Source organism: Streptomyces sp. NPDC088400, assembly GCF_044753355.1.
In the GTDB taxonomy this organism is placed as follows: Bacteria; Actinomycetota; Actinomycetes; order Streptomycetales; family Streptomycetaceae; genus Streptomyces.
This window is the reverse complement of the sequence record NZ_JBIVMZ010000002.1, coordinates 807,402-890,337: the sequence shown is the minus strand read 5'-3', so window position 1 is coordinate 890,337 and position 82,936 is coordinate 807,402. Positions and strand designations below refer to the sequence as shown.

At 69.3% G+C, this 82,936-nt stretch carries 75 protein-coding genes, 1 tRNA gene, 5 pseudogenes and 1 riboswitch (1 of these 82 running past the window's edge); of the genes and pseudogenes, 37 read left to right on the top strand and 44 right to left on the bottom strand.

Annotated features, from left to right (window positions below; all coding sequences use genetic code 11):
• Positions 1 to 866: 866 nt before the first annotated feature.
• The 9 genes from ACIQD6_RS08070 to ACIQD6_RS08030 form a co-directional block, all read right to left on the bottom strand.
• Complete coding sequence (locus tag ACIQD6_RS08070) at positions 867 to 1,001, bottom strand: hypothetical protein (RefSeq protein WP_401879480.1); 135 nt, start codon at positions 999 to 1,001, stop codon at positions 867 to 869.
• A 288-nt stretch (positions 1,002 to 1,289) separates the two neighbouring features.
• On the bottom strand, positions 1,290 to 3,182 hold the full coding sequence (locus ACIQD6_RS08065) for an APC family permease (protein ID WP_401879477.1): 1,893 nt from the start codon (positions 3,180 to 3,182) through the stop codon (positions 1,290 to 1,292).
• 390 nt (positions 3,183 to 3,572) lie between these two features.
• Positions 3,573 to 4,364 (bottom strand): SDR family oxidoreductase, encoded by a 792-nt coding sequence (locus ACIQD6_RS08060; protein WP_401879475.1) that lies wholly within the window; start codon positions 4,362 to 4,364, stop codon positions 3,573 to 3,575.
• Positions 4,361 to 4,594, bottom strand: a complete 234-nt coding sequence (locus tag ACIQD6_RS08055) for a ferredoxin (RefSeq protein ID WP_401879472.1) — start codon at positions 4,592 to 4,594, stop codon at positions 4,361 to 4,363. Before ACIQD6_RS08055 ends, ACIQD6_RS08060 begins: the two co-directional genes overlap by 4 nt.
• Positions 4,595 to 4,598: 4 nt before the next feature.
• The gene (locus ACIQD6_RS08050) at positions 4,599 to 5,864 is read right to left on the bottom strand and encodes a cytochrome P450 (protein ID WP_401879470.1); all 1,266 of its coding nucleotides are present in this window, start codon (positions 5,862 to 5,864) and stop codon (positions 4,599 to 4,601) included.
• A gap of 72 nt (positions 5,865 to 5,936) precedes the next feature.
• Positions 5,937 to 6,728: an ABC transporter permease gene (locus ACIQD6_RS08045; protein ID WP_401879467.1), complete on the bottom strand. Its 792-nt coding sequence runs from the start codon at positions 6,726 to 6,728 to the stop codon at positions 5,937 to 5,939.
• The gene (locus ACIQD6_RS08040; RefSeq protein ID WP_401879465.1) at positions 6,728 to 7,732 is read right to left on the bottom strand and encodes an ATP-binding cassette domain-containing protein; all 1,005 of its coding nucleotides are present in this window, start codon (positions 7,730 to 7,732) and stop codon (positions 6,728 to 6,730) included. The genes ACIQD6_RS08045 and ACIQD6_RS08040 overlap by 1 nt, the downstream gene beginning before the upstream one ends.
• 42 nt (positions 7,733 to 7,774) lie before the next feature.
• Positions 7,775 to 8,665 carry a DUF4097 family beta strand repeat-containing protein gene (locus tag ACIQD6_RS08035; protein ID WP_401879462.1) on the bottom strand — a complete coding sequence of 297 codons (891 nt, stop codon included), beginning with the start codon at positions 8,663 to 8,665 and terminating at the stop codon, positions 7,775 to 7,777.
• Between the two features lie 133 nt (positions 8,666 to 8,798).
• On the bottom strand, positions 8,799 to 9,326 hold the full coding sequence (locus ACIQD6_RS08030; protein ID WP_401879460.1) for a toxin-antitoxin system HicB family antitoxin: 528 nt from the start codon (positions 9,324 to 9,326) through the stop codon (positions 8,799 to 8,801).
• Positions 9,327 to 9,698: 372 nt separating this feature from the next.
• Here ACIQD6_RS08030 and ACIQD6_RS08025 point away from each other — a divergent pair, with 372 nt between their 5' ends.
• Complete coding sequence (locus ACIQD6_RS08025; RefSeq protein ID WP_401879458.1) at positions 9,699 to 9,824, top strand: hypothetical protein; 126 nt, start codon at positions 9,699 to 9,701, stop codon at positions 9,822 to 9,824.
• Positions 9,825 to 9,833: 9 nt separating this feature from the next.
• Here the strand turns inward: ACIQD6_RS08025 and ACIQD6_RS08020 are convergent, their stop codons facing one another.
• Positions 9,834 to 10,283, bottom strand: a complete 450-nt coding sequence (locus ACIQD6_RS08020) for a spore-associated protein (protein ID WP_401879456.1) — start codon at positions 10,281 to 10,283, stop codon at positions 9,834 to 9,836.
• A 112-nt stretch (positions 10,284 to 10,395) separates the two neighbouring features.
• Positions 10,396 to 11,178 (bottom strand): glutathione S-transferase C-terminal domain-containing protein, encoded by a 783-nt coding sequence (locus tag ACIQD6_RS08015; RefSeq protein WP_401879454.1) that lies wholly within the window; start codon positions 11,176 to 11,178, stop codon positions 10,396 to 10,398.
• A 257-nt stretch (positions 11,179 to 11,435) separates the two neighbouring features.
• A riboswitch (SAM riboswitch) is annotated at positions 11,436 to 11,542 on the bottom strand.
• A 16-nt stretch (positions 11,543 to 11,558) separates the two neighbouring features.
• Here ACIQD6_RS08015 and ACIQD6_RS08010 point away from each other — a divergent pair.
• Positions 11,559 to 12,431 (top strand): annotated as a pseudogene (locus tag ACIQD6_RS08010) (LLM class flavin-dependent oxidoreductase); the annotation flags it as partial.
• 205 nt (positions 12,432 to 12,636) lie between these two features.
• Here the strand turns inward: ACIQD6_RS08010 and ACIQD6_RS08005 are convergent.
• Positions 12,637 to 13,275 carry an HAD family acid phosphatase gene (locus ACIQD6_RS08005; RefSeq protein ID WP_401879451.1) on the bottom strand — a complete coding sequence of 213 codons (639 nt, stop codon included), beginning with the start codon at positions 13,273 to 13,275 and terminating at the stop codon, positions 12,637 to 12,639.
• A 609-nt stretch (positions 13,276 to 13,884) separates the two neighbouring features.
• On the opposite strand from ACIQD6_RS08005, the pseudogene ACIQD6_RS08000 reads away from it, so the two are divergent.
• From ACIQD6_RS08000 to ACIQD6_RS07990, 3 genes and pseudogenes are all read left to right on the top strand, one after another.
• A pseudogene (locus ACIQD6_RS08000) lies at positions 13,885 to 14,362 on the top strand (methionine adenosyltransferase domain-containing protein); the annotation flags it as partial.
• Between the two features lies 1 nt (position 14,363).
• Positions 14,364 to 14,595 (top strand): annotated as a pseudogene (locus tag ACIQD6_RS07995) (carbohydrate kinase family protein); the annotation flags it as partial.
• A gap of 303 nt (positions 14,596 to 14,898) precedes the next feature.
• Positions 14,899 to 16,980: a pectinesterase family protein gene (locus tag ACIQD6_RS07990; RefSeq protein ID WP_401879608.1), complete on the top strand. Its 2,082-nt coding sequence runs from the start codon at positions 14,899 to 14,901 to the stop codon at positions 16,978 to 16,980.
• 92 nt (positions 16,981 to 17,072) lie between these two features.
• On the opposite strand, the gene ACIQD6_RS07985 is transcribed toward ACIQD6_RS07990, so the two are convergent.
• The 3 genes from ACIQD6_RS07985 to ACIQD6_RS07975 all read right to left on the bottom strand — a co-directional run bounded on the left by ACIQD6_RS07985 (position 17,073) and on the right by ACIQD6_RS07975 (position 20,041).
• Positions 17,073 to 18,695: a multicopper oxidase family protein gene (locus tag ACIQD6_RS07985; protein WP_401879448.1), complete on the bottom strand. Its 1,623-nt coding sequence runs from the start codon at positions 18,693 to 18,695 to the stop codon at positions 17,073 to 17,075.
• 123 nt (positions 18,696 to 18,818) lie between these two features.
• A complete protein-coding gene (locus tag ACIQD6_RS07980) occupies positions 18,819 to 19,481 on the bottom strand; it encodes a DUF305 domain-containing protein (protein ID WP_401879445.1) in 663 nt (220 codons plus the stop codon).
• Positions 19,482 to 19,576: 95 nt separating this feature from the next.
• A complete protein-coding gene (locus ACIQD6_RS07975; protein ID WP_401879442.1) occupies positions 19,577 to 20,041 on the bottom strand; it encodes a DUF6153 family protein in 465 nt (154 codons plus the stop codon).
• A gap of 158 nt (positions 20,042 to 20,199) precedes the next feature.
• On the opposite strand from ACIQD6_RS07975, the gene ACIQD6_RS07970 reads away from it, so the two are divergent.
• Positions 20,200 to 20,682, top strand: coding sequence for a DUF4396 domain-containing protein (locus ACIQD6_RS07970; protein ID WP_401879439.1), 483 nt, complete (start codon positions 20,200 to 20,202; stop codon positions 20,680 to 20,682).
• A gap of 51 nt (positions 20,683 to 20,733) precedes the next feature.
• Here the strand turns inward: ACIQD6_RS07970 and ACIQD6_RS07965 are convergent.
• The 3 genes and pseudogenes from ACIQD6_RS07965 to ACIQD6_RS07955 all read right to left on the bottom strand — a co-directional run.
• Positions 20,734 to 21,633, bottom strand: a pseudogene (locus ACIQD6_RS07965) (MFS transporter); the annotation flags it as partial.
• Between the two features lie 700 nt (positions 21,634 to 22,333).
• On the bottom strand, positions 22,334 to 22,519 hold the full coding sequence (locus ACIQD6_RS07960; RefSeq protein WP_319684053.1) for a hypothetical protein: 186 nt from the start codon (positions 22,517 to 22,519) through the stop codon (positions 22,334 to 22,336).
• Positions 22,516 to 22,935, bottom strand: a complete 420-nt coding sequence (locus tag ACIQD6_RS07955) for an ATP-binding protein (protein ID WP_401879436.1) — start codon at positions 22,933 to 22,935, stop codon at positions 22,516 to 22,518. The genes ACIQD6_RS07960 and ACIQD6_RS07955 overlap by 4 nt, the downstream gene beginning before the upstream one ends.
• Before the next feature lie 229 nt (positions 22,936 to 23,164).
• Here ACIQD6_RS07955 and ACIQD6_RS07950 point away from each other — a divergent pair, with 229 nt between their 5' ends.
• The 5 genes and pseudogenes from ACIQD6_RS07950 (at position 23,165) to ACIQD6_RS07930 (ending at position 26,415) form a co-directional block, all read left to right on the top strand.
• Positions 23,165 to 24,430 (top strand): multiprotein-bridging factor 1 family protein, encoded by a 1,266-nt coding sequence (locus tag ACIQD6_RS07950; protein ID WP_401879433.1) that lies wholly within the window; start codon positions 23,165 to 23,167, stop codon positions 24,428 to 24,430.
• Complete coding sequence (locus ACIQD6_RS07945) at positions 24,427 to 24,954, top strand: GNAT family N-acetyltransferase (protein ID WP_401879432.1); 528 nt, start codon at positions 24,427 to 24,429, stop codon at positions 24,952 to 24,954. Before ACIQD6_RS07950 ends, ACIQD6_RS07945 begins: the two co-directional genes overlap by 4 nt.
• Positions 24,955 to 25,004: 50 nt before the next feature.
• Positions 25,005 to 25,523: a hypothetical protein gene (locus tag ACIQD6_RS07940; RefSeq protein WP_401879430.1), complete on the top strand. Its 519-nt coding sequence runs from the start codon at positions 25,005 to 25,007 to the stop codon at positions 25,521 to 25,523.
• A 91-nt stretch (positions 25,524 to 25,614) separates the two neighbouring features.
• Positions 25,615 to 25,875 (top strand): annotated as a pseudogene (locus ACIQD6_RS07935) (HNH endonuclease); the annotation flags it as partial.
• Positions 25,876 to 25,899: 24 nt separating this feature from the next.
• Complete coding sequence (locus tag ACIQD6_RS07930) at positions 25,900 to 26,415, top strand: hypothetical protein (RefSeq protein WP_401879610.1); 516 nt, start codon at positions 25,900 to 25,902, stop codon at positions 26,413 to 26,415.
• 115 nt (positions 26,416 to 26,530) lie between these two features.
• Here ACIQD6_RS07930 and ACIQD6_RS07925 read toward each other — a convergent pair whose 3' ends face one another.
• The 7 genes from ACIQD6_RS07925 to ACIQD6_RS07895 form a co-directional block, all read right to left on the bottom strand.
• Complete coding sequence (locus ACIQD6_RS07925; protein WP_401879428.1) at positions 26,531 to 27,241, bottom strand: HGGxSTG domain-containing protein; 711 nt, start codon at positions 27,239 to 27,241, stop codon at positions 26,531 to 26,533.
• A 231-nt stretch (positions 27,242 to 27,472) separates the two neighbouring features.
• Positions 27,473 to 29,464 (bottom strand): AAA family ATPase, encoded by a 1,992-nt coding sequence (locus ACIQD6_RS07920; RefSeq protein ID WP_401879426.1) that lies wholly within the window; start codon positions 29,462 to 29,464, stop codon positions 27,473 to 27,475.
• Positions 29,461 to 29,616: a hypothetical protein gene (locus tag ACIQD6_RS07915; protein WP_401879424.1), complete on the bottom strand. Its 156-nt coding sequence runs from the start codon at positions 29,614 to 29,616 to the stop codon at positions 29,461 to 29,463. Before ACIQD6_RS07915 ends, ACIQD6_RS07920 begins: the two co-directional genes overlap by 4 nt.
• Positions 29,607 to 29,798: a hypothetical protein gene (locus ACIQD6_RS07910; RefSeq protein WP_401879422.1), complete on the bottom strand. Its 192-nt coding sequence runs from the start codon at positions 29,796 to 29,798 to the stop codon at positions 29,607 to 29,609. Before ACIQD6_RS07910 ends, ACIQD6_RS07915 begins: the two co-directional genes overlap by 10 nt.
• Positions 29,799 to 29,987: 189 nt before the next feature.
• On the bottom strand, positions 29,988 to 30,347 hold the full coding sequence (locus ACIQD6_RS07905) for a hypothetical protein (protein ID WP_401879419.1): 360 nt from the start codon (positions 30,345 to 30,347) through the stop codon (positions 29,988 to 29,990).
• A gap of 11 nt (positions 30,348 to 30,358) precedes the next feature.
• The gene (locus ACIQD6_RS07900; RefSeq protein ID WP_401879417.1) at positions 30,359 to 30,559 is read right to left on the bottom strand and encodes a hypothetical protein; all 201 of its coding nucleotides are present in this window, start codon (positions 30,557 to 30,559) and stop codon (positions 30,359 to 30,361) included.
• On the bottom strand, positions 30,559 to 30,837 hold the full coding sequence (locus tag ACIQD6_RS07895) for a helix-turn-helix transcriptional regulator (RefSeq protein ID WP_401879414.1): 279 nt from the start codon (positions 30,835 to 30,837) through the stop codon (positions 30,559 to 30,561). The genes ACIQD6_RS07900 and ACIQD6_RS07895 overlap by 1 nt, the downstream gene beginning before the upstream one ends.
• A 215-nt stretch (positions 30,838 to 31,052) precedes the next feature.
• Here ACIQD6_RS07895 and ACIQD6_RS07890 point away from each other — a divergent pair, with 215 nt between their 5' ends.
• A complete protein-coding gene (locus ACIQD6_RS07890; protein WP_401879411.1) occupies positions 31,053 to 31,370 on the top strand; it encodes a helix-turn-helix domain-containing protein in 318 nt (105 codons plus the stop codon).
• A 1-nt stretch (position 31,371) separates the two neighbouring features.
• Positions 31,372 to 32,628: a tyrosine-type recombinase/integrase gene (locus tag ACIQD6_RS07885; protein WP_401879408.1), complete on the top strand. Its 1,257-nt coding sequence runs from the start codon at positions 31,372 to 31,374 to the stop codon at positions 32,626 to 32,628.
• Positions 32,629 to 32,724: 96 nt separating this feature from the next.
• On the opposite strand, the gene ACIQD6_RS07880 is transcribed toward ACIQD6_RS07885, so the two are convergent.
• Positions 32,725 to 32,798, bottom strand: a tRNA-Pro gene (locus ACIQD6_RS07880).
• A 102-nt stretch (positions 32,799 to 32,900) separates the two neighbouring features.
• On the opposite strand from ACIQD6_RS07880, the gene ACIQD6_RS07875 reads away from it, so the two are divergent.
• Positions 32,901 to 33,380: a DUF309 domain-containing protein gene (locus ACIQD6_RS07875; RefSeq protein ID WP_401879406.1), complete on the top strand. Its 480-nt coding sequence runs from the start codon at positions 32,901 to 32,903 to the stop codon at positions 33,378 to 33,380.
• 107 nt (positions 33,381 to 33,487) lie between these two features.
• Here ACIQD6_RS07875 and ACIQD6_RS07870 read toward each other — a convergent pair whose 3' ends face one another.
• Genes ACIQD6_RS07870 through ACIQD6_RS07860 form a run of 3 tightly spaced genes read right to left on the bottom strand, consistent with a single transcriptional unit; the run spans position 33,488 to position 36,437 of the window.
• The gene (locus ACIQD6_RS07870) at positions 33,488 to 34,201 is read right to left on the bottom strand and encodes a lactate utilization protein C (protein WP_401879403.1); all 714 of its coding nucleotides are present in this window, start codon (positions 34,199 to 34,201) and stop codon (positions 33,488 to 33,490) included.
• Positions 34,198 to 35,721, bottom strand: coding sequence for a LutB/LldF family L-lactate oxidation iron-sulfur protein (locus ACIQD6_RS07865; RefSeq protein WP_401879401.1), 1,524 nt, complete (start codon positions 35,719 to 35,721; stop codon positions 34,198 to 34,200). Before ACIQD6_RS07865 ends, ACIQD6_RS07870 begins: the two co-directional genes overlap by 4 nt.
• Entirely contained in the window at positions 35,718 to 36,437 is a 720-nt protein-coding gene (locus tag ACIQD6_RS07860; protein WP_401879398.1) for a (Fe-S)-binding protein, read from the bottom strand. Before ACIQD6_RS07860 ends, ACIQD6_RS07865 begins: the two co-directional genes overlap by 4 nt.
• A gap of 180 nt (positions 36,438 to 36,617) precedes the next feature.
• Between ACIQD6_RS07860 and cobF the strand changes: the two genes are divergently transcribed.
• A complete protein-coding gene (gene cobF / locus ACIQD6_RS07855; protein ID WP_401879395.1) occupies positions 36,618 to 37,487 on the top strand; it encodes a precorrin-6A synthase (deacetylating) in 870 nt (289 codons plus the stop codon).
• 164 nt (positions 37,488 to 37,651) lie between these two features.
• Here cobF and ACIQD6_RS07850 read toward each other — a convergent pair whose 3' ends face one another.
• The gene (locus ACIQD6_RS07850) at positions 37,652 to 41,026 is read right to left on the bottom strand and encodes a family 78 glycoside hydrolase catalytic domain (RefSeq protein WP_401879605.1); all 3,375 of its coding nucleotides are present in this window, start codon (positions 41,024 to 41,026) and stop codon (positions 37,652 to 37,654) included.
• A gap of 369 nt (positions 41,027 to 41,395) precedes the next feature.
• Here ACIQD6_RS07850 and ACIQD6_RS07845 point away from each other — a divergent pair, with 369 nt between their 5' ends.
• Positions 41,396 to 43,738, top strand: coding sequence for a discoidin domain-containing protein (locus ACIQD6_RS07845; RefSeq protein WP_401879603.1), 2,343 nt, complete (start codon positions 41,396 to 41,398; stop codon positions 43,736 to 43,738).
• A gap of 62 nt (positions 43,739 to 43,800) precedes the next feature.
• Here ACIQD6_RS07845 and ACIQD6_RS07840 read toward each other — a convergent pair whose 3' ends face one another.
• The 10 genes from ACIQD6_RS07840 to ACIQD6_RS07795 all read right to left on the bottom strand — a co-directional run bounded on the left by ACIQD6_RS07840 (position 43,801) and on the right by ACIQD6_RS07795 (position 52,889).
• Positions 43,801 to 44,583, bottom strand: coding sequence for a cupin domain-containing protein (locus ACIQD6_RS07840; protein WP_401879393.1), 783 nt, complete (start codon positions 44,581 to 44,583; stop codon positions 43,801 to 43,803).
• The gene (locus ACIQD6_RS07835; protein ID WP_401879390.1) at positions 44,580 to 45,521 is read right to left on the bottom strand and encodes a PmoA family protein; all 942 of its coding nucleotides are present in this window, start codon (positions 45,519 to 45,521) and stop codon (positions 44,580 to 44,582) included. The genes ACIQD6_RS07840 and ACIQD6_RS07835 overlap by 4 nt, the downstream gene beginning before the upstream one ends.
• Entirely contained in the window at positions 45,518 to 46,750 is a 1,233-nt protein-coding gene (locus ACIQD6_RS07830) for a Gfo/Idh/MocA family protein (RefSeq protein WP_401879388.1), read from the bottom strand. Before ACIQD6_RS07830 ends, ACIQD6_RS07835 begins: the two co-directional genes overlap by 4 nt.
• A gap of 194 nt (positions 46,751 to 46,944) precedes the next feature.
• Positions 46,945 to 47,340: an ATP-binding protein gene (locus ACIQD6_RS07825; protein ID WP_401879385.1), complete on the bottom strand. Its 396-nt coding sequence runs from the start codon at positions 47,338 to 47,340 to the stop codon at positions 46,945 to 46,947.
• A 195-nt stretch (positions 47,341 to 47,535) separates the two neighbouring features.
• Positions 47,536 to 47,877: an STAS domain-containing protein gene (locus tag ACIQD6_RS07820; RefSeq protein ID WP_401879382.1), complete on the bottom strand. Its 342-nt coding sequence runs from the start codon at positions 47,875 to 47,877 to the stop codon at positions 47,536 to 47,538.
• A 229-nt stretch (positions 47,878 to 48,106) separates the two neighbouring features.
• A complete protein-coding gene (locus ACIQD6_RS07815; RefSeq protein ID WP_401879379.1) occupies positions 48,107 to 48,574 on the bottom strand; it encodes a MarR family winged helix-turn-helix transcriptional regulator in 468 nt (155 codons plus the stop codon).
• A gap of 191 nt (positions 48,575 to 48,765) precedes the next feature.
• Positions 48,766 to 49,233 carry an ATP-binding protein gene (locus ACIQD6_RS07810; protein ID WP_401879376.1) on the bottom strand — a complete coding sequence of 156 codons (468 nt, stop codon included), beginning with the start codon at positions 49,231 to 49,233 and terminating at the stop codon, positions 48,766 to 48,768.
• 157 nt (positions 49,234 to 49,390) lie between these two features.
• Positions 49,391 to 49,834 carry a response regulator gene (locus ACIQD6_RS07805; protein WP_401879601.1) on the bottom strand — a complete coding sequence of 148 codons (444 nt, stop codon included), beginning with the start codon at positions 49,832 to 49,834 and terminating at the stop codon, positions 49,391 to 49,393.
• 5 nt (positions 49,835 to 49,839) lie between these two features.
• The gene (locus ACIQD6_RS07800) at positions 49,840 to 51,666 is read right to left on the bottom strand and encodes a CHASE3 domain-containing protein (protein ID WP_401879598.1); all 1,827 of its coding nucleotides are present in this window, start codon (positions 51,664 to 51,666) and stop codon (positions 49,840 to 49,842) included.
• Positions 51,666 to 52,889 carry a PP2C family protein-serine/threonine phosphatase gene (locus ACIQD6_RS07795; RefSeq protein ID WP_401879596.1) on the bottom strand — a complete coding sequence of 408 codons (1,224 nt, stop codon included), beginning with the start codon at positions 52,887 to 52,889 and terminating at the stop codon, positions 51,666 to 51,668. Before ACIQD6_RS07795 ends, ACIQD6_RS07800 begins: the two co-directional genes overlap by 1 nt.
• Positions 52,890 to 53,224: 335 nt before the next feature.
• Here ACIQD6_RS07795 and ACIQD6_RS07790 point away from each other — a divergent pair, with 335 nt between their 5' ends.
• The 5 genes from ACIQD6_RS07790 to ACIQD6_RS07770 all read left to right on the top strand — a co-directional run bounded on the left by ACIQD6_RS07790 (position 53,225) and on the right by ACIQD6_RS07770 (position 57,471).
• Positions 53,225 to 53,638 carry an ATP-binding protein gene (locus ACIQD6_RS07790; protein ID WP_401879374.1) on the top strand — a complete coding sequence of 138 codons (414 nt, stop codon included), beginning with the start codon at positions 53,225 to 53,227 and terminating at the stop codon, positions 53,636 to 53,638.
• A gap of 150 nt (positions 53,639 to 53,788) precedes the next feature.
• Positions 53,789 to 54,100, top strand: coding sequence for an STAS domain-containing protein (locus ACIQD6_RS07785; RefSeq protein ID WP_401879371.1), 312 nt, complete (start codon positions 53,789 to 53,791; stop codon positions 54,098 to 54,100).
• Positions 54,101 to 54,272: 172 nt separating this feature from the next.
• Positions 54,273 to 55,961, top strand: coding sequence for a PP2C family protein-serine/threonine phosphatase (locus ACIQD6_RS07780; RefSeq protein WP_401879369.1), 1,689 nt, complete (start codon positions 54,273 to 54,275; stop codon positions 55,959 to 55,961).
• On the top strand, positions 55,958 to 56,437 hold the full coding sequence (locus ACIQD6_RS07775) for an STAS domain-containing protein (protein ID WP_401879366.1): 480 nt from the start codon (positions 55,958 to 55,960) through the stop codon (positions 56,435 to 56,437). The genes ACIQD6_RS07780 and ACIQD6_RS07775 overlap by 4 nt, the downstream gene beginning before the upstream one ends.
• Positions 56,438 to 56,637: 200 nt before the next feature.
• Positions 56,638 to 57,471, top strand: a complete 834-nt coding sequence (locus tag ACIQD6_RS07770) for an alpha/beta fold hydrolase (protein ID WP_401879363.1) — start codon at positions 56,638 to 56,640, stop codon at positions 57,469 to 57,471.
• Positions 57,472 to 57,519: 48 nt separating this feature from the next.
• Here the strand turns inward: ACIQD6_RS07770 and nhaA are convergent, their stop codons facing one another.
• The 4 genes from nhaA to solA form a co-directional block, all read right to left on the bottom strand.
• Positions 57,520 to 59,355 carry a Na+/H+ antiporter NhaA gene (gene nhaA, locus ACIQD6_RS07765; RefSeq protein WP_401879593.1) on the bottom strand — a complete coding sequence of 612 codons (1,836 nt, stop codon included), beginning with the start codon at positions 59,353 to 59,355 and terminating at the stop codon, positions 57,520 to 57,522.
• A 552-nt stretch (positions 59,356 to 59,907) separates the two neighbouring features.
• Positions 59,908 to 60,573 carry a haloacid dehalogenase type II gene (locus ACIQD6_RS07760; protein WP_401879360.1) on the bottom strand — a complete coding sequence of 222 codons (666 nt, stop codon included), beginning with the start codon at positions 60,571 to 60,573 and terminating at the stop codon, positions 59,908 to 59,910.
• 109 nt (positions 60,574 to 60,682) lie between these two features.
• Positions 60,683 to 60,820: a hypothetical protein gene (locus tag ACIQD6_RS07755; protein ID WP_401879357.1), complete on the bottom strand. Its 138-nt coding sequence runs from the start codon at positions 60,818 to 60,820 to the stop codon at positions 60,683 to 60,685.
• A 288-nt stretch (positions 60,821 to 61,108) separates the two neighbouring features.
• Positions 61,109 to 62,245, bottom strand: coding sequence for an N-methyl-L-tryptophan oxidase (gene solA / locus ACIQD6_RS07750; RefSeq protein WP_401879354.1), 1,137 nt, complete (start codon positions 62,243 to 62,245; stop codon positions 61,109 to 61,111).
• A gap of 216 nt (positions 62,246 to 62,461) precedes the next feature.
• Here solA and ACIQD6_RS07745 point away from each other — a divergent pair, with 216 nt between their 5' ends.
• The 16 genes from ACIQD6_RS07745 to ACIQD6_RS07670 all read left to right on the top strand — a co-directional run.
• A complete protein-coding gene (locus ACIQD6_RS07745; RefSeq protein WP_401879352.1) occupies positions 62,462 to 64,123 on the top strand; it encodes a PucR family transcriptional regulator in 1,662 nt (553 codons plus the stop codon).
• 554 nt (positions 64,124 to 64,677) lie between these two features.
• On the top strand, positions 64,678 to 66,528 hold the full coding sequence (locus ACIQD6_RS07740; protein ID WP_401879349.1) for a phage tail sheath family protein: 1,851 nt from the start codon (positions 64,678 to 64,680) through the stop codon (positions 66,526 to 66,528).
• 147 nt (positions 66,529 to 66,675) lie between these two features.
• Entirely contained in the window at positions 66,676 to 67,200 is a 525-nt protein-coding gene (locus tag ACIQD6_RS07735) for a phage tail protein (RefSeq protein WP_401879346.1), read from the top strand.
• Between the two features lie 31 nt (positions 67,201 to 67,231).
• Complete coding sequence (locus ACIQD6_RS07730) at positions 67,232 to 67,978, top strand: hypothetical protein (protein WP_401879343.1); 747 nt, start codon at positions 67,232 to 67,234, stop codon at positions 67,976 to 67,978.
• Positions 67,971 to 68,690 (top strand): hypothetical protein, encoded by a 720-nt coding sequence (locus ACIQD6_RS07725; protein WP_401879341.1) that lies wholly within the window; start codon positions 67,971 to 67,973, stop codon positions 68,688 to 68,690. Before ACIQD6_RS07730 ends, ACIQD6_RS07725 begins: the two co-directional genes overlap by 8 nt.
• A gap of 4 nt (positions 68,691 to 68,694) precedes the next feature.
• Positions 68,695 to 69,609: a DUF4255 domain-containing protein gene (locus tag ACIQD6_RS07720; protein ID WP_401879338.1), complete on the top strand. Its 915-nt coding sequence runs from the start codon at positions 68,695 to 68,697 to the stop codon at positions 69,607 to 69,609.
• Positions 69,610 to 69,615: 6 nt separating this feature from the next.
• A complete protein-coding gene (locus ACIQD6_RS07715; RefSeq protein ID WP_401879336.1) occupies positions 69,616 to 71,799 on the top strand; it encodes an ATP-binding protein in 2,184 nt (727 codons plus the stop codon).
• Complete coding sequence (locus ACIQD6_RS07710) at positions 71,790 to 72,125, top strand: hypothetical protein (RefSeq protein WP_401879333.1); 336 nt, start codon at positions 71,790 to 71,792, stop codon at positions 72,123 to 72,125. The genes ACIQD6_RS07715 and ACIQD6_RS07710 overlap by 10 nt, the downstream gene beginning before the upstream one ends.
• Complete coding sequence (locus ACIQD6_RS07705) at positions 72,122 to 78,745, top strand: DUF4157 domain-containing protein (RefSeq protein ID WP_401879330.1); 6,624 nt, start codon at positions 72,122 to 72,124, stop codon at positions 78,743 to 78,745. The genes ACIQD6_RS07710 and ACIQD6_RS07705 overlap by 4 nt, the downstream gene beginning before the upstream one ends.
• Before the next feature lie 4 nt (positions 78,746 to 78,749).
• Positions 78,750 to 79,424, top strand: a complete 675-nt coding sequence (locus tag ACIQD6_RS07700) for a hypothetical protein (protein WP_401879328.1) — start codon at positions 78,750 to 78,752, stop codon at positions 79,422 to 79,424.
• The gene (locus ACIQD6_RS07695; RefSeq protein ID WP_401879326.1) at positions 79,421 to 80,107 is read left to right on the top strand and encodes a hypothetical protein; all 687 of its coding nucleotides are present in this window, start codon (positions 79,421 to 79,423) and stop codon (positions 80,105 to 80,107) included. Before ACIQD6_RS07700 ends, ACIQD6_RS07695 begins: the two co-directional genes overlap by 4 nt.
• Positions 80,108 to 80,112: 5 nt before the next feature.
• Positions 80,113 to 80,481 carry a hypothetical protein gene (locus ACIQD6_RS07690; RefSeq protein WP_401879325.1) on the top strand — a complete coding sequence of 123 codons (369 nt, stop codon included), beginning with the start codon at positions 80,113 to 80,115 and terminating at the stop codon, positions 80,479 to 80,481.
• The gene (locus tag ACIQD6_RS07685; protein ID WP_401879323.1) at positions 80,474 to 81,613 is read left to right on the top strand and encodes a hypothetical protein; all 1,140 of its coding nucleotides are present in this window, start codon (positions 80,474 to 80,476) and stop codon (positions 81,611 to 81,613) included. Before ACIQD6_RS07690 ends, ACIQD6_RS07685 begins: the two co-directional genes overlap by 8 nt.
• 72 nt (positions 81,614 to 81,685) lie before the next feature.
• Complete coding sequence (locus ACIQD6_RS07680) at positions 81,686 to 82,210, top strand: phage baseplate assembly protein V (protein ID WP_401879321.1); 525 nt, start codon at positions 81,686 to 81,688, stop codon at positions 82,208 to 82,210.
• Between the two features lie 97 nt (positions 82,211 to 82,307).
• Positions 82,308 to 82,649, top strand: coding sequence for a hypothetical protein (locus ACIQD6_RS07675; protein WP_401879319.1), 342 nt, complete (start codon positions 82,308 to 82,310; stop codon positions 82,647 to 82,649).
• A 20-nt stretch (positions 82,650 to 82,669) separates the two neighbouring features.
• Positions 82,670 to 82,936, top strand: the 5' portion of a protein-coding gene (locus tag ACIQD6_RS07670; protein ID WP_401879317.1) for a GPW/gp25 family protein. Its footprint extends 102 nt past the window's final position; the window shows 267 of its 369 coding nt (coding positions 1-267); its start codon is at positions 82,670 to 82,672; its stop codon lies off the right edge, out of view.

Genomic DNA, 82,936 nt, shown 5'->3' with positions numbered 1-82,936 from the left:
AGTACGCCAAATTCTCCCTGGCCTCAAGGGGCATTTCCCCAATGAGGCCAAAGAGCATTTTCCGGACATCCGGAGGGAAATTGATCTCCTCCACTCAACACTCCCCACCCCACTCGCCGCCGGACGGCGCGCCCACCTTCGTCGCCTGCCACCGAGTCCCGTCAGCCGCGTAGGACCACACGCCTGCGGTCTCGTCAGCTGCTGAGAGCGAGCACCATGTGCGACCGGACCGGGCCATCGAACAGATCAGGCTTCATTGAGCTCATATCAGGTACCAGGAAGGGACGAGTTCGAGAAGCGTGAATACCGCACCCGCCACCATGCCCCTTTCCCTGCCGAAGGGTTACACCACCGGGCATCGGATCCAGGCAGCATCGCGAGACCGGAAAGGCGAGGTCGACATCCGCTGGTCCGCACAACTGACCCTAATGAGTGATCACTTCACGGTCCAACGAATCTCATCGCCACCCGGCGCCGACCTGTGCACTTTCGCCGGATCACGGGTAAGGGTTCATCTCGATGACGGCTGAGGTCCTCCGGAGAGGCCCTCACTCGCCCCCTGGCGCGTCGGCCACTGTGCGGCCCTCATGCCGCACACTCATCTCCAAGCGCAGGTCAGGACCGATCAGCGGCGATACGAGCCCACGCGCCTGCCCTCCGAGCGGCCGCGCTTTCCCCCACCCCGCTCCTGGATGTCCTGGCGAAAACCGTCGGCGAAAAACACGGATGCCGAGCAACCAGCCATGTATCGCATGGTTGTGAAAGTCTGAAAGAAAAAGCGAAGGGAAAAGCACCCGGAGGCCTGCTCCTTGCGACTGATGATCGCAAGGAGCAGGCCCGGGAGACCACGGGGGGGCGGGCGGAATTCAGCGCCAAGGACTGGTGTACCAGGTGTATTTATCGCCACCCACCCAGCGCACTTTGTCCGGGTCGTCGAGGTCGGAGGCCTTGAGGCCGAGCCGATGGACGTGACTCAGTACGTCTTCGATCGAAAATGCCATGCCGACCGGTTCTCCTTCGACCTCTACGAGCCGGAACGGTGGGTTTCCGTCGTGGACTTTCAGAACCACGATGGGTGTGAGCGGCGCTCGCGGAATATCGCTTCCCGTCATCGACGGACCTCTCTCCCTTACGCGTACCGGGCCGCGTCCACATACCCCCACCTGTGGCCGTATATCGTATTTTACGACGATGGGATGCGCTCAGCTTCCTGCCCGGGGACATGCGCCCCGGCCGACCTGTTCCCGGGCCCCACCCGAGCCCCACCCGAGCCCCAGGCCGGACGAGCCTCAGGCGACTTCCGGCCGGAAACGGAGCCGGCAGATGGCGACGTCGGTGTCGCGGCGCATCGCGTGGGCGACGACGGCGCCCCGTTGGTTCTGCAGCAGCCGCAGCCAGAGGTGGGCGGGCTCGGTCTCGGGGATGAGCACGGTGATGCGTGTACGGGGGTGCTGGCCGGCCAGTTCCCGTACGTACGAGGTGAGCGGGCGCCCCAGCGAGCGGGTGGTGGACGGCACGTCGACCAGGGCGACGCCAGGGTTCCACAGCTCCCAGTCACGCCGGAGCGACTCGGCGGCCCGCTTGTCCTCCGGGTCGGAATGGACGACGGTCACCGCCAGCACATCGTCTCCGAGGGAGGCCGCGGCGCCGAGCGCCTCGCGGGTCAGACGGGAGATCCCGGAGACAGGGACGACGACCAGCGAGCGGTCCCGGCGCGGAGCCTCGGGAATCCGGCCCAGGTCGAGGGCCTCACCGATCCGGTCGTACGCGCGGTGGGTCCGCTCGAAGGCGAGGACGAGCAGCGGCAGCGCGATCACGACGAGCCAAGCGCCCTCGGTGAACTTCGTGGCGGTCACCACGATCGCCGCGATGCCGGTGAGCAGCGCGCCGAATCCGTTGAGCGCCGTCTTCCACCGCCAGCCGGGCGTCCGTTCGAGGCGCCAGTGACGGACCATGCCTGCCTGGCAGAGCGTGAACCCGACGAAGACACCGATCGCGAAGAGCGGCACCAGGGTGTTGGTGTCCCCGCCGGACACGGCCAGCATCGCGGCTGACACGGCGGCGAGGGCGAGCACGCCGTGTCGGTGGACCTGGCGGTCGGCCTTGAGGCCGAAGACGTGCGGCAGATAGTTGTCCCGGGCGAGCAGACTCATCAGGACGGGCAGCCCGCCGAACGAGGTGTTGGCCGCCAGCGCGAGCAGCACCATCGTCGCGAACTGCACGACGTAGAAGGCCCAGTTGTGGCCGAGGGAGGCGTCCGCGAGCTGGGCGAGGACGGTCACTCCCTCGACCGGTCGCAGATGAAAGCGGCCGATGAGCACCGACAGCCCGATCAGCATGACGCCGAGCAGCGCGCCCAGAGCGACCTCGGTGCGCTGGGCCCGCCGGGCGGCCGGGGCGCGGAAGGACGGCACGGCATTGGCGACGGCCTCGACCCCGGTCAACGCCGAGCAGCCGGAGGCGAAAGCTTTCAGCAGGAGGAGCGCGCCGACCGTTGTCGCGCCCTGGCCGAGCGCGGAAGCGTGTCCGGCGGCGGTCGCGGTGCTCGCCGGAGCATCACGGAACAGTCCGACGACGATGATGGCGAAGATGCTGCCCACGAAGATCGCGGTGGGGACGATGAAAGCCTTCGCGGAGTCCACGATGCCGCGCAGGTTCACGCACGTGACCAGCGCCAGCACAACCAGGCAGATCCACAGCCGGTCGCCGTACAGCGAGGGGAAGGCCGAGGTCAGGGCGGCGACCCCGGCGGTCACGGAGACGGCCACGTTGAGGACGTAGTCCAGGACCAGCGAGGCCGCGGCGGCCAGCGCGGGGCGCCTGCCCAGATGCGCCTTGGACACCGCGTACGCGCCGCCGCCGTCCGGGAACGCGGCGATCACCTGCCGGTACGAAGCGACGAGCACCGCGAGCAGCCCGGCGATCGCGAGGGTGACGGGCAGGGTGAAACCGAGGCCGTGCGCCCCCGCGGCGGCCAGCACGAGGACGATCGCCTCCGGCCCGTACGCGACAGACGCCATGGCGTCCAGCGACAGCGCCGCCAGTCCCTGCGTCGTGGTCAGCTTGTGCCGGCCGCCGGGATCCCCGGCCGCGGCTGCGGCCCGTACGTCGGTATCGGGGGGCTCCTCATCAGCCCCGGTGATGGTCTCGGACGAGTCCTCGCCCCGGAAAGCCATCGGCATAGTGCTTGGCGCCTTTCATCGTCGGAAGGGCCAGCTTCAGGGAGCGATCGCACGTCAGCACGCTCCCTTGTCGGATCTCTGGCACCCCGCGCCGGAGTCTTGACGGGCCCGTGACGTGCACCGCGTCACGAACGACGTCAGCCTGCGGCTCGCCCTGCTCCCGCCGCGGACCGGTGGGAGCTTCGCGCCGGAACACATCCTTCAGGTAGAGCACCAGGGCGGCGCCGAGCACCCAACCCGGAGGAGGCGCAGGTGTGCCTGCTTCTGCTGAAGCTGGTGGCGTCACTGAATCCCTCGGCCCTGGACGACAGCACGCCATGAGGAGTCCGCCTGCCGTGCGGATACGCACGGCAGGCGGGAGGGGACGTTCACCCGTGACGCGCCAAGGGCCTAGAAGAACCCGCCATCCGCCTCGATGACGCGGCCGGTGATGTACGAGGCGTCATCGGAGGCGAGGAACGCGGTGACGGCGGCGCTCTCCTCCGGGCGGGCCAGGCGGCCCAGGGCGCCGTGCATCTTCTCCCAGACGTCCAGCGGGACATCGAGCAGCGGGTGCTTGTAGCTGAGTGCGTGAGTGTTGGCCATATCAGTGACGGTTCCGCCGGGGGCGATGGCGTTGATCGTGATGCCGCGCGCGCCGAGCTCCGGTGACAGGTTGAGCACCATGCTGTTCACCGCGCCCTTGCTGGCGGCGTACAGGGTGTGGTGGAAGACGGCGCGCTTGGCGCTGACCGACGAGGTGAGTACGATCCGTCCGCCGTCGGGGAGGTGGCGTGCCGCGTGCTGGACGGCGAAGAGCTGGCCGCGGGTGTTGACGGAGAAGACCCTGTCGAAATCCTCCGGCGTGATCTCGTCGAGGCGGCCGAAGTGCTCGATCCCCGCGTTGCTCACCAGGATGTCGAGCTTGCCGTAGCGCTCGACGACCTGATCGACGAGACGTCCGGTCTGTTCCGGGTCGGAGACGTCCGCCTGGATCGCGATCGCGTCGGTGGTGCCGTCCTCGACCAGGTTCAGCGTGTCCGGGCCGGTGGGGTCGGGGGTGAACACCTGGCCCTTCGCGGCCACGGCCGAGGGGCCAACAGGGATCAGGCCGTCGGGCAGCAGACTGGGGTGTCCGATGCGGCCGGTGTGCATGAGCTGGGCGAAGATCACGCCGCCGCGCTCGTGTACGGCGTCGGTCACCCGGCCGTAAAATCCGGGCGGTTGAGGGCGATGGCTCCGGCGGGGCAGAGGCCGACGGCCATCCGGGCGGCGGCCCGGTGCTCGGGGGCGGGCGCCGGGTGCAGGAGCACCACCAAGCCCTCCTCGTCGTCCTGGTCGAAGACCTCGGGAGCCGTCAGGGCGCACATGCCGGCGCCGGCGCAGCGGTCTCGGTCGACGCTGAGACGCGACGGCTCTCGTGGGTCGCTCATGCTGCTACTCCTTGTCCCAGGTGACGGGCAGGCTGATCACGCCGTAGATGTTGGAGCGGTCACGCAGCGGCACCTCCTGCGGCGGCACCGCGAGGCGCAGGGTGGGGAATCGGGCGAAGAGCGCCCGGAACGCGACGGTCATCTCGACGCGGGCGAGCTGCTGGCCCAGGCACTGGTGGGGGCCGTGGCCGAAGGCCAGGTGCCCGGTGGCTTTGCGGTGGATGTCGAGCCGGTCGGGGTCGGGGAACCTGTGCGGGTCGCGGTTGGCGGCCTGCACGGAAATGGTCACCGTCTCGCCCGCCCTGACGAGTTGGCCCTCCACCTCGACGTCATCGAGTGCCGACCGCGGCAGTGGGTCCGCCACGCTGAGGTAGCGCAGCAGCTCTTCCACGGTCTTCTCGGCGAGTGCGGGGTCGGCGCGCAGGGCGTCCAGCTGGTCGGGGTTGCTCAGCAGGGCGAAGGTGCCGAGGCCGAGCATGTTCGCGGTGGTGTCGAGTCCCGCGGCGAGCAGAAACCCGCCGATTCCGGCCAGTTCCTCGTCGGTGAGGTCAGAGGTGGTCAGATCGCTGAGCAGGTCGTCGGTGGGCTCGGCGCGCTTGGCGAGAACCAGTTCGCCCACGTACTGAAGCAGCGCCATATAGGCCTCGCCCTTCGCCTCCCCATCCGCCGTCTGGTCGAAGACGGTCGCCACCTGGCTCTGGAAGCGCTCCCGGTCGGCGTACGGCACGCCGAGCAGCTCGCAGATCACGAGTGCGGGCACGGGCTGCGCGAACGCCTCCATCAGGTCGGCCGTGGGCCCGGTCTGCTCCATGGCGTCCAGGCACTCGGTGGTGAACTGCTCGACCCGTTCGGCGAGTTGGCGCATACGGCGGACGGTGAACTTACCGGTGAGCAGGCGCCGGTACCGGGTGTGTTCGGGGCCGTCGAGGCCGCTGATGTCGCCGACCGGAGCCGACGGTAACTCCCCCGACAGGCCCTCTATCGGCACCGGCGTATGCATGAGTTCGTAGCGTGAGCTGAAGCGCGGGTCGGCCAGGATCGCGCGGGCCGCGGCGTGTCCGGTAGCCAGCCACCCTGTGTGTCCGTCGGTGTAGCGCATGCGGCGCATCGGCTTGTCGCTCAGTGCGGTGAGTTCGGCGGGCGGGTCGAAGGGGCAGCCGGTGCGCCGGTCGGTGGGCAGGGTGGGCGGCTCTTCGACGGTGGTGTCGGTGACGGTGGTGTCGGCGGTGTCGGTGACGGTGCTGTCGACGGCCGTCGGGTCGTACGACATGGGATCCTCCTGCGATCGTCGGGCGGAGTGCGGATCGTGCGAATCGGTGAAGTGGCGTGAGGAGAGGGGCGGTCAGCGCTTGGCACCGGTCCTGAAGGTACGGCGCGCCCACAGGTAGCCGACCAGCGAGAGCGCCGCGCACCAGGCGAGGCCGATGGCCGCGCTGGAGCCGATCTCGGTGCCGAGCCACAGGCCGCGCAGGGTCTCGATGACCGGGGTGAAGGGCTGGTTCTCGGCGAACCAGCGCAGGCCGGCGGGCATGGACTCGGGCGGCACGATGGCGCTGCCGATGAACGGCATGAACGTCAGCGGCATCGGGATGTTGCTCGCGGTCTCCGGGTTCTTGGCGACCAGGCCGATACCCGCGGAGAGCCAGGTGAGCGCGAACGTGAGCAGGGTGAGCAGGCCGATGGCGGCGACCCATTCGACGGGCGTCGCGCTGGGGCGGAAGCCCATCAGAAGGGCGACGCCGATGACGAGCGTGATGCTGGTCATCGTCTGGATCACACCGCCGACGACATGGCCGGTCAGGAACGAGGCCCGGGAGATCGGCATCGTACGGAAACGGTTGACGATGCCCTCGGTCTTGTCGACACACACGCTGATCGCGGTGGTCAGAGCGCCGGAGGTGGCGGCCATCAGGATGATGCCGGGCGCCACGTAGTCGATGTAGTCGCCGCTGCCGGTGGGCAGGCCGCTGATGCCGGCGCCCAGGGCACTGCCGAAGACGTAGTTGAACAGCAGCAGCATCATGACGGGCATGATGACGACGGTGAGCGTCAGGGACGGATAGCGCAGGGCCTTCTTGAGGTTGCGCCGCAGCATCGTCCTGGAGTCTCTGGCGGCGTAGGACACGGTGGCCATCAGGCGTTCTCCTTGAACGATGCGACGCTGTCGGCGGGACGGGGCTGACCGGTGAGGGTCAGAAAGACGTCATCGAGGTCGGGGGTGTGCACGGTGAGGGACTCGGCCCGGACGGCGGTGGACTCCAGGGCGTCGAGGACGGCCCGCAGGTTGGGGATGGAACCGTCGCTGGGGACCTGCAGGGTGAGGGAGTCCTCGTCGCGCGTGGCGATGCCGAAGATGCCCGCGGCGGTGTCCAGGCCCTGGGCGTCGGCGAACCGCACCCGGATGTGACCACCGGGGATGCGCTGCTTCAGCTCGTCGGCGGTGCCCTCGGCGATCAGCCTGCCGTGGTCCAACACGGCGATTCGGTCCGCGAGTTGGTCGGCCTCTTCGAGGTACTGGGTGGTCAGGAAGATGGTCACGCCGTCGTCGGCGACAAGGTCGCGGATGATCTCCCACATGGTGCGCCGGCTGCGCGGGTCGAGTCCGGTGGTGGGCTCGTCGAGGAAGATGATCCGTGGATCGCCGACCAGGGTCATCGCGAGGTCCAGCTTGCGCCGCATACCGCCGGAGAAGGTGACGGCGGTCTTGCCCGCGACCTCGGACAGGTCGAAGCGACGCATCAGGTCCTTGGCCCGCCGCTTGCCCTCGCGCCGGTCGAGGTGGTGCAGATCCGCCATGAGGAGCAGGTTCTCCTCGGCGGTCAGCAGATTGTCGACGGCCGAGAACTGGCCGGTGACGCCGATCGCTGAGCGCACCGCGTCGGCGGCCCGGGTCAGATGGCGGCCCGCGACCCAGGCCTCGCCCGCGTCGGCGTCGATGAGCGTGGAGAGGATCTCCACCGTGGTGGTCTTGCCGGCGCCGTTGGGCCCGAGCAGAGCGAAGACGGTGCCTTCGGCGATGTTCAGGTCGATGCCGTCGAGCACGAGTTTGTCGCCGTAGGACTTGCGCAGTCCGGTGGCGGTGATCGCCGGCGCCGTCGCGTTCGCGGCGATCGGCGCGGATGTCCGGGTGGCAGTCATGCCGCTTTCCTTTCGGGGGTGCGGAGTTGGGGGTACGCGGGGTCAGGCGCGGCGGATGATGATGTCGCCGGTCGCGGTCCGGGCGCGCACCTCGGCGGTCTCGTCGGAGTCCGCGGGGCCGGCGGAGGAGCCGAGTGAGTTGCGCACCGTGCCGTACTTGGTGTCCAGGTCGAGCCAGGCGGCGGTGCCCTCGTGGATGCCCACTTCGAGGTCGCCGACGGAGGTGCGCAGGTCGATCCGGCCGCGGGTGGCATCGCTGACGCGGATACCGCCGCTGGAGGCCATCGCGTCGACCTCGGCGTGGGCCACGCCGATCTCGATCCGGCCGTTGGCGGACTTGGCTCCGACGCTGCTGTGCGCGATGCCTACGGAAATGTCGCCGTTGGCCGCGTTGGTCTTCAGCCCGCCGGTGACCTCGCCGACCTGGGTCGCGCCGTTGCTGTTCTTGACGGTCGCCGCGCCGGCGACCGTGCCGATCTCGATCCGGCCCGCGCCGATGACTTCGATGTCCCCGGTCGAGCGGGCCAGGCGGATGTCGCCGTAATCGGTCTTGAGGTTGGCCCCGGCCACCTCATCGACTTGAAGGTCACCGAGCGAGGTCTTGAGCGTGACGTCCCCGAAACGGCCTTCACAGAAGAAGCCGCCCATGGCCGAGGTGCCCCGGACATCCGATCCCGTGGGCAGTTCGACGCTCACCTCGATGGCGCCGGGCTTGCCGAACAAGGTCCGCTTCTTGGGTGTCTTGACCGTGAGACGGCCGCCCGAGCAGGTGACCTGGGTCTGCTGTACGGCGCGTACGTCGTTGTCGTCGGATCCGTTGCGCGGCAGCACCTCCACGACCGTGTCGGTGCGCTTGCCCGCGGTGATGCGGGCGGTGCCGGCCTCCAACTCGAGGGTGACGGAGATCGGTTCGGGGGTCTCGAAAGCAGGCATGACTGTTCCGTCCTCTTGGCTTGGCTTGGCTTGGCTGGGCTCGGCTGGGTGATCCCGCTGGTGAGGCGGGTGATGAGTGACGTCGGCGGGATCGGCGATCCGCCGGTGAAAGTGGTGGGGTGGGCCGACGGTCCTAGCGGACCCAGCCGGTGAAGCCCCGGCCGCCCGAGTCCTTGCCGCGGCCCGGCCGGCTTCCGCGCTCCCCCCCGTCGAGTGCGGTGGAAACGGCCCGCACCAGCCAGGCGTTGACCGACAGGCCCTCCGCCGCCGCGGCGTTCTCGGCGCGGGCCTTGAGGTGGGCGGGGAGGCGGAAGTTGATCCGCGCCATGGTGCCGTCGTCGGCGTCCGTGGACGGCGGGGGCGTGGGTGCGGCGGGGGCCGTGACCGGCTCCCGCGTCTCCCGGAACGGCTCGGGTGCCGGCGGCGGCGTCACCACGAACTCGGGGTCGAGCCCGCGCAGCCGCACGTCGACCGAGCCCGGCGCCAGCTCCCGCGTCACCTCGCCCATGGCGGCGGACAGTGCGTTGAGGAGGGTCAGGCGGGCGGCGGATTCCAGGGGTGCGGTGAGCCGCTCGGCGAGGGCACGGGCGTCGTCGCCGCCGGCGTCCGCGGCGACGGCCAGCTCGTGCCGGAGATTGTCGACGTAGGGCGTGAGGTCCATGACGCCATCATGGCACATCGATGGCGCCATGGCGAGCCAGATTGACTCCCGTTCACGAATATGGACCTCGACCTGGGGTTTCTTCCTCGAATTGATGCACCCTTCACGCCGCACCGACAGCGAGGTGGCGTACGTTAGCGCCATGACGATGCCGCAGTGGTGCCATCTAGTGGCAGGGCTGGCATCGTGGCTCTCGCGGGCCTGGCCGTGGCGAACATCTGATGCTCACCACGATGAGCCCCGCCGCCGCCGTTCATCACGACCAGGCGCGCGGTGGCATCGACGGCCGCCAGGGCGACGTCGACGAACGCAGCGACGCGGGCCCGGATGAGGACCCGCGTCGGAGGGTGAAACAGTCGGCCGAGTTGCCCCATGGGAGCAACCGCTCCAAGTTCCCGCGCCACCTGCGGCTCGCGGACGCCTCCCATGACCGTCAGCGGCAAGGTCCGCACGGTCGAACTGCGGGAGGCGGCGGCGCGGGAACTCGCGGCCGGGTGAGGAACCGGATCAGCGGACTTCGGTGACCCGGTGCTCCTTCAGGGCGGCGCAGTTGGAGTTCTCCACCGACACATAGATGTTGTCGATACTGCCGCCCCAGCTCACGCAATGGCCCTTGCCGTAGACATAGCCCGGCCCCGCGTACGACGTGTAACTACCGGAGTCCCCGGCCCACTCGTCGCTGTCGGGGACGTAGATGTACGTGGACATGTTCTTGGCCGCGCCCGGGTTGGTACGGATGGTCGCGACGCAGTTCTTGCCGTTCGAGGAGTTGTAGGTCAGGTAGACCGTGCCCAGCGAGCCGATGGCCGCCGAGTTCACGGTCTTGTAGGCCTTGCCGCAGACGCCCTGCGGTGTGACGTTGGGTGCGGCGGAGGCGGTCGTGCTGAACACGGTCCCCGCGCCCACCGCCAGCGCGGCGAACGCCCCGACGGCAGCGACATTACGCGTGATTCTCATATTTCCCCCTTGTGTCCCTGGGAGCGGTTTGCTCCCACTTGATGTGACCCGCGAACGGTACGGATGGTTGTACCGCCCGTCCCGGCCTCTCGACGGGCCTGGGCCCGGGGGCTCACGCCGCGTCGGACAGCGCCTCGTTCCTGCCCTCGAAGGCGGGGTGCTCACCGAGGCGGCTTACGTAGTCCCGGAGCCGGGGGTACGAGCAGAGGGTGCCGGCCGGGCCGAGATGGACGAGCGCTACCCACAGGTCCACGTCCGCGGCCGTCAGGTCCTCACCCAACGCGTAGGGAGATGTGGCGAGTTGACGGTCCAGCAGGCTCAGTGCCGCCGCTCGCCCCGAGGACTGGGCGGCCGGGGTGACGTCCCGGTCCAGCAGGTCGCGGAGGACGTCGATGTCCGGGGCGAGAGCCGGCGGGTTGAGGGCGGAGGGGCAGGCTCCGTCGTGTCCGGAGAGCAGGCCCGCGAGGTCGCAGAGGATGTCGGCCGTATCGTTACTGACGATGCGTCCGCTCCAGCGGTCGCGCAGCGCGGGCGCGGTCAGCGGCCCGTCGTAGTGGTGCACCGTGGCCTCGTACGCACCGCGCAGTGAGGCGAAGGCTTCGGGTGTCTCGGCGGGGTGCGTCAAAAGCGTGGTGGCGACCGAGTCCTTGAGGCCGAGCAGGTCGAGGGTGATCGAGATTCGCAGTGAGCCGGGACAACTCGCCGACAGGTAGAGGTCGTAGCGGTGCGGTGTCGGGTAGAAGCCGCCGGCGAGGCCGACGCCGATCCGGCTCTGGAAGCGGTGCGGACGGGGGGACGCCGCGCCCGTCCCGGGGCGGAGCCCCGAAGCGGACGAACTCTGGTGACAGCCACTGGACGTGGCGGTGCTGGAGTTGCGCGAAGCTGTCTCGGGCATGACTCTCCCTTGGGGAACGAGGAGGCCACCGCCGCCTTGTGGGCACCAGCGACCGAATGCGGAGCGACTGCGCTTTTCACACCGGTCCGGACCGCACGGACCCCGGACCGAACGGCCGGACCGAACGGACTCCGGATCGCACGGGCCGGTGGTGGGTCAGTAAGCGCTGGAGACACGCAACAGATCGATGTGCAGGCGCCTCGTCAAGCCGTTCCTGGGCATTGCCACCCGTCTTGCCTCCGGGCTCGCGAGACGCGAGACCGCGCTTGCCCCGCCGCGCCGGCGGGACCGGTCGTCACCCGGAGCACCCTGTCGCGGTGGAAGGGTTGCTTGTCTGCGGGCCGGGGCCGATGACCACATGAGCGGGCGAACCCGCGCCGTGGCGCGGGGACGAGATCGTCGCCGACCGGGAGACCGGTACCTTCCTGCGGGACGCGCGGGCCGGAGCCTTCGTGCACCAGGGCCGGCACTTCGACATCCAGGGGCAGTTCAACGTACCGCGCAGCCCGCAGTGCCGCCCGGTGATCTTCCAGGCCGGCGACTCCGACGAGGGACGCGAGTTCGCCGCGTCGAGCGCCGGCGCCATCTTCAGCCGGTACGCCACCCTCAAGGAGGGCAAGGCGTTCTACGCCGGCCTCAAGGGCCGCCTGGCCCGGTACGGCCGCGACCGCGACCAGCTGCTGATCCTGCCCGCCGCGAGCTTCGTGCTCGGCGACACCGACGCCGAGGCGGAGGAACTGGCCCATGAGGTGCGCCGCCGGCAGGTGAGCGGGGCCACGGCCATCAAGCACCTGGAGTTCGTCTGGAACCGGGACCTGTCCGCGTACGACCCCGACGGACCGCTCCCCGACATCGATCCCGACCTCGGCGAGCACACCATCGCCCGCGGGCGCGCCCAGGTACGGATGTACCGCGACCCGTCGGCCACGGCCCGCGAGTGGCGCGAACTCGCCGCCGCCAACCAGTGGTCGATCCGGGACCTGGTCATCGAGACCGGCAACCGGCAGAACTTCGTCGGCTCCCCGGCCACCGTCGCCCGGACCATCGACGACCTCGTCCAGGCCGACGCCAGTGACGGCTTCATCCTCGTCCCGCACATCACCCTCGGCGGCCTCGACGCCTTCGCCGACCAGGTAGTCCCACTGCTCCAGGAACGCGGCGTGTACCGCACGGAGTACGAGGGCACCACTCTGCGCGACCACCTGGGCCTGGCCCACCCCGACGAGGCGCGCGACGAGCGTGCGGCGTCATGAAGTTCCCCGCCCGCACCCTGACCGTGCACGCCCCGCGCCCGGTGACGGGCTTCCCTGGCAGGTCTGATCGCCGCTGGGTACTTCAAAACCGTCAGCGGAGCGGATGAACTGAGGGACGAGGCCGGCGCACGGCCGTCGCCCCTCGTTCCGGGACCTCCTCCGCCAACGACGACGTGAGTCGGGTGCTCAGGTCAGGAGAGTCAGGTCAAGAGAGCTGGCCGTCGTAATCGGGGAGCTTGAAGGTGCGTTCGGCGTGGCCGCCGGTCAGGTCGGTGGTGTTGTTGCCGATGTTGGCGATGATCGTGTAGCCGTTCTTCTCGATCTTCACGCGCTGGGCCGTCTTGAACGCGCTCACCTCCGTGAACAGGTCGCCGATCGACCGGCCGTAGAGCCCGTCGACCGTGTAGCCGACCGATGTCAGGTTGTACTTGGTGATCGACTGGATGAGGTCGGGGCGGGCCGATACGAAGAAGATCTTGACGCCGCGGTCGTGCGCGAAGTCCGCCAGGGCGAGGGTCCGCCGGATCGCCGGGGTCGGCAAGGCCGACGAATAGTCGGTTTCCAGCGAGGTGTTGTCGATGTCCAGGACTATGGCGGGTTTCTGGCCGGCGGGCACCGAGGCGAGACGTCCGGCGATGTAGGAGTCGGCCTGGTCCATGACAGCGGCGATGTCGGCCTGCCAGGTCGCGTAGTCGGGCTTCGCAGCTGCCGCGGTGTCGACGGCGGCCGGGGTGGCCGCCGGGGCGGAGGGAGCGGCCAGGGCGGGAAGAGCGGTGCCCGCCGCGATCGCCGTGGTGAGAACCGCGGTCGTGGTGAGGCTTCTGAGCAGGCCGAGTGCCGCCATATCGGTCTCCTTGGGTGAGGGGTGGGGCCGATGTGTCGGGCACATCGTGACAGCCAAGGGTTACCGATGGGTAGAGTCCGGTCGGCCAATAGCCGAACTCGCCCTGAGTCAGGCCCTGTTGACCCGCCCACGCTTCGGTGCGGCGGGAGGCCGGGGACAGGGGGGCAGGGGGCGCACACTGGGCCATCGAGGAGATACGCCCTCGTCGCCGAGCGCATCCTCGCCGCCGGCCCCGCCGCGGAGGCCGGCTCTTCACCGAACCCCGCGGCGGGCGCATCGCCGGACAGGCCCTGAACCCCCGCGGTCCCCAACTGGTTCCCAAGAAACACGTAAACGGACTAAACGAGGGAGCAAGCTGTGTGCTGTCGCCCGCGCCGTTCGGTCCCGCGCACACCGTGTGGTCCCCAACTGGTCCCCAGACAGCAGACCCTGCCCTCTCACCGGGCACCAATAGCGAAGCCTGCCGCACGCCCCGACAGAACCGCTCCGCCCTCCGCCCTCCGCTCCCGCTCCCGCTCCCGCTCCCGCTGAGGGGACATCATGAAGACATGACGAGTGATGACGACATACAGCCCGCACGGCGCCTTGCCGGTCAGGCCCACCTGATGGGGCAAGCGTCAGGGCGAGAACCCTAGCGCGCGGTGCAGATGTGGATCAGCCACGGGCGGACCGGCCATGGACACCTACGGCGGCCAGGCCCGCCACGGCGGTGGTGCCTTCTTCGGCAAGACCCCCTCCAAGGTCGACCGGTCCACGGCGTACGCGACGCGCTGGGTCGCCAAGAACGTCGTCGCCGCCGGGCTCGCGGCCCGCTGTGAGGTCCAGGTCGCCTACGCGATCGGCAAGCCGAGCCGGTCGGCCTCTTCATCGAGCGTTCGGTACGAACACCGTTCCCATGCCCCGTATCGAGGCCGCCATCAGTGAGGTGTCCGACCTCCGTCCGGCCGCCGTCATCCGCGACCTCGACCTGCTCAGGCCGATCTACGCACAGACCGCTGCGTACCGTCACTTCGGCCGTACGCTGCCCGGCTTCACCTGGGAGCGGACCGACCGCGCGGGAGCCCTGCGCGAGGCCGTGGGGGCCTGATATGCCGACAGCCGTCACCGGCTCCATCGCCACGGACCATCTGACCGTGTTCCCCGGTCCGTTCGCCGAACAGCTCATCCCCGAGCGGCTGGCCACCGTATCCCTGTCCTTCCTCGTCGACGACTTGGAGGTACGCCGAGGAGGCGTCGCGGCGAACATCACCTTCGGCCTGGGGGTGCTCGGTGCTCCCCCCGGTGTTGGTGGGTGCGGCGGGCACCAACTTCGAGGAGTACGGCTCTTGTTCACCAACGAGTACGAAGCCGCCCTGCTCCAGGAACGTACGGGCTGGAGGGAGAGGCAAGTCCTGGGTCGTCACCCGAGGCGGCTCCGGTACGTCCTACCCCGGCCTGATGTCGATCCGCGCGGGAGTACCCGGCGACGCGGCCCCTGGCCGGTGCCCGCGTCACGGGATCCCTGCCGGGCCCGTCGGGGACGTCTCTCTGTTCCTGGGCCGGTGCGCGGCAACCTTCGTCGCGCCGGCGGCAACTACTCCGTATCTCTTCCCCCACCGTGGCCGACACAGATCGGAAGAATCCATGAATGAGATACGCAGTACGACCCACCCCCGCAAGCGGTGGACCACCCTGGCCGCCGGTGTCCCGCTGACCCTCGCCGCCGCCGGTGTCATGGCGTACGGCAGCGGCCCCGGGGCGTTCCGGGCGGACGGGCAGCGGACGGTCGCCGCGGCGGTTCCGGTTGCCGCACCCGCCTGGGCCGCCGATGTGGCGGACGGGTTCGCCTCCGTCAACGCCCTCGGCCAGAACGGGACGTACGGCGGGCGGGACGGCAGGACCGTCACCGTGACGACGCTCGCGGATCTGGAGAAGTACGCCACGGCCGCGGAGCCGTACGTCATCGTCGTGGCCGCGGCCATCACCATGAATCCGGTCGGCAAGGAGATCAAGGTTTCCTCGGACAAGACGATCGTGGGCCAGGGGACCTCCGGGCAGATCGTCGGCGGTGGGTTCTTCCTCGGCCAGGGCGTGCACAACGTGATCATCCGGAACCTGACGATCCGTGACTCGTACCAGGGTGTCTGGAACGACAAGGACCACGACTTCGACGGCATCCAGATGGACGGCGCCCACCACGTGTGGATCGACCACAACGACTTCCGGCGCATGGCCGACGGGCTCATCGACAGCCGCAAGGACACCACCTACGTGACGGTGTCCTGGAACAAGCTGAGCGACAACAACAAGACCTTCGGCATCGGCTGGACCGAGAACGTCACCGCCGCTCTCACCATCCACCACAACTGGTTCCGCGAGACCGAGCAGCGCAATCCGTCCACCGACAACGTCGCCCAGGCGCACCTCTACAACAACTACCTGGAGGATGTGGCGGGCACCGGCATCAACTCCTCCTACGGCAACTACTCGCGCGGGAACACGAGGATGGTCCTGGAGAACAGCTACTTCCAGGGCATGAAGAACCCGGTCCAGAAGGACTCCACCGCCTCCGTGGTCCAGCGGGGGAACGTCTTCTCCGGCACGAGCGGGCGCAACGAGAGCGGCGGTACGGCGTTCGACCCGAAGGCGTACTACAGCTACACACTCGACAAGGCCGCCGACGTCCCGGCGCTCCTCAGGTCCGGGACGGGGCCGCGTAGTTCGATCGGGGCGGTGAGCGTGGTGGGTGCGCAACGTACGGCAGCCGCTGCCGCCACGATCACCGTTGCCAAGGACGGCAGCGGCCAGTACACCAGCGTGCAGAAGGCCGTCGACGCCGTACCGGCGGGCAACGCCGCCCGGGTCGTCATCCTGGTCAGGCCCGGTGCCTACCGCGAGACCGTCAAGGTCCCGTCGAACAAGCCGCACGTCACCATCCAGGGCTCGGGCGCCAGCCGCAAGGACACCGAGATCGTGTACAACAACGCGGCGGGCACCGCGAAGCCGGGCGGGGGTACGTACGGCACCAGCGGCAGCGCGAGCGTCGCCGTCGAGGCCGACGACTTCCAGGCCCGCAACCTGACCATCAGCAACGACTTCGACGAGGCGAAGAACCAGAGCCTCTCCGGTCATCAGGCCGTCGCCCTGCGCACCGCCGCGGACCAGGTCTTCCTCGACGGGGTCATCGTCAACGGTGACCAGGACACCCTGCTGCTGGACACCGCGGCCAAGGACAGGCTCGGCCGGGTCTACGTCACCAACTCCTACGTCACGGGCAACGTCGACTTCATCTTCGGCCGCGCCAGCGCCGTGATCGACAGGTCCGTGATCACCCTCAAGAAGCGGTGGGACGGCAGTTCGGCCGGGTACATCACCGCGCCGAGCACCACCGCGGGTCGCAAGGGCATCCTCATCAACCGCTCGACGGTCAACGGTGACGTGTCCGCGGCGAGCTTCTACCTGGGCCGGCCCTGGCACGCGGGCGGCGACGCCTCACTCGACCCGCAGACCACCGTCCGCGAGTCCACGCTCAGTGCCGCGATCAAGACGACCCCCTGGACCGACATGAGCGGCTTCTCGTGGAAGGACGACCGCTTCGCCGAGTACAAGAACACCGGCCCCGGCTCCGGCTCAGCGAGCGGCGACCGGCCGCACCTCAACGACTCCCAGGCGGCGGGCCAGGAGGTCGCGGACTGGCTGGGCGACTGGACGCCCACGGCCGGCTGAGCAGGCTGCCCGCCGCGGCGCCCCGTCCGCCGTGACGCTCCGTCCGCTGCTGCGGGCCGGGCGCCGCGGCGGACGGGTGCTGTCAGGCGCGGTCAGGCGCGGTAGGCCAGGTTCGCCATCATCCCGGCCTCCCCGTGGTACGCGTTGTGGCAGTGCAGCATCCACTGGCCGGGGTTGTCGGCGTCGAAGAAGACGGACAGCTCCTTCCCGGGCAGCACGATCGCGGTGTCCTTGCGCGGCCCGGAGGTGCCGAGCTGGTACGTGTGGCCGTGCAGGTGCATGGGGTGCCACATGTCGGTGTCGTTGACGAAGTCGAGCCGTACGCGCTGTCCCTCCTCGACGAGGATCGGATGCGCTTCGGGATCGTCCATGTCGAACGGCTTGCCGTTGAGGGCCCAGTTGTACGCGGCCATGCCCCCGGTCAGCTCGATCCGGTGTGTGGCATCGGTCCTGGCCGGCGGGAGCCGTACGCCGTCGGCGGCGCGGAGCCGGGACGCGGTCATGATCACGCCGTCGAGTTCCTTCGGGCGGACGGTCGCGGGGGGCCTGCCGCCGGAGCCGGTACGTACGAGGGCCAGGCCGTTCGCGTCCTTGCCCTCTGCCCGGGCGACGAGCGGGAACACCCCGTCGCCCAGGGTGACCAGGACGTCGTAGCGTTCGCCCATGCCGATCAGCAGCGCGTCCACATCCCGGTGTTCGACCGGGAAGCCGTCGGTGTGGGTGACGGTCAGTCTGTGGCCGCCGAGGGCGACGCGGTAGGCGGTGTCCGAGCCCGCGTTGATGATCCGCAGGCGGACCCTGTCGCCGGGTTTGCCGGTGTGGACGGCCGGGTCGGTCGCCACCCGGCCGTTGACGAGGTGGTGCGGGTACCTCACGTCTCCGGCGTCACCTCCGAGCAGCGCGCTGGTGGCACCCATGAGCATGAAACCGGTCGGGGCGGGTGACGAGGGCGACGCGGAAGCGCTTGCGCTGTGCCCGCTCATGTCTCCCATGTCGCCGTGGTCCATGCCGGCCGGACCCGAGCCGCCGCCCGTGTCCGTGTCCATGCCGTCCATGCCGTCCATGCCGTCCGCTCCGCCCATGCCCTGCCTGAGTTCCGAGAAGACCTCGTCCGGGGTGCCGGTGACGCCGTCGACCCAGTCGTCCAGGACGACGACCCATTCGTCGTCGTACCCAAGAGGCTCCCTGGGGTCGTCGACGATCAGCGGGGCGTACAGACCGCGGTCGAGCTGGACGCCGACGTGCGGGTGGAAGAAGTAGGTGCCGGGGGCGTCGGCGATGAACCGGTAGGTGAAGGCGGAACCGGCCCGTACGGAGGTCTGGGTGGCCGGCGGCACGCCGTCCATGTCGTTGCGCAGTGCGAGGCCGTGCCAGTGGATCGACGTGGCGGTCCGGTCGGGGAGCTGGTTGGACAGTTCGGCCACGAGGGTGTCGCCGACGGAGATCCGGATCTCCCTGCCCGGGGCGCGGCCGTCGTACGCCCAGGTCCTGGGCGTGACGCCGCCGCCCAGGTCGACCCTGGCGGGTGCGGCGGTCAGTGTGACCTTCCGCTCCCGTCCGCTGGTGGGGCGCTTCTTCTCGGTGGCGGTGACCGCGGGATCCGACGGGCGGACCAGGGCGGTGGACGCGCCGGGCCCGCTGCAGGCGGCGAGCGCGCCGACGCCGACGGCCCCGAGTCCGGCGAGCAGGACGGAGCGTCGGTTGATGCTGTTCATTCGGTGGTGTCCTCCGAGGGAGCTGCTCCCGCGGGCGTGCCGCACGGTGCCACGCGGGGGCGCGGCTGTTCCGGGCCGCACAGGGACGGGCCCGGAACAGCCGCGCGTCGAGTGGGGGAGGGATCAGAGCCGGTCGAGGATCTTCTGGAACGTGTCGACCTCGGCGGACTGGGTGCGGACGACGTCACCGGCGAGCTTCTTCGCCGTCGCGTCGCGACCGTTCTTCTGCGCGTCCTCGGCCATGGTGATCGCGCCCTTGTGGTGGGCGATCATCAGCTCCGCGAACATGCGGTCGAAGTCGGTGCCCTTGGCGGCCTTGAGGTCGGCCATGTCCTGCTCGGACATCATCCCGGACATGGCGGAGTCACCACCGTGGTCCATGCCGGGCATGCTGTCCGACGCGGCTTCTTCCTTGCCCCAGGACTTCAGCCAGCCCTTCATCGTCCGGATCTCGGGGTCCTGAGCCTTCTCGATTTCCCCGGCGAGCTTCTTGATCTCCGCGTCCGAGGCGCGGCCGTCGGCCAGCGCGGACATCTCCAGGGCCTGCTCGTGGTGCGGGATCATCGACTGCGCGAACGTCACGTCCGCGTCGTTGAAAGCACCTGCCCCGGGGCTCTTCTCCGAGCCGGTGGTGGCCGTGGCGGACGTCTTGTCGCCGTCCATGCCAGCCATGTCGTGGTCCTCGCCGCCACAGGCGGTCAGGGTCAGCGCTCCGGCCGCCAGGACGCCGACGAGGGCGAGACGGCGGGCGGACGGGCGCGACGAGACGTGTTCGAAGTAGGCCATGACGAAAACACCTTGCTGTGAAGTCATTCTGCGGATCTGCGGGCACGACGTGTCTCCGGGCGGCGCGGCATGGCGCGTCCGGGGCGCGTGTCGGCCTAGGTCCGCAGGACCGACAGTTCGGTGAGATCGGGCGGGCGGGGCGGTGGACCGGGGCGCGGCGAGAAGACCGCCTTCGGCAGGTGTACGCCCGGCAGACCCGGCAGGCGCGTGAACGCCGCGTACAGCAGGCCCGCCAGTACCCAGGCGCCGAGCACGGCGACGCAGAGGGAGGTCATGTCCATACCGGTGGAGGACCCGTGGGAGGACGCGGAATCGTGCGACGCCTTAGCGCCGTTCGTATCGTTCGCGTCCGTCACGACCGCGGCGACCGTGACATCCCCGGTGGTCATGCCGGTAGCTAGGGGGCCACCCATATGAGAGGAGGACACTCCCGTGGCCGGGCTCGAGGTGCCTTCGGGGTGCCCCAGCGTGTGCATGGCGAACACCCCGAGCGCGAGCACGACGACCAGCAGGAGGTGTCCGACGACACCACCCGCCCGTGCGTACCTGCTCGCGATCATCGTTCTCCGTTCGGTTTCTCACCGTAGCGACAGGCTGAGGAGTAAAGGGCCGAGAAGCCGGGGAAACCCGATGACACCATACCCTATAGGGGTATAGATTTCCGGTCGATGTGAGCCAGATCTCGGTACACGGTCGACGGAGGAGCCACGGAGGAGTCATGGACCACTCAAGTCATCACGAGCATGCCGGGCACACGTCTGAGGCGCCGTCTTCCTGGCGCACCGCCTCACAGGCGACGCTGCACTGCCTGACCGGGTGCGCCATCGGCGAGATTCTGGGCATGGTCATCGGCACCGCGGCCGGCCTGTCCGCCGGTGCCACCATCGTCCTCGCCATCGCCCTGGCCTTCGTCTTCGGTTACGCGCTCACCATGCGCGGCGTCCTGAAGGCGGGAGTGCCGTTGCGCCAGGCGCTGAAAGTAGCGCTGGCCGCCGACACTCTCTCCATCGCTGTCATGGAGCTCGTTGACAACGGGGTCATGCTCGCCGTCCCCGGGGCGATGGACTCGGGGCTCATCACCTTCCTGTTCTGGGGAGCGCTGGCGTTCGCCCTGGCCGTCGCCTTCGTGCTGACCGTGCCGGTCAACCGCTGGATGATCGCCCGGGGCAAGGGCCACGCGGTCGTCCACGCCTACCACTGACCGGAGGGGCGAGCGGCTGTGCCGCCGCCCGCCCCCAAGACCCGTCGGGCGTCAGGCCGTTGCCGGTGCCCGTTCCGGCACGGCCCCTGTCAGGCGACCCGTGCGGTGCAGCCCGTACAGGCGAGGCCGAGTGCGAGCAGGCAGAGCCAGGGCAGCGCGGACATCCCCGCCGAGCGGGCGGCGTCCAGGGACGCCCCCGTGAGCAGATTGCCGAGCGTGATCCCGACCCCGCAGATGGTGTTGTAAAGCCCGTAGTGGGTGGCGACGAGGCGGTCACCCGAGAGCCGGACGATGGTGTCCATCTCGAAGGGGTACGCGATCATCGTCCCCAGGGCGAGCAGCAGCGCGGAGAGCGCCGGCGGAACCGCCGCGAGCAGCCACAGCCCCACGCCGCCCGGCGGTACCGGTACGGCCGCCGCGAGCAGCAACGGTACGAAGGCCAGGCCCATCGCGGTCAGCCCCCGGACGAGTGCCTGGCCGGGCTCAACGTGGGCCTTGCACCAGGCGGTCACCCGGGTCTGGCCGAGGATCGTGCTCAGCCCGGAGACGGCGAACAGCAGGGCGACGGCGGCCGTCCCGAACTGCCCGTCGCCGCCCAGTCGCCGTACCTCCAGCGGCAGCGCCAGGTGGACCTGGAAGGTCAGCGTACGAGCCGATCATGGCGGGAAGAGCAGACTCCACTGTGACAGCACTCTCTCCCGCCGGCCGTCCTCGTGCTTCTTCGCGTCGTCGGCGCGGCGCGGGAATCTGCACGATGCTCAGCAGCGCGAAGATCCCGGCCGAGATCAGGCAGGTGATCTGGAAGTCCACGCCCGTCAGCACCATGCCCACCAGCGGTCCCGGAAGGATTCCCGCCTGGTAGAAGACGTTCAACAGCGCGAACGCCTCGGCCCTGCGCTCCCCGGCGTCGGCGGCCAGAGCCGCCGGACCCCCTCGGATACGGACCGAAGGACACGGTGCAGGCGCCCCCGGCCTGGTCACCCGGATCAGAGCGGTGTTCGACAGACGAGGCATCTGCGTCTGGCACTGCCACATGCTGGATCACGAGATGATGCGCAACTACCAGGTGACCTGACCTGCGCTCTGCCTGTTGGCCACGACGCCCCACCGACCGGACCGCGGCGCGTGATCGGCCGGTCGATCACGGGTGCCCTGGCGACTCGCACACGCCTTCGGTGATGCCCCCAGGGCTGCCCCGAGATCAAGGGAGAGCGTCCTGCGCCGCCGGGGCGCGTGCCCGCCGCTCGCCGCCACGACCTCCGCCACACCGGACTCACCTGGCTCGCCGACGCCGGCGTCCCCGCACCCCTCACCCTCGCCGTCCAGCAGGCAGCAACACGACGCCGGTGGACCCCGCGGTCCCCAACTGGTCCCCAACAAACACGTAAAGGCGGCACCGGATTTCTCCGATACCGCCTACGACCTGCGAAAACGCCGGTCGGGACGACAGGATTTGAACCTGCGACCCCTTGACCCCCAGTGAACGAAACACAGCCCAGGGGGGTCCGTGAGATCCAGAGAGTGCGGAAACGTCCAGGTCAGCGCCACAATTTCCGCGTCAGTCCGTGCAGTCCGTGAGATCTGTGTGAGACGGACGTGAGACGCGAAGCCCCGGCCGGTGAATTCCACCGAGCCGGGGCTTCGTCGTGTCTCAGCGCTGCCGCGATTCCAGCAGAGTCAGCCGCTCGGGGTGCTCCGAGGTCCACCACCGGCCCGGACCGAGTTCCGGCCGCAGCACCCACACGGCGCCGCCCTGCACGTCCGTGACGATTCCGCGCCGGTCGGCGTCCTCGTCGTGGATCAGGTCGCCCACCCAAGGCGTTCGTTCGCCGCTCATCCGTGTTCCTTCCCGTGCAGCTCTGCCCACACCCGCTTGCCCCACGGCAGCGGCTCGGTTCCCCAGTGATCCGCCAGTTCGTTCACGAGCGCGAGGCCGCGCCCGCCTTCTTCGTCGTCGTCCGGGTCCTTGGGCGCCGGGAGCACCTTCGAGAAGTCCACGACGCCGATGCGCACGCACGCCGCTCCCGGGCGGTCGATGACCACCCGGATCGACTCCCGCCGCGCGTGCTGGACGGCGTTGGACACCAGCTCGGAGACGATCAGCGCGCCATCCTCGGTCAGCTCCTCCAGCTCCCAGGCGGCGCAGGCGGTGCGCACCAGGCGCCGGGCCGTCGCGGCGCTCTCCGGCTCGCGCGGCAGGGTCTCGCTGTAGCCGGGGTGCCCGGTCGGCCTGGAGGTGGTGGTCACGGTCATCAGGACCCCTCGTAGGTGAGCGGGAGGCACAGCCCGCCCCCGATGGGGGCCAGGGGCGGGCCTCTCTGACCTGCCACCGGGCTGTCCTTTCCGGTGGCGGCCTGTCACTCAGTCAACGACGCCTTGTGACTGCCCGTGAGGAAATGTCAGGCCGCCGTGCATCGCGGGCAACCGGAAATTTCGGCGCTGCTCCGGCGCCACGACCCTGCTACCTCGCTACCTTGAAGACGTGGAGGAGAACAGGCACCTGGTGGACGCGCTCAAAGAAGCAGGGCTGACCCAGACCGAGTTGGCGGAGTCGGTGAACGACTACCTTCGGTCCATCGGCAGGGAGGGCACGGTCAGTGATCGCACGGTGCGCCACTGGCTGACCGGAAAGACCCGCTGGCCCCACCCTCGGCAGCGCGAAGCCCTGGAGGCAGTATTCGGCTGTACCGCCGGGGAACTGGGCTTCACACCCCCAGCGGGCAGACCTAGCCCTACCAGGACGGAGGACCCTGTGCACCGCAGGAACTTCCTCACCGCAGCCACCGGGACGACGGCTGCCGTCGTGCCCCTGATCGCCGCCAGGCCGCACGCGGTCGGCACCACCGACGTGATCCGCCTCCGCAGCGGCCTGGACGCCCTGACGGCCCTGGACGCCTCCAGAGGCGGGCATGAGGCCCTGGAGCGGGCCGCGCTCGCGGGTGCTGCGGAGGCCCTGGACCTCCAGAAGCGCGCGGCCTCCCAACGCATCCGGCAGCGCCTCTTCAGCGTGGCCGCGAACTACACCGCGTCGGCGGCGTGGTCGGCCGTGGACGCCCGCCAGAGCGACCGCGCACAGAGCCACCTGAACCGCGCCCTGTACTTGGCGGGCATGGGGAAGGACCCGGTGGCGGAACTGCGCGTGTGGAACTCACACGCCATGCTGGCTGTCCATCGTGGCGAGTTCTCACAAGCCGTGGACGCGGGCCAGGCCGCGCAGGCGACCGCCGTCACACGCCGCGATCCCCTGTTCGCCTCCCTGGCGCACGCACGGACGGCCATCGGGCATTCGGTGGTCGGGGACCGCCGGGGCGCCCTGCGGTCGCTGGGGCACGCGGAAGACGCTCTGGCGAAGGCGTCCCTGGAGGAGTCCCGCCCGTCATGGGTGGCGTTCTACGGGCCTGCGGAGCTACTGGCCATCACCGCCATCGTCCGGGACGACATCGGGGACGCGGCGGGCGCGGAGGCGGCCTCACACCGCGCCTTGGCCGCTATCCCGAAGCAGTTCCGCCGGAACCGCGCGCTTGCCACCCTTCAGCTCGCCCTGACGCAGCTTCACCAACGGGACATCGACCAGGCGTGCGGCACGGCGGCGAAGGTGTTCGCGCTGATGGCTGGTGACCCCCTGCCGGGCCGGATGCGCTCGTTCCTCGGGGACTTCCACCGTGACCTGATCACTCTGGCGCCGGACTCCGGCACTGCGCGAGAGTGGGAAGACCGCTACCGATCAGAATGGAGCCAGGCCCGATGACCTCCGCCTTGGAGCTGCGCCACTACAGCCACGACGACCTGTCGGAGATCCGACAGACGTTGATCGACGTGCACGCGGACGTACACGCCGACCGGATGGCGGACGACGACTTCCGGCAGAAGTTCCCCTGGTTCGTGGACCACTGGGGCGGGAACCCCGGCTTCTCGTGCGTGATCGCGTACGAGGGCGCCGACGTGGTGGGCTTCGCGTACGGCGCCCCCGGCGCGGAGGGCCGCGAGTGGTGGCGGGAGCACCTGGACCCGGCGCCGGAGAAGGGCCGCACGTTCCACTTCTCGGAGCTGATGGTGCGCGAGCAGTGGCGGAAGACGGGCGCTGCCGAGCGCCTTCACAGAACGCTGATGGATGCCAGGAACGAAGATCTCGCGGTGCTGCTGGTAGACGTGACGCACCCGAAGGTGGAAGCCCTGTACGAGTCCTGGGGGTACCGGCGGGTCGGGGAAGACCAGCCGTTCCCGGACTCCCCGGTGTACGCCGTGATGCTCGTGGATCTCCCACTGTCCTGACGCCTCGCTCCCGGACCCGGGGCGTTGCGGCGATCGAACATCATGCATGCATGGACTCAGGACTTGCAGCGGTGCTTGGCGCCGGGATCACCGGCGCCGTAGCGTCGTTGGGCGCGTTTCTCACCTACCGACAGACGAAGGTCCAGATCAGGAGCAACGCGAAACTGGCGCTTCGTGAGCCGAGGCGGAAGGTCTACAGCGACTTCCTGACTGCCTGCCGAGGAGCGGTTACGGCCGTACTGGATCTCGTAGATGAGGACACGGCAGAGGTTGACCTCGGACCTCTCTGCCTCGCGCTTGACGAGCGCTTCCCGGCCCTGATGCATCTGCTTGCCGAAGTGGACCTGGAGGGGCCGCAAGCAGTGAGTGACGCGGCAAACACGGTGATCAAAGCACTCTCGGACCTGCATGCAACCGCTTACAGCGCGGACCTTTCCGGGCTGGTTGACGATGACGGTCGCCCTGTTCGGATCAGCGGCGACTTCATGGCCGAAGCCCGTGCAGCGATGAAGGAGTTCGTAAGGGCCGGACGCAAGGCGCTTCAGACCGACGCGGACCAAGCGCAGTAGCTGGGCAGCTTGGCAGCACGCCAGGCTCGCGTTTACACAACAGGAAGCCGCAGCTCCCGGGCTGCGGCTTCCGCGCGTTCAGACTGCCGCCATGCTGCCTGGAGGGTGCGCGGGCAGTGGGCATCGATTGTCGGTGGCTCTCTCTAGCATGATGACCATGCCCGCCAATCGCCCCGCAATCCCTAGCGCGTTGGACCGGCGAGTCCGTGTCGAAGCCGGTCATCGTTGTGCCATACCAGTCTGCCGTGTCCCTGTCATCGAGATTGCCCACATCCGGCCCTGGAGCCAGGTAAGGCGACATGAGTTTGCGAACCTGATCGCCCTCTGTCCGACCTGCCATACGCTCTTCGATCGAGGCCATATCGATCGTGTTTCCATGCTCCAGTACAAGGCGAACCTGAGCCCGTTCTCCCCCTACGCTCTCGCTGCACATCCTGATCACATTGACTTTTTGACGGCCTACCAAAAACTCCGCGTGTTCATCGAAATGTCCCTCACGGCTGTCTCCGCGTTTCAGGCGGCAGAGCAGCGCGGTTCCTCAGCCAGCGAACTCCAGCGGGGCTTGCAAGCGATCGAAAAGGCGACCAAGGAGGCCTGGTATGCAGAGTTCTGCTTCTGCACGGTGGCGCCGAAAGGCATGGGCAAGCTGTCCAATCAGATCTTGAACGCGTCCGTGACGAGGGCCTGCAAAGTACTGGGCAGGCCAGTCCCCACCGCCTTCCTGGAGGCGGGACCGGTCTCTGATGATTTCCCTGCGATTTGGGAAGACCTGCATCATGAGATGCACGAGGTGCTCAATAGGCCTGCCCCGAGGACAGTCAAAGTGATGCCGACACCTCCGATCCTCGTGGACGAAGTTGTAAACAAGAACGGATGTGCATCGGGCTATTGAAAGCGGGGGCCTTCCTGGTCTGGGGTGTTGTCGCGAGGGTTGGAAGACCGCCTGAGCCCTGTTCGCGGCAGAGCCCCGTCCGGGGTGCGAACGGGGCTCAGGCCGGCGGAATGGGTCACTCTGCGGGCAACTCCGGCCGCCCCTCTACGGCCATGTCCCGCAGAAGGCCCGCCATCAGGTCAGGTACGCGTCGCTGCTGCTCGGGCGTCAGCTCCAGGGCGTCGAAGGCCCGGTTCATAGCCTCGAACATGATCTTCGTCTGGACCTCGGCTATCGTCACGAGCCGTTCGTTTACACCCATGCGGGCCGCGAGGTCGCACATCTTCAACAGCCGGTCCCGTTCCTCCCCGTACAGCCGCACCCACCCGTTCACGGCCGCGCTGTACATGGTGTCCACGCCCGGGAACTCCCCGCCCTGCCGCTCCACTTCGGAGTTCATGCCCCATACCAGGGCCTCGGCCTCGGTCTCCTGCACGCGCTCCAGCAGCCACGCCACATGGCCGGACGCCTGCCGGATCAACCGGGAGACGACGACCGCCGGGTCTTCCTGCGGGCCGTCCACATCCCCGTACGTGCGCAGGAACTCGGCCGTGGCTTCCCGGCGCTGTGCGGCGGCCCGCACCTGCGGTGCTGCACCACCGTGCATCCGGCACACGGTCGCCCCGGTGACGGCCATGCCACGACACCGGCCGCCGGACCGCGTCCGGGCCGTACAGCGGCCGTCCTCGGCCGTCTCCGGGCCGTTCCCGCCACCGGTGGCCGCCTGGACGCGCGCATGGGGTCCGCGCCCTCCAGCCGCGCGCATGGGGTTGCTCGCCTCGCTCATGATCTCGCTCCTCTGCTGTGCTTCTTGCGACCCCGGTGTGGGGTCGCAGTTTGGGGGTTCGGGGGACCTGTTCACCTGTTCACTCCTACGGAGTGTGAACAGGTGAACAGGTAGGGTCCCGGCTGTTCTGAACAGGGCTGAACAGGTTGAACAGGTAGTGGCCTGACCTGAGGCGATACCTGTTCAAGCCGTTGAACAGGTCGGAGCCTCAGACCTGTTCAGAACAGGGGTTCATTTCAAGATCGTCTGAACAGGTCCGGCGGCCTTTTCGGCGTCCCCGAGGACGTAGCCCTTGACCCCGAGCTGAACGATCCGTCCGGCGTCCTTCAGCTCCCCGAAGGCCGCCGACACGGCGGTGTTGTGGGTCTTCTCCGGCTTGTACGGGCCCGAGCGGAAACGGGCCTGCGACACCGGCTCGGGGTCGGACTGGCGAAGGTGGGCAAGGATGGCGGCCTTCAGCAGCGCCGTCTTGTCCGGGTCACGCGGAGCGTGCTTCAGCGGCACCAGGACCACCGACGTGACCGGGTCGCCGTCCTCGTCCGCCAGGCCGTCCAAGACCACCTGCCGGGGCTGGAACACCTTGTCCGGCAGTTCCTCCGCGTCCTTCTGCTTCTCCACCCCGAGGGTCACCGTCGTCTCGTCCAGGTCCTTGCCGTCCCGCTTCACGGACAGCTCGGTGTCCATCGCGCCCTTCACCGCTGATGCCCCGCGCGACCGGTCGGCGTTGTGCCCGGTGTGGTGCACCAGCCACACGCACGCCCCCGTGGTGGCCTTCAACCGGTCCACCAGGGCTACGACTTCGCCCATGTCGGTGTTGCTGTTCTCGTCCACACCGACCGTTACGCGGGCCTGCGTGTCCAGGACCACCAGGACGGGGCGCAGCCGCTCGCAGGCCGCCACCAGCGCGTCCCACTCGGGACCGGTGACCTGGACGGGGCGGGGCAGGAACTTCAGGTTCGGGCCGATCTTCTTGCCGTGGTGCTGCTGCCAGGCGGCGCCGCGCTTCCAGACACCGGCGGCACCCTCGGCCACGATGTAGACCACCGGCCCGGCCTCCACGCGGTGCCCGTACCAGTCCCATCCGTTCGCCACGTGGATGGCAACGTCCAGCGCCAGGAAGGACTTCATAGAGCCGGACGCGCCGTACATCCGCGCCACGGTGCCCCGGTACAGGTATCCCTTCAGCACGGGCCGCGCCGGAGGAATGGCCGCGAGGTCGTCCAGCGTGAGCATTTCGTCCAGCAGCGCGGCGGCCTGGTTCTCCACGGCCTCCGCCTCCGCCTGCTCGTGCTGCCGGGCCTCCGTGTCCCAGATGGACCGCATTGTCTTCAGCAGGTCGGCTTCGCCGATCGGGTCGGCGGACGCGGAGTTGGCGGCGCGTGCCATGTCCGAGTACCAGGACCAGCCGCGCGGCGGGGCGAACTTCCAGGTGTCGGCGGCGTAGTGCCCGGCCACCGCCGCCAGCCAGTTGTTCCCGCGCGCCGGGTCGTCGGCAGCAAGAGAGAGCAGGTCAGAGAGGTGGGACCCCTCCAGCCGGCCAGCTACCACGCTGCCACCCGTACCGGGCACCGCCGTGCGTGCCAACTCCGCCACCCAACCGGGCAGCGGCGCCGGTTCGGCGCCGTGGACGACCGTGTAAACGTCGTCCGTCTTGGACCCCGGGACCATGACGTACGCGCCCGGCCCCGTCTTGAAGTCCACGGCCGCCCCGAGGGTGTTCGAGTAGCCGTCGGCCTTGCCGCCGGTCTCCCCGTCTGGGAGCTGGAAGACCATCTGGAGGCCCGCGCGACCCGTTCGGTACGTCAGCGTCTTGGGCACGTCCTGAGCAGCGCTCAGCGCCTCCCAGGTGGCCTCTCCCGGCTTCCCTTCGGCCACGTCCACGTCCACCACTGCGCGACCGGTGAGCGTCTGCCCCAGGTTCAGCCGCCCGTGCTGGCCCCACTTGATCCACCACATGCGGATCGTCTCCGGCTCGGTAGTGGCGTCCTTCGAGCCGTGGTCGTTGCGTGGATGCTTGCCGGGCGACTTGCAGGCGTAGTTGCCGCAGGTGCACCCGTCCTCGGTGACCCGGTGACAGGGGAAGACCTTCACGCCCTCGGCCGCGAGAGCGAGGGCCGCCGCCAGCAGGCCGTCAGGGTCCGCCAGGGCGCCGTTCCCGGGGTCGGTGGACTCCGGCACCTCCGGGGCCTTTTCGGGGCGCTCAGCGCCCTTCACGTACTTCACGACTGGCCCCCTGCCTGAGCCTCGAACAGCTCGGCCAGGTGCAGCCAGAAGGCATCCCAGGGGTCTGCCGGAGCGTCCGCCCGGACCTCGGGCGTACGGCGGTCGGAGGGGTTCACCTCTCCGACCGTTCCGTCGTTGCGGGTCACGTCCACGGCGATCCCTCCTTGGTGGGACGCATGGCGATCACGGTCCGCAGTTCGCTGATCGGCTGACCGGTCTCCCGCGCCACCGCTTCGAAGGCGTCCAGGGAGTCACGGACCATCTCCGCGTTGTACTGCTCGTCCGTCTTGGACGGCTTCCAGTCGCGCCCCTCATGAGCGCTGGACTTGATCATTTCGGCCCCTCCGCAAGGTCGGTTTCGTCTCGCGTGCTCGGCCGATGGGGGATCGTCTGGGAGACCGGGACCAGGCGGGAGGGGCGGTATCCTGAACACGTAGATACCGGGCTCCCGGCCGGGCCAGGTCTGCACTTCGTCAGTCGAAGCGGCGTCCCCTGTGAGGGCGCCGCTTCGGCGTTTCCGGGGTCAGGCGGCGCGGCACCCGCCCGCGTGCTTGTTGGCGTGCTCGCGGGCCCGGTCGTCCCAGCCGTAGCCGAACTCCCGGCGCTCACCGCAGCCGTAGCAGTACAGGAAAGCCACCTCGCCTTCAGCGGTGGTCGCCGTGGCGACGACGTTCCCGCCGACGGTCGTGTACTGCTTGCCGATGCGGTCGCCGCGCTCCGGCGCCATGGACACCTCGCGGGCGTCGGCCGCGTTGGACAGCTCGAACTGCCACTCGGTGTCGATCACGTCGCACATCTCTTCGTCCGTGATGTTGGCCAACGGGCCCTGCTGCTCGGCCGACAGCGTGATCCGGCCGTCTGCATCGGTGGTGTAGTTCGTCATGATCTCGCCTCTCAGATGAAGTGGTGCTGGAGGGTGGTGCGGACGGTGGTGGAGCAAGTGGCCGCGTGGTCGCGGCCGTTCTCCTCGCCCTTGCCCTGCGCCTCGCAGGAAGAGCAGGACCAGACGCGTTCGCCGGTCTCGGGGTGAGTCACGCTCTCCACCCGGCCGCCGCCGTCGGCGGTGAGGTAGAAGCGCGAGCCCAGGACGGCCATTACGCGGCCTGGAGAGCGGCAACCGCAGCCGTGGCCGGGGGAATCGGGTCCGGGTCGCCGGTCTCCAGCAGACGGACCAGGGAGGCCGTGATCACGACCGTGCGGCCGGGCCCGAGCCGGACGGTGCGCACAGGCATCTGCCCCCGCTTCATCCGGTCGTAGAGGTTGCTCTTGCTGCACCCGAGCGCCAGGGCGCAGCGGGTGACACTGATCGTGGCGGGCCAGGTCTTGATCTCCGCCAGAGTCGGCGCCGAATTCATCGTTACAGCGGTCGCCATTTCCGATCCCTTCCGATCCTCGGTCGGTCTTTCCGTGTGATTCCAGAATGACACGGCCCGAGGGGTGCTCTCAGGCTTCCTACCTGCGAAGACTATAGATACGGGGCCGGAAATGGGGAGCTTGGTAGCTTGGCAGTGCCCTTGATCTGCGACGATCATCCAGGCAAGGAAATCACGAAGAACGAGCGACACAACACGAACGTTTAAACGCTCTTATGCAGTACCGCATAAGCGTGTACCTTAGTTCTATGCCAACCGCACGCAGGCCAATCGGCCCCACCACGCGGCACGTTGCCGCCTCCATCCGCCAACTCCGCACGGAGCTCGGCATGTCCACCACCACCATGGCCGGGCGCCTCGAAGCTCTCGGGCACCCCGTCTCTCAGTCCGGCGTGACCCGGATGGAGACCGGCCAACGGCAGATCACCGTGGACGACTTGACCGCGCTCGCGGCCGTCCTTGGTGTTACCCCGTCGGCCCTGCTACCCCGCACAACCGAGCCGGAGTTTCCGGCCGCCACCGAAGGAGAGTGAGATGGCCGATCCGATCAAGAAGCTGCCGCCCAACAGAAGAGGGCAGATCAGGTACCGAGCCGTGATCGACATCGGTTACGAGCCGCAGACCGACAAGGCCACCGGTGAGGTGATCACCGACCCTGCCACCGGACAGCCGAAGCTGAAGCGGAAGCAGCTCACGATCACCAAGGACACCAAGACCGAGGTGAAGAACGAGCTGGCCCGCATCCGCCACCAGCGCAGTGCGGGCACGTACGTGGCCCCCGCGAAGATGACCGTGAGCGCCCTGCTGGACCTGTGGCTGAAGTCAGCCACCCGGGACGTGGAAGAGGCCACCGCCAGCAACTACGACAACGCCCTACGGCCCGTGCGGAAGTACCTCGGGCACAAGCCCGTTCAGGAGTTGAGCGAAGAGGACGTGGAAGCGTTCATCGACTGGATGGTGACCGAAGGGCGCCAGCGTGGCGGGAAGCCCGGGACGGGCCTCGGCATACGGTCGGTGCGGCTCACCCTCGGGCGGTTCCGTGCGGCGCTGAACCTCGCGGTGCGGAGTGGCGTGGTGGTCCGCAACGTGGCAGAGCACGTGACCATCTCGAAGCACGCGAAGGAGAAGGCGAAGAAGGCCACCGCCGAACACAAGCCGTGGAACCAGGAAGAGGTGAAGAGGTTCCTGGAGGGCATCCAGGGCCACCGCTCGTACGCGCCCATGCTGCTCGCTCTGATCGCGGAGCGTCCGGCGGAGGTGTGCGGCGCCCGCTGGAGCCCGGACGTGGACCTGACGGCCGGGACGATCGCCGTCGGCACCAACACGCGGACGATCGTCTACGACCGCACGGCCGAGCGCGGCCAGCGGAACAAGGTGGTGGAGAAGGGCGCCAAGACCGACGCAGGGAAGCGCACCTTGCCCCTGCCAAAGCCGGTCCTGCGGGCGCTGAAGGCGTTCCGGGCGCAGCAGGCAGCGGAGAAGCTGGCAGCCGGGGAGGCGTACACGGACAGCGGGTACGTGCTCGTGGACGACCTGGGGCAGCCGTGGAAGACAGACAAACTGCGCCGCGAGGCGCACAAGCTGATGGCGGCCACCGGCGTACGGAAGGTGCGGCTGTACGACGCGCGGCACGCCTGCCTGTCGTGGATGGCGAACAACGGGGTGCCGGACACGGTGGTCTCCGCGTGGGCCGGTCACTCGGACCTCGGGTTCACGAAGCGGACCTACGTCCACCCCGACCCGCAGTCGCTGAAGGCGGGTTCGGAGAAGCTGGCCGAACTGCTCGGCTGACCTTGATCAACAGCGTTTGTGAGAAATTGTGAGACAGCGCCCCTGGAAACGATCAAGAGGGGCCCCGAAGGACCCCTCTGACCTGCTATCTCTCTGTCGGGACGACAGGATTTGAACCTGCGACCCCTTGACCCCCAGTCAAGTGCGCTACCAAGCTGCGCCACGTCCCGTTACCCGGTCTCGGCGGGGAACTCCCCGCTCGACCACGTAAGAGAACATTACCTCACTCCACGCAGCGCGAAGACGCCCCCCACCCGGGCGACAATCGACGTATGAAGGAGAACCGGCGGGACCGTGACAGCGAGGGACGGGCACGTAATGCGCGGCCGCGTGATGGGCTGGGGCGTCCGCTGCCGTACGGAGCCTCCGGGGTGGAGCGGCAGCCCGAAGGGGTGATCCGGACGCCCGAGGAGACCCTGCGGGAGGCTCAGCGGCTGTTGGACGCGGGCAAGCCCTTCCACGCGCACGAGGTGTTCGAGGACGCGTGGAAGTCGGGTCCCGATTCGGAACGGGCGCTGTGGAGAGGGATGGCTCAGCTGGCGGTCGGGCTGACGCACGCCGCCCGGGGCAACACGGCGGGTGGAGCGCGGCTGCTGCTGCGAGGTGCGGGCGGGATCGCCGCGTACGGGACGGGCTCCGGCCCGCACGGCCTCGATGTCGCCGGGCTGGTCGCCTGGGCCCGGGAGTTGGCGGGCCGGGTGGAGTCGGGCGGGCCGGTGGACGCCGCCGACGAGGCGCCTCGGCTGGCCTGACTCACCTGCCGGCCCCGCCCGGTCGCTCTCCGTACCCCTACGGCCCTGCGTCTTCCGTGAGCCCGGTCCGGTCCGGCCTCAGCTCGGTCCGGTCGCCCGATGCGCTCTCAGCCCTCGACCAGGATGACCTCAAGGGTGCGCGGGCCGTGGACGCCTTCGACGCGGTCGAGTTCGATGTCGCTGGTGGCGGACGGTCCCGAGATCCAGGTCAGTGGGCGGGTGGGGTCGAGGCGGGGCATCGCCTGGGGTACGGACGCGACGACCTGGTCGGGGACGTCCACGACGCAGATGTGGTGGTCGGGGACGAGCGTGATGCGGCGTCGGCCCTGGTCGGGGGCCGCGTCGAGGACGAGCGTGCCGGTCTCGGCGATGGCCAGGGCGCAGCCGGTGACCACGCTGTCGATCGCGTCGAGTTCCCGGGCCGTGGCCTCGGGGCGGTCCTCGACCCGGGCGATCTCGGTGGCGGTCGCCGCGAGCCAGGACGCCGGGAGCAGCGGGGGCACCAGGACCGTACGGGCACCGCGCCGGGACAGGAGCCTGGCGATGAGCGCGGGCAGCCCCTCGGTGTCCGTGCGGTGGACGAGTGCGCGGTAGTCGGCCAGGTTCTCGGCGAGCAGGTCGACAACGCGGTCGGCGGGGGTGTGCGTGTCCAGATAGTCGCGGGCGGGCTCCGGGGCGTCGGGCGCGGCGGCGACGGCCGTACGGATACGGGCAAGGATCCGCTCACGTGAGCTGGAGACCGGGCCCGAGGCCGATGCCGGATCCGGCCCCCGGTCCGCGCCTGATCCCGGCCCCGCGCCTGATCCGGTAGCCGTGCTCATGTGCCGCTGTCCTTCCGGTCGTTGGGCTTGGTGCGGTCGTTGGGCTTGGTGCGGTCGTTGGGCTTGGTGGGGTCGTGAGGCTTGTGGTCGTCGGTGTGGTCGTTCGTGTGGTTCTTCTTCCACCAGTCACGGAACGACTCCGCCGGCATCTCCGGCAGATCGCGCGAGTCCGTCCAGGCTCCCGTGCCCGGGAGTTTCGACGGATGCAGCTTGCGGGTCTTCGACGCGGCCCGCTCACCCAGTGCCATCACGCGCGGATGGTCGAAGACCCAGCCCGCCGCCTTCATCGCGGCCTTCTCCAGCCGGTGGCCCCTGCCGCCCTGGTCCGCCACCCGTTCGCGCAGGTGGACCAGGACCTCGGGGATGTCGATGGCGACCGGACACACGTCGTAACAGGCCCCGCAGAGCGACGAGGCGTAGGGCAGCGAAGCGTCGATCTCGCTCTGGGTGCCCCGGAGTTGGGGGCTGAGGATCGCCCCGATCGGGCCCGGGTAGACCGAGCCGTACGCGTGCCCGCCGGCCCGCTCGTACACCGGGCAGACATTCAGGCAGGCCGAGCAGCGGATGCAGCGCAGTGCCTGCCGTCCGACCTCGTCGGCCAGTGTGTCCGTGCGGCCGTTGTCCAGGAGCACCAGGTGGAAGGCCCGGGGGCCGTCGGTGTCGTGGGTGCCGGTCCACATGCTCGTGTACGGGTTCATCCGCTCGGCCGTCGAGGAGCGCGGCAGCGTCTGGAGGAAGACCTCCAGGTCCCGCCAGCTCGGCACCACCTTCTCGATGCCCACGACGGAGATCAGCGTCTCGGGCAGGGTCAGGCACATCCGGCCGTTCCCCTCCGACTCGAAGACCACGAGGGTCCCGGTCTCGGCGACCATGAAGTTGGCCCCGGAGACACCGACCTTGGCACGCAGGAACTTCTCGCGCAGGTGCAGTCGTGCCGCTTCGGCGAGTTCGCGGGGGGTGTCGGACAGGCCGTCGGGGGCCGCCCGGCCCCAAGCGGCCATCCGGTCGCGGAAGATGTCGCGGATCTCGCCCCGGTTGCGGTGAATCGCCGGGACCAGGATGTGCGAGGGGCGGTCGTCGCCGAGTTGCACGATCAGCTCGGCCAGGTCGGTCTCGTACGCGGAGATGCCCTCGGCCTCCAGCGCCTCGTTCAGGCCGATCTCCTGCGTGGCCATCGACTTGACCTTGACGACCTCCGTCTCGCCGGTGGCCTTCACCAGGTCCGCCACGATCCGGTTCGCCTCGGCGGCGTCGGCGGCCCAGTGGACCACCCCGCCCGCCGCGGTCACCGATTCCTCCAACTGCACCAGGTAGTGGTCCAGATGACGCAGCGTGTGATCCTTGATCCGCTTGCCCGCCTCCCGCAGCAGCGCCCAGTCCTCCAGCTCCGCCACGGCCTTGGCCCGTTTGTCGCGGATGGTGTGTGTGGCGTGCCGCAGATTGCCGCGCAGTGTCTCGTTGCCCACCGCTTCCTTCGCCGCCACCGGAAACGCCGGCATCCCCAGATACGTACCGCTCATGACCAGGGCTCCTCTTCCGTCGACGCCAGAATCTCCGCGAGATGCACCGGGCGCACCGGGGCATCCTCACGGCTCACGATCCCGCCGATGTGCATCAGGCAGGAGTTGTCGGCGCCGCACAGCACCGCCGCTCCGGTGGAGACGGCGTTGCGCACTTTGTCCTGGCCCATCGCCGCCGAAACATCGGAGTTCTTCAGGGCGAAGGTGCCACCGAAACCGCAGCACTCCTCCGCGCCGGGCAGCTCCCGCAGCTCCAGTCCCCGCACTGCCTCCAGCAGCTTTCTCGGCCGCTCCCCGAGGCCCAGCATCCGCAGGCCGTGGCACGACGGGTGGTAGGTGACGGTGTGCGGGAAGTACGCCCCCACGTCCGTCACACCGACCACGTCGACCAGGAACTCCGTCAGCTCGTACGTACGCGAGGCCAGCGCCCCGGCGGCTTTGTCGCCGATCTTCGGATAGTGGTGACGGACCATCGCGGCACAGGAGCCGGACGGGGTCACCACGTAGTCGTACTCCTCGAACGCCCGTGTCATCCGCCGCACCAGCGGCTCGGTCTCCCGCCGGTAGCCCGTATTGAACTGCGGCTGTCCGCAACAGCTCTGCTCCTCGGGAAAGCCGACGTCGACCCCCAGACGTTCGAGCAGCCGTACGGTCGCGATCCCGGTGGACGGATACATGGCGTCATTGACGCAGGTCACGAAGAGTGCGGCACGCATGGACGGAGCATATGCCGGGCGCGGCGACGCGCGCGAGACCTCCGGTAGGCGTGATGGTTCATCAGACATCCGATGGGTGTTTCTCTTTCTTCAGACGGCGAAGCGGTCGGAGAAGTGGTCGGCACACACGGTCGGGAGATACCGAGATACCCCGTCGGGAGATGGGGCAGACTCGGTGGTGTGCGAAAGATCTATGTCATCGGTATCGGGGCGGGCGACCCGGACCAGCTGACCGTGCAGGCGGTCACGGCGCTCCAGCAGGTCGATGTCTTCTTCCTCCTCGACAAGGGCGAGGAGAAGTCCGATCTCATGCGGCTCCGGCACGAGATCCTGCGCCGGCATGCCGGCGGCTCCGCGTACCGGCTGGTCGAGGCCCGGGATCCGGAGCGGGACCCGGCCCCCGACGGCGCCGCCTACCCCGGAACAGTCGATGACTGGCGGGGCCGCCGGGCCGACCTCTACGAGCGCATGATCACCGACGAGCTGGGCGAAGGGCCCGGAGAGGACCGGACCGGGGCCTTTCTCGTGTGGGGCGATCCCGCCCTGTACGACTCCACGCTCGGCATCCTGGACGAGATCCTGGAACGCGGCACGGTCCGTTTCGACCATGAGGTGATTCCCGGTATCAGCAGTGTCTCCGCGCTGGCCGCCAAGCACCGCGTCGGACTGAACCGGGTGGGCGGACCCGTACAGATCACCACGGGCCGGCGGCTCGCCGAGGGCTGGCCGGAGGGCGTGGACGATCTCGTGGTCATGCTGGACGCGCGGCAGGCCTTCCGGCACCATCTCGCGGCGGACCCGGTCATCCACTGGGGCGCCTACGTGGGGACCGAGGACGAGATCCTGGTCTCCGGACGGCTCTCGGAGGTCGCGGGACGGATCGAGGAGCTGCGGTCCGCGGCACGGGCCCGCAAGGGCTGGATCATGGACACGTACCTGCTGCGGCGCGACGGTGGCAGCACGGGTGACGGAATCGGTGCCAGTGACGGTGACGGTGTGGGTGACCGTGACGGGGCGGGTGACGGAAGCGGAAGCGGCGCCGGCGGCTGAGGCGGCGCCGGTGACCGTGGCGGCGCCGGTGACCGTGGCGGCGCCGGTGACCGTGGCGGCGACGGAAGCGGTATCAGCAGCTGACGCTGCACCGGCCGCTGAAACGTTCACCCGTGCCGGAGCCGGATCCGACAAGGCTGCATCCGGCGAGGCTGTCAGCACGGTCAGGCCCGCCCCACGAAGTCCCAGGCGCCCTGCCCGGCGCGGTACACCACGAAGCCCGGCTCCGTCCGCAGATACTCGGCCCCGTCCGCCGCCCGCACGTGCTCCGGGCGTTCCGCCGGTACGTGTATCTCCGCCGTCGCGCCCACCGGCACCCGCACCGTGAGCCGCAGGTCCCGCCCTATCTTCGACCAGGCCACGGCCGCCCGGCCGCGTACCGTACGGATCGAGGTGCGCGCCCAGGTGACGCCGGTCCGTCCGTCGGGCCGCACCGTGAAGGTGCGGTAGCCCGCGTCCCCGGGGCGCAGTCCCGCGACGTTCTCGTACAGCCACTGGGCGACCGTGCCCTGGAAGTAGTGGTCGCGCGAGCGTGAGTCGACCGGCCACATCTCCCACATGGTGTCGGCGCCGTTGTCGAACCAGAAGCCCCAACTGGGGTACGTACGCTGCGTGACGATCGCGTGCGCGACCTCCGGGCGGCCGTGCGCGCACAGGACGCGCAACAGCACACTCGTGCCCAGCGCGCCGGTGTTGAGGTGGTCGCCGCGAGCGGTGATGTCCGCGACGAGGCTGTCCAGCACCGAGGCGCGGGCGCCGCTCGGGACCAGGCCGAAGGCCAGCGGCAGGGCGTTGGAGGTCTGCCGGTATCCCGGATCCTTCGCCGTGCTGTAGTGGCCGGAGGCGTTGAGGAAGGTGGCGTTCAGCGCGTCCTTCAGCCCGGCCGCCGCCGTGCGGTACCGGTCCGCGACCTCGCCGTGGCCCAGCAGATCGCCCATCTCGGCCGTCTGTGTCAGCGCGCGGTGCAGATACGCGGTCGCCGTCAGCCGGGTGTCCTCGGGCGGGTTGCCGCCGTAGCCCGGTGGCAGGTAGTCGCCGAGCGCGGTGACCGCGAGGCCGTCCTTCAGCCTGGTCAACTCCCAGTCCAGGTAACGGGTCAGGGTCGGCCAGTGCTCGCGCGCCACCCGGTCGTCGCCGTAGATCCGGTACATCTCACGTATCAGGAACGGATATACGGTCGTCCACTCCGGCGAAGGCCCGAGATCGCCGTAGCCCCAGCCGCCGCTCGGCACGATCACCGGGAGCTGGCCGTCAGGGTTCTGACTGTCCGCCAGGTCACCGAGCCACTTCGTCAGGAAGCGGTGGACCCCGAAGGCGTACTCCATGATGGGCGCGCCGAGCTGCGCGTCACCCGTCCAGCCGTTCTTCTCGTACATGGGGGTGTCGGTGGGGATGCCGTGCAGGTTGTTGAGCAGGGTGCGGCGCATCGCGCGGTCGAGCTGCTCGTAGAACGGCTCCGAGCAGCTGAAATCGCTGACCTCGGCCACCTTCGTATGGACGACGCGACCGACCACGTCGGACGGGCGTGGTCGGGTCGGCAGCCCGCTGACCTGGACATAGCGGAAGCCCTTGTACGAGAACGAGGGCTCCCACACCTCGGCCCCACCACCGCCGGCCCCGCCACCGCCGGACCTGTCGCCGCCGGACCTGTCGTTGTCGGATTCGTCGCCGCCGGTTCCGCCGCCCGCGCAGATGTACTCGTCGCGCTGGAACCGTCCCGGCACATGTCCGGTCTCCGCGTGCACACTGCCGTCGTCCTTGAGTTTCTCGCCGTGGACCAGCTGGACGACGGTGCCGGCCGGGGCCCGTACGGTCAGCCGGCTCCAACCCGCTGTCGTACGGCCCATGTCGACCACATACACACCGGGGCGCAGCTCGGTGATCGCGGTGGGGGTGAGGGTCTCGATGACCTCGATGGGGTCGTGCGGCTGGGCACGGAGGATGCCCTTGGGGGCGGTCAAGGACTTCGGATGGCCCCAGGAGCTGTCGTCGAAACCGGGCCGGGTCCAGCCGGTGGGCGCCAGCCTCGCGTCGTATGTCTCGCCCGCGTAGAGGGAGTTGGTGAGCGTGGGGCCTTCGGTGATGCGCCAGTCGGTGTCGGAGACGACGGTCGTGCGGGAGCCGTCGGGATGTTCGGCCTCCAGCCGGCACAGCAGCCGGGGTTCACCGTGCCAGGGCGGCTGATGCCAGTTCCAGACATTGGGGGTGGTCATACCGTAGAAGCCGCGGCCGAGGGTCACACCGATCGCGTTGTCCCCGCGGCGCAGCAGCGAGGTCACATCGTGGACGGCGTACATCACGGTCTCGTCGTAGTCGGTGAACGCCGGGTCGAGCACCTGGCTGCCGACCCGCTCTCCGTTCAACTCGGCCACGTAGTAGGCCAGTCCGCTGATGTAGAGCCGGGCGCGGCTGACCCGTTTGCGCAGGGTGAACTCGCGGCGCAGCAGCGGCGCGGGCGCCTCGGGCGCGGCGACCGCGACACCGCTCCCCCACGGGCCCTGCCCGTACGGGGCGAGGACGAGCGCCGCGGTCCAGCCGCTGTCGTCGAAGTCCGGCTGTTCCCAGCCCTGTTGCTCGGCCGTGGCGGTCCGCCAGCCGGGTCCGGTGACCAGGTGACGCGAGGTTCCGTCGGCGGTTTCGATCAGCAGCCGTACGAGCAGTCCCGCCGGATTGACGGAGCCGCTGCCCCGGTTGGTGGCGAGGGCCGCGAGGACGATCCGGCCGCCGGGAGCGGACCGTACGGCTTCGGTCACATCGGCCGTCCGGCCGGTGCGCCAGCCGTCCACCTGCTCGGGCGTGTCCAGCACCTGCCGGCCGTCCAGGTGGAGGGTGAAGTCGTCGTCGGCTGTGGCGACGACCGTGGCGCGCACGATGCCGGCCCCCGCCACACCGGCGGGAAGGTCGAGGCCGCCCCTGAACCACCGTGGCCCGACAGGGGCGTTGCCGGTGGTCGCTCCCTCGGTCCAGATCCAGGAGGCACCGTCGAAGCCCGGCGGCGCGGCGGCCGGCTCGGCGCCGATCCACCGCGCCTGCCACTTCTCGTCGCCGAGCGCGGTCTCCCACCAGCCGGCCGTGCTCCAGGGGGAGGCGTGCCCGTCGGCGTCCCAGACACGGACCTGCCAGTGGCAGCGGGTACGGGGCGCCAGGGCGCGGCCCGCGTAGGGGACGGCGAGGCTGCGGTCGGACTCCACCCGGCCGGTGTCCCAGACCAGCCGTCGGCCGGCCGCGAGGTCGCGGGGATCGGTCGCTGCCCGTATCTGATACGCGCTCTGCCGCGCGCCACGGCCGTCACCTCCGGGCTCCCGGGAGTCGAGTTCCCAGGACAGCAGCGGGGCGGCGACATCGGTACCGAGGAGGTGCTCGACGTACTCGACGGTCGCGGTCGCGACACGGAGCCGGGCGGTACGGGTGGCATCGGCCCCCTCCCCCGCCGGGGTGCCGGCGGCGGCCCCGGACGCCGCGGCCAGCCCGGCGATCCCGGCTCCGGCACCCACCACGGAGGTGTGGAGAAGACCTCTGCGCGTCCAGCCCATGCCCATCGCCACCCCTTTGATTGAAACGTTTCACCGCCCTGGCCATGCATCGTAGAGCCGACCGTGAGCGCGCTACAAGAGGGCTGCACGGGACCGTGCGGGACTGTGCGGACGTACGGGACTGATGGTGCCGGCATACGGGACCGATGGTGCCGACGTACGCGACCGATGGTGCGGACGCGCGGCCCCACCGAGACGAGGTGGCGCGACCGAGCGCGCCTTTCCTCACCTCCCTCACCATCTTTCACCACCCCTGGTCGAAGATTTTTGCGTCAATCTTCAAAATTTGCGCGGATTCATAGACTTCCTGCGGACCTACTTCTAACCTTTTTCGCGTCCGCATAGTCCGCCACGAGCCCGCAAGGACGTATGTCTGTGACACTCCCCCCAAGACGCCGCCTGCTCCGCCGCGGCTTATCCGCATGTGTGTCTCTCGCACTGACCGTGGCCGGCACGGCCGCCGCGGTCGTGCTGTCCACCGCGCCCGCCGCCCAGGCGGCCGCGGTCCCCGCCCCGTCCCCCCTCGATGTCCCCGGGCGCGGTGCGTCCGTACCGTTCAAGGAACAAGAGGCCGAGTACGCCGCCACCAACGGCACACTGATCGGCCCCGACCGCCTCTACGGCACACTGCCCTCGGAAGCCTCGGGCCGGCAGGCCGTCACGCTCGACGCGGTCGGTGAGTATGTGGAGTTCACCCTCACCGCTCCGGCCGACGCCATGTCGTTCCGCTACTCCCTGCCCGACAACGCGGCGGGCACCGGCCGGGACGCCGCCCTCGACCTGCGCGTCAACGGCAACGCCCTCAAGAGCGTGCCGGTGACGTCCAAGTACGGCTGGTACTACGGGGGTTACCCGTTCAACAACAACCCCGGTGACACCAACCCGCACCACTTCTACGACGAGACGCGCACCATGTTCGGATCGACCCTGCCGACCGGTACGAAGGTCAGGCTCCAGGTCACCTCGACGGCCTCGTCACCGTCCTTCACCGTCGACCTGGCCGACTTCGAGCAGGTCGGCGCGCCGGTCGGCAAGCCCTCGGGCGCGCTGGACGTGGTGAGCGACTTCGGCGCGGACCCGACCGGAGCCGCCGACTCGACGGCCAGGATCCAGGCGGCGGTCGACGCGGGCCGGACCCAGGGCAAGGAGGTCTACATCCCGCAGGGCACGTTCCAGGTGCGCGACCACATCATCGTCGACAAGGTGACGCTGCGCGGCGCGGGCCCCTGGTACAGCGTGCTGACCGGACGGGACCCGTCCGACCGCTCCAAGGCCGTCGGTGTGTACGGCAAGTACGCCTCGGCCGGTGGCAGCAGCAATGTGACACTCAAGGACTTCGCCATCATGGGCGACATCCGTGAGCGCGTGGACAACGACCAGGTCAACGCCATCGGTGGCGCGATGTCCAACTCGACGGTCGACAACGTCTGGATGCAGCACACCAAGTGCGGCGCCTGGATGGACGGCCCGATGGACAACTTCACCATCAAGAACAGCCGCATCCTCGACCAGACGGCCGACGGTGTGAACTTCCACATCGGTGTCACGAACTCCACGGTCACCAACACCTTCGTACGCAACACCGGCGACGACGGCCTGGCGATGTGGGCGGAGAACGTCCCGAACGTGAAGAACAAGTTCACGTTCAACACCGTGATCCTGCCGATCCTGGCGAACAACATCGTCACGTACGGCGGCAAGGACATCACCATCTCCGACAACGTCATGTCGGACACCATCACCAACGGCGGCGGTCTGCATGTCGCCAACCGCTATCCAGGGGTCAACTCCGGTCAGGGTACGGCGGTTTCAGGGACCACCACCGCCGCTCGCAACACCCTGATCCGCGCCGGGAACAACGACTTCAACTGGCGGTTCGGCGTCGGCGCGATGTGGTTCAGCGGTCTCAACGAACCGATCAACGCCACGATCAACATCACCGACACCGCGGTCCTGGACAGCTCCTACGCGGCGATCCATCTGATCGAGGGCGCGACGAACGGGCTGCACTTCAACAACGTACGGATCGACGGCACGGGTACGTACGCGCTCCAGATCCAGGCGCCAGGCACGGCCTCGTTCACCAACGTGACCGCCACGCATGTCGCGCAGTCCAACCCGATCCACAACTGTGTCGGCAGCGGCTTCCAGATCACCCAGGGCGCCGGCAACTCGGGCTGGTACGCCAACCCGCCCGCCTGCACCGGCACATGGCCCGATCCGGTGTGGACCAACGGCGGCGTACCGGACGACCCCACCACACCGCCCACCGACCCGCCGACGACTCCGCCGGGGGACACGGGCAACATCGCCAAGGGCCGCCCGGTCACCGAGTCCGGCCACGCGGATGTGTACCGCGCGGCCAACGCGGTCGACGGTGACGCCGGCACATACTGGGAGAGCACCAACCACGCCTTCCCGCAGTCGATCACGGTGGACCTCGGGGCGGCGAAGGCCGTCAAGCGCCTGACCTTGAAGCTGCCTCCGTCGTCGGCGTGGGCGACCCGTACTCAGACGCTGAGTGTGTCGGGCAGCACCGACAACTCCTCGTACAGCACGCTCAAGTCGTCGGCGGGATACACGTTCGACCCGTCGAGCGGCAACACCGCGACCGTCGATCTGAACGGAACATCGGCGCGCTATCTGCGGCTGACGTTCACCGCCAACACCGGCTGGCCGGCCGCGCAGCTCTCCGAGCTGGAGGCGTACACCAGCTGATCCCCGTCCGAGAACAGGCGAATGGGTCCGGCCGGGATGTCCCGACCGGACCCATTCACTGCCTAAGGTCCCTCCCGGCCGGTATCCAGGCTCTCGGCCGGACCGTCGTCCGAGCCGAGTACGTCGTACGTGTCGAGCCGTCCGCACATGCCGAACTTGCTGTGCGCCGCCGGGAATCGGGTGTGCACCCGTGCCTCGGCGAGATGCGAGTCGTCGCCCGCCGCGAGCCGGTCGAGCTGGGCGCCGGTCTGTCGCGCCGCCTCGGCCGCACCCACCTCCCAGCGGGAGCGCCAGTCCGCCACCCGGCGCCGTACGAGCGAGGCGGCGGCCCGCTGGAAGTCGAGCAGGGGCTCCGGGTCTCCCGCCTCCCACGCCGTACGCAGCACGGCGAATCCCTCGATCGCGAGATCGCGGCGGTGGCGCGCCACGGCGGCCTGTTCGGCCTCGGCCGCCTCCGGGATCCGTACGGCGCGCGCGTAGGTCTCCGGGTCGGTGAGGTACTCCGGCGGGAGGGTGAGCACGGCGTCTCCGGCCTCGGGCAGTCCGTTGTTCTGCATGAGGACGACGATGCGCAGCCCGCCCTCGTTGACGAGACGGTGGATGGTGCCGGGCGTGAACCAGACGAGGGCGCCCGGCTTCAGCGGTGTGGTGTCGGAGCCCTCCGGGCTGAGGGTCTGGACGGCGCCCCGGCCCTCGGTCACCACGTACGCCTCGGAGCAGGTGAGATGCAGATGCGGGGTGCCGCCGCGAAATCCGTCGGCGGCCTCCCAGTCGTACACACTCAAATGCGAGACGGCGACGGCCCCCGGGAGCCCGGCGAAGCTCGCCGCCGGATCCGCGCTCACCACGGCTGCCGCTTGAGGTGGTCGGTGATGTCGTCCCGCTCCCAGCTGCCATCGGCCACGACCACCCGCCAGCGCCGGGTCAGGGTGTCACCCGGCGGAAGGAGCAGCTCCTCGTGGAACGCCCAGGAGGGCGCGACGGCCGCGAACGGGTCGCTCCGTACGAACCAGTGGGCGGGGTGCTCTCCCCCGTCGCCGGTGTGTTCGTTCTCCGGCGCGTGTGCGAAGACGACCGTGGCGTGGCCGTCGACGGAGTCGAACTCCCCGCTGTACGCGACCCAGGGCGCCTGCGTGCCCATCAGCTCCTCGCCCTCCAGCTCCGGGCTGAGGAGCCGCCCGCCCCGGAAGCCACGCGGGCCGCGCCAGAAGAGACCGGTGTAACCGGCCATCTCACGGCCCGCCGTGGTGGGACTGCCGAAGCGCAGCGTCTCGTCGCGACGGTTGGTGATGGCGCTGGACCAGGTCAGCGTCCAGGCACCGGCCGACGTGTCGAGGTCGTGGATCTCGATACGGCGGGACTCGTCCGCCCACGGGTCGCCGTGGTAGTTGCGCCAGACCAGCCGTTCGGCGATGACGGCGCGTCCGTCGGCGGCCGACACCTCGTCGAAGCTCTCATGGCTCATCGAGCCGACACGCTCGGGCAGGGGGAGATAACCCTCGCCGTGCACATAGGTGTTGCCGCCCCACAGGTTCTGTCCCGACAGATGGGAGGCAGTGAGCTGCAGGCCCTTGTGCCAGCGGTGGTCGTTGGGGCGGTAGTCGGTGACCACGCCGCCGGACAGGGTGCGCAGCGGGTGCAGATACGGCTTGGGGGCCTCCCACGCCGATTCGGGTTTGTAGACGTAACTGAACAGGGTGACCTCGCCGGCCCGCAGGTCGATACGGTCGCCATGCGCATGGGTCAGCCGCAGTTCGGGGGTGGCCGGGGCGGGCGTTGTCATACGGGCGTCTCCGTGACGGGTACGGCTGCGGCGGATTCGGCGGGTGTGGCTGGGGCGGCCGGTTCGGCAGGGGCTGGGGACGCGGGTTCGGCGGATGCTGCGGACGCGGGTTCGGTGGGCGCGGATGACGGCGCCCAGCCCGGCGTATTGCCGTGCAGGACCGTGTGGAAGGGATCGCCGGGCAGAATCTCTCCCGCCGTGACGGTGGCGTCGGTGAAGGCCGACTTGTAAAGCGCGGTGATCAGTTCCAGGCTGCTACGGCCGTCGGCTCCGCTGCCGCGTGGCCGGCGGCCGGCCCGCAGATCGGTGACCAGCGCACGCAGTTGGGCGAGATGCGAGCTGGGCACGTCCTCACCCGGATCGCGCCAGCCGGCCAGTTCGACGGCGTCGACACCGGGCGCCGGGGTGATCCGCCAGTCGTCGTTGGAGTGACCGTACAGATGGGTCAGTTCGACGGTGGCGCGCTCGCAGTCGACGCGGATGCGGCTCACCTCGTCCGGGCTGAGCACACTGTTGACGATCGTGGCCAGCGCCCCGTTCTCGAAGCGGACGAGCGCGGTCGAGACGTCCTCGGTCTCCACGTCGTGCACCAGCCGGCCCGCCATGGCGCGTACTTCGGTCCACGGACCGAGCAGGTCGAGCAGCAGATCCATCTGGTGGATGCCGTGCCCCATCGCGGGGCCGCCGCCCTCACTGGCCCAGTTGCCCCGCCAGGGCACGGCGTAGTAAGCGGTGTCGCGGTACCAGGTGGTCTGGCAGTGGGCGACCAGCGGGCGCCCCATCGCCCGTTCGGCGAGCAGGGAGCGGACGTGCCGGGCTCCGGAGCCGAACCGGTGCTGGAACACGATCGACGCGTACGGTCCGCCGTCCTCCTCCGGCCCCTCCGCCGCCTCGATGGCGTCGAAGTCGGCGAGCGACGGGCACGGCGGTTTCTCGCACCACACCCAGGCGCCGGACCGCAGTGCGGCCACGGTCTGTTCACGGTGGAAGGCGGGCGGCGTACAGACACTGACCAGGTCCGGTCGCTGTTCGTCGAGCATGCGGCCCAGGTCGGTGTACGGGTGCGGGACGCCTCCCCCGGCGCAGAACGCCCGTACGGCCTCCTCGTCGATGTCGAAGGCGGCGACGACATCGATCTCGTCGCCGAGCGCCTGGAGGGCGGGGAGATGGGCGCCCTTGGCTATCTGTCCGGTGCCGATGACGGCGGCGCGGACGCGCCGGTCCTTCACGTTGCGCGGAGATACGTTGCGCGGAGACGTCGCGAACACTCCCTTTCGAGCTCCGGGTTTCTCGTACAGCAAGCGCTTTCTTCGAGAAACGTAAAGTCACCGGATATCCGTGTCAACGGGTCGGACAGCGCTCTCGCGCCCCGTATTCGGCCGCAGGCGCACGCTCGCCGGGGGAACCGGGCGGCGATCGCCGCTCAGCGCGCCAGAACGGCCAGGATGGTCTTGCCGCCGCCCACGCGCGGCCGGACGGTGACCCTCTCGGCCAGGCGCTGGATCATGGGCCAGCCGAATCCGCCCGTACGGCCGGTGAGGTCCGGCGTACGGTCCTGCGGCTGCGCGGGGCTGGGATCCTTCACCACGATCCGGAGGCTCCGGCGATCCGCACGCAGTTGCAAAGAAGTGACCTCGCCGGCATGGCGCAGGGAGTTGGTCACCAGCTCCGAGACGACCAGCACCAGATTCTGTGAGGTGTGTGCGGACGGCGTCGGGCACAGACCGTCCAGGAACCGGTAGGTCGTTTCGCGGGCCTCGGCCGCCAACTCCGGTCGGCAGTCCCACTCGGTGTACTGGCGGGAATCGTCGTCGCTCATGAGCGGGTGGTGCATCGGGCTCACCCCGTCTGTTGGACTTCGTTTGCGGCCATCTCTTCCGGCCGTTTACCCCAGCAACGGGTTCCGAAGAGTGTCCGAGCCAACCTTGTTGTTCACGAGCCGTCAGCGCGGGTCATGAGCCGTACTCGTCGGGCGCACGCGTCACCCACGTCGCTCACCCGGCAGCCGTGTCGCTCACGAACCGTCGTCCGCGTCGTCCGCCACGAGCGCGTCCTCGGTCGTGCCGTACACCGGCAGCGCGTGTTCGAGGCCGATGACGTCGAACAGCCGCCGGACGAACGCGGACGGCTGCGCCAGGCGCAGCCTCGGGCCCAGGTCGCCGTACGCCTGGAGCAGTACGTTCACCGAGGTGGAGTCGGCGAAGGTGACCCGGGACAGATCCACCACCACAGGACCGGTCGCGGACTTCCCGGCCTCGGCCAGTGCGGTGACGAGCGGGGCGATGTTCTCCAGATCGAGATCGCCGCTGACGGCGATGATCACCGCGTCGCCGTCCTGCTTCGTGACCACTCCCATGGCCTGACCTGCGCTGTGAGGAGGTTGCACCGGGATCCTTCGGGCTCGCGAACAGGGTGTGACCACGATAGAAGTGACAGTTGCCCTTTGACAACATTCTCCGGTGAACAACAGTGTTCACCACTTCCCCACAACGGCTCTGCGCGGAGAGTAACGTGCCGAGTCGATGCCAGGAAGGTCGATGCCAGGAAGGGCGCCCGGCCTGGATCTCAGTGCCCCTCAGTGCCCCTCAGTGCGCTCCCGGACGCCCGGTCGCCGCGGCATGGAACGCCGACAGCCCCTCGGCGAGCGTCAGAACGTCCGAGGGATCCATCCGCTCCAGCACGATGCCGACCTCGCGGGTACGGAAGGCGCGGTACTCGTCCAGCACGGTGTGACCACGCCGGCCCAGTCGCAGCTCGACCTCCCGGCGGCTCGTCGGGCTGGGCGAGCGGACCACGAGTCCCATGGCCTCCATCCGGTCGCAGAGCCGGCTCAGCGAGGAGGCGCGCGAGCCGAGGACCTCGCCGAGCGTCCGCAGATTCGCGCCCTCATGCTGCTCGATGACGAGAAGAGCCCGTAGCTGGGAAGGCGAGACCGGTCCGGTGGGCGCCGTCTCCTGGCCACACACCCACAGCACCTCGAGCAGCTCCGAGGCGGTACAGGCGGCCTCGGCGACCTGTTCGCTCTGGCGCGGCTGACCGGTGAAACGGGACATCGATCCACTCTTTCATCCGGTAGGGCCTTTGTCAGCCCAGACCGAACCGCCCCCGGAAGAAGGTCTGAGCGACAACGACTCTACTCGCGGACGCGGAAAGAGCGGTCCCCGCAGCGGCGCCGCCCGCCACGTACGGACCGTGTCGGACCCACGTACGGACCGCGTCGGGCCCAGACCGGGATCCAGCGGCCTCAGACCGGGATCCGGCGGCGCTCCAGGTCGAAGAATGCCTGGACGCGCTTGCCGACGGGGACCCGCTCGGCGGTCAGCCGGTCGCTCAGCGCGTGGACTATCTCGATGCCGTGCCCGCCGAGGCGACCGGGGTCGCGCGCGAAGCGGCGCGGCAAGGACGAGCTGGAGTCGTACACGGTCACGATCACCTGCCGGTCCGTACCCTCCAGCTCCAGCAGATACGGTCCATGGCTGTGCCGCTCGGCGTTGGTGACCAGCTCGCTGACGACAAGCAGCAGATCACTGCCCGTACGGTCGCCGAGCTCGGCGAACCATTCGGCCTCCAGCTGCTGGAGGAATCGGACGGCGAGCAGCCGCGCCTCGGCGATACAGCCCGGTTCCCCGCTGAATTCGGCTGCCCGGCGCAGTGGCTGCACGGAGTCCGCGAAGGACATGAAAGCCGCACCGCCGATGGTCTGTTCGTTCATACGCTCCTGCCCGCGCACCGGTGAAGGCGATCGGGGGACCCCTTCTCGACTTCCCTTATGCCCCACGACGCTGCCGGTATGCCCACCGGTTCCATGAGGGGCGTCACGTACGCCGACGGGCGGGGCGGCGGGTGCGACGTCTGCGCCGACGGCGGCCTCACATACGTCCCGGGAGCCGGACCACGCTGACGAAGAACTCGTCGATCTGCCGGACCGCCGCGATGAACTGGTCCAGGTCCACCGGCTTGGTCACATACGCGTTGGCGTGGAGCTTGTAGCTGCGGAGGATGTCCTCCTCGGCGGACGACGTGGTCAGTACGACGACGGGGATCGACGCCAGCTCCGGATCCGTCTTGATCTCCTCCAGCACCTGGCGTCCGTCGTACTTCGGCAGGTTGAGGTCGAGCAGGACGAGGTCGGGGCGCGGGGCCTCCTCGTAGTCGCCGCGCCGGTACAGGAAGTCGAGGGCTTCCTGTCCGTCGCGCACCACATGGAGGGTGTTGCGGATCTTGTTGTCCTCGAACGCCTCACGGGTCATCAGCTCGTCGCCCGCGTCGTCCTCGACCAGCAGGACCTCGATCGGCTGCGCGGGCATGTTCACAGTGGTCACGGAGCAGCTCCCGGCGGATTGGTCGGTGGGGCGTCTGAGGCATCCGAGGCGTCAGAGGCACTGCTGACGCCGGACGCGGTGCGGTCAGCCGGCGCGGTGCGGTCGGCGGGCCGGGCCGGGTCAGCGGGCGCGGTGCGGTCAGCGGCCGCGGCCGGGTCGGCGGGGTCCACCGGCTCCGCCAGCTCCACGGAGTCCGCCCGCGGCTCCGCGGGCTCCTCCGGCACGACGACGGCCGGCATGGTGAAGTGAATGCGGGTGCCGCCCTCCGGAATGGACTCCAGCCAGATCCTGCCTCCGTGGAACTCGACGATCTTGCGGCACAGCGCCAGGCCGATGCCCGTGCCCTCGTACTCGTCCCGCGCGTGCAGCCGCTGGAAGATGATGAAGACCTTCTCGGCGAACTCGGGCGCGACTCCGATGCCGTTGTCCGAGACGGTCAGATGCCACTCGTCGTCCTCCCGGGTGCAGCCGATGGCGATCCGGCACGGTACGTCGGGCCTGCGGAACTTGATCGCGTTGCCGACGAGGTTCTGCCAGAGCATGGCGAGGGTGGTCGGGTCCCCGGTCGTCTCCGGCAGCGGTTCCCGTTCGACGGTGACGTCGGACTCCTCGATGACCAGCGCGAGATTGCCCAGCGCACGGTCCAGCACCTCATCGAGCTCGACGCTCTGCCACGCGTCGTGTACGCGCCCCACCCGGGAGAAGGTGAGCAGATCGTTGATCAGGATCTGCATGCGCTTGGCGCCGTCGACCGCGAAATCGATGTACTGCTTCCCCCGGCCGTCCAACTGGTCGCCGTACCGCTTCTCCAGCAGCTGGCAGAACGAGGCGACCTTGCGCAGCGGCTCCTGGAGGTCGTGCGAGGCCACATACGCGAACTGCTCCAGCTCCGAGTTGGAGCGGCGCAGCTCCTCGGTCTGTTCCGCGAGGAGGGCCTCGCGCGACCGGGTCGCTTCGAGTTCGTCGGCGAGGCGTCGGCGCATGTCCTCGACGGCCGCGCCGACGGCCCGCAGGTCGGAGGGGCCGCCGGCCTCGATGCGCCGGTCGAACGCCCCCGCGCGTACGCCGTCGGACGCGGCACGCAGCGCGTTCAGCGGCCGGCCCACCATCCGGTGCAGCACGAAGGCGAGTCCCACCACCGCGAGGACGAAGACGCCGAGGATCGCGATGAACACGGCATCGCGCAGCTCACGGGCGTCATCGAGTTCGGTGCGCGCCTGCTTCCCGGCCTCTTCGAGATGACGCTGCTGGAGGGCGAAGAGACCACGCAGTTCGTCGAAGCCCTCCTTGCTCCGCGTCAGCCGTTCCGCGGACGCCGATTCCGCACCCCGGGCCTGTACGGACTCGATCAGCGGCTCCGCCTGTCCGCGCCGCCACCGGTCGGCGGCACCCGTTATACGGGCGAGGTCATCGGCGAACCGGGGGTTCGACGCCACGATCCCGCTCATACGCGCGACGGACCGCCGCTCGTCCTGGCGGCCCGCGTTGTACGGCGTGAGGAAGGACGGGTCGGCGGTCAGCGCGAAGCCGCGTACGCCGGTCTCCTGGTCGAGGAGCGCCTTCTGGAGCTGGTACGCGCTGGAACGGGCGGGCTGGATCCCGTCGACGAGTTCATTGGTGCGGTCGTTCGTTCGCGACAGCAGCGCGCCGGCGACGAGAGTGCAGCCGCACACCACCAGCACCAGGGCCGCGAGGATCAGCTGGACCCAGCCCTGCACCGAGAGCCGGGCCCGCACGGTCGACCACGGCGAAGGACGGGACGACGGGCGGGAGGGGAGGCGGGGTGAAGCGCGGGGCGTCTGTCCTGGATCGTCGGGGCTCATCATGTGCCGTCCTCTGTCGCACTGCCTGCGGTGGTACCGGTTCCCTGCCCCGGAATGCTCCCCGTACCGGCCCAGCCGAGATGGAGCACGGCGACATCGTCCGCGAGGCCGCCGTAGGGAGCCGCTCCCTCGGTGGCCCCGTCCACCAGCGCATCGACGAAGGCGCCGGCCGACAGCACGCTGTGCGCTCTCGCCAGCTCCAGCAGTCCGTCCTCGCCGAGCCGGGTCGACGGGCTCGTACGCCCCTCGAAGAGGCCGTCCGTGAAAAGCACCACGTGTCCCCCGGGCGGCAGCGGCAGTTCGGTCTCGGTCCAGCGGCCCCTGCCGGGCAGCAGGCCCAGTGCCATGCCCACCTGCGGCTCCTCCCAGTGGACGGCTGAGCCGTGCCGTACGAGCAGCCCAGGGTGGCCGGCCCGGACGACCCGTACCTCCCGGCCGCCGGGGGGAAAGACCAGCGAGGTGACGGTGGCGAACACGTGCTGGTCGGCCCGTTCGGCCACCAGTATTTCCTCCAGCAGGCGCACCTGTTCCAGTTGCCGTGTCCCGCACAGCACGGCCGTGCGCCAGGCGACCCGCAGGCAGACTCCTAGGGCCGCCTCCGCGGCGCCGTGTCCCGAGACATCCCCTATGACCGCGTGGACCGTGCCGTCCAGGGTCTGGACTACGTCGTAGAAGTCACCGCTCAGCAGGCCGTGGGCGCGCCCCGGCTCGTACCGGGCGATGGCCTCGAAGTCGTCGCCGCGCAGCAGCGGGACGGGGAGGAGGCCACGTTCCAGCCGGGCGTTCTCCTGGGCCATCTGCTCGTTCGCGCGGAGGGCGGCCGAGGCCTGTTCGACCTGCTTGCGCTGGAGCGCGTAGCGCAGCGCCCTGCTCAGCGCCTCCGGGTCGAACCGTCCCTTGACGAGATAGTCCTGCGCACCGGTCGCCACGGCGGAGAGGCCCGCCTCGCCCTCGGCCAGGCCGGTGAGGACCACGATGGCGGCGTCCGGGGCGCTGCGGACGATACGGGTGACGGCGTCGACTCCCTGCGCGTCCGGCAGGTGCAGGTCGAGCAGCACACAGACCGGAGCGGTGCGGGCGGTCAGGAACCGCTGGGCCTCGGCCAGCGTCTTGCACCAGGTGAGCGGGGAGTCCAGGTCGCTGTCCGCGAGCATCTCCTCCACAAGGAGCGCGTCGCCCGCGTCGTCCTCGACGAGCAGCAGGACCGCGTCGCCGGCCCACAGGGAGTCGCGTACGACCGCTGTGGCTTCCTGTGACGCTACGGCGACTCCGGTGGCACGGCGGCCTCGCGCGGGCCGCGACGAGAGGCCCACGGGCAACTCGACCACTCTCCACCCCCTCACCAGGCGACACCGGTCGCCCGGAGTCGTTCGGCGGGAAGCATATGCGACAACCCAAGCATCATTCCGCTCGCGGTGAGAGAACACCCCTCAGGGTGCACTTGTGGCAAACCCGCGCACTTGGGTGGTGTATTCACGTACTCCGGTTCACGCACCCGCGAAACATGCGATGCTCTCCGCCGGATCACGAGCCAGCAGCCGCGTACGGGGGTGCCGGGATGACAACGGTCGGCGACGGAGCGGACAACTCCGTTCCGAGGACACCGGCATGGCTGGACGCGCTCCCGGCGGGCACGGCCGAGGCCCGCGCGCTGGTGCGCTCCTTCCTGGACCGGTACGAGCCGGCGGTGCCGGAGCGTACGGCGGTCGATGTGCTGCTGGTGGTGTCGGAGCTGGTGACCAACGCCATCCGGCATGGCGGCGGGGTGACAGGTTTCCGGATCTCCGCGCGTAGCGGAGTGGTCGAGATCGCGGTACGCGACGCGAGTCCACGGCTGCCGGCGATCAAGCAGCACCGGGAGGACTGGCTGCCGGGCGGCTACGGCTGGCCGCTGGTGCACCGGCTGGCGGAGGTCACGGTGACGGCGCTCGGGGACGGCGGCAAGCTCATCAAGGCACTGATCCATCACTGATGCACCGCTGGCACTGATGCGCCGCTGGTCCAGTGCCGCCCGCTGCCGCTCGGCCGCCCCTCATCCGGCGACCGCCTCAACGGCCCCCGGCCCATGGCATGCTGGTGCCCCATGAGTCCCGACCCTCACCAGGCTTCTGAGAACGCTGTCGTGACGCATTACCCCATCGGGGATTCGTTCGTGGTGATACTGGCGGGCGAGATCGACATCGACATCGCGTCCGAGATCGAACTCGCGCTCAGCGACGCCGGACGGTTCGGCGCCTCACGCGTGGTCATCGACGTCTCCCAGGTGGTCTTCGCCGACTCGACGGTCCTGCATCTGCTGCTGTCCGCCGCACGCCGGTACGAGCTGCGCCTCGTGGGCCCGTTGCACCCTTCGGTGCGGCGGCTGCTCGACGTGACCGGTACGGCGGCGCATTTCCCGGTCGATCCCGATCTCGACACCGCGCTCCACCGCTGACGGCCGCCGCCCGGCCACCCGCGCCCGGCGGTCGGCCACTTGTGGTTGACGGCCGGCCCGGGGCGGAGCACGCCGGCTTCACTCGATCGGGGACCCGGAGGAGGGATTGCGCCCCTCGCCCCGATGGAGGACGGTTGCTGTGCGACAACACGTCGGCCGAAGAAGCGAGAGGGTGAAGGGAATTCGTGCCGAGGGCACGGCATTCCACTATGTGAGGCATTCGTTGACGAGCACGTCCGTGACCGGCGAGGCCGTAGATGATGTGGCTGCCGTGGGTGATGTGGCTCTTGAGTCGTCGCCCCACGCGGTGATCGTGGCCGACCGTACCGGCGTGGTCCGGCTGGCCAACGCGGCGGCGGTCACGCTTCTGCCCGGTCTCGCCGCCGGTTCCCAGCTCGCCCGGCAGGGACCGCGCTGGCTCGCCGAGGCCCATGCCGGACGGGAGCGGACGGCGCACGGAGCCGTGGGCGAGCGCTCCTACCGGGCGAGTGGTGCCGAGACGGACTCCGAGGGCCAGATGACCTGGTGGCTCAGCGACGAGACGGATCACCGGGCGACGAGGGACGCGCTCGACACGGAGCGGAAACGCACCGCGTTTCTGGTCGAGGTGTCCGACCGGCTCCTCTCGTCCCTCAACCCCCGTACGTGCGTGGACACCACGGCGCTGCTCGCCGCCGGGCATCTGGCCGACGCGACCGTGGTCGTGGGACCGCGGACGGGCCGCCGGGTGCCGCTCACCCGCGCCGGGCAGGACGGAACCGTCACCCATGAGGTGCGCTCCGCCGCCCCGACGGACATACCGGGTCTGGCCGAGGCGCTCCAGCTCTTCCCGCCGGCCCCCTCCCGCTGGATCGATCCGGGTACCGCTCCCGCGTGGCTCGCTCCGGAGGGCTTCGGTGAGATCGGCTCCGTACTGGTGACACCGTTGCCCGGCAACGGTTCGCCGGCGGGTGCGCTGATCCTGCTGCGCCGGTCCGGACGGGCGTGCTTCACAGACAGCGAGGAGGCATTCGCCCGTGTCTTCGCGGCGCGGGCCGGCGCCGCGATCTCCGCGTCCCTGGTATTCGCCGAGCAGTCCTCGGTCGCGAATCTGCTGATGCGCGATCTGCTGCCGCCGCGGCTGCACCACTACGACGGAGTGGAGTTCGCCGGCGGCTACCGCACCTCGCGGGACGACCAGCAAGTGGGCGGGGACTTCTACGACTTCTACCCGGCCGATCAGCAGGGCGGCGAGTCCCAGGCCGTGTTGGGCGACGTGTGCGGCAAGGGGCTGGAAGCGGCCGTGCTGACCGGGAAGATCCGCAACACCCTTCAGGCGCTGCGGCTGGTGGAACCGGACCATGAACGGCTGCTGAAACTCCTCAACGGCGCCCTGCTCACCTCGCACCACACCCGGTTCGCGACGCTGGTGCTGGCCTCCGTGGCGCGGCTGGCGCACGGCATCGAGCTGCGGCTGACCAGCGGCGGGCATCCCGCGCCGATGATCGTCCGGTCGAACGGCACGGTGGAGGAGGCCCGTACGAACGGCACGCTCATCGGGGCACTGCCCGAGGTGTCGGCGCGGACCTTCCGTACGGCTCTTCAGCCGGGTGAGACGTGCCTCCTGTTCTCCGACGGCATCACGGAGGCGAGAGGCGGACCGTCCGGTGCCGAGATGCTCGGTGAGGGCCGGCTCTCGGCCACGCTCTCCCAATGCGCCGGAATGCCGGCGGAGACGGTCGTCGAGCGGGTCTCGACGCTCGCGACCGAGTGGGTGGGCTCCGGCCGGCACGACGACATGGCCCTGGTCGCGATCACCGCGCCGCGCCGGAATCATCTGAGCGCGGTGGGAGGCCACGGACCGGGCAGGTTCACCTCATGACTCCTCCGTCTCCCGGCTCCCGGCCCGAGCCTCACCCCGAGCCCGCTCCCGGCTCTCTGCCGGAGTCCCTCTCCGGCCCTGTGCCGGAATGCCTTCCCGAGCCGCTGGCCTTTGTCGTCACCACTCCACGGCCGGACACCGTCGAGGTGAGGCTGGACGGGGAGATGGACTACGAGACGTCCTACGAAGTGGTGGACTCCGTAAGGAGTTTGCTGCGGACCCACCGGGGTGTGCGCAGGCTGGAGTTGCACTGCGGCGGGCTCACGATGTGTGACTCGATGGGGCTCGCGGCGCTGTTGATGATCAGGCGTCTCGCCGAAGCCGACGACGTACAACTGCTGCTGACGGAGCGTCAGCCCATGCTGGAGCGGCTGCTGGAAGTCACCGGCACCATGGGCCACTTGAACGGCACCGGGGACGAGGAGCACGAAGCACGCGAGAAGCGTTCACCGTCGGGGGACGGCCGTCCCGGCTGAGCCGTCGGCGCGCTTCCGTCCCCGGTGGCGAGGGCGCCCCGGGCGCGGTTTGATGGAAAGCAAAGCGTCGTGGGACCGGAAAGCGCGCCGGGACGGGGTCCGGGGACTCGGCCCGGAGCGGGGTCCGGAGAGCGGGCCCGGAGCGCGGGAAAGTCGCGGCGAGAGACGCGGGGAGGCAAGCGGAGAAAGAAGGCACATCCATGCCGTTCGTCACCGTCGGGCAGGAAAACACCGGCTCCATCGACCTCTACTACGAGGACCACGGCAGCGGCCCCCCAGTGGTCCTCATCCACGGCTATCCGCTCGACGGACACTCGTGGGAGAAGCAGGAGCGTGTCCTCCTGGAGACCGGACACCGCGTGATCACCTACGACCGGCGGGGCTTCGGCAGGTCCAGCCAGCCGGTCGTCGGCTACGACTACGACACCTTCGCCGCGGACCTCAACGCCCTCCTCGACCACCTCCGCCTTCCGGAGGTGGATCTGGTCGGCTTCTCCATGGGCACGGGCGAGGTCACGCGCTATCTCGGTACGTATGGCTCCAGCCGGGTCGGCAAGGCCGTGCTGATGGGGGCCATCCCGCCCTTCCTGCTGAAGACCGACGAAAATCCCGAGGGCGTCGACGGGTCCGTCTTCGACGGGATCAAGGCCGCCGTGGTCGCCGACCGCCCGGCGTACTTCAAGGATTTCCTCGACAATTTCTACAACGTCGACCAGTACCGCGGCACCCGCATCAGCGACCAGGCGTGGAACAACAGCTTCAACACCGCCGTCGCCGCGTCCGCGCACGCGGCCCATGTCTGCGTCGATGCCTGGCTGACCGACTTCCGTGAGGATCTGCCCAGGATCGATGTGCCCACGCTGCTCCTCCACGGGAACGCCGACCGTATCCTGCCGTACGAGAGCACCGCCGAGCGGCTGCCCGCGCTCATCAAGGATCTGACCTTCGTGACGGTCGAGGGCGGGCCTCACAACATCGCCTGGACCCACCCTGAGGTCGTCAACCCGGCGCTGCTCGACTTCCTCAAGGCCTGACGGGTTCCTCAAAGCCTGACGGGCCAGGAAGGCTCAAGGCGTGACGGGTCAGGAAGGCTCGGTCAGCGCGGATCGCGCGCGGGCGGCGCGCACGGCGGCGGAGAGTCCCTCGATGTCGTACGCGCCGTGGTGCCGCCGCCCGTTGACGAAGAAGGTGGGGGTGCCCGACACGCCGCTCACATCCGCGGTCTCGACATCCTCGGCGACCCGGTCGGCGCCGGCGTGCGCCCGTAGATCCCGGTGGAAGCGGTCGGTGTCCAGCGCGCCCGTCTCGGCATAGCGGAGCAGGTCGGCGAGGAGCAGATCGCCCTGGTGGCGGAGCAGCAGGTCGTGCATCTCCCAGTAGCCGTCCTGAGCGGCCGCGGCCTCGGCGGCCTCCGCCGCGAGCTGGGCGTTCGGGTGGACATCGTTGAGGGGCAGGTGGCGCCAGACGTACCGGACGTCCCCGAAGTCCGCGAGCAGCTCACGGATGACGGGCTCCGCCAGCCCGCAGTACGGACACTCGAAGTCGCCGTACTCGACGACGGTCACCGGCGCGTCGCGCGGGCCGCGTACGTGGTCACGGTCCGGATCGACGGGTGTGGACAGATCGACGATGGGCTCGGCCGTGCCCAGCAGGGCGCTGATCCGGGGGCGCCTGGGCAGCGTGCCGATCACCCGGGTGACCAGCCAGGTGGCGGCGAACGAGCAGAGCACCGCACTGAGGATGCCGATCTTCGCCTCCGCCAGCTGGTCGCCGTGGAAGGCGAGGGTGGCGATGAGCAGGGAGACCGTGAACCCGACGCCCGCGATGGTGCCACCGGCCGCGGTGGCACCCCAGCCGACCGGCGGGCGCAGACGGCCGCGACTGAGCCGGGTGGTGAGCAGCGCGGCGCCGAGGATGCCGACGGGCTTGCCCAGCAGGTAGGCGAAAAGGATGCCCAGGGTGACGGGTGAGCCGAAGGCGTCGGCCAGCTGGGCGCCGCTCACCGGGATACCGGCGTTCGCGAGGGCGAAGACCGGCACGATCACATAGCTGGTCCAGGGGTGGTACATCCGCTGGAGCCGGGCGTTGGGTGAGATGGCCGAGGCGAGTCCGATGCGCGCGGAGCGTTCGAGTTCCGGTGTGGGCTGCTCGCGGAACAGCCGGAACAGTCCGCTCGCCCGCTCCAGATCACTGCGGGCCGCCGGATAGGCATAGGTCAGCAGCCCCATGGCGAGGCCCGTCACGACCGGGTCCACACCGGATTCGAGGAGGGCCACCCAGACGACGACGGCGAGCAGCCCGTACACCACACCGTGGCGCAGCCGGAGCGCCCGTACGAGCAGGATCACCCCGAACGTCGCGAGGGCCACGACCAGCGCGAGCACATTGATCCGGCCGCTGTAGGCGACCGCGATCACGCCGAGCGCCGCGAAGTCGTCCACGACGGCGACGGTGAGGATGAAGGTGCGCAGGCCCCGGGGCAGGCGGGTGCCGAAGACGGCGAGCATGCCCAGCGCGAACGCCGTGTCCGTGGACATGGCGGCGCCCCAGCCGTGCGCCGACGTGTGTCCCGCGTTGAAGGCGAGATAGACCGCGACCGGGACGATCATGCCGCTGAGGCCGGCGAGCAGCGGGAGGGCGACCCGTTTGCGCTCGCGCAGCTCGCCCATGTCGAACTCACGGCGTGCCTCAAGGCCGACGACGAAGAAGAACAGCGTCATGAGCCCGCTGTTCACCCACGCGCGCAGCTCCAACGAGACGCCGGTGGAGCCGACCCGGACCGCGAGAACCGTCCGCCAGAACTCCTCGTACGTCCCCGGCCCGAGGTTGGCCCAGACGAGCGCGGCCACGGCGGCGGCCAGCAGGACGGCGGCGCTGCCGGTCTCCGTGCGCAGGAAGTCGCGCAGCGGCGTGCGCATCTCGTCGCCGCAGGTGGTCTGGGCGGACAGGCTGGGGGCCGGCAGGGGCTCGGTCACCCGGCCATTCTCCTGCGGGCCGGGTGGCGCGCGCCTGCTGGAAGCTTGCTGGGATCCGGCTCGGAGCCCTGCTCGCGGGCTGATCGCGGCTTGCTCGCGGGCTGATCGCGAGTTGCTCGCGGCTTGCTCGTGGCTTGCGGAAGGCGGGCCGGGGACGACCTCGCGCCGGGAACGCCCTCGCGTCAGGGACAGCCTCGTTCCTTGTCGATGACGTTACGCAGCGGCGGCCCTCGACGCGGCGGCCGAGGTTGTCGAGGAACAGGTCGGTGAGTGCTTCCTTCCAGCCGGTGGCCTCGCCCGCGGTGTGCGGGGAGACGATCACGCCCGGCATGTCCCACAGCGGCGACGCGGCGGGCAGCGGCTCCTTGGTGAAGACGTCCGGCGCCGCCCCCGCGAGCCGGCCCGTGAATCTGCTTCAACTCGGCCTCCTGCCAGGTGTGATGTGGGGGAACCGGGGCGGGCCGGGCATCGAGTGATGCCCGGCCCATCGCGCGGTCAGCAGTCCAGCAGTTCGGGAAGCGTGGTCATGTCGCTCAGCTCGTCGTAGGGCTGGTAGGCGGCGGAGCCGCGGTTGTTCTGCCGGTTGATCCACACCCGGCGTTTCAGCCCGAGGTCCATGCCCGGGACGAGGTCGTACTCCCAGCCCTGCGCGACATGGATGACCTGCGCCGGCTCGACATCCATCGTCTTGTACGCGTAGTCGAAGGTCTGCCGGGACGGCTTGTACGCGCCGGCCTGCTCGGCGGTGATGACATGGTCGAACTCGACGCCGATCAGCTCGATGTTCTGCTTGATGAGGTGGTCCTGGGTGTTGGAGATGATCGCGATCTCGTAGCGGGACTTCAACCGCCGCAGCACGTGCGGCACTTCGGGGAACGGGCCGAAGGTGGGTATCCGGGCGACGACGGCGTCACCGTCGGAGTCCCGGTACCGCAGTCCGTGCAGGCGCATGGCCTTCTCCAGGCTGGAGCGCAGCACCACGTCGTAGGGCCGGTAGTCCTCCAGTACGGCCTGGAAGCGCATGACACGGAAGTTGTCGAGGAACTCCTTGGCGTCGACGCCCACTTCGTCGATGCGGTCCTGAAGCAGTTCCTGGGTGGGGCCGCTGAGGCGGAAGTCGACAAGCGTGCCGTAGGCGTCGAAGGTGACGATCTCTCGCAAGGGGATCTCCGTCCGGAAGGTGGTGTGTTGGAGCGGTGGATGAGTGAGGAGCGGTGGTGTGTTGGGGGGCGGGGAGCGGTGGTGTGTTGGAGGGCGGGGAGCGGTGGGGTCAGGAAGTGGTGGGGTCGACCGGGAGCACGCCCCGCTCCCGGCTGCCACCGAGCCGTCGTACGGCCGCGACCAGGGCCAGTGCCACGACCGCGAGGGCGATCAGGACCGCGCTGATCGCGGTGACCGTCGGGTCCACCTCGAACCGCAGGGCGTTGAAGACCTGGACCGGCAGTGTGCGGGTCTGGGCCGTCGACAGGAACTGGGCGATGAAGACTCGTCGAAGCTGGTGATGAAGGCGACCACGGCGGCGGCGATCAGCCCCGGTGCGGCCGGCGGGAAGGCGATCCGCCGGGCGATCGTCGGCCGGCTCGCGTCCATGCCGGCCGCCGCGTCCTCCAGCCGTTCGCCGAGGGCGCGCAGGCCTGGGGGTGCGGGCCCGGGGGTAGGGAGGCGGGGACGAGTCCGGGGGGTACGGACGTACGTTTCAGGGAGTGCCGAGTGCGGCCGGCGCGAGAAAACCGATGGGCTGCCCCGTAGTGCCTTCGAGGGCCAGATCGGCGGCTATCTCCCCCATGGCGGGCGACATCTTGAAGCCGCTGCCGGAGAATCCCGCCAGGACGACGATGTCGTCCTGGCCGGGCAGATGACCGACGAGCGGATGCTCGGAGTCGGTGTAACCCTCCATGTATACGGAGAGCCGTACGGGATCGGGGTTCAGGTCGGGCATGAGCTCGCCGATGAGCTCACGGAAGACGGCGAGCTCCGCCGGGTCGACCGTACGGTCCAGCCGTAGTGGGTCCGCGACCGGCAGATGCCGAGCGCGGGACAGCCCGATCTTGACGGACAGGCCGTCGGGCGAGGGCAGCCCGTAGCAGTGGTGGGGTGTGCTGCGTACGAAGGCGGGGGCACCGCCCGCGAACCAGTCGTGGGTGGTCGGAACGTGCCAGGAACTGATCAGCCGGCGGATGTCCACCACGCGCGGGAGGTCCGGCAGCAGTGTGTTGATCCAGGGGCCCGCGGTCACCACCGCGGTGTCCACATGGTCGGTGCCCTCGTCGGTGACGATGTCCACCCCGCCCCTCGGAGCGGGGACGATCTCACGGACGGGCGTGTAACGGCGCAGCCGGGCGCCCAGCAGTTCGGCCCGGCCGGCGGCCGTCTGGACCGAGAGCTCGGGCCTGATGATGCCGCCCTCCCGGTCGAGCACGGCGGTGTGTCCTTCGGGGAGACGGTGCTGAGGGTAGCGGCGGGCGAGGGCCGCCCGGTCGAGCACCTCGTGGTCAAGGCCGTGAGCGTCGCTGGAGGAGAGCAGGGTCCGGATGGACGGTGATTCGGTCGCGCCCATCACCAGGCAGCCGGTGCGGCGGCGCAGTTCGCGGCCCGACTCCTCCTGGAGCCGGTCCCACAGCTGGTCGGCGAGGCGCAGCAGTGGAATGTACCCGGGTTCGCCGAGGTGGGCGGCGCGGAAGATCCGGGTCTCACCGCCCGCCGCGCCACGATCGTGGCCAGGGGCGTACCGGTCGTAACCGATGACCTCGGCGCCCCGGGCGGCCAGCCGCCACATGGCCTGGCTGCCCATGCTGCCGACGCCGATCACCGCGATGCGTTTCGGGGTGCTCATGGCGCTCCTTCCGTCAGGGTGATCAGGCGTCCGAGTGCCTCGTACCGGCGCCGTCCGGGATGGCCTTCACTCTGGCGGGGCCCGCCGCCGCAGGTCAACGCACACTGTGTTCCGCGGCGACGCTTCGTATTGACGTTGTGTTCGTACGGGTCAGGGCGCCTCCTGAACGTAACGTCGCGGCTCTTGCCCCTGAGACACCCCGCTGCAAGGGTCGACATGGTGCACCGGAAGAAGGATCCGCCCCGTCCTCTGGAACAGCCCTCGGCCATCCGAACCCTGACCATCGGCGACGTCCTGCGACTGCCCGTGCTCGCCGAGGGGTTGCCGCGTGTCCTGGCCGGTGAGTCCCGGCTCGACCGCGCCGTGCGCTGGGTCCATGTCACCGAGCTGCTCAATCCGGCGGACTTCCTGGAGGGCGGCGAGCTGGTACTGACGACCGGGATGCCGTATCCGGAGGATCCGTCGAGGCTGCGCACCTACGTCGACCAGCTGGCCGACGTAGGTGCGGCGGGTCTCGTCGTCGAACTCGGCCACCGCTACCGGAAGGTGCCCGACGAGCTGGTCGCGGCCTGCCGCGCCCGCGAACTGCCCCTGATCGAACTGGGCCGGGGTGTCCGGTTCATCGATGTCACCCAGACCGTGCACGCCCTCATCCTCGACGCCCAGGGCGAGCTGCTGCGGCGCGGCCGGCACATCCAGGACGTGTTCACCGCGCTCACCCTGCGCCGTGCGACACCGGAGGAGCTGGTGCACACCGCCGCGGAGCTGGCCGGCGCGCCGGTGGTCCTGGAGGACATGACGCACCGGGTCATGATGTGCGAACTCCTCGGGCGCCCGTACGAACCGGTGATCTCGGCCTGGTCCAGGCGCTCCCGGGCCGCGCCGACCCCGGAGCACGTGGCGCCGAGCGGCCCGGAGGGCTGGCTGATGGCGCCCGTGGAGGACCACAACGGGCTGTGGGGCCGGCTGATCATGCTGGGCGTCCGGTCGCGACCGGACGGCCACGCGGAACAGGTCCTGGTCCTGGAACGGGCCGCCGTCGCCCTCACCATGGCCCGGCTGGCCGGCCCCACCCGGTGGGAGCGCCGGGCCCACCGCTCCGTACTGCGGGATCTGCGGGAGCGGCGCTTCCGCTCCCCCGCGGACGCCCGGGCCCGCGCCGAGGCGCTGGACCTGCCGACCGTCGGGCACCGGCTCTTCGCCGTCCTGATCCAGCACACCCGCACCGGTGGTGACGGCGAGCAGTTCGACGAACGGATCGCGAAGGAGCTGGCCCAGACCGGTGTACGGGCCCTGGTCGGCGAGACCGCCCCGGGCCGGATCGGTGTGCTCGTCGCCCTGGCCCGAGCCAGTGCCTGGCAGCCGGTCGCCGAACGCATCGGCCGGCTCGCCCGCGAGGAACTCGGCCAGGACTCGGTCGTCACCGTCGGGCCCGGTGTCGCCGACCTCACCGGGATCGCGCACTCCTTCCGGGAGGCCGAGCACACCGCGGAAGCCATCGGTCCCGGGGCGACGGACCGCTGGTTCTACGTGCCCTCCGACATCGGACTGCCGGAGCTGCTCCGCCTCATGCGCGACGACACACGTCTCCAGCGGTACGCGGACCGGCAGTTGGCGCGTCTCATCGAGCACGACGACCGCAACGGGGGTGACCTGCTCGCCACACTGCGCGCCTATCTGACGGCGGCCGGCAACAAGTCGGTCGCGGCGAAGCGGTCCGGGCTGTCCCGGCAGTCGTTCTACCAGCGTCTGCACACCATCGAGCGGCTGCTGGGCTGCGATCTGGAATCGGGCTGCCAGTTCACCGGACTGCATGTCGCGGTGCTCGTCCTGGACTCACAGGGGAATGGCGGCAGCGCGCACAACGCGACCAATTGACGGGTCGGCTGACGGGCCGACTGACGGTCGGCCGGCAAGAAGCCGGATCCGCTGACCGTCGCAGGCGGCTCAACTGATCGGCCATCAATTTCGGTCACCCACCGTGTCGTTGATCGGAATCCTCCCTGAACAAACCGGCCACATTCCACACCAACAAGACACCAAGCGGCGCGCCGAGGAGAAGTAAATTCGGCTTGTTTCCCTCTCCTGAAGGAAGTTTCCTGTGAAGTACTGGTGAACTCACCTTCATACTCACCGAACAACACCCCTCTGACCACACCAAATACCCTTCCGATCAGCGCCTCAGAGAATGATCACCCAATGACCGAATCACACCCTTGACCATTCCTTGAGGCGAGAACCAGACTCGCAAGCGGCACTCATGCATCAGGAGCCACAAGCGCATGCGCATGCGGATGGCCCTGCGAGACCGATATCGCATGGGGTGTGTGACGGGGGAAAAAATGGAGCAGGCGGATGCGGACTCGACTCATCCGCACATTCCTTTCACCTCCCCTCCTCATCTCTTGATGCGCGAAGGGAATGGAGGGGGAATGCCGACGCACATGGGCTATCCCGGCGTTTACATCGAGGAACTTCCCAGCAGCATCCGTACCATCGCCTCGGTCACCACCTCGGTGACCGCGTTCGTCGGGCACACCCGCCGGGGCCCGCTCAATCAGCCGGTGCGGATCACCAGCTTCGCCGACTTCGAGCGGCGCTTCGGCGGGCTCACCTCTCAGAGCGCTGTCGGCTACGCCGTGCACCAGTTCTTCGGCAACGGCGGCACGGTCGCGGTGATCGTGCGTGTGGCCAAGGCCGGCACCGGTGAAGAGGCCTGCGTCACGCTCAACTCCACCGAGGGGCACAGCGAATGCGCCGTGCTGGAGGTGCACGCCAAGGAGCCCGGCGTCTGGGGCTCGGGACTGCGGGTGGCCGTCGACCACGACACACCGACCCCGGACGAGACGTTCAACCTCCACATCCTCGACGCGCGCGGCGGCGCCCGCGAGTCCTTCACCGGCCTGTCGATGGACGCCGGACACGGACGCTTCGTGGAAACGGTCGTCAACGCCGGATCCTCGCTCATACGGGTCAAGGCCGTGGACGAGGGCCGGCCCGACCCGTCCGGCACCGCGTCCAAGCCCTTCTCGGCCGAACTGCCGGACCTGAACGTCGAGTTGAAGGTCAAGATCGGCGATGTGGAGCGCGAGTTCACGCTCTACGATCCCGACCATGACGGCGAGGCCCCGTGCACCGTGACGGAGTTGGCGCTCCTGCTGGAGCGCAAGCTGCGCGCGCTGCCCGACGCACCGGGCAAGCACGCTTTCGCCGGCGCCGAGGTCATCGCCTTCGGCCGACGGCTCCAGGTCGTCGCCGGATCCGTCGACCCCGACGACGTCGTGCGCTTCATCGGCGAGTGCGCCAACGATCTGGGGCTCGAGGCCTCCGTCAACCCGCCCGTCTTCCCGCTGAAGGGCGGCAAGGACGGCGACCCGCCCGGACCGCGCGACCTCATCGGCAGTGAGGTGAGCAAGACGGGCGTGCAGGCACTCCGCGATGTCGACGACGTCAACCTGCTGGCCCTGCCGGAGCTTTCGTCGTACGAGTCCACCGAGGACATGGTCACCGTCCTGTCGGCGGCCGAGCAACTCTGCGAGGAGCGGCGGATCTTCCTGCTGGTGGACTCGCCCTCGACCTGGGGCAGTGTGGACGCCGCACGGGCCGGCATCGGCGCGTTCGCACCCGTACGCGGCAATCACGCGGCGCTGTACTTCCCGCATCTGCAACTGACGGACCCGCTCACCGGGCGGCTGCGTTCCTTCCCGCCGTCGGGTGCCGTCGCCGGTGTCATCGCCCGTACGGACGGCGAGCGCGGCGTATGGAAGGCACCGGCCGGGACCGAGGCGCGGCTGGCCGGTGTCCGGTCGCTGACGGTCAAGCTGACCGACCGGGAGAACGGGCTGCTCAACCCGCTGGGCGTGAACTGCCTGCGCACCTTCCCGGTGGTCGGCCCGCTGGTGTGGGGCGCCCGGACGCTGGAGGGCGCCGACGCGCTGGACAGCGAGTGGAAGTACGTGCCGGTGCGCCGGCTCGCGCTGCATGTCGAGGAGAGCCTGTACCGCGGCTTGCAGTGGGTCGTCTTCGAGCCCAACAACGAGCAGTTGTGGCAGCAGATCCGGCTGAAGGCCTCGGCCTATCTCAATGATCTTTTCCGGCAGGGCGCTTTCAAGGGCGGCACACCGCGCGAGGCGTACTTCGTCAAATGCGACAAGGACACCACCACCGACGCCGACATCGAGCGTGGCGTGGTCAACGTGGTGATCGGTATCGCGCCGGTCAAGCCCGCCGAGTTCGTGATCGTGAAGATCCAGCAGGTGGCCGGAGAGTTCGCCCTCTCGTGACGAAGTCCGGAGCCGTACCGGAGTCCGGAGCCGTTAGCGAAACCGGATCCGTAACGAACCCCGGAGCCGTAACGGAGTCCAGGGCCGAACCGAAGCCAAGCCCTGAGCCAAGCTCGTAATCAAGGAAAAGGAACACGAAGGAAACCGATGGCTGAGTTCCAGGTAAACGCCCATCGCTTCGACCCCTACAAGAATTTCAAGTTCCTGGTCCTGTGGGACGGTCGAACGGTCGCGGGCATCAGCAAGATCAGTCCCCTGAAGCGCACCACCGAGGTGGTCAAGCACCGGCACGGCGGCGACCCGAGCTCCCCGCGCAAATCGCCGGGCCGCTCGGAGTTCGAGGGTGTCACGCTCGAACGCGGCGTCACACACGACCCGGAATTCGACCGCTGGGCCAACAAGGTCTGGCAGGTCGGTGCGGGGCTGGGAGCGGAGGTCTCGCTGCGGGACTTCCGCAAGGACATCATCATCCAGGTACTCAACGAGGCGGGGCAGGTGGCCGTTTCGCACAAGCTCTACCGGGCCTGGGTGAGCGAGTACCAGGTACTCGGCGAGCTGGACGCCAACGCGAACGCCGTCGCCATCCAGAGCGTCAAGCTCGAATGCGAGGGCTGGGAGCGGGACTACGAGGTGGTGGAGCCGGTCGAGCCTTCATTCACCCATCCGGCCTGAGGCTCGGAGGCACGCACCGGAGGAATGAGGGATGACGCCTACGGGACCCACCGAGCTGCTCGCCACCTGGGAAGCCGGGCTGGCACAGCACGACTCGGGAAGGTCTCTGCTGCTGCACCGGGCTGCCCGGCCGGGGGCCGGCACCGACGAGTTGCTGTCGATGCCGGTCGGCGAGCGGGAGGCCGACCTGTTCGCGCTGCGCCGGGCGCTGTTCGGCGAGCGTATGCAGGTACGGATCGAGTGTGCGTCGTGCGGCGAGGCCATGGAGTTCGACCTCGACGCGACACCGCTCGGCGCCCGGGGGCGGAGTCCGGACGGGCCGCTGCGGGTGGAGGAGGGCGAGTGGGTGGTCGATTTCCGGCTGCCGACGGTCGCCGACCTCGCGGCGGCCGGTGGCCTGCCGGATCCGCGGGAGGCCCGTCGGCTGCTCCTGACGCGCTGCACGGTGTCGGCCGTACGGGACGGGAAGCCCGTTCCTCCGGAGCAGTTGGCCGGGCAGCTGCCGCTCCCCGTACAGCGCCGTCTCGCCGAGGCGGCAGCGGACGCCGACCCGGCGGCCGACGTGACGCTGAACGTCGCCTGTCCGGAGTGCGGTGAGGCCACCCCGGCCGAGCTGGACATCACGTCCTACCTCTGGACCGAACTGGACACCTGGGCAAGGGACTTGATGCTCGATGTCCACCTGCTCGCCACCGCCTACGGGTGGAGCGAGCCGGAGATCCTGGCGCTCAGCCCGATGCGGCGTCGTTACTACCTGGAGCTGTGTGCGGATGCCTGACTACTTCGACCGGCTGCTCGCCCGGTACACGCCGGTGCCCGCGGCCGGTGTCGCGGCCCGGGTCCGGCCACGGCTGCCCGGCCCGTTCGAACGGGTCGAGGCACTCCGGTCGGCGCCGCCGGAGCCCGACGAGCCGGCCGCACTGATCCCGTCCGCACCCCAACCCACCTTCGGCCCGGCCGAGTTGATTCGCCACGAGCGCGAGGTACGGACGGACCGGCACACGGTCGTACGGACCGAGGCGGCAGGGCCGGGCGGGCGGGAACGGCCGGCCGACGCGACCGCGACACGTACGGATTCGCCGCCGCGGCCTCCTGCGGCACGCACGGCTCCGGGGCCGCGTCCGGCTGACAGCGACGGCGCGCGCCCGGCGCGTCGCCCGGGGCCGCGCCCGCGGTCCGACGCGCCGACGAACGCACCCGGCGGCTCCCGGCGTGAGACGGCCCCCGCTCCCCCGGCCGCCACCGCACCGGCCCGCCCGCGCTCCACGGACCTCAACCCGGCCCGTGGCGCCACGCCGAGCGGGGTGGGACGGCGGGCGCCGAAGCCCGCGGAGCGCGTCGTACACGTACAGATCGGCCGGCTGGAGGTGAGCGCCGCGCCGCCGCCCGGCGCGAACCGCGGCGCCACCGACCGCCCCGATCGCACCGGACGCCGTGCGCCCACGCTGACCCTGGACGACTATCTGGCGCGCGGCGAGAAGAGGAACTGAAGCCATGAGCAACGCACTTGCCATCGCGACGGTCACCCAGGCTCTGGCTCTGCTGATCGAGAACAATCTGGGTCCCGAGATGGATATCGCGGTGAAGGTGGAGGCCCGTAAGCCCCACGCCGAGCCGCCGACGGAACCGACCGTCAATGTGTTCCTCTACCAGGTCACACCGAACCCCTCGATGCGCCACACCGACCTGCCGACGCGCGCCTCGGACGGCACACTGCTCAAGCGTCCCGCCGCCGCGCTGGATCTGCACTACCTGATCAGCGCGTACGGGGACGAGACCGAGCTGGTCGGGCAGCGGCTGATCGGGTGCGTGATCCGGGCCCTGCACGAAATCCCGGTGCTGCCGAAGGAGTTGATCGAGCTGGCGGCCGAACGTCCGTATCTGGCGGGCAGCGATCTGGCCGAGTCGCCGCAGCGGGTGCGGTTCACACCGACGGTGATGGACATCGACGAGACGTCCAAGCTCTGGGGGATGCTCCATCAGACGCCGTACACGCTGTCGGTGGCGTACCAGGCGTCGCTGGTCCTGATCGAGGGCCGCGAGAAGCCGGTCCCGGCGAAACCGGTGGAGGAGCGGACGGTACGGGTTCTGCCGTTCGGGGCGCCGGGGGCGCCGGTTCCGCCGGGCCCGTCCGCACCGGCGGAGGCTTCGGCGGAGGGACCGGCAGAGGGATCAGCGGAGGGATCAGCGGAGCAACCGGCCTCTGCCGAGGACGAGGACGAAGCCCAGGCCCAGGCCCAGGCCCCGATCGGAGCACCCGCGAAGAAGCGCACCGCGAGCAAGTCCGTGGCGTCCAAGTCCACCGGGTCCAAGCCGGCCGCCAAGCGGGCGGCGCCCGCGTCCCGTACCGGTGCGCCGGCCCGTACCCGTAAGGAATCGGGCGCGGGCGAAGACGGCAAGGAGAGCTGAGGGACGGTGCGCGACACGGGGGCGGGTGAGAGCGTGGGCACGGACAAGGGCCAACGGGCAGGGCGGGGCGCGGCGGACGCGGGTGCGGGTGCGGACGGCCGGGCGCTCGCCTCGGCCGTACGGTCGGTCCTCGCGCGCGTCGACGCCCATGCGCGACGCGCCCGGGACCGGGGCAGGCCCCCGGAGGGCGACACGCCCGCCGGCACCGGTCGGCCGGATCCGCCGGAAGGCGCGACGGAGGGCAGCGCGCCTGCCACCACCGACGACAGCCGCACAGGCACCGGCAGCGACTCGGGTGCGTCGCGTCCCCCGGCAAGCGCACCGGAACTCGCCCCGGAAATCGCTCCCGCCGGGGCGGCCGGTCTCGCCGGTCCCACCGGCCCCACCACCGGGCCCGCGACCATGGACACGCTCGTCAGCTGTTTCGGTCTGAGTCCGTTCGAACGCGAGGTGATCCTGCTCGCCGCCGCCGCCGAGCTGGATCCCACGACCGGCGCCCGCTGCGCCGCCGCGAGCGGCGACCCGGACCGCGCGCACCCGACGTTCTCCCTCGCCCTGGCCGCCCTCACGGAACCGCACTGGAGCGCGCTGACGCCCGTCGCACCACTGCGCCGCTGGCGGCTGATCGAGCTGGACGACGAGACCCGGCTGACCACCTCCCGGCTCCGGCTCGACGAACGCATCCTGCATTACCTGGTCGGGTCGCCCTATCTGGACTCTCGGCTGCACGGGATGCTTCGCCGTACATCCGTGCCGGATACGCTCCCGGCCTCGTACGACCTGGCGGCGAGCCGCGTCGCGGCGGGTTGGGCGGGCACCGGGCGGTACGCCCCGCTCCGTGTCGAGCTGGTCGGCGGCGATACGCGCTCGCGCGCCGACATCGCGGCGGCCGCCGCGCGCCGTTCGGGGCTCGGCCTGTACGCGATGGCCGCCGACGACCTGCCCACCGCCCCCGCCGAGCGCGACCTGCTGGCCCGGCTCTGGCAGCGCGAGGCGATCCTGCTGCCGGCCGCGCTGCTGGTGGAGGTCGGCGAGCTGGACCGCGAACAGACCTCCGCGGCCGAGGCGTTCATCGAGAGCGCGGCCGTACCGCTCGTCGTCTCCAGCCTCGACCCACGGCAGACCGACCGGCCGCGCGGGGAGCGGGTCAGTGTGCCCGCACTCGACTCCGAGGAGCAACTGGGCGTGTGGGCAGACGCGTTCGAGGACGTACCGGAGGTATCCGAGGACGACTTGAAGAATCTGGTCGAGCAGTTCTCGCTGCCGCCCCATCTGATCCGCTCCGCCGGAGCGGCCGTCGTACGGGATCTGCCGGACGAGGACGAACTCGACGCCACCGGACTGGCCTGGCAGGCCGGGCTCACGGAGGCCCGGATGGGCATGGACGGGCTGGGCCGGCGTATCGAACCCCAGGCGGGCTGGGGTGATCTGGTGCTGGCGGAGCGGCAGTTGAGGATTCTGCGCGAGGCGGTCGCGCACGTACGGCAGCGGGCCACTGTCTACCAGGAGTGGGGGTTCGCGGCGACGCTGCGCCGGGGTCTGGGCGTCACCGCGCTCTTCGCGGGCGGCTCCGGCACCGGAAAGACCCTGGCCGCCGAGGTGATGGCGAAGGAACTGGGTCTGGATCTGTTCATCATCGACCTGTCCCAGGTGGTCAGCAAGTACATCGGCGAGACCGAGAAGAACCTGCGCAAGGTCTTCGACGCGGCCGAACGCGGCGGCGCGCTACTGCTGTTCGACGAGGCCGACGCTCTCTTCGGCAAGCGCAGTGAGGTGAAGGACAGTCATGACCGGTACGCCAACCTGGAGGTCAGCTATCTGCTGATGCGGATGGAGGCGTACCGGGGTCTGGCGATCCTCACCACCAATATGAAGCAGGCCCTGGACACGGCGTTCATGCGCCGGATCCGCTTCGTCGTCGACTTCCCCTTCCCCGGCGAGAGCGAACGCGCCGAGATCTGGCGACGGGTGCTGCCCGCGAAGGCGCCGATGAAGGGCATCGATCCCGCGCAACTGGCCCGGCTGACAGTGGCGGGCGGCTCGATCCGCAATATCGCGCTGTCGGGTGCCTTCCTCGCCGCCGAGGAGGGCGACCGCCTCCAGATGCGCCACATGCTGGAGGCCGCGCGCACCGAATACCTCAAGCTGGACCGCTCCTTGACGCCTTCGGAGGTCCACGGATGGGTCTGAACGGGACACCGAGCACCATACGAGTGGACATCGGCGAGCTGGTCCTGGACGGCTTCGACCGTGTCGACCCCGAGCGGGTGTCGGCCGCTTTCCAGACGGAACTGGCCCGGCTCGTAAGGGAACGGGGCGTACCGCTGGCGGCGGACGGCGGCCGGGCCCTGGACGCCCTGTCCGGACTGCCGCCCCTGCCCGCCACCACCTCGCCGGGCCGGCTGGGCGAGGCGCTGGCGCGCGCGGTGCACGCGGGGCTCTCGGGGCGGGGCGAAGCCACGGACTCGACCTCGCCTTCGTCTTTGTCCGGGACGCCCATAGGGGGTTCGCGATGAGTACGTCCCACGCCGCGTCCCAGGATGCACAGGCGGCCCAGGCCGAGCGGCGGCGCAAGCGCAAGGAGCGCGCCGCGTCCCGTACACCGGAGCCGAAGAACATCGTCAGCGGCGCCGGCCAGCCACTGGACCTGAGCGTACGGCGCGAGTTGGAGGAGCAGCTCGGCCACGACTTCAGCCGCGTACGCCTGCACACCGACCGCGACGCGGGCACACTCACGGAACTGCTGGGCGCGGACGCGGTCGCGGTCGGCCAGGACATCTTCTTCCGCGAGGGCACCTTCCGTCCGGGCACGACGGACGGACAGCGGCTGCTCGCCCACGAGTTGCTGCACACGGTGCAGAACCCGGACGGCCTGGGCGCGCTGCGCGCGGGCCGCGACCTGGGTGCGGTGAGCCTGCCGCAGCAGGCGATGGAGCGCGAGGCGGAGTCGGCGGCGCAGCAGTCCGTACGGGACGGGGAGCGGGCTCCCGAGGTGGAGCCGGGCCAGTCGACCCCCGGGTGGCTGCGGTACGCCACGGTGGACGCGGACCGTAACCGTCTGGAGCAGCTGGACCCGGCGACGCTGGTGGACCGGCTGGCCAACGGGGTAGTGCGCTCGTTGCGCGGTGATCCGGAGGACCGGTCGAAGCGCACCCGCATGCAACTGGCGCGCCTGCCGGACGAGTTGCAGAACGATGTCCTCGAACGTCTGGAGACCAGGCTCCTCAGCTCGGAGCATGAGCTGGTGCTCGATCTCGTCGACGAGATCGAGCTGAATGACGATCTGGAGCAGAACTCACTCGAAGCCCCGGCCGTCGAGACGGATCCGGTCGAGGAGTTGCGGTTCGAGCGCGAGGCCGAGCAGCGGACGGCTGAAGAACAACGGGAACAGGAGCAGAAGCCCGCGGCAGCACCAGGTCCGGAGAAGGACCGGAGCGACGCGGACGGTGCCGTCGGCAGTACACCGCAGAACGGCGGCACTCGGGAGAACGGGACCACTCCGCAGGGCACAAACGCGCGGCCGGGCGGCGGACAGGGGCAGGAGGCCGGATCCAACGCGGGCAGCGGCACCGGGAGTTCGCCCTCCGGGGAGCAGCAGACCGAGGGGCAACAGTCCGGGCAGCAGCAGTCCGACGCACCCGCCACGGCGCCTCAGCAGGAGTCGTCCTCGGCTCCGGGAGAGTCCTCGGGCGACAAGTCCGCGGGTGGGCAGCAGGACGCCGAGAAGAAGAACGCGGGCTCCGAGGAGGCAGCGGAGGACCAGCAGGACGCCCCGGCCGCGAGCAAGGAGGAGTCCGCGGCCAAGAACCGTCCGGGCGCCGTCGATCCGCTCATAGCCGGTCAGCAGCCGAAGCAGGAGGACAAGGTCGGGCAGGAGAAGCCCACGGGGCCCCCGACGGCGTCCGGCAAGGATCCCCAGCTACCGGGCGCGCGCAGTCGGCTCGACGGCGTACGCAACCAGGATCTCGACGGTCCGGAGGAGCGGGCCGACGAGGACCCGTTCGGCTCCGGCAGCCAGTCGGAGGTCGAGGTCGGGGGCGGAGAGAAGAGCGCCTGGGACGTCAAGCTCCAGCCGGAGGACTTCCTTCCCCATCTGGACCTCGATGTGTCGGCCGTACCGACCGCGGACAAGCTGGACCCGGCCTCGTCCGGCAGCCCCGCCGTCCCGTCGTTCCCCGCTCCCCCGGTGACCAAGGCCGACCAGGTGCAGGCCGAGCGGGACGCGGAGGACGCCGAGGACGCGGCGGCGGAGAACGAGACCGAGGAGGACGTCGCCGACTCCCCCGCCGGTACGGAGCCGACGGCCGAGGCGGACGAAGCCGGATCGGCATGGGACGACAGTCTCGCCCTGGAACAGGCTGCCGAGGCACGGCAGGGACCGGGCGTGGCGTCCAAGGACCCGAAGAGCGGCGCCGATCCGAAGGCCGGCCCGGTCGACGCACAGGTGACGGTGCAGCAGGCGCCGGGCGGTAAGGCCGACGGCAGCACGGCCGAGGACGGCGGGAAGGCCAAGGAGCAGGCCGCCAAGGAGGAGAAGGGCACTCCCGCCGGCGGCGACGACAAGTCGAAGGTCGCGCCCGAGAAGGCCTCCCAGGAGGCAGGCGGTAAGGCGGCGGCGCAGGAGCCCGCTGCCAAGGAGGAGCAGAAAAAGACGGATTCGGCTCCGGCGGGCACCAGCGAGGCGACGGCGGACTCGGGGTCCCCCTCGCCCGCTCGGGACACCCATGTCTCCGGCGGGTCCAACGCGGACACGCCCGGCGGTGCGAGCAGCGAAGCAGCCAGTGGAGCGCAGAGCGAACCGTCGAGCGGGCCTCCGGCGCCGAGCGAGCGGACTTCCGGTGCGCCGCAGGCGCCGGCGGCGAAGCAGTCCGCGCCCGCCGCGCCGGAAGCCGCGAAGGCACCCGCTGCTCCGGCCGCCGCGCCGGCTCCGGAGACTGCCCCGGCACCGAAGGCCGCGGCGGCCAAGTCGGCGCCTTCCGCCAAGGGATCGCGCGGTGGGGGCGGTGGAGGTGGCGGCGGTGGCGGCAGGGCTGCCGCACCGGCCAAGGGCAAGGGGAAGAAGGACTCGGGAGCGGCCCCGAACCTCTCGAAGGTGTCCCCGGAAGCCGGTCTGTCCACGGCCTCGAAGCTCAAGCCCCACAAGGCGCTCGCGGCCATGGGCGGCGTGAGTGGCTCGGTGGATCGTACGGTCGGCGACGAGCACAAGGCACTCGCCTCCGCGCCGCCCTCGATGCAGCGCCCGGCGGGCGCGCCGCAGACCCTCCAGGGCAAGCCGACGTCCGACGCACCGGCGCAGTACTCACAGGATCCGGCGCAGGAGTCCAAGGCTCCCAAGGATGAGAAAGCCGAGGTCAAGGGCGCCAAGGAGCCCGAGGGCGAGATCGAGGCGGAGAAGGCGGAGGAGCCGGGCGGCTGGGACACCTTCAAGATGGCCCTGGGCTTCATCGGCGGCAAGATCGTGAACGGGGTCGCGAGCGTTTTCGGCGCCGACAAACCCGTCGTGGACCCCCAGGAGCTGGCCGCGAAGTTCGCCGGGCTGCCGACCAAGGACGACGCGCTCAAGAAGGCCCAGGCGGGAAACGCGCCGGACGTGGAGATGCAGGCCGCGGCGGATCAGACGGCCGACGAGCAGGGCTCCAGTGTCGACGCCAAGGGCGAGGAGACCATCTCGACGGGGCGCGACGACGCCGGCCGCGCGATGGGCGAAGACCAGGTGTACCCCGATGCTCCCAAGGAGCAGATGAAGGCGAAGGTACCCGGTCAGCAGGGCGGCAAGGGCGGTGCACCCGGAGGCGGCGCGGCGACCGGAGCCGTACCTCCCGATGCCGCGTCGGAAGTGGCGGAACACGAGCGCGGTCCGGAGTTCCAGGCCGCGTTCAGTGACGGCCAGAAGAGCATGTCCGAGGGCCGGCAGACCAAGGACAAGGACTTCCGTGTCTCTCAGCAGAAGCACAAGCAGCAGGTGGACACGGAGATCGCCGGCAACACCAAGAGCCAGGCGGGCGAGCGCGAGAAGGCTCTGAGCGAGGTCACCGCCCAGCGTTCCGACTGGCGTACGGAGCAGGACGCGGAGCTGAAGAAACTCGGTACGAAGAAGACCGAGAAGCACGAAAAAGTCCGCAAGGACGTCAAGGAGAAGGAAGAGAAGACCGACGACGACGTCAAGACCGAGAAGGAGGACGGCGACAAGAAGATCAAGGACGAGAACACCAAGGCCGAGGAAGAAGCCGACAAGAAGAAGAACGACAGCGCCAAGGAATCCGGAAACTGGGTCAGCAAGGCCTTCAACTGGATCAAAGACAAAGTCATTGAGATCAAGAACGCGATCGTCCGTGTCATCAAGAGGGCACGCGAGGCGGTCGTCGGTTTCATCAGGAATTTCAAGGAGACGGTCGAGCGCTGGATCAACGCGGCTCGCAAGTTCATCGTCGACACCGTCAAGAACCTCATCAAGGACCTGATCGAATTCGCCAAGTCCATGGTGCGGGCCGTCATCGAACTGGCCAACCGCATCCGGAAGCTGATCACTTCCCTGATCGCGGCCGCGATCGCGCTTGTCAACAAGCTCGCCACCATGCTGAAGCAGATCATCACCGATCTGCTGAACGCCATCGGCAAGCTGCTCAGCAGCATCCTGGACGTGCTCAAGAAGATGCTCCAGGACGTGATCAAGGCCGTCGTGGACGCGGTCAAGTCCGTCCTGGACTTCGCCTCCAAACTGCTGAGCGGGCTCGGCGAGTTCATGCTCATCGCGGTCGACTTCCTCTCCGACCCGGGCGGCTGGCTGAGCGGCGCCAAGAACTCTGCGGTCGATGGGTCGAAGAACCACCTGTTCCGGGAGGTCAAGTCAGCGGTCAAGGAATGGTTCCAGTCGAAGATCGAGGAGATCATCGGCGTCCCGAAGGCCATCCTGGACAAGCTGATCAAGGGCGGCTTGACCATGGAGAAGATCGTCAAGGAGACATGGGATGCCGTCGTCCCCCAACTCCCCTTCATCATCGGCGAGATCGTCATCACGAAGGTCGTCGCCAAGCTGATCCCGGGCGCCGGCTGGGTGATGGCGGTCATCGACGCCATCCGTACGGCCATCGGCGCGCTCGGCGAGATCCTGCGGGCGATGGGCGCGGTCCTCGACTGGCTGAAGGCCGTCCGCAGCGGCGGCGCGGGCATCCTCTTCGCGAAGGCGGTGGCTGCGGGCATCGTGGCGCTGCTGGAACTGGCCTACGAGGCGCTGCTGAGCGGCATCGGCAAGTACGTGGCGAAGGTGGGCCGCCGCCTCAAGGGTGTGGCCGCCAAGCTCGGCAAACCCAAGGGAGACAGGCCGGGCGGCGGCAGGGGCGCGGCGGGCGAGGGCTCTGACGACAGGGGCGGCAAGCGCGACAACAAGAAGGACCAGGAACAGACCCCGAAGTCCCCGGGCCTCCCCGGCACCCGCCCGACGACCACCAGGCCGCGCCCCGGCACAAAGCCCGACCTCAACAAGCCGGGCACGAAACCGGACCTGACCAAGCCCACGACACAGGGCCCCGGGAAGCCGAAGGACACCGACCCGAGCAAGCCCAAGACCCCGGGCGACGACAAGAAGCCCACGGGCAACGACAAGAACGGCAAGCCGAAGTCCGACAAGGACGAGGACAGGCCGGACACCCGCCCAACGCCGACAGCAAAGCCCAAGCCTAAGCCGGAACCCCAACCGAAGCCGAAGTCCGAGCCGGAGACGAAACCCAAGCCGAAGGACGAGACTCCGGGCAAGCCCAAGGACGACAAGGAGCCCACTAAACCGAAGGAAGAGGACAAGGAGACTCCTGGCAATCCCAAGGACCAGGACCCCTCGAAGCCGACGGACCCGAATAAGCAGAAGGACGACGGCAAGGGAACGCCTACCAAGCCGACGGACAAGGACGGCGACGGCAGACGCAGGCCAAAGCCGGAGCGGGACGGCTCGCGCAGGCCCCGGCCCAAGGAGGACAAGAAGGGCCCCGGCAAGCCCAAGCCCCGCCCCGACAATCGGCGCCTTGGCAGGCCCAAGTCCGAGCCGGACAAGGACAGAACGAGGAAGGACGAGAACTCGAAGGACTCCAAAGACGATCGGCTGCGCAAGATCGTGGCGCGCATCCGGCCCAAGCTGTATGCGGCGATGCACGACGGAATTCCGCGCTCGTCATTCCTCGGCGTACTGAAGTCGATGAAGCTCCACTACCGGCTCACGGGGCTCGCACCTGTCGGAGGAGACCCATTCACCGTCGTGGCATCCCTGAATCCATCGCGTCCCGTGCTGGGTGGAGACTATTCGGAGCCCCGGTCCGAGCCGTCGGCCTACCCCAATCCGCCCGGAGCACCGGCACCGAAGGATGACCTGCCGAAACCGAAACTCCCCGCCTTCCATAACGGCAGGGCGGACGTTATCAGTGCCGAATTCCTCAGTGAGCCCCGTGTGCCCTGGGGCACCGAGGCTGGCGCCGCACCACGGGGGAAGCCGGATGGGTGGACCTATATCACGCACAGCAGCCGGAGACTCCAAAGGAATGGAGCCTGGGTCAGGGCTCACCTTCTCCCATCCAGACTCGGCGGCCTGGCAACAGGAAATAACCTCGTCCCGGCTCGGCGCGGCGTCAACAAGGACCTAGAGCTTGGCGTGGAGATGCCCGCCTGGCGGGTCTTCAATTGGAAACCTGTCTGGTACGAATCTAGAGTGAAGTTTGGAAACAGCGGCGCAATAAAGGATGTTCCTAGCTACATACGATCGACATTCGGCCAGTACAAGAAAATCGAGGGGACGGGAAAGAAGCGGAGCGACTGGCAGAGGACGGGCGCCGAGAAAACCGTTGGGTTGAACCTCAAGCCACCACAGAATGACGAGCGGAAGAAGCTGTACATCAACAGCTACGGCGCGACGACGATTAGTAAGTGGCTCAAGATTAAACCCAGTCTTGCAGAGCACATCGTAAAGCAGCGAGATCAGGAACCTGCGGGGATCTTCCTGGGGTTGGCGCACTTCAGGCTCGCCATGCGCAACAGGAAGGCATCAATGGGCAACGGAGCGCTGCCCGATCTTCAGGGCGCGATAGACAAGCTCAGGGTCCTCGACGGGACACCTGGGAAAGTCGACTGGGACCCGCTGCATGAGGAGCTGTAAGGGAATGAATCGGATGTTTCCGTATGAGTACCGCCTTGAAGACATGTTCCGCGAGGTGCACGAGTCTCCGCTCCTGGAAGTCCTCGATGAGCATCGAGGTCCGGGAGCACCCGGTCTGGATCCGGCAGGGCTGTTCCAGATCATCGCCGAGGACGGCTATCCGCTCGCGCCAGGATTGCAGGAGTGCTACTTCCCTTATCGAAACATGGCACTGCACTGGCGTGCTGCGGATTCTGGAACGCCGCTTTTCGGCGAATTTGACGTGATGAGCATCGTCACCAGCCCCGATCGCAGAGTGCCGGTCGACGACCTTGCCCGAGATGACGACGACCGGGCACTTCTGTCAGAACTCCGCGTGCTTGATGACATTTCTCTGGGCGGCGAAGGACGCCTGGCCACGATGAGGTACCACGTCGGGGTCACGAGCCCAGACATTTGGTTCCTCGACAGGTATCACGCATATATACGGCTGGACCTTGACTATCGCGCCTATCTCGACAACCTCCTCGTCACGAAGGGCGTAACCGGCTGGCAGTACCTGTTTGCCGACGTGGATCTGAGTGACCGGGAGTACAGATACATCTTGGAAAACATCAGGGCGATGTTGCGGATCTTCCCTGAAGAGTTTCCCGACCATAACTACGATCCCTTGGCCGCGCGTTTGGAGGCCCGCCTGTGACCCGCTACGCCGACATACCCAAACCCATCCGCTCCGGCATCGTCATCGTCGATCCCGAGCGCGGCACCCCCCAGCGCATCATCGTCCTTCAGTTCAACCCCGACACCCTCGAACGCAGCCTCGCGCCCCAATCAGCCGGCGGCAGTGGCGACTCCGGCGGGGGCGGTAGCGGGACCGGGGACAGAAACGAGGCCCTGCGCCTCAAAGGCCCCGCCCAGGAGACGTGGAAGTTCACCGCCGAGATCGACGCGACCGATCAGTTCGAGGTTGCCGCTCCCGAGGGGATTCATCCGCAGCTCGCCGTGCTGGAGATGCTCGTGCAGCCCACGACCGCCCAGCTCCGGGCCGCCTCGAACCTCGCCAAGAACGGGACCATCGAGATCAGCCCCATCGAAATGCCGCTCACCCTCTTCACCTGGGGCAGCAAACGCGTCATGCCCGTCCGGCTCACCGAACTCTCGATCAACGAATCCGCCTTCGATGTGAACCTCAACCCCATACGGGCCTCGCTCAGCATCGGCATGAAGGTGCTGACCGTCAGCGACCTGCCCGCCGGGCACCGTGGCGCCGAGCTGTACCTCGCGCATCTCGCGCAGAAGGAGCGGCTGGCCGCGGCCGCGCGTAGCGGGGCGCTGAGGGCGTTGGGGCTGGGCAGTGGGGACATCGGGGCGGGGAGGGCGTAGCAGACATGGCCGGCATCGAGCCGTACGAGAGCGCGTTGGACGCGATCCCCGGGTCGCATCCTTATCCGCGCACGAGCCGCTATCACGACGCCGAGATCGGCGTGCACACCCAGGCCGACGGGACCACGGTCCGGTACACCAAGCGGCGGTTGTTGCCGCCGCTCGGCGATGCTGCCGAGGACACCGCCCCGCACACCGTCAGCAGCGGGGAGCGCCCCGATCAGCTCGGGCAGCGGTACTTCGGGGATCCCGGGCAGTGGTGGCAGATCGCCGACGCCAATCCCACGCTCGACCCCGGCGAGTTGACCGCCGAGCCCGGACGCGAGATCGCGATTCCGCTGCCGGGTGGGTTCCCCGGGGGTGGCCGTGGCTGATGAGCCGATCGGGCAGGGGCCCGTTCACCTCACTCTGCTCATGGGCCCCAAGCTGGTCCGCCCTGTCCCCGCAGAGGTCAGTGAGGCTCTGCTGTCCGCGCAGATCACCACAACGGCCGGGGAGCGCAGTGGGTTTCAGATCGCGTTCGATCTGACCAAGAAGGGGATCATCACCCAACGGCTGCTGCCCGAAGGGTTTTTCGACCCCCGGACCCGGGTCATCGTCGTGGCGACCGTCAAGGGCACACCGACCGTCCTGCTCGACGGGCTGATCGTGCGTCAGGAGGTCGGGGCCAGCAACCAGCCGGGGCAGACCACCCTCACCGTCACCGGTGAGGACCTCACACTCCTGATGGATCTTGAGGAGCGGACCGACCGGTATCCCAACCTCGCGCCGTCCCAGCGTGTCGAGCGGATCCTCGCCAAGTACACCGACTACGGGATCGACGCGCGCATCATCCGCGAGCAGATTCAGCAGTCCCCCAACGAGCTGCGGCGGGTGGACTATCAGACCGGGACCGACCTTCAGTACATCAATGACCTGGCCAAGGCCAATGGGTTCACGTTCTACCTCGATCCCGGTCCTGTGCCCGGTCGCTCCACCGCGTTCTGGGGGCCCGAACAGCGGCTCGGGCAGCGGCAGCACGCACTCAACGTCAACATGGACAACAACTCCACTGTCGATCAGCTGACGTTCGCGTACGACGGGACGGCCCGTGAGGAGCCGCAGGCCCGTGTGCAGGATCCCAAGTCCCGTGACTCGACGCTGCTCGCCCAGCCCGACATCAGCCCGCTGCGGCCGCCTCTCGGCCGGCGGGCCACCCCGGCGCTCAAACGCAGGACGCTCTCCGGCACCGCGAAGATGGACCAGGGGCAGGCCCAGGCGGCGGCGCTCGCCAGGGCCGCCACGTCCGCCGACGCGATCTCCGGCTCCGGGTCGCTCGATGTGAACCGGCACGGCTACATCCTTCGCCCGCGCGAGCTGGTCGGGGTGCGCGGCAGCGGAGTGACGTACGACGGCGACTACTACGTCAAGTCCGTCACCCACAATCTCCGCCCCGGCTCGTACCAGCAGAACTTCACGCTCTCCCGCGAGGGCCTGATCGCCCGCAGCAGGACCGTGCGCCCGTAAAGCCCAGGAAGACCAGGAGGCCTGGAAGCCCCAGAAGGCCCAGGCAGAGCAGGAAGACCAGGAGAACCTCGTATGGCGGCACCGAACAACCGCTTCCTCGGCAAGTTCCGGGGCCGGGTGATCGACAACAACGATCCGCTGAGGATCGGCAGGATCACGGCCAAGGTCCCGGACGTGCTCGGCGACGAGGCCTCCACGTGGGCGATGCCCTGTCTACCGTTCACCGGGCGCCAGTCGGGCCAGTACGTCGTCCCCGAGGTCGGGGCCGGCGTGTGGATGGAGTTCGAGCAGGGCGACGTCAGTTTCCCTGTCTGGACGGGTTGTTGGTACGGAGACGTCACCGAACTGCCGCCCCGCGCGAGCGAGGAGTTGCCCGGCTCCCAGCCGGTGGTGATCCAGACGCCGGGCAATCACAAGCTCGTCATGTCGGACGTGCCCGGCGGCACCGGGATTCTCCTCGAAGCCAGGGGTGGCGCGTACATCCGGATCGACGAGAGGGGCGTGACCGTCGGCAACGGGAGTGGCGCGACGATCGAGTTGATCGGGGACGAGGTCAACATCAACGGCGGTCGGCTGATCGTGCCGAAGAAGCGGTGACGACCTCCATGGCAGGAATCACGGCCAAGACCACGAAGACGGAAACGGCGCAGGCGAAGACGCCTAGCAGTACCACGAACAGAACGGGGAGTCAGACGTGTTGTCCGGGAATCTCGTGAACGGCGGGTACGCGATCAGCTGCCCGCACGGCGGACGGGTCGCGCCCGCCTCCGCCCCGTCGTCAGGAGTGCGGATCGACGGCCTGCCCGTGCCGACCGCCTCCGACGTCTTCACCGTCAGCGGCTGCCGGCACGCCATCGACCGCGTACCGCATCCGTGCGTCACCGTCCGCTGGACGCCCGCCCGCGACGGCGTACTGATCGACGGGGCGCCCGTGCTGCTCGACAGCACCTCCGCGCTCTGCTTCAGCGCCGCGCTGGTGCCGCAGGGCCCGCCTGTCGTCGCCGCCGCGACGACCCGGGGGGTGTCCTGCCGGTGAGGAACACGACGAGCGGCGCCATGAGGACCGATATCGCCTTCCCCTTCCGGAGCGACCGGCGCGGACGCACCGCGCACGCCGCGTACGACGACCATGTGCGGGACCTGATCGAGCAGTTGCTGTTCACCAGCCCCGGCGAGCGCGTGATGCGCCCCGACTTCGGATGTGGCCTGCTGGATCTGGTCTTCACGCCCAACAGCCCCGAACTGGCCTCCGCGCTGGAGCTGTCCGTACAAGCCTCGCTCCAGCGCTGGCTGGGTGAACTGATCGAGGTACAGGCCCTCGAC

Bases quoted from the DNA above. Each gene is read 5' to 3' on its own strand.
- ACIQD6_RS08070 (WP_401879480.1), bottom strand. From the start codon at position 1,001: ATGGCATTTTCGATCGAAGACGTACTGAGTCACGTCCATCGGCTCGGC.
- ACIQD6_RS08065 (WP_401879477.1), bottom strand. From the start codon at position 3,182: ATGCCGATGGCTTTCCGGGGCGAGGACTCGTCCGAGACCATCACCGGG.
- ACIQD6_RS08055 (WP_401879472.1), bottom strand. From the start codon at position 4,594: ATGAGCGACCCACGAGAGCCGTCGCGTCTCAGCGTCGACCGAGACCGC.
- ACIQD6_RS08050 (WP_401879470.1), bottom strand. From the start codon at position 5,864: ATGTCGTACGACCCGACGGCCGTCGACAGCACCGTCACCGACACCGCC.
- ACIQD6_RS08045 (WP_401879467.1), bottom strand. From the start codon at position 6,728: ATGGCCACCGTGTCCTACGCCGCCAGAGACTCCAGGACGATGCTGCGG.
- ACIQD6_RS08040 (WP_401879465.1), bottom strand. From the start codon at position 7,732: ATGACTGCCACCCGGACATCCGCGCCGATCGCCGCGAACGCGACGGCG.
- ACIQD6_RS08035 (WP_401879462.1), bottom strand. From the start codon at position 8,665: ATGCCTGCTTTCGAGACCCCCGAACCGATCTCCGTCACCCTCGAGTTG.
- ACIQD6_RS08030 (WP_401879460.1), bottom strand. From the start codon at position 9,326: ATGGACCTCACGCCCTACGTCGACAATCTCCGGCACGAGCTGGCCGTC.
- ACIQD6_RS08025 (WP_401879458.1), top strand. From the start codon at position 9,699: ATGGGAGCAACCGCTCCAAGTTCCCGCGCCACCTGCGGCTCGCGGACG.
- ACIQD6_RS08020 (WP_401879456.1), bottom strand. From the start codon at position 10,283: ATGAGAATCACGCGTAATGTCGCTGCCGTCGGGGCGTTCGCCGCGCTG.
- ACIQD6_RS08015 (WP_401879454.1), bottom strand. From the start codon at position 11,178: ATGCCCGAGACAGCTTCGCGCAACTCCAGCACCGCCACGTCCAGTGGC.
- ACIQD6_RS08005 (WP_401879451.1), bottom strand. From the start codon at position 13,275: ATGGCGGCACTCGGCCTGCTCAGAAGCCTCACCACGACCGCGGTTCTC.
- ACIQD6_RS07990 (WP_401879608.1), top strand. From the start codon at position 14,899: ATGAATGAGATACGCAGTACGACCCACCCCCGCAAGCGGTGGACCACC.
- ACIQD6_RS07985 (WP_401879448.1), bottom strand. From the start codon at position 18,695: ATGAACAGCATCAACCGACGCTCCGTCCTGCTCGCCGGACTCGGGGCC.
- ACIQD6_RS07980 (WP_401879445.1), bottom strand. From the start codon at position 19,481: ATGGCCTACTTCGAACACGTCTCGTCGCGCCCGTCCGCCCGCCGTCTC.
- ACIQD6_RS07975 (WP_401879442.1), bottom strand. From the start codon at position 20,041: ATGATCGCGAGCAGGTACGCACGGGCGGGTGGTGTCGTCGGACACCTC.
- ACIQD6_RS07970 (WP_401879439.1), top strand. From the start codon at position 20,200: ATGGACCACTCAAGTCATCACGAGCATGCCGGGCACACGTCTGAGGCG.
- ACIQD6_RS07960 (WP_319684053.1), bottom strand. From the start codon at position 22,519: ATGAGCGGCGAACGAACGCCTTGGGTGGGCGACCTGATCCACGACGAG.
- ACIQD6_RS07955 (WP_401879436.1), bottom strand. From the start codon at position 22,935: ATGACCGTGACCACCACCTCCAGGCCGACCGGGCACCCCGGCTACAGC.
- ACIQD6_RS07945 (WP_401879432.1), top strand. From the start codon at position 24,427: ATGACCTCCGCCTTGGAGCTGCGCCACTACAGCCACGACGACCTGTCG.
- ACIQD6_RS07940 (WP_401879430.1), top strand. From the start codon at position 25,005: ATGGACTCAGGACTTGCAGCGGTGCTTGGCGCCGGGATCACCGGCGCC.
- ACIQD6_RS07930 (WP_401879610.1), top strand. From the start codon at position 25,900: ATGCTCCAGTACAAGGCGAACCTGAGCCCGTTCTCCCCCTACGCTCTC.
- ACIQD6_RS07925 (WP_401879428.1), bottom strand. From the start codon at position 27,241: ATGAGCGAGGCGAGCAACCCCATGCGCGCGGCTGGAGGGCGCGGACCC.
- ACIQD6_RS07910 (WP_401879422.1), bottom strand. From the start codon at position 29,798: ATGATCAAGTCCAGCGCTCATGAGGGGCGCGACTGGAAGCCGTCCAAG.
- ACIQD6_RS07905 (WP_401879419.1), bottom strand. From the start codon at position 30,347: ATGACGAACTACACCACCGATGCAGACGGCCGGATCACGCTGTCGGCC.
- ACIQD6_RS07900 (WP_401879417.1), bottom strand. From the start codon at position 30,559: ATGGCCGTCCTGGGCTCGCGCTTCTACCTCACCGCCGACGGCGGCGGC.
- ACIQD6_RS07895 (WP_401879414.1), bottom strand. From the start codon at position 30,837: ATGGCGACCGCTGTAACGATGAATTCGGCGCCGACTCTGGCGGAGATC.
- ACIQD6_RS07890 (WP_401879411.1), top strand. From the start codon at position 31,053: ATGCAGTACCGCATAAGCGTGTACCTTAGTTCTATGCCAACCGCACGC.
- ACIQD6_RS07885 (WP_401879408.1), top strand. From the start codon at position 31,372: ATGGCCGATCCGATCAAGAAGCTGCCGCCCAACAGAAGAGGGCAGATC.
- ACIQD6_RS07875 (WP_401879406.1), top strand. From the start codon at position 32,901: ATGAAGGAGAACCGGCGGGACCGTGACAGCGAGGGACGGGCACGTAAT.
- ACIQD6_RS07870 (WP_401879403.1), bottom strand. From the start codon at position 34,201: ATGAGCACGGCTACCGGATCAGGCGCGGGGCCGGGATCAGGCGCGGAC.
- ACIQD6_RS07865 (WP_401879401.1), bottom strand. From the start codon at position 35,721: ATGAGCGGTACGTATCTGGGGATGCCGGCGTTTCCGGTGGCGGCGAAG.
- ACIQD6_RS07860 (WP_401879398.1), bottom strand. From the start codon at position 36,437: ATGCGTGCCGCACTCTTCGTGACCTGCGTCAATGACGCCATGTATCCG.
- ACIQD6_RS07850 (WP_401879605.1), bottom strand. From the start codon at position 41,026: ATGGGCATGGGCTGGACGCGCAGAGGTCTTCTCCACACCTCCGTGGTG.
- ACIQD6_RS07835 (WP_401879390.1), bottom strand. From the start codon at position 45,521: ATGACAACGCCCGCCCCGGCCACCCCCGAACTGCGGCTGACCCATGCG.
- ACIQD6_RS07825 (WP_401879385.1), bottom strand. From the start codon at position 47,340: ATGAGCGACGACGATTCCCGCCAGTACACCGAGTGGGACTGCCGACCG.
- ACIQD6_RS07820 (WP_401879382.1), bottom strand. From the start codon at position 47,877: ATGGGAGTGGTCACGAAGCAGGACGGCGACGCGGTGATCATCGCCGTC.
- ACIQD6_RS07815 (WP_401879379.1), bottom strand. From the start codon at position 48,574: ATGTCCCGTTTCACCGGTCAGCCGCGCCAGAGCGAACAGGTCGCCGAG.
- ACIQD6_RS07810 (WP_401879376.1), bottom strand. From the start codon at position 49,233: ATGAACGAACAGACCATCGGCGGTGCGGCTTTCATGTCCTTCGCGGAC.
- ACIQD6_RS07800 (WP_401879598.1), bottom strand. From the start codon at position 51,666: ATGAGCCCCGACGATCCAGGACAGACGCCCCGCGCTTCACCCCGCCTC.
- ACIQD6_RS07790 (WP_401879374.1), top strand. From the start codon at position 53,225: ATGACAACGGTCGGCGACGGAGCGGACAACTCCGTTCCGAGGACACCG.
- ACIQD6_RS07775 (WP_401879366.1), top strand. From the start codon at position 55,958: ATGACTCCTCCGTCTCCCGGCTCCCGGCCCGAGCCTCACCCCGAGCCC.
- ACIQD6_RS07770 (WP_401879363.1), top strand. From the start codon at position 56,638: ATGCCGTTCGTCACCGTCGGGCAGGAAAACACCGGCTCCATCGACCTC.
- nhaA (WP_401879593.1), bottom strand. From the start codon at position 59,355: ATGCGCACGCCGCTGCGCGACTTCCTGCGCACGGAGACCGGCAGCGCC.
- solA (WP_401879354.1), bottom strand. From the start codon at position 62,245: ATGAGCACCCCGAAACGCATCGCGGTGATCGGCGTCGGCAGCATGGGC.
- ACIQD6_RS07745 (WP_401879352.1), top strand. From the start codon at position 62,462: ATGGTGCACCGGAAGAAGGATCCGCCCCGTCCTCTGGAACAGCCCTCG.
- ACIQD6_RS07740 (WP_401879349.1), top strand. From the start codon at position 64,678: ATGCCGACGCACATGGGCTATCCCGGCGTTTACATCGAGGAACTTCCC.
- ACIQD6_RS07735 (WP_401879346.1), top strand. From the start codon at position 66,676: ATGGCTGAGTTCCAGGTAAACGCCCATCGCTTCGACCCCTACAAGAAT.
- ACIQD6_RS07730 (WP_401879343.1), top strand. From the start codon at position 67,232: ATGACGCCTACGGGACCCACCGAGCTGCTCGCCACCTGGGAAGCCGGG.
- ACIQD6_RS07725 (WP_401879341.1), top strand. From the start codon at position 67,971: ATGCCTGACTACTTCGACCGGCTGCTCGCCCGGTACACGCCGGTGCCC.
- ACIQD6_RS07720 (WP_401879338.1), top strand. From the start codon at position 68,695: ATGAGCAACGCACTTGCCATCGCGACGGTCACCCAGGCTCTGGCTCTG.
- ACIQD6_RS07710 (WP_401879333.1), top strand. From the start codon at position 71,790: ATGGGTCTGAACGGGACACCGAGCACCATACGAGTGGACATCGGCGAG.
- ACIQD6_RS07705 (WP_401879330.1), top strand. From the start codon at position 72,122: ATGAGTACGTCCCACGCCGCGTCCCAGGATGCACAGGCGGCCCAGGCC.
- ACIQD6_RS07700 (WP_401879328.1), top strand. From the start codon at position 78,750: ATGAATCGGATGTTTCCGTATGAGTACCGCCTTGAAGACATGTTCCGC.
- ACIQD6_RS07690 (WP_401879325.1), top strand. From the start codon at position 80,113: ATGGCCGGCATCGAGCCGTACGAGAGCGCGTTGGACGCGATCCCCGGG.
- ACIQD6_RS07680 (WP_401879321.1), top strand. From the start codon at position 81,686: ATGGCGGCACCGAACAACCGCTTCCTCGGCAAGTTCCGGGGCCGGGTG.